The 100,459-nt window shown below is 65.2% G+C and carries 87 protein-coding genes, 1 tRNA gene and 2 pseudogenes (1 of these 90 running past the window's edge); 52 read left to right on the forward strand and 38 right to left on the reverse strand.

Going from position 1 to position 100,459, the window contains the following annotated elements; all coding sequences use genetic code 11:
• From petA to C7H84_RS12540, 7 genes are all read left to right on the forward strand, one after another.
• On the forward strand, nt 1-75 hold the final stretch of the coding sequence (gene petA, locus C7H84_RS12510) for a ubiquinol-cytochrome c reductase iron-sulfur subunit (RefSeq protein WP_121859092.1). 546 nt of this gene lie to the left of the window's left edge; only the last 75 of its 621 coding nucleotides appear in the window; its start codon lies off the left edge, out of view; the stop codon is at nt 73-75.
• Nucleotides 75-1,457 carry a cytochrome bc complex cytochrome b subunit gene (locus C7H84_RS12515; protein WP_121859093.1) on the forward strand — a complete coding sequence of 461 codons (1,383 nt, stop codon included), beginning with the start codon at nt 75-77 and terminating at the stop codon, nt 1,455-1,457. Before petA ends, C7H84_RS12515 begins: the two co-directional genes overlap by 1 nt.
• 21 nt (nt 1,458-1,478) lie before the next feature.
• Nucleotides 1,479-2,237, forward strand: a complete 759-nt coding sequence (locus C7H84_RS12520; protein WP_121859094.1) for a cytochrome c1 — start codon at nt 1,479-1,481, stop codon at nt 2,235-2,237.
• Between the two features lie 94 nt (nt 2,238-2,331).
• The gene (locus C7H84_RS12525; protein WP_006400565.1) at nt 2,332-2,943 is read left to right on the forward strand and encodes a glutathione S-transferase N-terminal domain-containing protein; all 612 of its coding nucleotides are present in this window, start codon (nt 2,332-2,334) and stop codon (nt 2,941-2,943) included.
• A gap of 71 nt (nt 2,944-3,014) precedes the next feature.
• Nucleotides 3,015-3,536 carry a ClpXP protease specificity-enhancing factor gene (locus C7H84_RS12530; protein WP_121859095.1) on the forward strand — a complete coding sequence of 174 codons (522 nt, stop codon included), beginning with the start codon at nt 3,015-3,017 and terminating at the stop codon, nt 3,534-3,536.
• Between the two features lie 19 nt (nt 3,537-3,555).
• Nucleotides 3,556-3,631, forward strand: a tRNA-Thr gene (locus C7H84_RS12535).
• A 324-nt stretch (nt 3,632-3,955) separates the two neighbouring features.
• Entirely contained in the window at nt 3,956-4,159 is a 204-nt protein-coding gene (locus tag C7H84_RS12540; protein WP_040143177.1) for a hypothetical protein, read from the forward strand.
• Between the two features lie 95 nt (nt 4,160-4,254).
• Here the strand turns inward: C7H84_RS12540 and C7H84_RS12545 are convergent, their stop codons facing one another.
• Nucleotides 4,255-5,055, reverse strand: a complete 801-nt coding sequence (locus C7H84_RS12545) for a transporter substrate-binding domain-containing protein (RefSeq protein WP_121859096.1) — start codon at nt 5,053-5,055, stop codon at nt 4,255-4,257.
• 116 nt (nt 5,056-5,171) lie between these two features.
• Here C7H84_RS12545 and C7H84_RS37565 point away from each other — a divergent pair, with 116 nt between their 5' ends.
• From C7H84_RS37565 to C7H84_RS12580, 8 genes and pseudogenes are all read left to right on the forward strand, one after another.
• Complete coding sequence (locus C7H84_RS37565) at nt 5,172-5,306, forward strand: hypothetical protein (protein ID WP_276208402.1); 135 nt, start codon at nt 5,172-5,174, stop codon at nt 5,304-5,306.
• Nucleotides 5,307-5,414: 108 nt separating this feature from the next.
• A complete protein-coding gene (locus C7H84_RS12550) occupies nt 5,415-8,606 on the forward strand; it encodes a type VI secretion system Vgr family protein (RefSeq protein ID WP_121859097.1) in 3,192 nt (1,063 codons plus the stop codon).
• Nucleotides 8,607-8,659: 53 nt separating this feature from the next.
• On the forward strand, nt 8,660-13,303 hold the full coding sequence (locus C7H84_RS12555; RefSeq protein WP_240462022.1) for an RHS repeat-associated core domain-containing protein: 4,644 nt from the start codon (nt 8,660-8,662) through the stop codon (nt 13,301-13,303).
• A 10-nt stretch (nt 13,304-13,313) separates the two neighbouring features.
• Nucleotides 13,314-13,754, forward strand: a complete 441-nt coding sequence (locus tag C7H84_RS12560) for a hypothetical protein (protein WP_121859098.1) — start codon at nt 13,314-13,316, stop codon at nt 13,752-13,754.
• 575 nt (nt 13,755-14,329) lie between these two features.
• Nucleotides 14,330-14,662 carry a hypothetical protein gene (locus tag C7H84_RS36340; protein ID WP_162999268.1) on the forward strand — a complete coding sequence of 111 codons (333 nt, stop codon included), beginning with the start codon at nt 14,330-14,332 and terminating at the stop codon, nt 14,660-14,662.
• A 324-nt stretch (nt 14,663-14,986) separates the two neighbouring features.
• Nucleotides 14,987-16,519, forward strand: a pseudogene (locus C7H84_RS12570) (RHS repeat-associated core domain-containing protein); the annotation flags it as partial.
• 356 nt (nt 16,520-16,875) lie between these two features.
• Nucleotides 16,876-17,250, forward strand: coding sequence for a hypothetical protein (locus tag C7H84_RS12575; RefSeq protein ID WP_162999269.1), 375 nt, complete (start codon nt 16,876-16,878; stop codon nt 17,248-17,250).
• Between the two features lie 274 nt (nt 17,251-17,524).
• Nucleotides 17,525-17,842, forward strand: coding sequence for a hypothetical protein (locus C7H84_RS12580; RefSeq protein WP_121859101.1), 318 nt, complete (start codon nt 17,525-17,527; stop codon nt 17,840-17,842).
• Nucleotides 17,843-17,936: 94 nt separating this feature from the next.
• Here C7H84_RS12580 and icmH read toward each other — a convergent pair whose 3' ends face one another.
• The 3 genes from icmH to tssJ form a co-directional block, all read right to left on the reverse strand.
• Nucleotides 17,937-18,719, reverse strand: a complete 783-nt coding sequence (gene icmH / locus C7H84_RS12585; protein ID WP_121859102.1) for a type IVB secretion system protein IcmH/DotU — start codon at nt 18,717-18,719, stop codon at nt 17,937-17,939.
• Entirely contained in the window at nt 18,716-20,062 is a 1,347-nt protein-coding gene (gene tssK, locus C7H84_RS12590) for a type VI secretion system baseplate subunit TssK (RefSeq protein WP_121859103.1), read from the reverse strand. The genes icmH and tssK overlap by 4 nt, the downstream gene beginning before the upstream one ends.
• A 102-nt stretch (nt 20,063-20,164) precedes the next feature.
• The gene (tssJ, locus tag C7H84_RS12595) at nt 20,165-20,776 is read right to left on the reverse strand and encodes a type VI secretion system lipoprotein TssJ (RefSeq protein ID WP_121859104.1); all 612 of its coding nucleotides are present in this window, start codon (nt 20,774-20,776) and stop codon (nt 20,165-20,167) included.
• Nucleotides 20,777-21,154: 378 nt separating this feature from the next.
• On the opposite strand from tssJ, the gene C7H84_RS12600 reads away from it, so the two are divergent.
• The 14 genes from C7H84_RS12600 (at nt 21,155) to C7H84_RS12665 (ending at nt 38,119) form a co-directional block, all read left to right on the forward strand.
• Nucleotides 21,155-21,805: a tetratricopeptide repeat protein gene (locus tag C7H84_RS12600; protein ID WP_121859105.1), complete on the forward strand. Its 651-nt coding sequence runs from the start codon at nt 21,155-21,157 to the stop codon at nt 21,803-21,805.
• 48 nt (nt 21,806-21,853) lie between these two features.
• Nucleotides 21,854-22,369 (forward strand): type VI secretion system contractile sheath small subunit, encoded by a 516-nt coding sequence (gene tssB, locus C7H84_RS12605; RefSeq protein WP_121859106.1) that lies wholly within the window; start codon nt 21,854-21,856, stop codon nt 22,367-22,369.
• A 15-nt stretch (nt 22,370-22,384) separates the two neighbouring features.
• On the forward strand, nt 22,385-23,875 hold the full coding sequence (gene tssC, locus C7H84_RS12610; RefSeq protein WP_121859107.1) for a type VI secretion system contractile sheath large subunit: 1,491 nt from the start codon (nt 22,385-22,387) through the stop codon (nt 23,873-23,875).
• 70 nt (nt 23,876-23,945) lie between these two features.
• Nucleotides 23,946-24,449 (forward strand): type VI secretion system tube protein Hcp, encoded by a 504-nt coding sequence (locus tag C7H84_RS12615; protein WP_006477093.1) that lies wholly within the window; start codon nt 23,946-23,948, stop codon nt 24,447-24,449.
• A 62-nt stretch (nt 24,450-24,511) separates the two neighbouring features.
• On the forward strand, nt 24,512-24,997 hold the full coding sequence (tssE, locus tag C7H84_RS12620; protein WP_121859108.1) for a type VI secretion system baseplate subunit TssE: 486 nt from the start codon (nt 24,512-24,514) through the stop codon (nt 24,995-24,997).
• 76 nt (nt 24,998-25,073) lie between these two features.
• Nucleotides 25,074-26,909, forward strand: a complete 1,836-nt coding sequence (gene tssF, locus C7H84_RS12625) for a type VI secretion system baseplate subunit TssF (RefSeq protein ID WP_121859109.1) — start codon at nt 25,074-25,076, stop codon at nt 26,907-26,909.
• Nucleotides 26,873-27,973: a type VI secretion system baseplate subunit TssG gene (tssG, locus tag C7H84_RS12630; protein ID WP_121859110.1), complete on the forward strand. Its 1,101-nt coding sequence runs from the start codon at nt 26,873-26,875 to the stop codon at nt 27,971-27,973. The genes tssF and tssG overlap by 37 nt, the downstream gene beginning before the upstream one ends.
• A gap of 43 nt (nt 27,974-28,016) precedes the next feature.
• Entirely contained in the window at nt 28,017-30,686 is a 2,670-nt protein-coding gene (tssH, locus tag C7H84_RS12635) for a type VI secretion system ATPase TssH (protein WP_121859111.1), read from the forward strand.
• Between the two features lie 44 nt (nt 30,687-30,730).
• Nucleotides 30,731-31,852, forward strand: coding sequence for a type VI secretion system protein TssA (gene tssA, locus C7H84_RS12640; protein ID WP_121859112.1), 1,122 nt, complete (start codon nt 30,731-30,733; stop codon nt 31,850-31,852).
• A 68-nt stretch (nt 31,853-31,920) separates the two neighbouring features.
• Entirely contained in the window at nt 31,921-34,602 is a 2,682-nt protein-coding gene (locus C7H84_RS12645) for a type VI secretion system Vgr family protein (protein ID WP_121859113.1), read from the forward strand.
• A gap of 2 nt (nt 34,603-34,604) precedes the next feature.
• Nucleotides 34,605-36,095, forward strand: coding sequence for a hypothetical protein (locus C7H84_RS12650; RefSeq protein WP_121859114.1), 1,491 nt, complete (start codon nt 34,605-34,607; stop codon nt 36,093-36,095).
• Entirely contained in the window at nt 36,062-36,886 is an 825-nt protein-coding gene (locus C7H84_RS12655; protein WP_240462023.1) for a hypothetical protein, read from the forward strand. The genes C7H84_RS12650 and C7H84_RS12655 overlap by 34 nt, the downstream gene beginning before the upstream one ends.
• The gene (locus C7H84_RS12660; protein WP_162999270.1) at nt 36,852-37,808 is read left to right on the forward strand and encodes a hypothetical protein; all 957 of its coding nucleotides are present in this window, start codon (nt 36,852-36,854) and stop codon (nt 37,806-37,808) included. Before C7H84_RS12655 ends, C7H84_RS12660 begins: the two co-directional genes overlap by 35 nt.
• Complete coding sequence (locus tag C7H84_RS12665; RefSeq protein ID WP_162999271.1) at nt 37,805-38,119, forward strand: hypothetical protein; 315 nt, start codon at nt 37,805-37,807, stop codon at nt 38,117-38,119. Before C7H84_RS12660 ends, C7H84_RS12665 begins: the two co-directional genes overlap by 4 nt.
• Nucleotides 38,120-38,202: 83 nt before the next feature.
• Here C7H84_RS12665 and C7H84_RS12670 read toward each other — a convergent pair whose 3' ends face one another.
• The 5 genes from C7H84_RS12670 to C7H84_RS12690 form a co-directional block, all read right to left on the reverse strand.
• Complete coding sequence (locus tag C7H84_RS12670; RefSeq protein ID WP_162999272.1) at nt 38,203-38,778, reverse strand: DUF3592 domain-containing protein; 576 nt, start codon at nt 38,776-38,778, stop codon at nt 38,203-38,205.
• Between the two features lie 37 nt (nt 38,779-38,815).
• Nucleotides 38,816-39,775, reverse strand: a complete 960-nt coding sequence (locus C7H84_RS12675) for an OmpA family protein (protein WP_121859118.1) — start codon at nt 39,773-39,775, stop codon at nt 38,816-38,818.
• A gap of 4 nt (nt 39,776-39,779) precedes the next feature.
• Nucleotides 39,780-40,769: a type VI secretion system-associated protein TagF gene (gene tagF / locus C7H84_RS12680; protein WP_121859119.1), complete on the reverse strand. Its 990-nt coding sequence runs from the start codon at nt 40,767-40,769 to the stop codon at nt 39,780-39,782.
• Nucleotides 40,766-44,713, reverse strand: a complete 3,948-nt coding sequence (gene tssM / locus C7H84_RS12685; RefSeq protein ID WP_121859120.1) for a type VI secretion system membrane subunit TssM — start codon at nt 44,711-44,713, stop codon at nt 40,766-40,768. Before tssM ends, tagF begins: the two co-directional genes overlap by 4 nt.
• A 301-nt stretch (nt 44,714-45,014) precedes the next feature.
• Nucleotides 45,015-45,860, reverse strand: coding sequence for a M15 family metallopeptidase (locus tag C7H84_RS12690; RefSeq protein ID WP_121859121.1), 846 nt, complete (start codon nt 45,858-45,860; stop codon nt 45,015-45,017).
• Nucleotides 45,861-45,981: 121 nt separating this feature from the next.
• Between C7H84_RS12690 and C7H84_RS12695 the strand changes: the two genes are divergently transcribed.
• Nucleotides 45,982-46,968 carry a phage tail protein gene (locus tag C7H84_RS12695; RefSeq protein ID WP_121859122.1) on the forward strand — a complete coding sequence of 329 codons (987 nt, stop codon included), beginning with the start codon at nt 45,982-45,984 and terminating at the stop codon, nt 46,966-46,968.
• Nucleotides 46,969-47,173: 205 nt separating this feature from the next.
• On the forward strand, nt 47,174-48,202 hold the full coding sequence (locus tag C7H84_RS12700) for a transporter (RefSeq protein ID WP_121859123.1): 1,029 nt from the start codon (nt 47,174-47,176) through the stop codon (nt 48,200-48,202).
• Between the two features lie 107 nt (nt 48,203-48,309).
• Here the strand turns inward: C7H84_RS12700 and C7H84_RS12705 are convergent, their stop codons facing one another.
• Nucleotides 48,310-50,478 carry a M1 family metallopeptidase gene (locus tag C7H84_RS12705; protein ID WP_121859124.1) on the reverse strand — a complete coding sequence of 723 codons (2,169 nt, stop codon included), beginning with the start codon at nt 50,476-50,478 and terminating at the stop codon, nt 48,310-48,312.
• A gap of 632 nt (nt 50,479-51,110) precedes the next feature.
• On the opposite strand from C7H84_RS12705, the gene C7H84_RS12715 reads away from it, so the two are divergent.
• The 3 genes from C7H84_RS12715 (at nt 51,111) to C7H84_RS12725 (ending at nt 53,858) form a co-directional block, all read left to right on the forward strand.
• On the forward strand, nt 51,111-51,602 hold the full coding sequence (locus C7H84_RS12715) for an LEA type 2 family protein (protein ID WP_121859125.1): 492 nt from the start codon (nt 51,111-51,113) through the stop codon (nt 51,600-51,602).
• 151 nt (nt 51,603-51,753) lie between these two features.
• Nucleotides 51,754-52,887 (forward strand): class I SAM-dependent methyltransferase, encoded by a 1,134-nt coding sequence (locus tag C7H84_RS12720; protein WP_121859126.1) that lies wholly within the window; start codon nt 51,754-51,756, stop codon nt 52,885-52,887.
• An 89-nt stretch (nt 52,888-52,976) separates the two neighbouring features.
• Nucleotides 52,977-53,858, forward strand: coding sequence for an SAM-dependent methyltransferase (locus C7H84_RS12725; RefSeq protein WP_121859167.1), 882 nt, complete (start codon nt 52,977-52,979; stop codon nt 53,856-53,858).
• Between the two features lie 108 nt (nt 53,859-53,966).
• Here C7H84_RS12725 and C7H84_RS12730 read toward each other — a convergent pair whose 3' ends face one another.
• A complete protein-coding gene (locus tag C7H84_RS12730; RefSeq protein ID WP_121859127.1) occupies nt 53,967-54,539 on the reverse strand; it encodes a DUF1415 domain-containing protein in 573 nt (190 codons plus the stop codon).
• A gap of 100 nt (nt 54,540-54,639) precedes the next feature.
• Nucleotides 54,640-55,263 carry a TetR/AcrR family transcriptional regulator gene (locus C7H84_RS12735; protein WP_121859128.1) on the reverse strand — a complete coding sequence of 208 codons (624 nt, stop codon included), beginning with the start codon at nt 55,261-55,263 and terminating at the stop codon, nt 54,640-54,642.
• 217 nt (nt 55,264-55,480) lie between these two features.
• Between C7H84_RS12735 and C7H84_RS12745 the strand changes: the two genes are divergently transcribed.
• The 3 genes from C7H84_RS12745 (at nt 55,481) to C7H84_RS12755 (ending at nt 58,978) form a co-directional block, all read left to right on the forward strand.
• Entirely contained in the window at nt 55,481-56,764 is a 1,284-nt protein-coding gene (locus tag C7H84_RS12745; RefSeq protein WP_121859168.1) for an MFS transporter, read from the forward strand.
• A gap of 160 nt (nt 56,765-56,924) precedes the next feature.
• A complete protein-coding gene (locus C7H84_RS12750; protein WP_121859129.1) occupies nt 56,925-57,530 on the forward strand; it encodes a nitroreductase family protein in 606 nt (201 codons plus the stop codon).
• A gap of 197 nt (nt 57,531-57,727) precedes the next feature.
• Nucleotides 57,728-58,978 carry an Hsp70 family protein gene (locus tag C7H84_RS12755; RefSeq protein ID WP_121859130.1) on the forward strand — a complete coding sequence of 417 codons (1,251 nt, stop codon included), beginning with the start codon at nt 57,728-57,730 and terminating at the stop codon, nt 58,976-58,978.
• A gap of 103 nt (nt 58,979-59,081) precedes the next feature.
• Here C7H84_RS12755 and C7H84_RS12760 read toward each other — a convergent pair whose 3' ends face one another.
• Entirely contained in the window at nt 59,082-59,285 is a 204-nt protein-coding gene (locus tag C7H84_RS12760) for a cold-shock protein (RefSeq protein ID WP_006477070.1), read from the reverse strand.
• 421 nt (nt 59,286-59,706) lie between these two features.
• Here C7H84_RS12760 and C7H84_RS12770 point away from each other — a divergent pair, with 421 nt between their 5' ends.
• Nucleotides 59,707-61,305, forward strand: a complete 1,599-nt coding sequence (locus tag C7H84_RS12770) for an APC family permease (protein WP_121859131.1) — start codon at nt 59,707-59,709, stop codon at nt 61,303-61,305.
• Between the two features lie 133 nt (nt 61,306-61,438).
• Here the strand turns inward: C7H84_RS12770 and C7H84_RS12775 are convergent, their stop codons facing one another.
• From C7H84_RS12775 to C7H84_RS12805, 7 genes are all read right to left on the reverse strand, one after another.
• Nucleotides 61,439-62,230: a class III extradiol ring-cleavage dioxygenase gene (locus C7H84_RS12775; protein WP_121859132.1), complete on the reverse strand. Its 792-nt coding sequence runs from the start codon at nt 62,228-62,230 to the stop codon at nt 61,439-61,441.
• A gap of 218 nt (nt 62,231-62,448) precedes the next feature.
• Nucleotides 62,449-63,045, reverse strand: coding sequence for a UbiX family flavin prenyltransferase (locus C7H84_RS12780; RefSeq protein WP_121859133.1), 597 nt, complete (start codon nt 63,043-63,045; stop codon nt 62,449-62,451).
• A gap of 10 nt (nt 63,046-63,055) precedes the next feature.
• Complete coding sequence (gene grxD / locus C7H84_RS12785; protein ID WP_121859134.1) at nt 63,056-63,367, reverse strand: Grx4 family monothiol glutaredoxin; 312 nt, start codon at nt 63,365-63,367, stop codon at nt 63,056-63,058.
• Between the two features lie 67 nt (nt 63,368-63,434).
• Entirely contained in the window at nt 63,435-64,277 is an 843-nt protein-coding gene (prmC, locus tag C7H84_RS12790; protein WP_121859135.1) for a peptide chain release factor N(5)-glutamine methyltransferase, read from the reverse strand.
• 7 nt (nt 64,278-64,284) lie between these two features.
• A complete protein-coding gene (gene prfA / locus C7H84_RS12795) occupies nt 64,285-65,367 on the reverse strand; it encodes a peptide chain release factor 1 (protein WP_121859136.1) in 1,083 nt (360 codons plus the stop codon).
• A 93-nt stretch (nt 65,368-65,460) separates the two neighbouring features.
• Entirely contained in the window at nt 65,461-66,759 is a 1,299-nt protein-coding gene (gene hemA / locus C7H84_RS12800; protein WP_121859137.1) for a glutamyl-tRNA reductase, read from the reverse strand.
• 26 nt (nt 66,760-66,785) lie between these two features.
• Complete coding sequence (locus C7H84_RS12805) at nt 66,786-67,547, reverse strand: response regulator transcription factor (protein ID WP_121859138.1); 762 nt, start codon at nt 67,545-67,547, stop codon at nt 66,786-66,788.
• A gap of 171 nt (nt 67,548-67,718) precedes the next feature.
• On the opposite strand from C7H84_RS12805, the gene C7H84_RS12810 reads away from it, so the two are divergent.
• The 4 genes from C7H84_RS12810 (at nt 67,719) to C7H84_RS12825 (ending at nt 71,074) form a co-directional block, all read left to right on the forward strand.
• A complete protein-coding gene (locus tag C7H84_RS12810) occupies nt 67,719-67,973 on the forward strand; it encodes a hypothetical protein (RefSeq protein WP_121859139.1) in 255 nt (84 codons plus the stop codon).
• Between the two features lie 18 nt (nt 67,974-67,991).
• A complete protein-coding gene (locus C7H84_RS12815) occupies nt 67,992-69,806 on the forward strand; it encodes an aminopeptidase P family protein (protein ID WP_121859140.1) in 1,815 nt (604 codons plus the stop codon).
• Nucleotides 69,807-69,902: 96 nt separating this feature from the next.
• On the forward strand, nt 69,903-70,454 hold the full coding sequence (locus C7H84_RS12820; RefSeq protein ID WP_121859141.1) for a cysteine hydrolase family protein: 552 nt from the start codon (nt 69,903-69,905) through the stop codon (nt 70,452-70,454).
• Nucleotides 70,451-71,074 carry an HAD-IA family hydrolase gene (locus tag C7H84_RS12825; RefSeq protein ID WP_121859142.1) on the forward strand — a complete coding sequence of 208 codons (624 nt, stop codon included), beginning with the start codon at nt 70,451-70,453 and terminating at the stop codon, nt 71,072-71,074. The genes C7H84_RS12820 and C7H84_RS12825 overlap by 4 nt, the downstream gene beginning before the upstream one ends.
• Nucleotides 71,075-71,208: 134 nt before the next feature.
• On the opposite strand, the gene ettA is transcribed toward C7H84_RS12825, so the two are convergent.
• The 3 genes from ettA to gcvA all read right to left on the reverse strand — a co-directional run bounded on the left by ettA (nt 71,209) and on the right by gcvA (nt 74,414).
• Nucleotides 71,209-72,876: an energy-dependent translational throttle protein EttA gene (gene ettA, locus C7H84_RS12830; RefSeq protein WP_046544841.1), complete on the reverse strand. Its 1,668-nt coding sequence runs from the start codon at nt 72,874-72,876 to the stop codon at nt 71,209-71,211.
• Between the two features lie 188 nt (nt 72,877-73,064).
• Nucleotides 73,065-73,379, reverse strand: coding sequence for a DUF3761 domain-containing protein (locus tag C7H84_RS12835; protein WP_121859143.1), 315 nt, complete (start codon nt 73,377-73,379; stop codon nt 73,065-73,067).
• Nucleotides 73,380-73,496: 117 nt separating this feature from the next.
• A complete protein-coding gene (gcvA, locus tag C7H84_RS12840; RefSeq protein ID WP_121859144.1) occupies nt 73,497-74,414 on the reverse strand; it encodes a transcriptional regulator GcvA in 918 nt (305 codons plus the stop codon).
• 206 nt (nt 74,415-74,620) lie between these two features.
• Here gcvA and C7H84_RS12845 point away from each other — a divergent pair, with 206 nt between their 5' ends.
• The 3 genes and pseudogenes from C7H84_RS12845 (at nt 74,621) to gabP (ending at nt 77,873) form a co-directional block, all read left to right on the forward strand.
• Nucleotides 74,621-75,883 carry an MFS transporter gene (locus C7H84_RS12845; RefSeq protein WP_121859145.1) on the forward strand — a complete coding sequence of 421 codons (1,263 nt, stop codon included), beginning with the start codon at nt 74,621-74,623 and terminating at the stop codon, nt 75,881-75,883.
• Nucleotides 75,884-75,910: 27 nt separating this feature from the next.
• A pseudogene (locus tag C7H84_RS37155) lies at nt 75,911-76,009 on the forward strand (MmcQ/YjbR family DNA-binding protein); the annotation flags it as partial.
• Nucleotides 76,010-76,481: 472 nt separating this feature from the next.
• Complete coding sequence (gabP, locus tag C7H84_RS12855; RefSeq protein WP_121859146.1) at nt 76,482-77,873, forward strand: GABA permease; 1,392 nt, start codon at nt 76,482-76,484, stop codon at nt 77,871-77,873.
• Nucleotides 77,874-78,209: 336 nt separating this feature from the next.
• On the opposite strand, the gene ychF is transcribed toward gabP, so the two are convergent.
• Nucleotides 78,210-79,304: a redox-regulated ATPase YchF gene (gene ychF / locus C7H84_RS12865; RefSeq protein ID WP_121859147.1), complete on the reverse strand. Its 1,095-nt coding sequence runs from the start codon at nt 79,302-79,304 to the stop codon at nt 78,210-78,212.
• A gap of 247 nt (nt 79,305-79,551) precedes the next feature.
• Between ychF and C7H84_RS12870 the strand changes: the two genes are divergently transcribed.
• The 4 genes from C7H84_RS12870 to C7H84_RS12885 all read left to right on the forward strand — a co-directional run bounded on the left by C7H84_RS12870 (nt 79,552) and on the right by C7H84_RS12885 (nt 84,228).
• Complete coding sequence (locus C7H84_RS12870) at nt 79,552-80,730, forward strand: UbiH/UbiF family hydroxylase (RefSeq protein WP_121859148.1); 1,179 nt, start codon at nt 79,552-79,554, stop codon at nt 80,728-80,730.
• A 90-nt stretch (nt 80,731-80,820) separates the two neighbouring features.
• Nucleotides 80,821-81,549, forward strand: coding sequence for a DsbC family protein (locus C7H84_RS12875; protein ID WP_121859149.1), 729 nt, complete (start codon nt 80,821-80,823; stop codon nt 81,547-81,549).
• Between the two features lie 126 nt (nt 81,550-81,675).
• Nucleotides 81,676-83,475 (forward strand): PDZ domain-containing protein, encoded by a 1,800-nt coding sequence (locus C7H84_RS12880; RefSeq protein ID WP_121859150.1) that lies wholly within the window; start codon nt 81,676-81,678, stop codon nt 83,473-83,475.
• Nucleotides 83,476-83,631: 156 nt separating this feature from the next.
• Complete coding sequence (locus C7H84_RS12885; protein ID WP_121859151.1) at nt 83,632-84,228, forward strand: NAD(P)H-dependent oxidoreductase; 597 nt, start codon at nt 83,632-83,634, stop codon at nt 84,226-84,228.
• A gap of 110 nt (nt 84,229-84,338) precedes the next feature.
• On the opposite strand, the gene C7H84_RS12890 is transcribed toward C7H84_RS12885, so the two are convergent.
• The 8 genes from C7H84_RS12890 to rpe all read right to left on the reverse strand — a co-directional run bounded on the left by C7H84_RS12890 (nt 84,339) and on the right by rpe (nt 91,690).
• A complete protein-coding gene (locus C7H84_RS12890) occupies nt 84,339-85,280 on the reverse strand; it encodes a uracil-DNA glycosylase (RefSeq protein WP_121859152.1) in 942 nt (313 codons plus the stop codon).
• 13 nt (nt 85,281-85,293) lie between these two features.
• On the reverse strand, nt 85,294-85,920 hold the full coding sequence (locus C7H84_RS12895) for a CYTH domain-containing protein (RefSeq protein WP_121859153.1): 627 nt from the start codon (nt 85,918-85,920) through the stop codon (nt 85,294-85,296).
• On the reverse strand, nt 85,920-86,705 hold the full coding sequence (gene trpC / locus C7H84_RS12900; RefSeq protein ID WP_121859154.1) for an indole-3-glycerol phosphate synthase TrpC: 786 nt from the start codon (nt 86,703-86,705) through the stop codon (nt 85,920-85,922). Before trpC ends, C7H84_RS12895 begins: the two co-directional genes overlap by 1 nt.
• A gap of 29 nt (nt 86,706-86,734) precedes the next feature.
• Complete coding sequence (gene trpD / locus C7H84_RS12905; protein ID WP_121859155.1) at nt 86,735-87,766, reverse strand: anthranilate phosphoribosyltransferase; 1,032 nt, start codon at nt 87,764-87,766, stop codon at nt 86,735-86,737.
• A gap of 13 nt (nt 87,767-87,779) precedes the next feature.
• Nucleotides 87,780-88,379: an aminodeoxychorismate/anthranilate synthase component II gene (locus tag C7H84_RS12910; RefSeq protein ID WP_121859156.1), complete on the reverse strand. Its 600-nt coding sequence runs from the start codon at nt 88,377-88,379 to the stop codon at nt 87,780-87,782.
• A 13-nt stretch (nt 88,380-88,392) separates the two neighbouring features.
• A complete protein-coding gene (trpE, locus tag C7H84_RS12915) occupies nt 88,393-89,886 on the reverse strand; it encodes an anthranilate synthase component I (RefSeq protein WP_121859157.1) in 1,494 nt (497 codons plus the stop codon).
• A gap of 357 nt (nt 89,887-90,243) precedes the next feature.
• A complete protein-coding gene (locus tag C7H84_RS12920) occupies nt 90,244-90,999 on the reverse strand; it encodes a phosphoglycolate phosphatase (protein ID WP_121859158.1) in 756 nt (251 codons plus the stop codon).
• Nucleotides 91,000-91,003: 4 nt separating this feature from the next.
• Nucleotides 91,004-91,690 carry a ribulose-phosphate 3-epimerase gene (rpe, locus tag C7H84_RS12925; RefSeq protein ID WP_011883156.1) on the reverse strand — a complete coding sequence of 229 codons (687 nt, stop codon included), beginning with the start codon at nt 91,688-91,690 and terminating at the stop codon, nt 91,004-91,006.
• Between the two features lie 176 nt (nt 91,691-91,866).
• Here rpe and apaG point away from each other — a divergent pair, with 176 nt between their 5' ends.
• Nucleotides 91,867-92,241, forward strand: a complete 375-nt coding sequence (gene apaG, locus C7H84_RS12935) for a Co2+/Mg2+ efflux protein ApaG (RefSeq protein ID WP_057924835.1) — start codon at nt 91,867-91,869, stop codon at nt 92,239-92,241.
• A gap of 14 nt (nt 92,242-92,255) precedes the next feature.
• On the opposite strand, the gene C7H84_RS37160 is transcribed toward apaG, so the two are convergent.
• Nucleotides 92,256-92,399, reverse strand: coding sequence for a hypothetical protein (locus tag C7H84_RS37160; RefSeq protein WP_240462024.1), 144 nt, complete (start codon nt 92,397-92,399; stop codon nt 92,256-92,258).
• A gap of 28 nt (nt 92,400-92,427) precedes the next feature.
• Between C7H84_RS37160 and C7H84_RS12940 the strand changes: the two genes are divergently transcribed.
• Nucleotides 92,428-93,552, forward strand: coding sequence for an MltA domain-containing protein (locus tag C7H84_RS12940; RefSeq protein WP_240462025.1), 1,125 nt, complete (start codon nt 92,428-92,430; stop codon nt 93,550-93,552).
• Between the two features lie 249 nt (nt 93,553-93,801).
• On the opposite strand, the gene paaK is transcribed toward C7H84_RS12940, so the two are convergent.
• The 5 genes from paaK to paaN form a co-directional block, all read right to left on the reverse strand.
• Complete coding sequence (paaK, locus tag C7H84_RS12945; protein ID WP_121859159.1) at nt 93,802-95,100, reverse strand: phenylacetate--CoA ligase PaaK; 1,299 nt, start codon at nt 95,098-95,100, stop codon at nt 93,802-93,804.
• Between the two features lie 38 nt (nt 95,101-95,138).
• Nucleotides 95,139-95,591 carry a hydroxyphenylacetyl-CoA thioesterase PaaI gene (gene paaI / locus C7H84_RS12950; protein WP_121859160.1) on the reverse strand — a complete coding sequence of 151 codons (453 nt, stop codon included), beginning with the start codon at nt 95,589-95,591 and terminating at the stop codon, nt 95,139-95,141.
• A 1-nt stretch (nt 95,592) separates the two neighbouring features.
• Nucleotides 95,593-96,384, reverse strand: coding sequence for a 2-(1,2-epoxy-1,2-dihydrophenyl)acetyl-CoA isomerase PaaG (gene paaG / locus C7H84_RS12955; protein WP_121859161.1), 792 nt, complete (start codon nt 96,382-96,384; stop codon nt 95,593-95,595).
• Between the two features lie 45 nt (nt 96,385-96,429).
• Nucleotides 96,430-97,632: a 3-oxoadipyl-CoA thiolase gene (gene pcaF, locus C7H84_RS12960; protein WP_121859171.1), complete on the reverse strand. Its 1,203-nt coding sequence runs from the start codon at nt 97,630-97,632 to the stop codon at nt 96,430-96,432.
• 90 nt (nt 97,633-97,722) lie between these two features.
• A complete protein-coding gene (paaN, locus tag C7H84_RS12965) occupies nt 97,723-99,429 on the reverse strand; it encodes a phenylacetic acid degradation protein PaaN (protein WP_121859162.1) in 1,707 nt (568 codons plus the stop codon).
• Between the two features lie 129 nt (nt 99,430-99,558).
• On the opposite strand from paaN, the gene C7H84_RS12970 reads away from it, so the two are divergent.
• The gene (locus tag C7H84_RS12970) at nt 99,559-100,335 is read left to right on the forward strand and encodes an enoyl-CoA hydratase (RefSeq protein WP_121859163.1); all 777 of its coding nucleotides are present in this window, start codon (nt 99,559-99,561) and stop codon (nt 100,333-100,335) included.
• Nucleotides 100,336-100,459: the final 124 nt, after the last annotated feature.

The following is a 100,459-nucleotide window of genomic DNA, read 5'->3' on the forward strand; positions in this document are numbered from 1 at the left end:
CTCGACATCCCGCCCTACATGTTCACGTCGGCAACGACCCTCGTGATCGGCAAGGACGAGAAAGGAGAAGCGTGATGGCAGTCGAGAACAAGGAAGTCTCCACGACAGGTGTCACCGGCTGGATCGATCAACGCTTCCCGCTCACGTCTACCTGGAAGAAGCACGTTTCCGAGTACTACGCGCCGAAGAACTTCAATTTCTGGTACTTCTTCGGCTCCCTCGCGCTGCTGGTGCTCGTCAACCAGATCGTCACGGGCATCTTCCTGACGATGAACTACAAGCCCGACTCGGTCCTCGCGTTCGCGTCGGTCGAGTACATCATGCGCGAGGTGCCGTGGGGCTGGCTGATCCGCTACATGCATTCGACCGGCGCATCGCTGTTCTTCGTCGTCGTATATCTGCACATGTTCCGCGGGCTGATGTACGGGTCGTACCGCAAGCCGCGCGAGCTCGTGTGGATCTTCGGTTGTGCGATCTTCCTGTGCCTGATGGCCGAGGCGTTCTTCGGCTACCTGCTGCCGTGGGGCCAGATGTCGTTCTGGGGCGCGCAGGTGATCGTGAACCTGTTCTCGGCGATCCCGTTCGTCGGTCCGGACCTGTCGTTGTGGATCCGCGGCGACTACGTCGTGTCCGACGTCACGCTGAACCGCTTCTTCGCGTTCCACGTGATCGCGATTCCGCTCGTGCTGGTGGGCCTCGTCGTCGCGCACCTCGTCGCGCTGCACGAAGTGGGGTCAAATAACCCCGACGGCATCGAGATCAAGGCGAAGAAAGACGCGAACGGCATTCCGCTCGACGGTATCCCGTTCCATCCGTACTACTCGGTGCACGACTTCTTCGGGGTGTGCGTGTTCCTGATGGTGTTCGCGGTGATCGTGTTCTTCGCGCCGGAAATGGGCGGCTACTTCCTCGAGTCGAACAACTTCGTGCCGGCGAACCCGCTGCAGACGCCGCCCGAGATTGCGCCGGTGTGGTACTTCACCGCGTTCTACGCGATGCTGCGTGCGACTACCGACCCGTTCAAGATCGTGCTGATGATCGTGATCGCGCTGCTCGGCGTGCTCGCGCTGGTCCGCGCGCGCGGCAAGTGGAAGATTGGCCTGCCGGTGCTGGCGGCGGCCATCGTCGTGTTCATGTTCGTGACGGAATCGAAGTTCTGGGGCGTGGTCGTGATGGGTTCGGCGGTGATCACGCTGTTCTTCCTGCCGTGGCTTGATCGCAGCCCGGTGAAGTCGATCCGCTACCGGCCGCTGTTCCACAAGGTGTTCCTCGGGATCTTCGTCGCGGCGTTCCTGATCCTCGCGTTCCTCGGCACACGGCCGCCTTCACCGGCCGCGACGCTGATCGCGCAGGGCTGCGCGCTGATTTACTTCGCGTTCTTCCTCGGCATGCCCGTCTGGACGCCGCTTGGCACGTTCAAGCAGCCGCCGGAGCGGGTGCGCTTCAAGCCCCATTAACGTGAGCGAGGAGAGAACGACATGAAGAAACTGCTTTCGACGCTCGCACTGATCGGGGCGACGGCCGTGGCGCTGCTGGCGGCGCCGGCCGTGCGCGCGGAAGGTAATTTTCCGCTCGACCGGGCGCCCGATAACACGGAAAATCTCGTTTCGCTTCAGCACGGCGCGCAATTGTTTGTAAACTATTGCCTGAACTGCCACAGCGCGAACCTGATGCGCTACAACCGTCTGACGGATCTGGGCATATCCCAGAAGGAGATCGAAACGAATCTCCTGTTCACGACCGACAAGGTCGGGAGCACGATGTCCGTCGCGATGCGGCCCGAAGACGCGAAGAACTGGCTCGGCACCTCGCCGCCCGACCTGTCGGTCGAGGAGCGGGCGCGTGGCCGCGACTGGCTGTACACGTATCTGCGGAGTTTCTACCGCGACGATACGCGGCCGACCGGCTGGAACAACGCGGTGTTCGAGAACGTCGGCATGCCTCATGTATTGTGGCAACTGCAGGGGCAGCGCACCGCCAAATTCGAAGACAAGACGGACGAGGAGACGGGCGAGAAGGCCCACGTGCTCGTCGGCTTCCAGCAGGTCACGCCGGGGACGTTGTCGTCGCCGGATTATGATGCTGCGGTAGCCGACCTGGTGGCCTATATGACATGGATGTCCGAGCCGGCCCAGCAGACCCGCAAACGCCTCGGCGTGTGGGTGCTGGTCTTTCTCGGTGTCCTGACTTTCCTGTCCTGGCGGCTCAATGCCGCGTACTGGAAAGATATCAAGTAAACACGCCTGATCGGCGTGGGGCCGGTGCAAGGCGGAACCCGTGAAAGGGGTTGCGCGGCGCGCCGGCCCTCGGCTTTTTTGAGGAAACGCAAATATGATGGTTCTGTATTCCGGCACAACTTGCCCGTTCTCCCAGCGTTGCCGGCTGGTGCTGTTCGAGAAGGGCATGGACTTCGAGATCCGTGACGTCGACCTGTTCAACAAGCCGGAAGACATCTCGGTGATGAACCCGTACGGTCAGGTGCCGATTCTGGTCGAGCGCGACCTGATCCTGTACGAATCGAACATCATCAACGAATACATCGACGAGCGCTTCCCGCACCCGCAACTGATGCCGGCCGATCCGGTGCAGCGCGCCCGTGCGCGCCTGTTCCTGCTCAACTTCGAGAAGGAGCTGTTCGTTCACGTCAGCACGCTCGAGAACGAGAAGGGCAAGGCAGCGGAGAAGAACCACGAGAAGGCACGCCTCGCGATTCGCGATCGCCTGACGCAGCTCGCGCCGATCTTCGTGAAGAACAAGTACATGCTCGGCGAAGAATTCTCGATGCTCGACGTCGCGATCGCGCCGCTGCTGTGGCGTCTGGATCACTACGGCATCGAGCTGTCGAAGAATGCCGCGCCGCTGATGAAGTATGCCGAGCGGATCTTCAGCCGTCCGGCGTATATCGAAGCACTGACGCCGTCCGAAAAGGTCATGCGTCGCTGATGGTGCAATGAGTGCATGACGGAGCGGGCGGCGCGGCGTGCCGCGTGCCCGCTCCGGGTTCGAGGATTGTGATGCAAGAGATTTCAACGAAGCCTTATCTGCTGCGCGCGCTGTACGAGTGGTGCACCGATAACGGTTACACGCCGCATATCGCGGTGAGGGTCGACAACTCGACGCGCGTGCCGCGTCAGTTCGTGCGTGACGGCGAGATCGTGCTCAACATCAGCTTCGAGGCGACGAGCCAGCTGCAGATGGGTAACGAGTGGATCGAGTTCACCGCCCGGTTCTCCGGGAAGGCGCACAAGATCGAGATTCCGGTGGCCAACGTGCTCGCGATTTATGCACGGGAGAACGGTCAGGGGATGGCGTTCCAGGTCGATGCGGTGGCGGGCGAGGGCGAGGATTCGGGCGCGTTCGAAGACGAGGCCGCGCAGGTTGAAGATGCGTCGCGTGACGAGTCGCCTGCGGTGTTGGCGCCTGTCGTCGATAGCGGTGCGAACGAGGAACCGTCCGAAGGGGCCGACGAACCGCCGAAAACCGACGGAGATGGCTCGAAAGGCGGCAGCAGACCTCGCCTCAAGATCGTGAAATGAGGTAGAATCTCGCGCTTACGCCGGCTTAGCTCATCTGGTAGAGCAGTTGATTTGTAATCATCAGGTGGCGGGTTCGAGTCCTGCAGCCGGCACCAAATCCGAAAAGGGGTTACGGAATTTTCCGTAACCCCTTTTTCGTTCATGGGGGCACACGCCGCGATGTCGCGTGCGCCATCGTTGTCCCCATCTCCCTGTCACGCCTGCGTCACGCGGCACCCCTAACGTTGCACATTCCCGTCGCGGTAGCATCGTCGCGATCGGGGCGTGCGTGACCGCATGCGACGCCGTGCCCGCGTCGCGCAGCGGTCACTCGGGATCTCGCTCCCGCGAACGCATCGGCTTATGCCTCGCACCATTCCATTCGAAAACACGATCGACGCCGAATGAGCTGGGTCGCGGACGATCAGGAGACAAGGACCATGTTGAGTCCGCATGAATTCTCTATGCTGCTGCGCATTGCGCGTGCGCCGGACAGTGTCGACCTCGCGAACCCGGCGTTCGCCGTGCTCGTCGAAAAGCGGCTGGTCGACGATACGCAGGTACGCGTGAACGCGGTGGCCGCGCGCCCGGCGCTGACGCCGATCGGCCAGATGCTGCTGGCGCGCTTCGACGAGGCGGCTTGAGAGAAGGGAGTAGAACCGCAGAGAAGCGTCACGCCTTCGCCGCAGCGAAAGACGTGACGTGATGAAAGCAGAAAGCGCGGCGAACCGCGAACCGCTTACTGCGCGACCGGCACGGTCACGTCGCTACCGAACCAGTGCATCGAGATCTTCTTCAGCGTGCCTTCCTTGCGCAGCGAATCCAGCGCATCGTTGATCGCCTTCTCGAACTTCGGGTTGCCCTTGCGGAACGGAATCGCCATCTCCTGCTTGCCGCCGTTCAGCACCGCCCCCGAGCGCAGCGGCAGGTTCGACGTCTTGATCATGTACGGCAGCATCAGGCGGTCGTCGAGCGTCGCCTCGATCCGGCCCGCGGCGAGGTCGCGCAGCTTTTCCGGTGCGCCCGGGTACGTCTGCACCTCGATGCCCGGCACGCTGCGCGCCATCTGGTCATAGTTGGTGCCGAGCGTCACGCCGAGCTTCTTGCCCTTGAAATCCTCGAGCGACTTGAAGTTGCGCGTGTCGTCCTTGCGCTGAATCAGCTGCGCGGCCGAATACGTGTACGGCTCGCTGAAGTCGAGCACTTCCTTGCGCTGCGGCGTGATCGTGACCTGGTTGACGATCACGTCGAACTTGCCGGCCTGCAGCCCCGCGATGATCCCGCTCCATTCGGTCGGGACGAACTGCGTCTTCACGCCGAGCTTGCCGGCAACCGCATTGGCGACGTCGACGTCGAAGCCTTCCAGTTGACCCGACGTGCCGCGCGAGTTGAACGGCGGATACGTGCCTTCCAGACCGACGCGCAGCACGCCGGCTTTTTTCACCGAGTCGAGCAAGTCTTCCGCATGCGCGGCGACGGCCGTGAAACCGAGGGCCGACGCGAGCAGCAGGCCCGACAGCAGGAACTTCGAACGTTTCATCTTGGATCTCCAATATTCAGTGTAGTAATCGAGCGCCAGGCATCGATCGTGTCCGGGCGAGGCCGGAATACGAGCACGTAGACACTACTCGCAACCGGGCGGCGCCGGAAGTCGAATTGGCCCTGATTGCAATCGATTTCGGCGGGCGGCGGGGGCCGCAATGCAACGCGCCGATGCGGCTCGTCGATGCCGAACAAGCGTTTGAGCCGTTCACCGGGCGGTTCGGAATGCGCTCGAAAATAGTCTTTTAAATCAAGTCATCTTTCAAATTTGCGCGGTAATTTGTCTGTAAAATCGCGCGAGCGAAATCCAATACCGTGCCATCCGAGGGCGCGTCAAAAGAAGAAAAGGCCGTTGCCATGAACATGCAGAACACTGTCGCCGCATTGCGCGGCGGGTTGCTTCAGCAGGACCGGTTGTTGAAGCTCGATACGCCGTTGGGCGCGAACGTGCTGACCGTGCAGCGGGCGGTCGGCCGCTCGCGCATCGGACGCGCGTACGAATTCACGCTCGACGTATTGTCCGTCGATAGCGATCTGGAACTCAAAAAGCTGATCGCGCAGCCGGTCACGTTGTGGGTTCAGCAAGGCGATCGCAGCTACCGGCCGATCAACGGATACGTCCATACCGCGCGCCGCCTCGGCGCTGATGGCGGGCTCACGACCTATCAGCTCACGTTCGCCGATTTCACCCATTTCCTGAAGTTTCGTCGCGATCAGCGGCTCTGGAACGACACGACCGTCGACCAGATCATCAGCGACGTGCTGAATCAGCATCCGCAGGCGCAGGGGCATTTCCGCTTCGCGCTGTCGCAGCCGCTGCCGAACCGCTCGTACACACGTCAGCACGATACCGACTGGCATTTCGTGCACCGGCTGATGGAGAGCGAAGGCCTCTACTGCACCTGGCAGCAGGCCGACGACGGCAAGTCGCATACGCTCGTGATCACCGACAACCTGCAGGCGTTCGCGCCGCTGTCGCCGGAAACCGTGCGCTTCTATCGCGGCGGCGCGGCGAGCGAACCCGACGGGTTCACGCAATGGTCGGGCACGCGCACGCTGCAGAGCGTGACACGAACCACGCGCACGTTCGACTACAAGAATCCATCTCAACCGTCGAACCCGAAGGGCACGACGCTGCCGACGATGGGCGGCCAGGGCGAATTGCCCGATCAGCTCGAAGTCTACGAGTACACCGGTGCGTACACGTATCTGGACCAGACGCGCGGCGACCATCTGACGAAGATCCGGATGGAGCAGTGGGAGTCGGAGGCGAAGCGCTTCCACGGCGCGGGCGGTGTGCGCGCGATCGATGCCGGCCGGCGCTTCACGCTGGCGGACCATCCCGAACACGATCGCGACCCGGCCGACCAGCGCGAATTTGCGGCGATCGGCGTCGAGTGGTGGATCGAGAACAACCTGCCGGTGGCGAGCAGCAGCGCGGACTTTCCGTACAGCCTGCGCGACGCGTTGACGCAAGCGCAGGAGGGCTACGGCGCCGATCCCGTGTTTCGCGTGCCGCATGACGACGGCTCGGTCGGCTTCTACCTCGTGGAAGTCGAGGCGCAGCGCGTAAACGTGCCGTATCGCAGCCCGTTCGAACACGAGAAGCCGAAGATGCACCTCGAGACGGCGCTCGTCGTTGGGCCGCAGGGCGAGGAAGTCTATACCGACGAGTTGAACCGGATTCGCGTGCAGTTCGTGTGGGATCGCCTGAACCCGGGCAACGAGAATGCGTCGTGCTGGGTGCGCGTCGTGCAGTCGGACACCGGTGGCGGCTATGGCGGCGTGCATGTGCCGCGTGTCGGCGAGGAAGTGCTGATCGATTACGTCGGCGGCGACTGCGACCGGCCGTTGGCGGTCGGACGCGTGTACAACGGCGCGAACCAGCCGCAGTGGCATAGCGACGGGATCCTCTCCGGCTATCGATCGAAAGAGTATTCCGGCAGCGGCTACAACCATCTCGTGATGGACGACGCGACCGGGCAGAACCGCGTGCAGCTGATGAGCAGCAGCGCGAACAGCCTGCTGCATCTCGGCTACATCATCGACCAGAACGGCAATTCGCGCGGGTCGTATCTCGGGAGCGGTTTCGACCTGCGGTCGGACGCGTACGGCGCGGTGCGGGCGAGCCAGGGCCTGTACGTCACCACGCATCCGAAGGCAGTGAACAGCCAGCCGCTCGACGTGAAGGAAGCGCAGCAGCAGCTCGTGACGGGCGAGAGCCTGGTCGAAGCGCTGTCGGGCGTGAGCGAGCAGCATCAGGCGGAAAGTCTCAAGGAAGCCCACGACACGATGCGCGCGTTCACCGACGCGACGCAGGAGAGTGCATCGGGCAACGCATCCGGCGGGCGTACGGCCGGCGGCGGCACGGGCAGCGCGAACGCGTTCAAGGAACCGGTGATGCTGTTCGGCAGCCCGTCGGGAATCGGGATGTCGACGCAGCAGTCGCTGCATATGGTCGCGAACGATCATGTGAACGTCGCGAGCGGACAGAGCGTGCATGTCGCGGCGGGCAAGTCGCTGATCGGCAGCATCGGGCAGAAGCTGAGCCTGTTCGTGCAGAACGCAGGGATGAAGCTGTTCGCGGGCAAGGGCAAGGTCGAGATCCAGGCGCAGTCGGACAACGTCGAGGTGACCGCGCAGAAGGCGGTAAAGGTTGTATCCGCAACCGACAGGATCGAGATCGCGGCCGATCAGGGAATCCTGCTGACGAGCGGCGGCGGATATATCCGCATCCAGGGCGGCAACATCGAGATTCACGCGCCGGGCGCCATCGACGTGAAGGGCGCGTCGCATACGTTCGCCGGGCCGGCGAGCATGGGCTATCCGCTGCCGAGCCCGCGGCCGGATCAGCCGGGGCAGCTGGAACTGTTTCACAAGTACGTGAACGGCGAGGCGGTGAAGGGCGGGTTGTTCACGGTGAAGGATGTGAACGGCGCCGTGCTGAAGAAAGGCGCGCTCGACAACAGCGGCTATACGGTCGTGAGCGGGTTGCCGCCGGGGGCGGTGCGTGTCGAATTCGGAAAGGATCCGCGCGAGTCCAATCAGCCGGCGAACTACTTCAAGCAGGCGAAGTGGCCGGCAGAGCCCGCTGAGCCGTCGCCGGACGCGGCGCAGGCAGCGGCGAGCGGGCAGCTCGCGAGCCAGTTGCAGGGCATGGCGCCTGCCGCGACGACGGCGGCGATGGGGCTCGTGAGCGGCGGCAGCGCGGGCGCCGCACTCGGTGGCCTCGCGAACTCCGCGATGCCGGCTGCCGCGAGTGCGTTGGGTGGTGCTGGCGTTGCGTCGGCGTTGCAGACGGCCTCGAGCCTGAGTGGTGCCGCGAAGCAGGTGGCCGGGATGGTGCAAGCGGCGCGGCAAGGTGGCCTCGCGGCGTTGGCTGCACCGGCTGCGAATGCGGCGTCCGGAGCCCTGCAGGGCGCATTGCCGGGTGCTTTGCCGGGCGTCGCCGGTATCGCGGGCGAGGGCGCCACGACGGTGGCGTCGGCAGCAGGCGCCACGGGCATGAAGCTGCCGACGAGCGGCTTCGGCGGACCGTTGAAATCCTGAGAGAGCGCGGCTTGTCAGCCGTCTTGAAAAAAACGAATTGAACGAAGAACGACATGGCACAACAACTTCCACCAGGTGCTGAGAAGGAACAGGCCGTTACCTGGCTCAGCGATGTTTCGGCCAAGGACGTCGCGGCAGTCGGCAACCGCTTCGACGCGTGGTTGCGCCGGATCAGCGGCAATCACATCACGTTCGAGGACGTGAAGACGTTTGCCGGTGCCGTGCCGATCGTCGGCAACATCATGGCGATGGTCGACGCGCTGGGCGATATTGCTGAAATCGTCGAGAAGCGTGGTGGTCAGGTGCTCGATTACATGAGCCTCGCGATCAACCTGCTCGGCATCATTCCGATTCCGCCGACACTCGCGCCGTTCCGGATGTCGGCGCGCCCGCTGCTCGCGCTTGTCCGTCATGAATTGCTGGCGACGCGCAACAATCTCGGCGCGGCGATCATCTCCGTGCTGGTCACGCATATCAACGCGACTTGCGCGACCGAGATCGAGGATTTTCTGAACAAGCTGAAGGCCGGCCTCGTCGAGCTGCTCGACGGATGCGCGTCGAAAGCCGAGGAGCTCATGATCGCGCTGGCGACCGGCATGGACAAGGCGCTGCACGGACAGCTCTTCGATGCCAACGCCAATCTGAAACGCCAGCAACAGCTTGCGCAGAAGATGGCGGACAACCGGCCGTGGTACAGCCCGAGTCGAGTCGGTGACGGCATCCAGTTCGCATACGAGGGCACCAAGGCGCTTGGCAAGAAGGCCGTGAACAAGACGGCGGGCACGATGGCGAAGCTCGCGCCCGACGCGTGGCTTGAGCCGTTTCGCGGCACGGTGACTTTCCTTCGAACCGAGGCGCCGAAGATCGCGAAGTCGATCCGCTCGCTTGCCGGCAGCGAAGAAGGCAAGATGATGTGGCTGGTGTTGCAGCTGATCGAGGCCGTCGGGCGCGTCAAGGCACGCGCAAAGCTTCATGAGCAGACTGCGGACGTCAAGGCAGCCGGCACGAGCCAGGCGAGGAAGACGCGCGGACAGGAGGGGCTCGAGAAAACCAACGGGCAAGCGCCGGCCGAAGGGCCCGGGAAGAGCACGTGCAAGGCATGCGGAATCGGGGCTTCACTCGCGTCGATTGATTTCGCATTCGGTGACGAAACCTTCTCGCACGTCGATTTCGATCTGCCGGGCGCGCTGCCGCTCGTTTGGGAGCGTACGTATCGCTCCCGGTTGTCCGCCTATGACAACGGTGAGCTGGGCGCGCGATGGATCACACCCTATACGACGCGAATCGACAGCAAGAACGGTCAGTGGGTCTATCGCGATGCGGAGGGGCGCAGCATCGACTATCCGGCGCTGGCAGCCGGCGCGGTGCACGACGATCTGTCGGAGAACCTGACGCTGTCGCGGCTCGACGATACGTGGGTGACGGTCGCATACGGCCATGACGCGCTGCATGTGTACGAGCGCCGCGGCGACGCGTTCCGGCTCGCGATGCAGAAGGATCGCGCCGGCAACACGATCACGCTCGACTACGATGCGCTCGATCGCCTTGCGCGCCTGATCGATGCGAGCGGCAATGTGCTCGCATTCGAGCACGACAAGCATGGCCGGATCGTACAGATCGAGCATGTGCTCAAGGACGGTGCGCGCCGCGCGCTGGCGACCTACGAATACGACGCGAGCGGCGATCTCGTGCGCGCGGTCGATCGCCATGGCAACGCGCGGGCGTATCAATATCACCGCCACCTGGTGACGCGCTACACCGATCGCACGGGCCGCGGGATGACGCTCGAATGGGATGGCGCGGATGCCGACGACAACGCCGACGCGAAATGCATCCGCGAATATGCGGAGGACGGGAGCCTCGATCTCCGGCTCGCGTGGAATCCGAATATCCGTCTGACCTACGTAACCGATGCGCTCGGTCAGATGACGCGGTACTACTTCAACATCCACGGTTACGTGTACCGGATCGTCTACCCGGACGGCAACCAGGAGTGGTTCCGGCGCGATGCGCATCACAATCTGGTGCTGCATATTCGCCAGGACGGCAGCATCGAACGGCGCGAATACGACGCGCGCGGCAACCTGGTTCAGCACGAGCGGGCGGACGGCAGCGTTGTCGAGATGGCATACGACGACAAGGATCAGATGATCCGCCTCGTCGATCCGAACGGGCACGTGTGGCAGCGCAAGTACGACGATGCCGGAAACGTCGTCGAGGAAATCGATCCGCTCGAGCACGCGACGAAGTACGAATACAACGACAAGGGTTTGCCGACGCAGATCACCGATGCGAAGGGCGGCACGAAGACGCTCGAGTACAACGATGCCGGGCAGGTTACGAGCTACACGGATTGCTCGGGAAAGAAGACCGAGTGGCGCTACGACGACATTGGTCGCGTGATCGAGACCAAGGATGCGTCGGGCGGCATGATCGCTTATGGCTATGGTCCGAATGGCCAATTGACGGAGATCCGTTCGCCGGACGGCGTCGAGCACGTGCAATACGACGCTGAAGGCCGCTTGTTGCGGCATACCGATCAGCTCAACCGATCGACGCGATACGGTTATGACGCGGCCGGCCGTATTGCGAGCCGTGCGGATGCGCTCGGGCAGACGCTTGCGTATCGCTATGACCGTCTCGGTCGCTTGAGCGCGCTGACCGACGCGAACTTTGCGACATACCAGTTCCGCTACGATCCGGCGGGGCGGCTGATCGAGGAGGTCGGCTTCGACGGCAAGTCGACGCGTTATCAGTACGACAAGGAAAGTGGCAGCCTCGTTTCGGTCGACGAAGCCGGCTGCGTGACGTCGATCGACGTCGATGCGAATGGTCGTCTGCTGAAGCGTGCCGCGGGGGAGAGCGAGGAACGGTTTGCCTACGACCCGAGCGGCAGATTGATCGATGCGGTGAACCGGTACAGCCGTGTGCAGTTCTTCTTCGATCCGGCTGGCAATCTCGTGCGCGAACATCACGCGTACGATCTGTTCGGCGAACGGAGCAGCTACGTGTGGCATCACGAGTATGACGAACTCGGCAATCGGCGACGGACAGTGCGGCCGGACGGCCATGCGGTCGACTGGTTGATGTACGGCTCCGGGCATGTGCACGGGATGCTGCTCGACGGCGAGGAGCGCGTGCAGTTCGAGCGCGATGACTTGCATCGCGAGACGGTGCGCGTGCTGTCGAGCAAGGTCGGGCAGCGCACGCACTACGATCCGGCAGGGCGCGTGTTGCAGCAGACGATCCAGCGGCCGACATCGCCTGCGCCGCTTGCCGAGCGGCGCTATCGCTATGACGCGGTGGGGCAGTTGTCGCGAATCGAGGACAGCCGCAAGGGCGGGACCGACTATCGATACGATCCGGTCGGGCGGCTGATCGAAGCAAACAGCCCGGTCGCGAAGGAGCGATTTGCGTTCGATCCGGCAAGCAACATCATCGATCCGGTGCGAACTGCGGACACGCCCGCGTCGCGTCCGAGCCCGGTGCGGCCGGAAAGCACGTTGCCGGTTGAGGTGCCGAAGGTGCTCGGGAACCTGCTGAAGGCGTATGCGGGGATGCACTTCGAGTACGACGCGCGTGGGAATCTGGTGCGCAAGCGTACGCCGGCGGGCGAGCAGGAATACGAGTGGGATGAATTCAATCGCATGCTGTCTGCGCGCGTTGCCGAGACGTCGCGGCAGAGTCAGGCGCGGTATTTTTATGACGCGTTTGGGCGGCGTATTGCGAAGGAAGTGAACGGGGCGCGGACGGTGTTCGGGTGGGATGGTGACACGCTGGCGTACGAGAGCGACGGCGAGCGCGGCACGCATTATCTCTACGAGCCGGGTACGTTCGTGCCGCTGGCGCAGTATGTGGCGGAGCCGGTCGAGGGGATCGCGACGCCGGAGTGGAAGAGCTCCGACCGCTATGTGCCGGAGGAGGATCCGCTGCAGAAGGTGCCGGAGCGGCGAGGTAATGCGGCGGTGTTCTATTACCACTGCGATCAGATTGGCACGCCGCAGTTGATGACCGACGACGACGGTGACGTCGTGTGGGAAGCGTTGTACAGGGCTTGGGGTGAGGCGCGGGAGGTGATTGCGCGGGCGTCGAAGGTCGCGGGGATCGAGGTGAGGAATTCACTGCGATTCCAGGGCCAGCGAGCTGATGAAGAAACCGGACTGCACTACAATCGGTATCGATATTACGATCCGAATAGCGGGCGGTTTGTATCAACGGATCCGATCGGACTCGCGGGTGGAACCAACGTCTTTCAATACGCGCCAAACCCGACGCTGTGGATCGATCCTCTGGGACTGGCTCGATGCCCCTGTGACTGCTTGAAGAAGGGGAATCCAGAGGGGACGGGTCCATACCGCGGTGGTTCCTATGGTGGCACTACGGCGGCTGGAATTGAATCGCACCACATGCCTGCAGACAGTGTGAGTCCGCTCGCTAGAAGCCAAGGCCCAGCGATACAGATGGACCCTGATGACCATGCGCTAACAATGAGCCACGGTTATCAGGGCAATGCCGGCAAGGAATATCGTGGGCAAGTTCAAAGCAAACTAGAGGCCGGAGATTGGCGCGGCGCGATGGCTATGGAAATACGCGACGTTCGGCGTGTTGCCGCACAAGTTGGAAATCCGAAGAAGTACAACGAGGCTATGACAGAAATGCTGGCATATGCCAAATGTCGTGAGTTCTTGAAAAAATAGGGAGCTTTGCATGAATGACACTGACTTTGAGCAATGGCGCAATTCACTACTGTCGCTCGATCGTTATGAGAATTCGACTGATGCGAGGGCATTTGTTAAGTTGGTGAAGGATGTGCAGGATCAGCTTGACGGCCGAGTGATCGACGCGTTGTTGGACACCTTTTGCGATGCGGATGATTACGGTATTCAAGAGTCCGTGCTAGTCGTTCTCGATAAAGCTGATGGGGGCTTATACGCAGAACGCCTCGCAGCGAAGTTTGGAGATTTGCAACGTAATGCAAGTGCTCAAGAATGGCCGCTGATTTTGATCGGACGGGTTGTGAACTCAAACGACGCTGCGAAGACGAAGGCCATAGTTGACGCGGCGAAAAGGATGCAAGGGGATCTCAATAGCTTCATACATAGCGATGCCTTCTTGGACGAGTATCCGGAGATAAGCTCGTACTTCTAAGCGAACGAGAGGTAGATGAGTTTCGCAGAGACAGGAGCATTCTGATAGTGGCTGCCCTACAACCGCCATCGGTAATATGATCGCGGCTCGGGGCGCTTCATATGGAAAGCCTCGATCCGATTGGCTGGTGGGGTCAACGTATTTCAATATACGCGCAATCCGGTTGCGTGGGTTGATCCGCTCGGGCTTGCGCCGTGCAACTTGATTCGCTACAAGATTAGAGACAGCGTTACACCAATGGCGGGCTCTCGTCAGACTGGCATCAATCCCGCGTGGAAAGCGGAGCAGGAACTGGTGAAAGCGACTGGTTCTGGAACGGTAGACTGGACGCCTGCGCAAATGGACGAATTGCTCAGTACGGGTAAAATTTCCGGATTCACGGGGGCACCATATAAATAATGTAGAAAGTAGTCCTGCATGGGCTGGGAATCCGCGCAATATCGTATTTCTGTCGAATGGGCCGAGTGGTGGTGATCATTTGAATAGTTTGCAGGGACGCCGTGAGAATTATCAAAATGCGACGTCGGGTCGATTAATTGACCGTTCGGCAATGATAAATCAACATCAGCGGGCGAGTGAAAATGCAAAATGCGGATAATGTTTTTCAAGAGGTGCGTGAGATTCTCGGTGTCGGTGCAAGCATGGCGCCTCAGGTGGCTGCATCAATAACATTGCAGTCATTTTTGGACAAGGGAGTTGAGACTTGGGTATCTGCTTTGCGAGGAACTGATCTTCAGATTCCTTGGTCTGCCGAAGAACTTCGCCTATACGGAAGTTATTCGACCTTAGAGGAAGGGCAAGTCGGGTACCGGGTTGACGCATCTGGAAGCCGCTTTCAAAAGTGGCAAGATGATTGGATCGTTCTCGGTGAAATTAGCGGAGATCCAATCATCGGAATTGCCGAGTAGAACGACTGCGCTATTTTTTTTGCGCGCCATGGATCTGGGTCATGGAAACCCAATCTCGTTTCAGATGACATAGTTACGTTTGCCATGGTACTGCGCGTTTGGTGTGATCTCTTTGTTGTGAAATACTCGAGAGATATTTATGACGATACGTTGGCGGTGCGATCGGATTTCTTGGAAGAATTACGGGACCGAGTGAGCAAGATTGTTTCGACCTCGCAGGTCGATATGTTCATGAGTATGGTGGACGGCTAGTTGCCACGTCCACGCTTACAACGCGAAGATCGGCAAAGAAGTCGTCCATGACCTGAGGGCGGGTACGGCCCGGACAGCGGCAGCCTCGTTTCGGTCGACGAAGCGGGTTACGTGACGTCGATCGACGCCGATGCGAATGGTCGTCTGCTGAAGCGTGCCGCGGGAGAGAGCGAGGAACGGTTTGCCTACGACCCGAGCGGCCGGTTGATCGATGCGGTGAACCGGTACAGCCGTGTGCAGTTCTTCTTCGATCCGGCTGGCAATCTCGTGCGCGAACATCACGCGTACGATCTGTTCGGCGAACGGCGCAGCTACGTGTGGCATCACGAGTATGACGAACTCGGCAACCGGCGGCGTACCGTGCGGCCGGACGGCCATGCGGTCGACTGGCTGATGTATGGCTCCGGGCATGTCCACGGAATGCTGCTCGACGGCGAGGAGCGCGTGCAGTTCGAGCGCGATGACTTGCATCGCGAGACGGTGCGCGTGCTGTCGAGCAAGGTCGGGCAGCGCACGCACTACGATCCGGCAGGGCGCGTGCTGCAGCAGACGATCCAGCGGTCGACCTCGCCTGCGCCGCTTGCCGAGCGGCGGTATCGCTATGACGCGGCGGGCCAGTTGTCGCGAATCGAGGACAGCCGCAAGGGCGGGACCGACTATCGATACGATCCGGTCGGGCGGCTGATCGAAGCAAACAGCCCGGTCGCGAAGGAGCGATTTGCGTTCGATCCGGCAAGCAACATCATCGATCCGGTGCGAACTGCGGACACGCCCGCGTCGCGTCCGAGCCCGGTGCGGCCGGAAAGCACGTTGCCGGTTGAGGTGCCGAAGGTGCTCGGCAACCTGCTGAAGGCGTATGCGGGGATGCATTTCGAGTACGACGCGCGCGGGAATCTGTTGCGCAAGCGTACGCCGGCGGGGGAACAGGAATACGAGTGGGACGAGTTCAATCGCATGCTGTCTGCGCGGGTTGCCGAGACGTCGCGGCAGAGTCAGGCACGATACTTCTATGACGCGTTCGGTCGGCGGATCGCTAAGGAGGTGAACGGCGAGCGGACGGTCTTCGGATGGGATGGTGACACGCTGGCGTACGAGAGCGACGGCGAGCGCGGCACGCACTATATCTACGAGCCGGGGACGTTCGTGCCGCTAGCGCAGTATGTGGCGGGACCGGTCGAGGGGATCGTGACGCCGGAGTGGAAGAGTACCGACCGCTATGTGCCGGAGGAGGATCCGCTGCAGAAGGTGCCGCAGCGGCGGGGTGATGCGGCGGTGTTCTATTACCACTGCGATCAGATTGGCACGCCGCAGTTGATGACCGACGACGACGGTGACGTCGTGTGGGAAGCGTTGTACAGGGCTTGGGGTGAGGCGCGGGAGGTGATTGCGCGGGCGTCGAAGGCGGCGGGGATCGTGTCTAGGAATCGGTTGCGGTTTCAGGGGCAGCAGTTCGATGATGAGACAGGGCTCGCGTACAGCCGGTATCGATACTACGATCCGAACGTAGGTCGATTTATTAGTAGAGATCCAATCGGGCTCAGTGGCGGGATCAATGTGTACCGGTACGCACCTAATCCTGTCGGATGGATTGATCCGCTGGGTCTGACTTGTTGCGACTGTTTGTATCGGGGGGTGAGCGCTAACCATCCAGCGATTAACGATGCTAAAAAAGGCGTCGTCCGGCCAGCAAACCCCACGGCCAATCTGACACCAGAACAGCATGCGGAAGGCGGATTAACCGGGGAGAGTCAATTTGTTTCGTGGACACCCAGCAAAGATCTGGCTTTGCAACATGCAAACAAGGACGGCCCTGGCGGGGTGTTGCTGAGTGTACCGCGGGGAGCACCCGGTCCCGGCGATTCTTGGGCATGGGGTTGGACGCATATCAACGATTGGGGCGAAGTAGAAATGTTGCAAACAGGCACTCGTACTGGTGTGCATGTTTCGCGGGAGAGATGTCGATGATGAGCGGAATCGAACGCGTCAAGAGGATGTTGGGAAACATGCCCGCCAACGAATGGAGCGGCGCACTGGAATCGGTTTTGACCTCGCCGGATGTGGTTGAAATTCCAGGCTATCCTCGCATTGATCCGGCGTCTTTTGTCCTTGCTCGGGCGAAGTCGCGTCAAGCAAATACCCAGAAGCTCAAGCTAAAAACGTTTGGGCTCGCTAGCCTGATAACGGAGCTCGAGGCGTTGCCGGCCGATACACCATTGCAGAATTATGGGATTAAAACCGGGGCATATACAGGTTCTTGTTTTGTATTGGATGAAAAGCTCTTGGGGTGCGAGTTTGTGGAGCGGGGCACCGCAAAGACCATCCCGTTTTCGGGATAGTGAGTACGTGCCGCCGGGTTGCGGTATGTCGGCCACCCGGGCCATCGGGTTAAGAACGGGGAGACATATTTTTAGGATCGAAAAATGAATGGAGGCCTTCCTGACTGTCCAGTCGTGAGAGACGAAGGAGTGCAAATGGGGCTATGCGCGCCGCATGCGGCTCAGTCGACAACGCGCGCGGGCAATATCACGATCCCGGATTCGGCATAATCACGGCTTGCCACCGTGACCTCGCGATTCCCGCAACGCATTCACCCGTTCAACCGCAACACCTATGTCGACCATCCCCGCGACCACCGCGTCGCTGCAACACATTCTCGAGCACCCCGGCGATTTCTCCGGATGGCTCTGCCTGCCACCGATTCCGTGGACCCTCGACACAGAGGGCGCATTCATCGAAGACGCCGCCCACGCCGAGGGCACGACGCCACCCGCCACCGCACCACAACCCGGCTGGTGCCTCACATTGAACAGCGCGACGATCGAAGATATCGTGATCAACGCGCACGACCAGGTCGACGAACCGAGCGTCGCGCAGCTGTTCGACGCGTTCGTCTTCTACGTCGACAACGAAGAATTCATCCTGCTCTGACGACGCACGACGCACCCCACACGCCACAGTAAAAAAGGACCGCCACGCGGTCCCTTTTTACATGCAGCGTCAACGTCCGAACGAAGCCCAGCCCTCAAGGCAACGAAATCGTCAAATTCGCCGACTCCGGCCCGACCTTGATGACCTGCGAATAAGGCGCCAACGCCTGCAGCGTCTTGTCCTTGAGATAAGTATTGAGCCCGAGATACCCAAGCAACGCCACAAGCGCAAACACCGCCCCGATCGCCCAAACCGGCACCTCCCGCTTCAACCGGTGCGCGATCTGATCCGGCAGCGGCCAATGCGGCGCAAACGCCGCCCGCTTGCCCTTCATATGCGCGATCTCATCCCCAAGCCGCGCAGTGAGGTAGGCAAGCTTCTCCGGCCCCTCGAGCAGATACTTGCCCTGGAACCCGAGCAGCAGGCACATATGGAACACCTCGAGCGACTGCAGCCGCGCCGCGCCTTGCGCGCGACAGTCCTCGAGATACTGAAAGAACTTCTCCCCCGCGAGCTGTTCGCCGAACAGCACGAGCTGCAGCGGCCGGCGCTCCCAGTCCGCGCGGATCTTGAACTGCGACGACAGCACCATCTCGTCGATGGCCGCGCAGTACGCGAACTTCGCGCCATACACGTCCTCGGCCGGGATGTTCAGCTTCTTCGCGCCCCGCTCGAAATCCGACAGAAACTCCTGGATCTTCGTGCTGAACTCGCTTGCGCTGTCCGGCTCGCGGCCGTTCTTGAGCAGGAACAGCATGAAGAACCCGTCGTACAGCAGGTCGAGCAGCGAGCGGGCCTGGAACGCGGCATCGGTCGACGCCGGGGTATGAACGGGGGCCGGCGCGTTGTCGCCGAACAGGGAAGGCGCGTAGCTCATGATGTGACCGCGATCAGTTCGAATTTCAGGTCATTGATGCCAGTCGGCGCGTAGATCATCGCGGACTGGGCCTGCAGCATGCGCTCGTACAGCGCGCCGCGCGAATCGAGCGAGAAATAGCACGCACCCGGCCGCACGGGAATCGCGGGCGGCACCTGCGGCGTGTACGACAGCCGCACGCCGGGCATCGCCGACAGCACGAGCTTGTCGACGTCGTCGGGCGCGCCGACCTTGAAGCGGGCCGGCACCGCGTCGATGAGCTCGACGTTCGGCATGTCCGCGGACACGGCCAGGTAGAACTCGGTCTTGTCGTCGATCTTGCCGGAATCGAGGCGGCCGAGATGGAACGACGGACGCACCTCGTCGAGCGTGATCGCGAAGTAGCGCGTCGAGATCACGGTGTCGAGCAACTCGCGCAGCATCAGATCGAGACGCGCGAAGCTCGGGCCCGGATCGTCGTGGCGATACACGGGCAGGTCGGCGAGCGTGTAGCCCTTCGAGAACGTCATTAATTGCCCGGCGAGGCGCAGCAGTTCCTGGAACAGCCGCTCCGGATGCAGCGCCGCATGCTGATGCAGATGCGCGAGCGTCGCGAACGCGGCGTTCGCGGTGTGCAGCAGCCAGAACGACGCGATGTCGCCCGAGCGGAATTCGATGATGTTCTTCGACGGCTCGCGGTGAAAACCATACAGCGCGTTGACCTTCGCCTGCAACGCGTCGACGAGCTGACGCAGCCGCTGGTGCAGGATCGGCGACGCCTCGATCGCGAGGCACGGCGGCACGAAGTTGTCGTCGATCTCGAAGCCGGACGTCGCGGTGCGGCGCACGCGCACGAGCGGCACCGACAGCAGCTGGTCGCGCGGCTCGCTGTGCGCGATCAGCTTGACCTGCGTCTTCAGGAACGTGATGTCGGCTTCGGCGGCGTCGGTGAAGTTGTCGGCGACGCTCGTCTGCTCGCTGACGAAACGCGTCATGAAGCCGGCGGCCGGATCGTCGCTGTAGTTGGTGCCGTTCTCGCGCAGCGGGTGCAGCGCGAGATAGAACACGAATTCGTTGATGCCGTCGGGCAGCGTGTCGAGCGCGATCGGCGGCGGCAGGTCGTCGGCCTGCGGCGCGGCATACAGCGCGCCGTCCGGGAACACGAGCGCGAGCTCGGCGACGCGCAGCACGTTGCTGCCGAGCGCGTCGCGGTCGATGCGCACCGAGCGCACGCCCCAGTTGTACGGCTGGATCGCCTGGATGGATTCGAACAGGCGCGCCTCGTGGTAGGCGTCCTGCCGCTGGAAGTGTTGAGGCCGGAGGAACAGCCCTTCCCCCCAAAGCACCTTGGCCGAATAACTCATGTCAAATCCGGTTAATGTCGCGTTGCGATGTAATCGATCTGGTCGTGCCCGAATTAATCGCCAATTTGTTAACTCTTGTTAATTGACATTCGTGCGTCATGTTTAACCGCAAGTCACCGACGACAGCATATTCAGCGGTTGCGAAGGCGCACCCTGTTGCGGTGCGATGACGCTGCCATCGGTGACGGTCATCGCGCAATTATGCAGGCCGATGATTATGCCGGATTTCTCCGACTTCGCCGGGTCGAACGTCAGTTTCCATCGCTGGAGTGCGGGATCGCGGAACAGCGCGACGATGCCGAATGCCTGCGCTTCGCGCGATACCTTTTCGGTCGCGATATAGCGCTGGCCGGGAATCAGCGTGATTTCGCGCACGTTCAGCAGATCGGCGCCCAGCGCGGCCTTTTCCTTGGTCGGATCGGTAAATGCGTCGAACGGCGCCTGCTGGAACGAAGTCGGATCCTTCAGCGCGTAGAGCCTCACCACTAATGCGAGCGGCTTGCGATCGTTCGCGGCGTTCAGGTTGGGCGCGGCGGCCAGCGTGAGCCCGATGTTGCGCGGCGGCTTCTGGGCATCCGGCAGGTCGGGCTTGCCGACGCCGGCGGCCTGCAACACGGCGCTCGCGGCGGAGCCGAGCAACGGGGCGGCCGCGCATCCGGCCAGGAGCGCGCAGGCAATCGGCGGCAGCGCAAAGCGAATCATGGACGATCTCATCGTGTTTCCGGCGTGCCGCCTTTAACTCCCCTGTCAAAACTGCCGGGTATTTGCGCGTATGCCGCGAATGCCCGTCTTATCGGATGTCCAACTATTAAGCGCACGTGCTGCGCAGCGCGCCTTCGGAAATTTTTTCCGCCACCTCGCGACACACGGCGGCACAAGTAAAATTTGCATGCCCCTATCGATCGAAAAGGCTGCCGCGAGGCGGCTGCCAGTGGCGTTTCGAAGGGGTAGCGCACGGATTTAAAAGGAATTACCTTGCACGCGACGATTGAATTATGAAAAATTGATCGGTACTATACCCGCGCGCTTCTTGCAAAGCAAAAGAACCAGATTCTCAACGATTTTAATACTCACGCGCCGGTGGATATAACGATGAAAGACCGTCTCTTCGCAAAACTGTCTGGGGTAGTGCTGGCTTGCGGCGTGATCGCCGGTTGTGCGAGCCAGCCGCCGGCGCCGCCGACTGCCGAGGTGTTCAACAAGTCGCTGGCCGACGCGGACGCCGTTGCGAAGTCGGGGGATCAGGACAAGGCGCTCGGCCTGTACCAGCAACTCGCGAAGTCGGATCCGACGCGCGAGGAACCGTGGTCGCGCATCGCGCAGATCCAGTTTGCCCAGAACCATTATGGCCAGGCCATCGTCGCCGCGCAGGAAGCCCTGCAGCGCGATGCAACCGATCGTCAGGCGAAGAGCGTGCTCGCCGTGGCGGGGCTGCGGATCGCGACGCAGTCGCTCGGCGAGCTGCGTCAGGATGCGTCGCTTGCGGGCGACGCCAAGTCGGATGCGCAGGCGCTCGCGAAGCAACTGCGCGACACGCTCGGCGAATCGGCGCTGTTCCCGCCGGAGCAGCGGGTCACGAAGCCGCGTACGACGCGCCGCGTGATTCATCGTCCGAAGGCCGGTGCGGCGCCGGCCACCGAAGCAGCAACGACCGCGCCGACGCCGGCACCGGCGCCGGCCGCCGCGCCGCAGGCCGCGGCACCGCAAAAGGGTGGCGCCGACCCATTCAGCGCGCTTCGCTGATCGATCGATTGACGCGACAAAATCACAACTAACCTGGGAGCCGTCGAGATGGCCAAGAAAGAAAGCATTCAGAAAAGCTTGCAGAAAATACGGCCGCCGCGCGTCCAGCTGACCTACGAGGTCGAGAAGGGCGACGCGATCGAGGTGAAGGAGCTGCCGTTCGTCGTCGGGGTCGTCGGCGATCTGGCGGGCCAGTCCGAAGTCGAGCAGCCGAAGCTGCGCGACCGCAAGTTCGTCAACATCGACCGCGACAACTTCGACGACGTGATGAAGGCGATCGAGCCGCGCGCCGCGTTCCAGGTGGAAAACCGCCTGAGCCCGGAAGGCGGCAAGTTCGCGGTCGACCTGAAGTTCCGTTCGCTGTCGGATTTCAGCCCGGACGAAGTCGTCGAACAGGTCGAGCCGCTGCGCCGCCTGCTCGAGGCGCGCTCGAAGCTCGCCGACCTGCGCAACAAGCTCGCCGGCAACGACAAGCTCGAGGACCTGCTGTCCGAGGTGCTGAAGAACACGCAGCAGCTGCAGGAGCTCGCGAAGGGCACGGGCAGCGACAAAGACGGCGAATGACGACGGAGTGTTGAGATGAACCAGCAAACGGCTGCGGCCCAAGCGAGCGGCGCGGAATACGCCGCCGGGACTTCGCTGCTCGACGATATCGTCGAGAAGAGCAAGGTCGCGAAATCCGATTCCGAGCACGCGCGCGCGAAGGACCTGATCGGCGAACTCGTGCACCAGGTGCTCGACGGCACGGTGATCGTGTCGGACAACCTGTCGGCGACGATCGACGCGCGCGTCGCGGAGCTCGACCGCCTGATCTCCACCCAGCTGTCCGCGGTGATGCACGCGCCGGAATTCCAGCGCCTGGAAAGCACGTGGCGCGGATTGGACTACCTGGTCAAGGAAAGCAATACGGGCCAGACGATCAAGATCAAGGCGCTGCACGCACCGAAGCGCGACCTCGTGCGCGACTTCAAGGGTGCGAGCGAGTTCGACCAGAGCGCGCTGTTCAAGAAGGTCTACGAAGAAGAGTTCGGCACGTTCGGCGGGTCGCCGTTCGGTGCGCTGATCGGCGATTACGAGATCTCGCGCCAGCCGGAAGACATGTACTTCATCGAGCAGATGTCGCACGTCGCGGCGGCCGCGCACGCGCCGTTCATCGCGTCGGCGTCGCCGGAGCTGCTCGGCCTCGAGTCGTTCTCCGACCTCGGCAAGCCGCGCGATCTCGGCAAGGTGTTCGACACGGTCGAATACGCGAAGTGGAAGTCGTTCCGCGATTCGGAAGACTCGCGCTACGTCGGCCTGACGCTGCCGCGCTTCCTCGGCCGCCTGCCGTTCAATCCGAAGGACGGCCAGACAGCGGAGAACTTCAACTTCGTCGAGGACGTCGACGGCACCGAACACGACAAGTACCTGTGGTGCAACGCGTCGTGGGCGTTCGCGGCACGCCTGACGGCCGCGTTCGACGACTTCGGCTGGTGCGCGGCGATCCGCGGCGTCGAAGGCGGCGGCCTCGTCGAGGACCTGCCGACCCACACGTTCAAGACCGACGACGGTGAAGTCGCGCTGAAGTGCCCGACCGAAATCGCGATCACCGATCGCCGCGAGAAGGAGCTGAGCGACCTCGGCTTCATCCCGCTCGTGCATTGCAAGAACTCGGATTACGCTGCGTTCTTCGCCGCGCAATCGGTGCAGAAACCGAAAAAATACAGCACCGACAGCGCGAATGCGAACGCCGTCCTGTCCGCCCAGCTTCAGTACATCTTCTCGGTATCGCGCGTCGCGCACTACCTGAAGGCGATGATGCGGGACAAGATCGGCAGCTTCGCATCGGCGCAGAACGTGGAGACTTTCCTCAACCGGTGGATTTCGCAATACGTCCTGCTCGACGACAACGCCTCGCAGGAACAGAAAGCGCAATTTCCGCTGCGCGAGGCATCCATACAAGTGTCGGAGATTCCGGGCAAGCCGGGCTCGTATCGTTCGGTCGCGTTCCTGCGTCCGCACTTTCAGCTCGACGAACTCTCGATTTCTCTGCGACTTGTCGCTGATCTGCCCAAACCGGCAAATTCATAAGCGAGTAAATCGCCCGGGCGGGCCGCCTGGGTAGGACGTTAAAACCACCTCTTTGGGGAGTCGAAGGGCCATGTTACATATGCACTTGCAGTTTGGTAGTCCGGCGGTGAAGGGCGAATCCGCGGACAAGGACCATCAAGGCTGGATCGAGCTGAAATCGTGGGATCACTCGATCGTTCAACCGCGTTCGGCAACGGCATCGACCGCTGGCGGTCACACGATGACGCGCTGCGAGCACGGCGACATGATTTTCACGAAGGAAATCGATTCGTCGAGCCCGCTGCTGTACCAGCACGCATCGGGCGGCACCACGTTCGACGAAGTGACGGTCCATTTCTCGCGCGCGGACGGTGAAGGCAAGCGCGTGCAGTATCTGGAAGTGAAGCTCAAGTACGTGATCATCTCGAGCATCGCACCGAGCGTTCGCGAAGAAGGTCTGCCGCTCGAGACGTTCTCGCTGAAGTACGCAGCCGTGCAGTGGAAGCAGACCCAGCAGAAGATCGGCGGCAACCAGGGCGGCAACACGCAAGGCGCCTGGAGCCTGACGAAGAACGACAAGACCTACGCGGTCTAAGGTCGGTTGCGGCAACGGGGCGCTCGGCGTCCCGTTGCCGTTTTCGCTGTGCAGGCCGTCCGATGAAACGATTCGAACCCAGTTTTCTCGACAAGCTGTTCGACGACGAACCGCACTTGCCGGCCTCGGCCGCGATGCGGCAATTGTCGCTGGAAGAGCTGAAGAACACGGTCGCCCGCGACGTCGAGGCGATCCTCAACACCCGTATCGCACACACCGAAATCGAGCTCGAGGCGCTGCCCGAATGCCAGAAGTCGGTGCTGACCTACGGGCTGAACGATTTCGCGGGGCTGAGCCTCGCGAGTCACTACGACCGCGCGTTCATCTGCAAGTCGATCCAGCAGGCCATCGCGCGCCACGAGCCGCGGCTGCAGCAGGTGCAGGTGACCTTCGAGCTGAACGAGCAGTCGACCAACGCGCTTTACTTCGCGATCCAGGCGCTGCTCGTCGTGCATCCGGCCGAGGAGCCGGTGAGTTTCGACGCGATGCTGCAGCCGTCGACGCTGCAGTATTCGGTCACGCGCACCCGCGCGGCCAGAATGCTGTAAATCAAGCCGCCGAGCGGGCCGGACCGCCCGGTGGTAGATCAGGTCCGGCAGGAAATATTGAGGTTCGGGGTCGTCGATGGAAGAATTGCTGCCGTATTACGAGCGCGAATTATCGTTTTTGCGGCGCTATTCGCGAGATTTCGCCGAACGCTATCCGAAGATCGCCGCGCGGCTCGCGCTGTCCGGCGAGCATTGCGAGGATCCGCACGTCGAGCGGATGATCGAGTCGTTCGCGCTGCTCGGCGCACGCATCAACAAGAAGCTCGACGACGACTACCCCGAATTCACCGAAGCGCTGCTGGAAGTGCTGTATCCGCACTACCTGCGGCCGTTCCCGTCGTGTTCGATCGCGCAGTTCACGCCGGCGTCGCCCGGCCAGCAGACCGAACCGGTCGTGATCGATCGCGGCACCGAGCTGAAGAGCCGGCCGATCCGCGGCGTGCAGTGCCGCTTCCGCACCGCATATGACGTGACGCTCGCGCCGATCCGCATCTCGGAGGCGCGCTACATGCCGGTCGCGCTCGCGCCGAGCGCGACGGTGCTGCCGTCCAACGCGACGGGCGTGATCTCGATCACGTTCGAATCGCTCGCCGCGCAGCTCGATCTCGGCGCGCTGAAGCTGTCGACGCTGCGCGCGCACCTGCATGGCGAGCAGTCGTTCGTCGCCGCGTTGACCGACTGCCTGTTCGTCAACGTGCTCGGCGCGTATGTCGAGCCCGAGCGCAACGGCCGCTGGACGCCGCTGCGCAAGCTGCCGATCGCGCACGCCGGCTTCGACGAGGACGACGCGCTGATCGACTACCCGGCGAAGTCGCATCCCGCGTATCGGCTGCTCACCGAATACTTCGCGTTCCCCGACAAGTTCGATTTCGTCGATTTCGACCTCGCGGCGATCGCGCGCGCGTCGGGCCGCTGCCAGCGCGCGACGCTGCATCTGGTGCTGCAGGACGTGCGCAGCGATTCGCACGTCGCGCGGCTGCTCGAGCTGCTGACCGCCAGCCATTTCCGGCTGTTCTGCACGCCGATCGTCAACCTGTTCCGCCAGCACGGCGAGCCGATCCGCATCACGCACCGCGCGGTGTCGTATCCGGTGATCGCCGAAGCGCGCCGCGCGTTCGCGTACGAGGTGTATTCGATCGATTCCGTGAAGCTCGTGCGGCAGCAGGCGCATGAGGAATCGGTGATCGAGTTCCGGCCGTTCTATTCGCTGCATCACGGAGAAGCGGCGCGGATCGGTCATTACTGGTTCGCGCGCCGCAACGACTGGGTCGCGCGGAAAAGCCCCGGCTACGAAACCGAGATCTCGATCGTCGACATCGACTTCGAGCCGACCTCGCCGCAGACCGACACGCTGAGCCTCGATCTCACCTGCACGAACCGCGACCTGCCGTCGATGCTCGCGTTCGGCCTCGAAGGCGGCGACCTGTTCCAGGAAGGCGGCGCGCAGACGAGCGGCATCTCGCTGCTGCGGCGCCCGACGCAGAGCGTGCGCTTCGAGCGCGGCCGCGCCGCGCACTGGCGGCTCGTATCGCACCTCGCGCTGAACCACGTGTCGCTGGTTGCGCACGGGCTCGCGCCGCTGAAGGAAATGCTGACGCTGTACGACCTGCGGCGCACCGCCGTATCGATGCGTCAGATCGACGGCCTCGCCGGCATCGAGCAGCGCGGTGCCGTGCAGTGGCTGCCCGGCAAGCCGTTCGCGACGTTCGTGCGCGGCATCGAGATCCGCCTGACGATCGACGAGGAGCACTTCGTCGGCGCGAGCCTCGCATCGTTCGTGCGCGTGCTCGACAGCTTCTTCGGGCTGTACGTCCACCTCAACAGTTTCGTTCAACTAGTCGTGGTGTCGAAGCGCACCGGCGAGGAGATCATCCGATGCAAGCCCCGAACCGGCGAATCGATCCTGGCGTAGTCGACGCGCTGCTCGACGAGCCGCACCGCTTCGAGTTCTTCCAGGCGGTGCGTGTGCTCGAAGGACTGTTCGCGCGGCAGGCGTCCGATGCACCCGGTGCTTGGCGGCAGGGCGACGTCGTCGCGCAGCGCATCGAATTCCGCAACACGCTGTCGCTCGGCTTCCCGCCGAGCGAGATCGAGGGCGCCCGCTCGTTCGACGACGGCGGCACGCCGCTCGATTCGGGCGAGCAGCGCGGTGCCGCGCTCGCGGCCGGCGAGCTTGGACACGTCGAACTGACGCCCGCGTTCTTCGGGCTGCTCGGCGGGCAGGGCGCGCTGCCGCTGCACTACACCGAACAGATCGTCGCGCGCGAGCACCTGAAGCGCGACCACGCGGCGCGCGCGTTCTTCGACGTGTTCTCGAACCGCGCGACCGCGCTGTTCTATGCGGCGTGGAAGAAGTATCGGCTGCCGTTCCATTACGAACTCGATCGCGACGAGCGCTACCTGCCGCTCCTGCTCGCCATTGCCGGCGTGCCGAGCGACGAGGTGCGCGACAGCCTCGCGGCCGGTGCGGGCGGTGTGCTCGACGAGGCCGTCGCCGGCTATGCGCTCGCCGCGCGGCACCGGCCGATGTCGGCCGCATACCTGCAGCGCACGCTGTCCGACTACTTCCGCGTGCCGGTGAAGATCGACCAGTTCGTCGGCAAGTGGTACGACGTGCCGCCCGACCAGCTGAGCGTGCTCGGCGAGGTCAACGCGGTGCTCGGCGCGACGGCGCTCGTCGGCGAACGCGTATGGCAGCGCGACATGCGCGCACGGATCGTCGTCGGCCCGCTGTCCAAGCGCGACTACGAGGCATTCCTGCCCGGCGGGCCGCAGGCCGTCGCGCTCGAACGGATGCTGACGCTGCTCGCGGGCGTCACGCTCGAATACGAGGTGAAGCTGGTGCTGAAGCGCACCGAAGTCGGCGCGAGCGTGCTCGGCGCGGGCTCGCGGCTCGGCTGGGACGCGTTCCTCTGCACGCGCGACGCGGTCGACGACCGGTCCGATGCCCGCTACGAACTGCACGTGATTCACTGATTCCGAACGACAACAACACGCAATCGAACCTGAGATCGACGCCATGAGCACGCCTCTGAAGACCCTGATCACGAAACTGAACCCGCTGTGCCGGCACGCGACCGAGCGTGCGGCGAGCGCGTGCCTGGCGCGCGGCCATTACGAGGTCGATCTGGAGCATCTGTTCCTCGCGCTGCTCGACGAAGCGACCGGCGACCTGCCGCTCGCGCTGCGCGCGAGCCGCGTCGATCCGCATGCGCTGCATGCCGATCTCGAGCGCGAACTCACGCGCCTGAAAACAGGCAACACACGTACGCCGGTGTTCTCCGTGCATTTGATCGCGCTGTTCGAACAGGCATGGCTGATCGCGTCGCTCGATTCGCAGCTCGGGCGCATCCGCTCGGGTCATCTGCTGCTCGCGCTGCTGACCGCGCCCGATCTCGCGCAATTCGCGCAGCGCATGTCGTCGCAGTTCGCGGAAATGAACGTGACGGACCTGAAGCACAAGTTCGACGAGATCATGATCGGTTCGAGCGAAGCCGAGCCGCGCCAGGCGGACGACGAAGGCAGCGACGTCGCGCCGGCCGCAGACGGCGCGGCGCCCGCGGCCGGCCCGTCGAAGACGCCCGCGCTCGACACGTACACGACCAACCTCACGCAGCGCGCGCGCGACGGCAAGATCGACCCGGTGATCGGCCGCGAAGCCGAGATCCGTCAGGCGATCGACATCCTGATGCGCCGCCGCCAGAACAACCCGATCATGACCGGCGAGGCCGGCGTCGGCAAAACGGCGGTCGTCGAGGGCCTCGCGCTGCGGATCGCGGCCGACGACGTGCCGCCGCCGTTGCGCGGTGTCGCGCTGCACGTGCTCGACATGGGGCTGCTGCAGGCCGGCGCGAGCGTGAAGGGCGAGTTCGAGAACCGCCTGAAGAGCGTGATTGACGAGGTGAAGAAGAGCGCGCACCCGATCATCCTGTTCATCGACGAGGCGCACACCATCATCGGCGCGGGCGGCCAGGCCGGCCAGAACGACGCGGCGAACCTGCTGAAGCCGGCGCTCGCGCGCGGCGAACTGCGCACGATCGCCGCGACGACGTGGAGCGAATACAAGAAGTACTTCGAGAAGGATGCGGCGCTCGCGCGGCGCTTCCAGGTCGTGAAGGTCGAGGAGCCGAGCGAGCCGCTCGCGGCCGCGATGCTGCGCGGGATGTCGGGCCTGATGGAGAAGCACTTCAACGTGCGGATCCTCGACGACGCGATCACTGAGGCCGTGCGCCTGTCGCATCGCTACATCAGCGGCCGCCAGCTGCCGGACAAGGCGATCAGCGTGCTCGACACCGCGTGCGCGAAGGTCGCGCTCGCGCACAGCGCGACACCGGCTGCAATCGACGACACGAAGAAGCGCATCGAGCGCATCGACGCGGAAATCGCGTCGCTGGAGCGCGAAGCGGCCGGCGGCGCAGCGCACGACGAGCGGCTCGGCGAGCTGCGCGGCGCGCGCGACACGGCGCTCGAACAACTGGCGAAGGATGAGGAGCGCTACGAAGCCGAGCGCGTGATCGTCGCCGAGATCACCGAACTGCGCGACGCGCTGGACAAGTCGCGCGGCCCGTCGGAAGACGGCGCGCCGGTCGACGTGCCGGCCACGCGCGAGAGACTCGCCGAACGCGTCGCGGCGCTGCACGCGCTGCAGGGCGGCGAGCCGATGGTGCCGCTGCAGGTCGACGGCCACGTCGTCGCCGAGATCGTCGCCGCGTGGACCGGCATTCCGCTTGGCCGGATGGTGAAGGACGAGATCGACACCGTGCTGAACCTGCAGCCGCTGCTCGCCGCACGCGTGATCGGCCAGGACCATGCGCTGGAAGCGATCGCGCAGCGCGTGCGCACGGCGACCGCGAGCCTCGAGGATCCGAACAAGCCGCGCGGCGTGTTCATGTTCGTCGGGCCCTCGGGCGTCGGCAAGACCGAGACGGCGCTCGCGCTGGCCGACATCCTGTACGGCGGCGAGCGCAAGATGGTCACGATCAACATGAGCGAGTACCAGGAAGCGCACAGCGTGTCGGGGCTGAAGGGTTCGCCGCCGGGCTACGTCGGCTACGGCGAAGGCGGCGTGCTGACCGAGGCCGTGCGCCGCAATCCGTATTCCGTCGTGCTGCTCGACGAGGTCGAGAAGGCGCACCCGGACGTGCTCGAGATGTTCTTCCAGGTGTTCGACAAGGGCACGATGGACGACGCCGAAGGGCGCGAGATCGACTTCCGCAATACGCTGATCATCCTGACGTCGAACGTCGGGTCGGCCGCCGTGATGCAGGCGTGCCTGAACAAGCCGGCCGAGGAGCTGCCCGATCCGGACGCGCTCGCCGACGCGTTGCGCCCGCAGCTGTACAAGACGTTCAAGCCGGCGTTCCTCGGCCGGATGAAGGTCGTGCCGTACTACCCGATTTCCGACGACGTGCTGGCCGAGATCATCGAGTTGAAGCTCGAACGGATCCGCCGCCGCATCGAAGCGAACCACAAGGCCGCGTTCGAGTGGGACGAATCGCTCGTCGAGGCGGTGCTCGCGCGCTGCACCGAGGTCGACTCGGGCGCCCGCAACGTCGACCATATTCTGAACGGCACGCTGCTGCCGGAGATTGCGGGCCACGTGCTCGGCCGGATCGCCGACGGCGCGGCCATCGCGCGCATCGCGGTGCGCGCGGACGAGGCCGGCGAATTCGCCTATACGGTCGAATGAGCCCCCGCACGCGACATCTCATGCATCAACGGATTCACTGAACCATGCCGATCAATCTCCCCGAGCTGCTGACGCCGATCAGCGACGCGTCGCCCAGCGGCGACGACCTGTTGTTCTCGAACGAATTCGACGCGATCCAGGACGCGCGGCGCTATGACGATCCGACGCTCGACCAGGGCGAGTGGGTGACCGAGATCAAGGAGGCCGACTGGGGCTTCGTCGTCGATCACGCGGGCGAACTGCTGCGCACGCGCACGAAGGACCTGCGGCTCGCCGTGTGGCTGACCGAGGCGCTCGCGCTCGAGGACGGCATCACCGGCCTCACCGAAGGCTACGCGCTGCTGGAAGGCCTGTGCCGCGATTACTGGGACACCGTGCATCCGCTGCCCGAAGGCGACGATGTCGAGTACCGGCTGGGCAACGTCGCGTGGCTGTCCGGCCGTACCGCCGAGCTGCTGCGCGGCATCCCGGTGACCGAAGGCGCGTCGAACGCGTTCACCACGCTCGACTGGGAAGTCGCGCAGCATGTGGCGCAGGCCGTGAAGCGCGACCCCGAACACGCCGACGACATCGCCCGCGGCAAGCCGTCCGTCGAGCAGGTCGATGCGTCGCGGCGCGTGACGCCGATCGCGTTCTACTCGACGCTGCTCGCGAACCTGAAGGCGTTCGAAATCTCGCTCGACGCGTTCGAGGAGCGGCTCGTCGAACGTGCGGGCGATTCGGCGCCGAGCTTCCGGCAGGCACGCGACGCGTTCGAGACCGTGTACCGGCTCGTCGAGCGCTTCGCGCGCGAACAGGGCTATACGGGCAGCGCGCCGCATGCGCCGTCGGCGCCGCAGGCGCAGCCCGAGCGCGTCGAGCCGAGCTTCGGCGACGCGTTTCACACCCAGGAGACCCATGTGCAGTCGCAGACCGCTCCGCGTCCGCCGGCCACGCAGATGATCGCCGGCATCCAGAACCGCGCGCAGGCCGTCGACCAGCTGCGGGCGGTCGCGCGTTACTTCCGCCAGACCGAGCCGCACAGCCCGGTCGCGTATCTCGCGGACAAGGCCGCCGAATGGGCCGACATGCCGCTGCACAAGTGGCTCGAGAGCGTCGTGAAGGACGACGGGTCGCTGTCGCATATCCGCGAGTTGCTCGGCGTGAGGCCCGACGAGCAGTCGTGAGCCACGGCTGGCAGACCTGAGAGCGCGGGCCCGGCGGGTTCGCGATGAACGAGAAGAAGGGGTGACGAATGAACGTGACCGAACTGGCGCAGGCGATTCGTGGCGGCCTGATTCAGCAGGACCGCCTGCTGAAGACGGACATCCCATCGCTGCCGAACAATGCGCTCGTGCCGCGCCGCGCCGTGATCCGTTCCGAGCTCGGCCGCGATTTCAGCGTGGCGCTCGATCTGGTTTCCACCGCGAGCGACGTCGAGCTCAAGACGCTGATCGCGCAGCCGATCACGCTGTGGATCCAGCAGGCGGACAAATCGTATCTGCCGATCAACGGTTATATCCATACAGCGCGTCGGCTCGGCGCCGACGGCAGCCTGTCGAGTTACCAACTGCGCTTCGCGTCGTGGATGCACTTCCTCAAGTTCCGCAGCGACATGCGGTACTGGCAGGACAAGCCGGTCGACGCGATTCTCTCCGATGTGTTCGACAGCCATCCGCAGGCCAAGGGCCGATACCAGTTCGCGCTGTCGAAGCCGCTGCCGTCCCGCTCGTACTGCCGCCAGAGCGAAACCGACTGGAACTTCGTGCATCGGCTGATGGAGGACGAAGGGCTGTTCGGCTTCTGGCGGCACAGCGAGGACGGGAACGCGCACACGTTCGTCGTCACCGACGACCTGCATGCGGTCGACGCACTGTCGCCGAATACCGTCAGGTTCGATCGCTCGGGCAGCGGCACCGAAACCGCCGGTTTCACGCAGTGGGCCGCGTCGCGAACGTTGCAGAGCACGCAGCACACCACGCGCACGTTCGACTACAAATCGCCGTCATCGGCGGGCAATCCGAACGGCACGTCGCTGCCCACGAAGGGCGGCCAGGGCGACCTGCCGGGCCAGACGGAAATCTACGAATACACCGGCGCGTACACGTATCCGGGGCAGGACCGCGGCGAACATCTGTCGAAGATTCGCCTCGAGGAGTGGGAGTCGCGCGCGAAGCGTTTCTTCGGCGTGGGCGGCGTGCGCGGGATCGATGCCGGCCGGCGCTTCACGTTGGCCGATCATCCCGAGCACGATCGCGATGCGGCGAGCGATCGCGAATTCGCGGCGATCGGCGTGACGCGCTACATCGAGAACAATCTGCCGGTCTCCGATCACGAAGCGAATTTCCCGCATAGCCTGCGGGACCAGCTCGCGCAGGCGAAGGCAGGTCACGGGAAGGCCGCGGGGTTCGAAGTCGGGCATGACGACGGCTCCGCCGGGTTCTATCTCGTCGAGGTCGAAGCGCAACGCGCGAGCGTGCCGTACCGCAGCCCGTTCGAGCATCGCAAGCCCGCGATGCAGCTCGAGACGGCCATCGTCGTCGGGCCGAAGGGCGAGGAGGTTTATACCGACGAGCTGAACCGGATCAAGGTCATGTTCGTCTGGGATCGGCAGAGCGAAGGCCGCGAGACCGCATCGTGCTGGATGCGCGTCGTGCAGTCGGATACCGGTGGCGGTTATGGCGGCGTGCACATTCCGCGCGTCGGCGAGGAAGTGCTGGTCGGATACATCGGCGGCGACTGCGACCGGCCGATCGTCATGCATCGCGTGTACAACGGCGCTGCCAAGCCGCAATGGCACAGCGACGGGATCCTGTCGGGCTTCCGGTCGAAGGAGTACGCGGGATCGGGGCACAACGAGATGGTGCTCGACGACGCGACCGGGCAGAACCGCGCGCGCCTGTTCAGCAGCAGCGCGAATTCTCTGCTTCATCTCGGTTATCTGATCGAGCAGAACGGCAACACGCGCGGCGCGTATCTCGGCTCCGGTTTCGATCTGCGCACGGATGCGTACGGGGCGATGCGTGCCGGGCAGGGGTTGTATGTGACGACGCATCCGAAGCAGGCGAACAGTCAGCCGCTGGACGTGAGCGAAGCGAAGCAGCAACTGGGCAACGCGGAAGGGCTGCTCGAGTCGCTGTCGCAGGTCAGCGAGATGCATCAGGCGGAGAGTCTTGGCACCGGTCACGACGCGTTGAAGCAGTTTGCGGATGCGACGCAGAACAGCGTGGCGGGCGCGACGGCGGGCGGCGGCAGGACTGGCGGTGGCGGGACGGGGAATGCGAATGCGTTCAAGGAACCGGTGATGCTGTTCGCGAGCCCGGCGGGGATCGGGGTGGCGTCGCAGCAAAGTGCGCACATCGCTGCGGATCGGCACGTCAATGTCGTGAGCGGTCAAAGCACGCATGTTGCCAGCGGCAAATCGCTGGTGGCGAGCGTCAAGGAGAAGCTCAGCCTGTTTGCGCAGAACGCGGGGATGAAGTTCTTTGCCGGGAAAGGCGCGGTCGAGATACAGGCGCAGAACGACAATGTCGAGATGGTCGCGCAGAAAGCAGTGAAGCTGCTGTCCGCGACCGCGACGATCGAAGGCGTCGCGAAGGAGGAGATTCTGCTGACGTCAGGCGGTGCGTATGTCCGAATCAAGGGCGGCAACATCGAGATTCATGCGCCGGGGAAGATCGACGTGAAAGGTGGTCAGCACGCGTTCAGCGGGCCGACGAGCATGCACAAGACGTTCAAGGCGGAAGGCAAGAAGGCGGATATGCGCATTCGCTATGTGGATGCCGATGGCAACGTGCCGCACGGCGAGCCGATCAAGTTCACGACCGAGGACGGGACCGAGCATAGCGTCGCGCTCGACGCGGAAGGCAAGGCGGAATTGAAGAACATCGATTTTGACGAGTTCGTGGCCAGTCAGGTCAAGCGGATGGGAGAGTGAACATGGGTGGCAAGGCGCTTGTTCAACATAACGTTTGTATTGATCTGCCAGGGGAGCCGGTCAAGTGCGCTGCCGAGACGGAGTTGACGGTGCTGTTGCGCAAGCATCGGGACGTGGTGTTCGACATCAAGCTTCAGCCGGGTGCGGCGTATACCGTCACCACGACACATCCTGATCGGCCCACTGGGCGCTTTTATGACACCAAGCAGAAAGCGAATGTCGGCAGGACGACGTTCAAGGATGGGGAACCATGCCACATCTGGCTCGGCCGTACTTTCGAAGGAAGTTTAATTCTTACACAGGGCGAGAAAGTACTCGGACGTTATCCGATTAGCAAGCTTGATTGCACGAAGGGTTGTACAGACGATCCGAAGGACAAGCCCGCCCCCATGCTGATCATTCTGCACAATAACCAGAGTCTCGCGAAAGAATTGAGCGCGGTCGGGAACGTGTTCCCCGAGGCTCAACATTCTGCGACATCGATACCGTCAAGTGGGAAAGGTTCCATAGGGTCCGGCAATGCCGGGGCGAGGTTACTCAATCCTTCGCAATATGCATCGGCGCCGGTACCATTTTCGGAAGCTAAAGCAACTCGGTCGAGAGACGTATTGCCGACGGTCCATGCGTTCAAAATCAAACAGACCAGCGGGTCGATGGTTCCTGCTGAACTCATCGCGTTCTTTGCGAGCGGGGCGGAGTCATTCAAATGGGATCCGCTCGACACGCTTTCCAGAAATTTCCTTACTGCCCAAATTGCAGGCGGACTAGCGTATGGATGGGATACGTTTGGGCCAAATGGTCCATTGAAGAGATTCTGGAATCGGGTGTTCATCATCGTACGGAACTCAAATGGGGAATTCACGATGTTCTTCCAGACTTCCAGGAAGGAAAGGGATCTGTTGGGCTTTCTTCTGACGACGTATCGGGCTAGATCGAATGACGTGCAGGTCATGACGCTATTGGGCGGGACGGGGTCTCTCTCATCGGGTACGCGTGCAACTTGGGAGGCAGCGAACGCCGCGATCAATCTTAAGACGATGACCGGAAGGGCGATGGGGTTTGCCATCGCCATGGATACAATGGCGTGGATGCAAGACTACGAAACGATAGGCAAGAATGGCAAGAGGAAGCAGGATTTTGCGAACCTACTTGCGACAATCGGGATCGATGTAGCACAGATGTGGCTCGCGACCGTTGCAGCAACCGCGACGATTTCGTTTGTCTTCGCTGGCGGGGCCATGGTTGCTGGTGCGGCTATTACAGCGCCGGTTTGGATGATCGCAGTGGGAGCCGTCCTGATCACATGGACTTTTAGTTACATCGTCGCTGCGCCGTTTAATCAAAAGGACGAGAACGAGCAAAAGATTGGTGATCATTTTGCCAACGTGATTCGCCGAGCCGGCGCTTTTCTGGAGCAACAGTTGGCGAAAGATTACCCCGCAACCTACTCTGAGTCGAAATGGGAAGTATTTCCAATGGGAGCAATACCTTGAGGCCGGCTGAGCGGGAATATTTATATGATGGTGGTCCCAAAGTGCAAGTCAGAACGAGAATCGATGACCATGCCAAGCTTGCAATGATCTGTGGGGTTCTTGGTCTTGTTCCATTGGCACTTTACTGGATTGCATTCAAAGCATTTCGTTCCTCGAACCTTCCGTGGAAAATTGCTTTGGCGGTCGAATTGATCTGTCCGATAGTCGTCTATACACACTATCTACTGAATCGTCGCACGAAGCGATTGTATTGGGAGGGCGCCGCGGCTCTCTTCGGAGCATTGCCAATCTGGATGGTCATGGGGTCCCATTGGCTATTCTATTTCGGCTTTGCTCCGATTCCGACTCGAATTCGTGCAGCCACGCTTTTGTTTTGTATTAGTGTCACCGTGATTTCGATGGTGGTGACTTGGAAAAATTATCGACGTGCGACAGAGCAATTAGGGTTGATTCGTCAGGTGATCGTTGTCGAGCCGGATACGATCGTATTTCCCGATGCGTTGGATCGTGGCGTCTCAATGTTTCGGCGCTCATGGCATTGGCTGCCGGCTCCGCCTATTTGGCTGATTTCGCTGATCGGCTCGGCCGGGACAGCATATGCCATGTTCGCGGGCCGTTTGTATGAAATATCGGGTGGCCCGCACATACTGTTTATTATGCTTTCCATCATCGGTTTTCCGTTTTCTTGTCTCATAATCGGGCATTTTTTTGTGCGGCTGGCATATTTCCACATTTATCTGCCACTCAAGCTGGAGCATGAAACTGGAAAAAGGGTCATTCTTGGCCCGTAACCGGGTGGTCATTTGTGGCAGGTGGTGCGGGGCATGTCTCTGCACCGCCGCCTCGAAGCAGGAAACATCAGGGATTGGGCCGGTGGCTATTTGTTGGGAGACAAGGTTTCGGCAAATACGTCCCCTTGGCGCCAGCGTGAGGACGACGGGGTTTAGACTAGTCAATATGAAATCGGACGTTGACGACGGCTCGCCGATAGATTTGCACAGAACTGTGGCGGTGATCGGATTGGCGATCGGGATGCTTGTGGCCGGTATCTATTACGTATTCTCGCAGCTAGGCGTGGTGACGCCCTGGATATGGAGGGTGATGGTGGTCGCACAGTGCTTCGTGTCGATTGCATTGTATGTCCACTATCTAATGAATCGGCAATCGCGAAGACTCTGGGTCGAAGGCATCGTCTCAATGATGGCGCTGGTTCCATGGTTGATGATTGCATTCATTTGGTTGTTCTATGTGTCGTATATTCCGATGCCTGCCTTCCTGAAGGTTTCGGTGGTGCTGGTGTGCTTCGCCATTATCGGGTGGCATGCAATCATGGTTCTTTCGGATTTTCGGCGCGCCGCGAAGAAAGATGCGGTGTTGAATACGATTTATCACGACGATGGCAATAATCTGATTCTGCGTCATTCGTGTGGTGGCTACATTGATCACTTGACGTCGAGGACTCCATTGAAAGGAGCGTTGATGTCGGTGGTCGCGTATTCGATTCCTTTTGCCGCGGCGATTGGATCGAACACGAACCATATCGCAGGCGAAATCGTTGGGCCGCACGTGTTGTGCATAATATTGTCGCTCCTCGGATTTCCGATGTCGGTCTCGATCATCGGGAATTTCTATGTGCGAAATTTATTTTTTCGAGTGTATTTGCCCCTGAAGCTTGAGCGTCAGACCGGCAAGAAGGTCATTCTCAGACAATGACCGGCGACTCGTCCTCATCGAGTTCTTTCAATTTGCGATTCGCTTGGCACGTGTTCTCGGACCCTCGCGGCCCGATCGTCCGGATCGGTCAGGGGCTCGTCGTGTTTGCCGTGCCCGCCGTATTCGTCGCGGCGCGGATATGGACGGCGCTGTCGACGTATTCGGATTTGCTGTTGTTCTCCACGGTGCTGCTGATACCGTGCGCGCAGCTTCTCGCCGGCCTTGCCGTCACGAGCAGCCTGTTGATGATCGGCATGCCGCTCCGGCTGGAACGCATACACGGGAAACCGGTCGTCCTGACCAATGATTGAAGTAGTGAGGCTGCCAGTCGGCGATGGCGCGACTGCAGTCGCGCGAGGGCGTAGCGGGGCGGCGTGGTGACACGCCGTCCGCATCACGAACCACTGACGCGGTTCCGTGCGCGCGGCGCCTTTCGCTTCACCGCGTGATTCGGGCGATCCTCGATCCACGGCAGCAGCGCAATGCCCACCGCACACAGCATGAACCCGGCGACCACGGCGAACAGACCGAATCCGACTTCACGCACCCATGCTCCGCCCTCGACCGCTTCGTTGCGCCGGGCAATGCCCGGAAACATCGGCGAAACGCGCAGGCCATCGTCCGCAGCCGCATTGCAATACGTCTTCGTGAACGCGGCGAACTGTTCGCGGCTGAGGTTCGATGCGGCCGAACGCGAATATACCGGCGACCCGGCAGGCTGCCACGTCGTGTCGTAGTGCCGCGTCGGTCCGGCGCCATAGCGAAAGACAGCGTGCGCCTCCCATATCGCGTCGGATTTGCCATATCGGAGAGACAACTCGCATCGCTCGACGGAGGCGGGGACATGAGGCCACGCGCGAGCGCGAACGAGGATGGCTGAATTGATGGTACCAGCGACACCCATCAGCACGGCGCTTGCACCGAAGAGCGGAAGAATCACCGATCGCAAACAGCGCAGCGCGAATTTCACTGGAATAACTGGATTAAATAGCCCGCCGAATCCCCGCCTACTGCCCCACCCGGAACTCAATCCGCCGATTCCTCGCCCGCCCCTCCGCCGTATCATTCGGCGCAATAGGCTGATCCGGCCCGACCCCCGTCGTCGTCATCTGCTGCGGCAGAATGCTCTTCGTAATCAGATACCCCTTCACAGCATCCGCGCGCGCCTGGCTCAGCGCGATGTTCGACGTCCGGTTCCCGGAATTGTCGGTATGCCCGATGATGTCGACCGTGCGGTTCTGCATCTTCGCGAGCGCGGCCGCCATCTGATCCAGAATCTGCTTGCCTTGCGGCGTCAGCGTCGCGCTGCCCGTCTCGAACTCGATGGTGCGATTCGCGAGCGTCTGGTCGAGCACGCCCTGTTCGGACGCCGACACGCGCAGCCCGTTCTTGATCGTATAGGTCGGGTTCAGCGTGTTCGCCATGTCGCTCGCGAGCTGCTGGCGTTGCGCTTCGTTGTGCACCTCGCCCTTCATCTCGATCTGCGTGCCGTTGATCTTCAGCTGCCCCTTGCTGATCTGCTTGAGCTGCGTGCCGAGCAGCTTCTGCACGTTCGCGCTCCAGTTCGGCGGCGTCGCGACGTCGCCGACCTCGATCTGGTCGACCACGCTCGCCGCGCCGTAGGTATCGCGCAGCTTCTGCAGCACGGCGGCCTTGGTTGCCTCGTCGGGTACCTTGCCGCCGACCACCACCTGGCCGGGCGCCGCGTTCGCGGGCGGCGGCGTGACGGTGCCGGCCGTGCCGTGCACCACCGTGCCGGACGCCGTGCCGGGGTTATTCACGGCAGAAGGCAGCGCAGCGGCCGCGACCGTCCCGTTGCCGACGGGCGTGACGGTCGCGCCGCCGGTGTTCTGCGCATAGGCCGCGCCGCTGCCGACGAGGCCGGCAGCGAGCACAGCGGCAACGAAGGGCGAGGAGGGGGAAAAGCGCGAGAAGCGCATGCGCCGGACCTGAATCGTGCGTGGCATCCCGTCAGCCTCCGATGAACGCTTCGCGGAATGCGTCAATGGCGACGCGCAGCGAGAGTTGCGGTTGGTCGAGGTAGCTGACGAGCTTGCTGATCTGCTGATCGTTTTGCGCATGGGCGTCGATCCATTCGGGATCGTCGATGTCGATGTTGTGGGCGGCGTAGGTTTGCGGATCGACGACGCTCAGCAGCGTCTTCGACGACGCGCCGTTGAAGCCGATGATCAGCCGTTCGCGCTCGGCGATCGTGCCGATGAAGATCGCGAGCTCGAAGTCGGCCTGCGCGACGAACGGCGCGATCAGTTCGAGCCAGAACGCGGCGACGAGGCTGCGATAGAACGGATCGACCGGCAGCGGCAGCGTGAGGCCGCGCTCGATGTGCGACGAGCCGCTCTGCATCACGGGGCGCAGCAGCGAGCCGAGCGCGAGCATCGCGCCGCGCAGCCGCACCGGATGGCCGCTTTCGAGCAGCATCTGCTGCAGGCCGTACAGCGACTGGTGTTCGACGAAGTCGTTGAAGGTGCCGTCATGCGACGTGCCGGGGCCGCCGACGTCGATCGGTACCTGCGTGTCGCCGAGCGCCTGCAGCGCGCCGGGCGGCTCTTCCTTCGCGAGCAGCGGCGGCATCTGCGCGGCGACGCGCGACCACAGCCGCGCGAACGCGAGCGGGCTGCGCGCAAGAAACGCGAGCGGGCGGTCGACCTCGAGCGCGGTCGCGCCGAGGAACGGGAAGCGGCGCATCGACACGTCGTGGCTCGCGACCATGTGTCCCGCGATCGCGAGCTTGCTGCGCGAGCCGAGGAACGCGAAGTGCATCGGCTTCGCATCCTCGTAGACGATCTTCCAGCGCGGATCCTCCGCGAGCAGTTCGAGCGCCTGCGCGATCCAGCGATCGAGCGTCTGCAGCAGCTGCGGATTGTGCGCGCTCTTCACGAAGTCGCCGCGCGACGGAATCTTGCCGAAGTAGGCGATCTGCGCCTGAACGGTTTGCGTCATTGCGCCCCCTGTGCGTTCGTTGCGGTGGCGGCCGCGACGGCCGGTGCCGGTGCCGCGGCCGGCGTACCCGTGCCGGCCTGCGTCGCGTTCAGCGCGGCGCCCGCGCTCGCGTCGGCGACCGACGACGGCAGCTGCAGGCCGCGCAGGCTCTGCTGCTGCGGTTGATCGCCGCCGCCGCCGGTCGGCTGCGACGTGCTGATGATGCGCATCGTCACCGACACGTTCACGCTGCCCTGGATCCACGTGAGGTCGAAGGTACCGTCCGGGCGGCGCTTGCGCTGCGCCGAGTTGATCAGCTTCTCGAGACCGTAGCGGCCCGGCTCGTTGACGAGCTGCACGGTACGGCCGTCGAAAGTCGTCGCGGACAGCGTCGCGCCCGGCGAACCCTGCGGGTTCGGCCACACGAAGTTGATCCACTGCGGCGGCGTGTTGCGGTAGCGCAGCTGCTGGCCGTCGATCGCGATCGTGTACTCGGTCGTGCCCGTGCTCGGCTGCGGCAGGATCTGGAACACGGTCTGCGGTTCGGCCGCCGCGGCGGCGCCGCCAGCGGCGCCGCCGGCGAGCGGGGCGACCCAGCGCGCGAAGCCGTTCGTGAAGTCAGGCGTGAGACCGATGCCCATGTCGCCCCACGTGCGGGCCGCGAGCGTGTCGCCGCGGCGCACCGCGAGCGGGCCGAGCGTGGTGCCGACGAACTTCGCGATCGCACCGTCCGGACCGAACACCTGCGCGATTTCGCCGGCGCCGGCCTCGACCTTCGCGTTCGCCGCGAACGGGTACTTGGCCGCGAGCGAGCTCTGGAACGGCTGGTAGACCTGCGCGTTCCACACCTTGTTCACCTCGGCGCTGGCCGGCTGGATCACCACCGAGAACGCCTGCATCAGCGGACGCACCAGCAGCGGACGCAGCGACTTGCGTTGCGAATCGGTGAGGCCGGTCAGCATCTGCTCGTCGACGTACTTCAGCGAATCGGCGAGTTCCGAGCCGTTGCCGTCGAGCGTCTGCTGCATCAGCTGGCGCGCGCCGGGGCCCGGGTCGCCCTGGTTCTTGATCACGTTGAAGCGCGTGCGGACCTTCGACAGCGAGTCCATGTAGCCCTTGAGCATCGACGTGCCGTCGTGCGTCGCCACGATCCGCGCGAGCCCGATGAACTCCTGGCCGACCGGACCCATCGGCACCTCGGCCGGATTGCCGTTGATGTCGATGTTCGCGGCCGCCATCTGGCCGGCCTGCGAGCGCGTGAACAGTTGCTTGACCCAGTTCACGACGCCCGTCTGCGCCTTCTTGATCGCGACGTTCGCGAGCGACGGGTTGTCCCACGAGGTCTGGTCGTACGCGGTCTCGAGGATCTTGCGGATCGGCGAATCCTGCGGGTCGCCGAGGCGGTTCATCCCGTCGACGGCCTGGCCGAAGCTGCTGAAGCCCTGCACCGCGATGCCCTGCATGAACTTCTGCCAGTGCTGCGCGTACTCGGTCTTGTACATCCCGACGAGCGTCTTCTGGATCTGCTCGGGGCTGCCTTCCAGCGTCAGGTCGTCCTGCGTCGACGTGTTCAGCACCCAGTCCTTCGCCTGCAGTTCCTTGGTCGCCGCATCGCGGATCGCCGGCTGCACGTAGTCGAACCACGCCTCACGCGTGAACGTGCCCGGAATCGCATAGCTGCCGGCGACCAGCCCCTGGTTGCCGTCGCCGACGATGCGCGCGATGGTCATCGGCGCGAAGCGGGTCGACGCGCGCGCCTTGATTTCCTCGTAGACGCGCTGGCGGGCCGGCATCCCGCGCACGACGCGGCGCAGGTTCTCGCGGGTCTGGTCGACGAGCGCGAGGTTCGCGTCGATCATCGGCCAGTCGTCGTCGGTCACGCGCGACAGGTAGAACGAGATCATGCGCTCGGCGCTCTTGATCATCTCGTCGCGCGGCATGTTGCCGCGATTGGTCTCGAGCCAGCCGCGCCAGAAGCGGGCAAGCTGGTCGGTCAGGTGCGCCTGTTCGACGTGACGCTTGTCGGACAGCATCAGGTAGGTCTTGAGCGCGTTGTACGCATCCTGCACATTGGTCGGCGACGCGTCGCTGTACAGGCCACCCTGCGGTGCGGCAGCCGGTTGCGGCGCGGCGGCCGTCGCGGCGGACGCGCCTTGCGCGGCGCCGGCGAGCGGCGTGGCGCCCGGCGGGTTCGTCGACACGGGAATCGCGCCGCCCTGCACGGCGCCCGATTCGGGCGGGCGCGTCATCGGCACGAGCTGTTCGGGGTGCGCGTTCACGTCCTTCATGAACGACGCGAGGTTCTGCGAGACGGGCACCAGCAGGATCTGGCGCACGCCGTTGTAGTACTCGGTCAGCAGATGCTGCTCGAGCCGGTCACCCTGGTACAGGCCGAGCGACACCGACATCGGCTTGTCGCGGCGGAACTGCTCGAGCTGCTCGATCCGGTCTTCGAGGATGTCCATCGCCTGCAGGCGCGACTGCAGGTCGTTGCGGCCCTGCTGCATGCGCGTGACGTTGTCGAGGTCGGCCTGCACGTTCGCGACGAGCTGCTGGTTGCCGATCGTCGACCAGGTCCAGCCGCCGAGCGCGAGCGCGAGCGCCGCGACGAAGCCGAAGAAGGTCGCGTAGCGCAGCCGCGTCTTGGTCGGGCTCGCGAACTGGCGCACGGTCTGGCGATCCGCGAAGATCACCTTCGAGAACAGGTCGCGCAGGAAGAAGCCGTTCTTCGAGAACGCGCTGTGCGGCTTCGGCAGCGCGCTCGCATCGAGGCCGAAGCGGCTCGCGATGCGCTGCGCGGCCGCGCTGTTGGTTTCGCCTTCCTGCAGCGCGCTGGTGAAGTAGAAGCCGCGGAAGATCGGCTTGTACTGGAACGGGTTATTCTCGAACAGCGTCGCGAGGAACGCGCGCAGCGACGGCTTGATCGTCGAGAATTCGAGCGGGAAGCTCAGCTGGCCCGGCGACAGCTGGTTGCCGCGCGACAACGACAGCTGCGCGACGCTGATTTCCTTCAGCCCTTCGTAGAGTTCCTCGAAGTGCGTGTCGAACTGCGCCACGACGTCACGCTTGTCGTCGGGCTCGTAGGGCAGGGTGGCGCCCCACACGCGGTCGTACTCGTGCTTGTCGCTGCTGCTGAAGAATTCGGTGAAGCCGGTGATCAGGTCGGCCTTCGTGAACATCACGTAGACCGGCGCGAACACCTCGAGCTTTTCCGTCAGCTCCTGAACGCGCTGGCGGAGGTTTTTCGCGAGGTTGATCGCAAATTCGGGGCGGTTGCCGGTGAGTTCGGCGATGCTCGCGGTGACGATGATGCCGTTGATCGGCGCCTTCGGGCGGTAGCGCTTCAGCAGGCCGAGAAAGCCGAGCCATTCGCTGCGGTCTTCCTCGTGCACCGAATAGCGGCCGGCCGTGTCGAGCAGGATCCCTTCGGTCGTGAAGAACCAGTCGCAGTTACGCGTGCCGCCGATGCCGTGGATCACCGCGTTGTTCTTGTCCGCGAACGGGAACTGCAGGCCGGAGTTCAGCACCGCGCTGCTCTTGCCCGCGGCGGGGTTGCCGATCACGATGTACCACGGCAGTTCGTACAGCGCGGAGCCGCCCGACACCTGGCCGATCTTCGACGTCTTGATCGTCTTCACCGCATCGGACAGCCGGGTGCGCAGCACGTCGAGGTCGGCGGTCTTCGCGTCGGGCGCGAGTGCGGCTGCGGCCGGCGCGGCGATCTTGCCGGTTTCCGCCTGCTCTTCCAGCACCTGGCCGAGCTGCCGGTTCGCGCGCTTCACGCGCCAGCGGCGCCACAACGCGACGCCGAGCCACAGCACGAGGATCGCCGCGAACGCGATCGCCGCCCACAGGAGCGGCAGCTGCAGCATGTCGGCGACGATGAAGAGAATCGCCGCTAGCGCGACGATCCCGACAATCGAGAGCGTACGCGGATGAGTCAGCACGTTGAGGATGCGTTGCATAGGACGTTCAGGTTCCGGTGCGAATCAGTGAGGCGACGCAGGCGCGCCGAGCCGCCAGCGTGGCGCCGCGATGTGTCGCCATGCTGTCAAACGGGATGAAGGGGGCTGGCATCAATGCGCCCGCGGCATCGGAGACGGCGCGCGCAATAATGAAAGGACGCTGTGAGAATTAAAACGGAAGCGGCGGCCTGAAAAAATCGCGCAACGGAATGCCCGATCGATTGCGCCGCCCAAATCGTTTCCTGCCGGGTGATTAAAAAGCCCCATGCCGCCCTCATTATTTCTTGTTCGGCAGCCCTGACTAGCTGCCGCGTCCCAGTTTAAAACCGGGTTTATGGTATTCCACGTGTCCGAGATCCATCATTTTCCATCGGCCTCCCCAGGTCAGGCCGACCTGCTCGGCAACCTGTCCGTACAACTGGTAGCCGCGCATCGCCCAGGGATCTTTCTCGGAAATGACCAGCTTGCCGTCGCGCAAAAACGCGTTGTCGGCCGCGAGCCCGAACTGGTGATAACTCTGGAAGGCCGCCGCATTGGTCACGTTGGTGCCCATCTGCGCGAGTCGGTTCTGCCGTTCCGGGCTCCGATAACCTTCCAGCAGCGCCATTTCATAACCATATTGTTCGTGCATGATCTTGTAGACCAGCAGCAAACGCGTACGGAAATCGGGATCCAGCAGGTTCCAGTCGCGGCTCGCATCTCTCAGCGCAGGCCGCACCTGTTCGACTTCCTTCGTGGCAAAGACTTCCGGCGGCAACGGCGGGGGCGGGACGAGCTGCTCGCCCTGCAGCAGCGCGGCGATCTTCTCGTCCGGCACGCGCGCCGTGTCGTCGTATTGAAACAATTGCCGACCGCGTAACGCAATGGCCACCAATGGCGGCGTCGCAAGAATACCTGCCGACACCATAATCATCAAGCGCCGCCGAACCAGTAAATTTTGCACGTCGCTTAATGCGCCGCGCGTCGCGGTTGCCGATTTAACAATTTGACTGCGCGTGCGGGCGGCGCGATCGTTCGCACGGCGCGTCAGGCGGCCGTGAAACTGGGCGACGGATTCGAAAACGGTCGCGCGGATACCCGGTAAAAGCAACAGTGCCGCAACCGCGACGGCGAGGGCGAAATAGGCGACGAGTGCGACGGCAATCAACGAAATCCCCGGAAATTGGAATTGATTGTGTTTTGCAATGCTTGCTCTTAGAATCAGGCTGCTTTGAGAGGCCGGGCTATATTATCGCGGTTAATTAAACCAGGATTCAATGAGACGCTGAATGAGTGCGCCGGAAAATTCAAATTCGAAAACCCCGCCCAGCCTGCTGTCCGATACCAAACCGGCAGGCGCGGGCGGATCGCAGCAGTCGCGCATTCTCGCGAATCTGGAAGGACGTGTCACGCCGCCCGCCGAACCGCCGCGCCGTTCGCTGAAGGCGCCGATCGCGGCCGTCGTCGCGCTCGTGGTCGCCGTCGGCGGCTGGGGCGCATGGCGCTGGCAGCAGCAATCGGGTGAGCAGGCCGTCGTGGCCGCCGCGTCCGCGCAGGCACCGGCGAAGGCCCAGAGCGACAGCGGCGCCGCCGGGCAGGTCGTGCAGAACGCCGCGTCGGCGGCGCCCGCCGTGCAGACGGCGACGATCGTCGACGACGATTCCCCCCCGCGGTCCGTTGCGTCCGCATCGGGTGCATCAGGTGTGTCGGGTGCGGACGACAGCCGCTTGTCGCGCGCGCTCGCGAAGGGCGCCGACGATGCATCGGGCACGGCCACGGCAGGCGCAGCCACGGCAGGCGCCGTCGCGGCGACGGCCGCAGCCGCGGCGGCGACGAAAACCGCGAAGGCCGATGTCGCGAAGAGCGACAAGGTCGCCGCACGCAGCAAGGCCGATGCAAAGGCCGAAGCGAAGGCGGAGGCGCGCAGGCATCGAAAGGAACAGCAGGCGGAACTCGCGCAGGCGAAGAAGCGTCGCGAAGCGACGACTCGTACCGCGAGCGCGAAGGCGTCCGGGAAGGACGATCCGGATGCGGATCTGCTGGCCGCGCTCGTCGCACGCACGAAGCCGGCCGACAAGAAGACCGCCGCCCAGCAGGGGCAGGTCGTACCGACCAAGACGGCCGCGACGACGGGCGGTTCGCTCGCATCGCGCGTGAAGGATTGCTCGGCACGCGGGTTCTTCGAGGATCAGCTGTGCCGCTGGCGCGTCTGCGACGGCCACTGGGGCAAGGATCCGGCCTGCCCGACCGCCGCGCAGCCGGAGAACCGGCAGTAACCGGCGTCACGCCAACCCGCTCGTCGCACCTGCGCCGCCCATTGGGCGGCGCATTGTTTTTGGGGCCGCCCGACGCGCGGGCGGCCGTCTGTGACCGTGTCACGAGAGCGTCACGAGCGTCGGGCATACGTTTCCTTTCATTTCCCGGCGCGGCGCCGCGACGCGCGATGCGCGACGCAGTGCGCGCCGCACGACCTTCGACACGATGGACCTGATCGTACAGACTTACGGTGCCGATACGTCCGGCATGGTGTGCGGATTTCGCTTCGTCCCGGGCGGATCGGGCGCGATGCTCGACGCGGAGGCGGCCGCCGCGTGGCTGCGCACGTGCCGCAAGCACGATTCGACCGGCTCGGACGATTTCGTCTGGCTGCACTTCAACCTCGCGCACGGCGCGAGCGAGCGCTGGATGCGCACGCACCTCGGATTGCCCGACAGCTTCTTCGAATTCCTGCACGAAGGGTCGCGCTCGACCCGCATCGAGCAGGAGGACGGCGCGCTGCGCGCGATCGTCAACGACGTGATGTTCAATCTCGAGCTGACGCCGTCGGAAATCGCGACGCTGTTCGTCCACGTCGAGCGGCGCATCATGGTCACCGCGCGGCTCAAGCCGCTGCGCTCGGTCGACACGCTGCGCGCGTGCGTGCGCGACGGCGAGCGGTTCCGCTCGCCGGCCGAGCTGCTCGTGCATCTGCTGCACGACCAGGCCGACCTGCTGATCCAGATCATGCGGCGCACCAGCATCGACGTCGACCGCATCGAGGATCGCTTCCTGTCGCAACGGCTCACCTCGAACCGCATCGAGCTCGGTGCGATGCGCCGCACGCTGACGCGGCTGCAGCGCATGCTTGCGCCCGAGCCCGGTTCGATCTTCCGGCTGCTCGCGAAGCCGCCCGCGTGGCTGCACGCCGAGGATGTGCAGGAACTGCGCGAGTCGACCGAAGAGTTCTCGCTGGTGCTCGCCGATCTGTCGGGCCTCAACGAGCGGATCAAGCTGTTGCAGGAAGAGATCGGCTCGCGCCTCGACGAACAGAACAACCGCACGCTCTTCACGCTCACGCTCGTGACCGTGATCGCGCTGCCGATCAACATCGTCGCGGGCTTCTTCGGGATGAACGTCGGCGGCGTGCCGTTCTCGGAGAACAAGCACGGCTTCTGGCTGATGGTGCTGCTGGTCGCGGGCTTCACGGCGCTCGCCGCGTGGTGGGCGTTTCGCCGGCGCGAGGATCGCTAGCGGCATGCGCAAAAAAACGGGCCCCGCATGCGAGGCCCGTCGAAGGACGTGATGATTCGAACACCGGCCGGCGCCGCGTACCGCGCGGGGCCGGCCGGGGCACAACGTTACTGAACCAGCGTCTTGCGCGGCTTGAACATGCCCTGGTAGCGCAGCGACGGACGCTCCTTCGCCGTCGGCGCGATGCCGCCGAAGCTCGGCGTCTGACGCAGCTTCATCGCGGCCGGCGAAGCGACCGAGCCGATCGACGTCGAGCGCGAAGCCGGCGCGAGGTTGTTCGCGACGAGCAGCGCGGCCTCGCTCTTCAGGTTCGCGAGCAGCACCGGATCGACCGAGCTGTTGACCTGCGTGAGCAGGCCGCTCCACGCGGCGTCGCTGTAGTTCACGACGTAGTAGTCGAGACCGCTCGGATCCGCGACCACGCCCGTGCAACCGTCGATCCGCGTTTGCGTCTGCGTATCCTTCAGCGCGAGCGTCGTGTGTTTCGCGAGACCCTGGCCGTACGCGAGCGTGATCGGCACCGTCCACTGCAGGCCCGGATACGCGTTCTTGTTCGGGAACGGCTGCTGTTTCAGCGTGACGATCGTCTGGTTCTTCGTCATGTCGCACTGCGTGTCGAGCGAGATCAGCGGCACGCCCGTCTGACGCACGTAGCTGTCGCCGATCGGGCCGACCGGCTCACCGCTCGCCTTCGACAGCGCATCCCACAGGCGCTTCGGCGTGCCGTTGCCGAACGAGTAGTCGACGAGGTACTGCTGCAGGCCCTTGCGTAGCGTCTGCTCGCCGAGATAGTTCTCGAGCGTCTTCAGCACGTGGCCGCCCTTGTCGTACGTGAATGCGCTCGCGCTCAGCACGAAGTCGTTCGACGCCCAGTCGTTGAAGTTCGGCGCGACCGGGAACGCGTTCGGGCCGATGTCGCGATTGATCACGCGATACTTGTTCTTCACCTGGTCGAGCCAGCTGAACTCGTCGGGGAAGAACTGGATCGTCGTCTTCGTCTCGAAGAACGTCGCGAACGATTCGTTGAGCCACACGTTGTCCCACCAGTCGGCCGTGACGAGGTCGCCGAACCACTGGTGCGCGACTTCGTGCGTCAGCACCTCGTTACCGTAGCGCGACATCGGCTGGCCCGGCTGCGGCAGGATGTCGTCGGCGAACTCGAGGATCGACCCCCAGTTCTCCATCCCGCCGAAGTTCAGGTCCTTCTGCTCCTTGAACGCGTCGTTCGCGGCGACCGTGTCGAACTTCGTCAGCGGCAGCGGGATGCCCGTGTAGCGGTAGTAGAAGTCGAGCGCCTGCTTGGTGCGGTCCATTGCCGGCTTCGCCCAGTCGCTCATGCCCGGCGGCGTGAACACGCGCAGATGCAGGCCGCCCTTGCCGCCCGGCAGCGGGCTCGTGAAATTGTCCTCGTAGGTATCGAACATGCCGCCGCCGAAGAACAGCAGGTACGACGGCATCGGCGGGGTCTTCTCGAACTGCACGAGCTTGTAGCCGCCGCCGACGTTGGTGGACGGTTTCTCGGCCGCGTTCGACACGACGCGCCAGTTCTGCGGCACTTCGGCCGTCACTTCATAGGTCGGGCGGAAGGCCGGCTCGTCCCAGCCCGGGAACCACTGGCGCGACAGGTTGGTTTCGCCCTGCGTGAGGATCGCGCCGCTCGTCGTGCCGTCGGTGCCCTTCAGGTCGACGCGGAACACGCCTTCCGCGGCCGAGCAGCCCGGATACGGATCGTCGCCGCAGCTGCCGCCCGTCTTCGTCGCCGGATCGTCGTACGATTTGAAGTTGATGATGCCCGACCACTCCATGTGCAGCGAATAGTTGCCCGGCGCAATCGTGCCGGCCACGGGGCGCAGCTGGTAGAAGTCACCCTTGTCCTGCGGCGTCGCGATCAGCTGGATGTTGCCCGGCTGCAGCGTGATGCGGCCGTTCGTGAACTTGATCCGGTGGCCGGCGATCACGATGTTGTTGACCGGCTTGAGCACCTTGATCTCGACGTCGGCGCGTCCGTCGAACGCGTTCAGCGCGTCGTTCGGGCGGAACCACAGCCGGTAGTTCACGGGTACCACGGTGTCCGGCAGCTCGACAGGCGACACGCTCTTGTCGACATTGGATGCGTTCGGCGGCGCGTTGACGGCGGGCGACGAACTCGAGTGCGGCGCGCCGGCGGAGCTGAGTGCGGACGCCGAGCCTACGCCGCCGTCGTCGCCGCCGCACCCGGCGAGTGCGAGCGCGGCGACCAGCGGCAGATAACGCATCTTGTGAATGTTGATCGACATGACTGAAACCTCGATTGTTGAAAGAATCGTTCAGTGCTGCGAAAACGCCGGCAAAAGCAATCCCTCGCCGTTAATCAACAGCGACGAGAAATGGCAATGACGGATTATTCGAAAAGACGGCGGCCGACTACGTGAAGGTAATCATGGTTTACTGCCCCCTCTGTGTTTCCGGATGTCGGTTGATGTGCCGGTTCAAAATGGCCGGGCGCGCGTTGTACTGAATGGATTTCGCGCGCACGACACGGGGCCGCCCGCCCGGCGCGGGCGTGCACTCCCTTTGAACCGACGACCCACGGGGCCGGCCGTACCAGGCCGCAGGACGGAAGGACGGCGTGTCGCCGTTCCGTAAAATCGCCGTCATGCGGCTTGAAGGTTTGTCGGCCTGCTCGAAGGATGCGTAAATATACTTGATGGTTTTGGGTAAAGGAAACGAAAAAATTAGAAAGTGCTTCAATTGATTTGTTAGTGGGTCATTGAATTCCGGGAGGCATTAATTCACTCTCCGGTTAGTCCGCAATTTCCGTAGTTTTAATCTATTAACGATCTCGGCGATGTGCGGGAACTACGAATCAGGGCGTCTCGGTACAATGCATCGACGATCTGTCGATTCATTGCCGCAAGGAGGCCAGCCCATGCCACGAGCCCTGTTCCGTTTCGCGCCGCTGCGCACGCTGCTGCTGTTCGCCGCCGTGCTCGTGCTTGGCGGTTGCGCGGGCCTGATGCGCGAGCCCGTGAGCGTGTCCGTCGCCGGGCTCGACCCGCTCGTCGGAGAGGGCCTCGAGATGCGCTTCAACCTGAAGCTGCGCGTGCAGAACCCGACCGACACGCCGATCGAATACGACGGCGTGTCGGTCGCGCTCGACCTGAACGGCACGCAGTTCGCCAGCGGCGTCAGCGACCGCACGGGCGTCGTGCCGCGCTTCGGCGAGGCCGTGATCGAGGTGCCCGTTTCGGTATCGGCTTTCGCCGCCGCGCGGCAGGCGTGGAACCTGCCCGGCGCGGCGGCGAATGGCGAGCTGCCGTACGCGTTGCGCGGCCGGCTCGCAGGCGGCGTGCTTGGCACCGTGCATTTCAGCGATGCCGGCATGTTGCGCATGCCCGCAGCGCCAGGGTGGGGCGGGTAGTGCGCGAAGTCGCCAACATCGCCCACCGCGGCGTACGGTTGTCGGCAGGCGGCGCGGCGCCCGTTTTGCCGGGGCGAGCAAAGCGCGGTATGGTGTCGTCCGCGCGGTGAGTTTCCACCGCCTGTCTGAAGCCAACCGTAGCCGAGCTCGCGTGACCGATTTCCCCGTTTTCCACTGGACCGACGCCGACGGCGCCGAACATGCCGTGCGCTGGCGCTCCGAAGCCGGCGCGCAGCCGCCCAGGCGCGCCGTGCCCGCCGACGACCGCCTCACCGCCGACGCCGCGTATCGCCTCGCGTGCGAGGGCACCGCACTCGTCTGGCAGGGCGACTTCCAGAATGCGCGCCAGCTCGTGCAGGCGATGGCGCGCCGCGTCGAACGCAAGCCGAAGAAGGCGAAGGCCGCGATGGGCGTCGACGCATTCAACCTGCATCGTCTCGCGCAATCGCAGCGCGCACGCACACTCGGGATGCTGTTGATCCCGCTCGACGCCGACTACACGATCCCGCTGCGCCGCGCGCCCGACGTGCGCGCCGCGTGCGAGGAAGCGTACGGGCCGGGCGGCGGGCCGTCGGTCGTGTCGCTGCGCGAGCTGCTCGGCCTCGTCGGCGCGCACGAATGGCGCAAGAAGGGCGTGCCGATTCCGGCGCTCGGCGGCGCGCCGATCCATCCGCATTACGGCGTGTTCTCGCCGGTGCGCGGCGAATACGTCGAACTCGTCGCGCGCGCGCCGCTGCCGGCGACGTCGCTCGCGTTCGACATCGGCACGGGCACCGGCGTGCTCGCGGCCGTGCTCGCGTCGCGCGGCGTCGAGCGCATCGTCGCGACGGACCAGGATGCACGCGCGCTCGCGTGCGCCCGCGAGAACATCGCGCGGCTCGGTCATGCCGATCGTGTCGAAGTCGTCGAAGCCGACCTGTTCCCGGCCGGCCGCGCGCCGCTCGTCGTCTGCAACCCGCCGTGGGTGCCGGCGCGTCCGAGCGCGCCGATCGAATACGCGATCTACGATCCCGACAGCCGGATGCTGCGCGGCTTCCTCGCGGGGCTCGCCGACCATCTCGAGCCGGGCGGCGAAGGCTGGCTGATCCTGTCCGATTTCGCCGAGCATCTCGGCCTGCGCCCGCGCGACACGCTGCTGCAATGGATCGACGAAGCCGGTCTCGTCGTGCTCGGCCGCGACGATATCCGCCCCGCGCACCCGAAGTCGGCCGACGCGGACGATCCGCTGCACGCGGCACGCCGTGCCGAGCTCACGTCGCTCTGGCGGCTCGGCGCGCGGGCCTGATCGCGCATTTTCGGTAAACTGTCGCCATTCCTCACGAATTCCCGCCGCCGGGCCGTGGTCGACCGACCGTGGCCCGGCCGCGCTTCACGATGTCCAACAAGACCTACGAAATCCGTCCGGAGCAGTCCGTCGAGCTGCTGAAGGAACTGCATATCCTGACCCGCGACGGCAAGCTGAACCAGGACAGCCGCCGCAAGCTGAAGCAGGTCTATCACCTGTTCCAGTTCATCGAGCCGCTGCTCGCGAGCGTGCAGGCCGACAAGGGCAGCGTCACGCTCGTCGATCACGGCGCGGGCAAGTCGTATCTCGGCTTCATCCTGTACGACCTGTTCTTCAAGCAGCAGCCGGGGCACGGCACGCCGGCGTTCGCGTCGCACGTGTACGGGATCGAGACGCGCGAGGAGCTCGTCACGCGTTCCACGGAGCTCGCCGCGCGGCTCGGGTTCGGCGGGATGTCGTTCCTGAACCTGTCGGTCGCCGATTCGATCACGTCGCCGAAGCTGCCCGAAACCGTCGATGTCGTGACCGCGCTGCATGCATGTGACACGGCGACCGACGACGCGATCCGTTTCGCGCTCGCCAAGCGCGCGCAGCACATCGTGCTGGTGCCGTGCTGCCAGGCGGAAGTCGCGGGCGTGCTGCGCAAGAACAAGGGCAAGTCGCTCGCGAACGCGCTGACCGAAGTGTGGCGGCACCCGCTGCATACGCGCGAATTCGGCAGCCAGATCACCAACGTGCTGCGCTGCCTGCAGCTCGAGGCGCACGGCTACCAGGTCAGCGTGACCGAGCTGGTCGGCTGGGAGCATTCGATGAAGAACGAGCTGATCATCGCGCAGTACAAGAACCTGCCGCGCCGCAAGCCCAGCGAGCGGCTGAACGAGATCCTCGGGATGTTCGGGCTTGCCGAACTGAACGAGCGATTCTTCGTACCTGAAGCGGCCGGCGCGGCAGCTGAATCGGGCGCGGACTGAACCGATCGAGCGGATCGAACGAACCGAACGAACCGGCCGCGGCAAGCGCATCCGGCGGCCGAGCGCGCCGCGCGTCTGCCGCGCATTACCAGCCCGTCGCGCGACGCGTCAGACGTCGTCGCCCGGCCGGCGCATCCACTCGCGCCAGCCCTCGTGCCCGAGGCGGCGCAGCGTTTCCTGGTTTTTCTCGTAGATCGCGGACGCGTCCGGAAACGCGTCGACCGCGCGCGCGATGCTGTCCTCGCGCAGCAGGTGCAGGATCGGATACGGCGCGCGGTTCGTGTAGTTCTCGATGTCGTCGGCTTCGCTGCCTTCGAACCGGTATTCGGGATGGAAGCTCGCGATCTGCAGCACGCCATCGAGCCGCAGCTGCTGCACGAGCCGGTCGGCGAAGAACAACGCATCGTTGTAGTCGACGAAATCCGCGAACACGTGGGGATAGATCACGAGTGTCGTGTCGACCTGCTGCGGATCCGCCGCTTCGAGCGCGCGCAGCTCGGTTTCGAGATCGGCGAGCGCATCTTCCAGCGTCGTCGCTGCGCTGATCGCGTAGCGCACCTGTTCCTTCACATAAACGCTCTTCGCGAACGGGCACAAATTGAGCCCGATCACCGCGCGCGCGAGCCAGTGCCGCGTGGCGGCGAGGATGTCGTCGTGCGAGTCGGGGCGGGTGTCGGTCATGGCGAAGGCAGTCGGGCGAAGCGGCAGCGAGGGCCGCATTGTAGCGGTAGCGGCGGCGGAAGCAGGCACAGGCACGCCTGAATCCGGCGTGCGACGCCCGTCATGCGCACGCGGCCTCGATCAGCTGCGTGACCAGCGCGGGCGCGGTGCCGATCGGCGTTTCGCCGTGCCGGTAGGTCTGGCTGGCCGCGTAGATGCCTTCGACGACGAGCGCGAGCGCGTCGGCGAGCGCTTTCGGCTGGCGTGCGCCGGCGCCTTCGCACAGCTCGGCGAGCCGCTTCATCAGCTGCTCCTTGTTCTGCGCGACGCGCTCGCGCGCCGGATGCGACGCGTCCGGGAATTCGGCCGCGACGTTGACGAACGGGCAGCCGCGATAGTCCTTCTGCGTCGCACGGTCGGCCAGATCGACGAAATACTGGATCAATTGCGCCTTCGGCTGGCCCGGATGCTTCGCGACGCTCGAATCGAGGCGCTCGAAGAAGCACGCGTCCATCCGTTCCAGATACGCGAGGATCAACTCGTCCTTCGACGAGAACTGGCGGTACAGGCTCATCTTGTTGACGCCCGCGCGTTCCACGACCGCCTCGACGCCCACCGCGCGCACGCCTTCCTTGTAAAACAGCTCCTCGGCGGCGCGCAGCAGATGCTCCTGCGCGGCGGCCGCGGCGATCGGCTGCCGCGTGCGGCGTGCCGGCGGCTTGTTGGCGGCCTCGATGCCCGACATGATGACCCTCGACTGCGTGATGGATTGCTTGACATGTTACCGACTGGTCACTACGATCGCAACACACTTGTGACCGAGCGGTAACAATGCTGATCGGATCGACAGACAAATGCCAGGTGTCGGCCCGGGTCAGCCGATGCAGCGTGCGGCGGAGGTGGCCTGGTGGTGAGGCGGTTCAGGCGCGCGGGCGTCGGGCCGCCAACTGGAGAGCAACGACATGAACTGGGCAGTGACACGAATCAGCGGGCGGTTCCATTACGGATGGCTCGCGGCGGCGGTGGTTTTCCTGATCCTGCTGGCGGCAGCCGGCACGCGCGCGACGCCGAGCGTGCTGATGGTGCCGCTCGAGCGCGAGCTCGGGTGGAACCGCGCGGCGATTTCGCTGGCGATTTCGGTGAACATCGCGCTGTACGGGCTGACCGGCCCGTTCGCGGCGGCAGCGATGCAGCGCTTCGGGCTGCGGCCGACGATCCTGACCGCGCTGGTGACGATGAGCGCGGGCGTCGCACTGTCGTCGATGATGACGCAGAGCTGGCAGATGGTCGTGATCTGGGGCCTGATGGTCGGCTGCTCGACCGGCGTCGTGGCGTTGACGTTGTCGGCGACCTTCGTCACGCGCTGGTTTCATGCGCGACGCGGCCTGGTGATGGGCATCCTGACCGCGAGCACGGCTACCGGCCAGCTCGTATTCCTGCCGATGCTCGCGGCGATCGCGCAGCGCCATGGCTGGCGGCCGGTCGTGCTGGTCGTCGCGGTGGCGGCCGCGATCGTGATTCCGCTGGTCGCGTTCCTGCTGCCGGAGCGGCCGGCCGACGTGAAGCTGCGCCCGTACGGCGAGCCGGCCGATGCGCCGGCCGCGCCCGACGCGACGAAGGAGAACCCGCTCGCGGTCGCGTTCCGCACGCTGCTGATGGCGAGCCGCTCGCGCGATTTCTGGCTGCTGTTCTTCAGCTTCTTCATCTGCGGCGCGAGCACCAACGGCTATGTCGGCACGCACCTGATCGCGATGTGCAGCGACTACGGGATGACGGAAGTGCAGGGCGCGTCGCTGCTCGCCGCGATGGGCGTGTTCGACCTGTTCGGCACGACGCTGTCGGGCTGGCTGTCCGACCGCTACGATAACCGCGTGCTGCTGTTCTGGTACTACGGGCTGCGCGGACTGTCGCTGATCTACCTGCCGCATGCGTTCGGCATCGATTTCTTCGGGCTGCCGTTGTTCGCGATGTTCTACGGGCTCGACTGGATCGCGACCGTGCCGCCGACCGTGCGGCTCGCCACCGATGTGTTCGGCAAGGCCGCGGCGCCGGTGGTATTCGGCTGGATCGTCGCCGGCCACCAGCTCGGCGCGGCATTCGCGGCGCTCGGCGCCGGGCTGCTGCGCGCGAGCCTCGGCACCTACACGATCGCGTCGATGATCTCGGGCGGGCTCTGCATCGTCGGCGCGCTGATCGTGCTGCGGATCAACCGCGGCCCGTCGCGCGCGGCCGCGCAGGCCGCCTGAGCGCAACGGCGCCGGCCGACCCGTGCGCGGGTGCGGCCGGTCAATGCAGAATCGATGAATTGCATTGCGCGGGATGATCGGGCGCGTGACGGCGCAAGCGGTTATGCTTGCGGTTCGCCGGGGCGTTCGCACCCCTTCATCGATGTCAGCGAGGAACCGCATGTCTGTCAAACCTGCTCCCACCACTGTTTCGATTCACGACCTGATCGCGGGCCGCTGGAGCCCGCGCGCGTATTCGGACGAGCCGATCGGCGCCGCCGATCTGCACGCGGTGCTCGAAGCCGCGCGCTGGGCGCCGTCCGCGTACAACGCGCAACCGTGGCGCTTCATCGTGTTCGACCGCACGCAGGACGAAGCCGCATTCAAGCGCGCGTTCGCGACGCTGGTGCCGTTCAACCAGGGCTGGAACGCGCCCGCGCCGGTGCTGATCGCCGTGACCGCGCACACGCTCACGCCGAAGGGCGAGCCCGCGCCGACCGCGCTGTACGACGCCGGCGCGGCCGCGATGTCGCTGGTGCTGCAGGCGCACGCGCTGGGCCTCGCCGCGCACCAGATGAGCGGCTTCGACGCCAAGGCGTTCCGCGACGCGTTCGAGATCCCGGCCGACGTCGCCATTCCGGCCATCATCTCGCTCGGCCACTACGGCAACGTCGACAAGCTCGATCCGGTGCTGCGCGAACGCGAAAAGGCGCCGCGCACGCGTCACGCGCTCGGCGAAGTCGTCTATGCGGGTGCGTGGAAGAAGGGTTTCGACGCCGCTGCCTGATGGCCGCGAGTAGGCGGCGGCCGGCGTGCCTCGTGCACCCGTCCGCGCCTGTCGCCGGCGCACCGCCGGCGTGCCGGATCGCCGTCCCGGGCCGGTTGCGCGGCACTGGTGGCCGGCCCCGGTTGTGATCCGGCGGGCTTCATGTTAAAAAGCCCGTCCTTTCCGTTTTCGCGCCGGCCATGCTGCGGCAACTTCCCATGACTTACTGCGCGATCGATTTCGGCACGTCCAATTCCGCCGTGGCGCTGCCCGGCGGCGATGGCATGCGCCTCGCGCCCGTCGAGGGCGACCACCTGACGCTGCCCACCGCGATTTTCTTCAACAACGACGAGCAGACGGTCGAATTCGGCCGCGCGGCGCTCGCGTCCTATATCGACGGTTTCGACGGCCGCCTGATGCGCTCGATGAAGAGCATCCTCGGCTCGCCGCTCGCGGAAACCACGACCGATCTCGGCGACGGCAGCGCGATGGCGTACACGGAGATCATCGCGCGCTTCCTGACGCACCTGAAGCGCAAGGCGGAGGCCTACGCCGGCGCGCCGCTCGGCCGCGCGGTGCTTGGCCGGCCGGTGTTCTTCGTCGACGACGATCCGCGCGCCGACCGCCTCGCGCAGGACCAGCTCGAAGCCGCCGCGCGTTCGGTCGGCTTCACGGACGTCCATTTCCAGTACGAACCCATCGCCGCTGCATTCGACTACGAGTCGCGCCAAGCGGCCGAACGGCTCGTGCTGGTGGCCGACATCGGTGGCGGTACGTCGGACTTCTCGCTGGTGCGCGTCGGGCCGGAACGGATGGCGCGCCTCGAGCGCAAGGACGACGTGCTCGCGCACCACGGCGTGCACGTCGCGGGCACCGATTACGACCGGCGGGTGGAGCTGGCGGCGATCCTGCCCGCGTTCGGCTACCGTTCGCTCGATCCTGAAGGGCGTGAGCTGCCGAACCGAATCTATTTCGACCTGGCGACCTGGCATCTGATCAACACGGTCTACACGCCGAAGCGGCTGGGCGAGCTGAAGCTGATGAAGCACCTGTACCAGGACGTGCGGCAGCACGACCGGCTCACGCGGGTAGTCGAGCAGCGACTCGGGCACGCGCTGATGGCGCGCGCGGAAGAAGCGAAGATCGGCGTCGCGGCGGGCGGGGAGACGATGATCGACCTGAACGACGTGGAAGAGGATCTGCAGATCGCGTTCGACGCGGCACGCCTCGTCGAGGCGAGCGTCGACGACACCAAGCGCATCGTCGATGCCGCGCGCGAAACGGTGCGGCTTGCGGGCGTCGCGCCGCGCGACGTCGGCGCGCTGTATTTCACCGGCGGCTCGACCGGGCTCGCGTTCCTGTCGGGTGCGCTCGCCGGCGCGTTTCCGGATGCGCAGCCGGTGTTCGGCGACCGCCTCGCGAGTGTGGCGACGGGCCTCGGCATTCACGCGCAGCGGATGTTCGGCTGATCGAAGCCGGCCGTTCGGTCGGCGCCGGCCGAATGGCTGCCGCGCCGGAAAACAAAAAGCCCCGCCGAAGCGGGGCTTTTTTACACGAATGATCGCGCCAAGCTTAGACCGGACGGATGTTCGCAGCTTGCAGACCCTTCGGGCCCGTCTTCACTTCGAATTCAACCTTCTGGTTTTCTTGCAGCGTCTTGAAGCCTTCGACGCGGATTTCCGAGAAGTGCGCGAACAGATCGTCGCCGCCGCCTTCCGGGGTGATGAAGCCGAAGCCCTTTGCGTCATTGAACCACTTGACGGTACCGGTTGCCATGTTACTTGTTCCTAAAAAGATAAAACGGGGCCGAGGCCCATGGTGTGCGGATAATCAAGGAAGGGGGTAATAGGACCAACCGGAGTACCGTTGATGGGCGAACTACGAAAGAACCAATTCACTCGCCGCTTGAAATCCTGCAACGTTGTTTATACGGCTTATCGGTCCGGCGGTCAACCGGATTTCAATTGTCTCAGGGTTATTGCGGAGATCAGGTTTACAAAGCTTGCAAGCGGTGCGAATTTTTTGTAGGGGCCGAACGATTTTGGCGCCAACTTGGAGGTGCAACCGTTAAACTACGCGCCCCGTGGACGGGTTGCCCCGATCGGGTGACACGTCCCCCCAAAATTGCGTGCGCGCTGCTGTCCGAGCCGATCCCGGACCGCAAGCCGACCATGCTTTTTGAGACACAGGAGAGGATGTGAAGAGTTCTATTCAACGGAACATCGGCCCGTTTGCATTGATGCTGACGGGGCTGGGTTCGATTATCGGCTCGGGCTGGCTGTTCGGTGCCTGGAAGGCCGCGAAGATCGCCGGTCCGGCGGCGATTTGCGCATGGATCATCGGCGCCGTCGTGATTCTCGCGATTGCGCTGACGTACGCTGAACTGGGCGCGATGTTCCCGGAGTCCGGCGGCATGGTGCGCTACGCGCGCTACTCGCACGGTTCGCTGGTGGGCTTCATCAGCGCGTGGGCGAACTGGATCGCGATTGTGTCGGTGATTCCGATCGAAGCGGAAGCGTCGATCCAGTACATGAGCACGTGGCCCTATCCGTGGGCGAATGCGTTGTTCGTGAACGGCGAATTACAGACGCTCGGCCTGCTGCTGTCGGCCGTGCTGGTCGTCATCTACTTCATGCTGAACTACTGGGGCGTCAAGGCCTTCGCGCGTGCGAACACCGCGATCACGATCTTCAAGTTCCTGATCCCCGGCCTCACGATCCTCGGCCTGATGCTGACGAGCTTCCACTCGGAGAACCTCGGCGTCGCATCGAATGCGAGCTTCGCGCCGTACGGCTGGTCGGCCGTGCTGACCGCGGTCGCGACGAGCGGCATCGTGTTCGCGTTCAACGGCTTCCAGAGCCCGGTGAACCTCGCCGGCGAAGCGCGCAATCCGTCGCGCAGCGTGCCGTTCGCGGTGATCACGTCGATCCTGCTCGCGCTTGTGATCTACGTACTGCTGCAGATGGCGTACATCGGTTCGGTGAATCCGGCCGACGTCGCGAAGGGCTGGGCGCACTTCAACTTCTCGTCGCCGTTCGCGGAACTCGCGATCGCGCTGAACCTGAACTGGCTGGCGATCCTGCTGTACGTCGACGCGTTCATCAGCCCGAGCGGCACCGGTACGACCTACATGGCGACCACCACCCGCATGATCTACGCGATGGAGCGCAACAACACGATGCCGAAGATGTTCGGCAACGTGCATCCGATCTACGGCGTGCCGCGTCAGGCAATGTGGTTCAACCTGCTCGTGTCGTTCATCTTCCTGTTCTTCTTCCGCGGCTGGAGCTCGCTCGCGGCGGTGATCTCGGTCGCGACGGTGATCTCGTACCTGACCGGCCCGATCAGCCTGATGGCACTGCGCCGCTCGGCGACCGACATCGAGCGTCCGCTGTCGATTCCGCTGATGAAGCTGATCGCGCCGTTCGCGTTCGTCTGCGCATCGCTGATCCTGTACTGGGCGAAGTGGCCGCTGACGGGCGAAATCATCCTGCTGATGATCGTCGCGCTGCCGGTGTATTTCTACTTCCAGGCGAAGTCTGGCTGGACCGGCTGGGGCGCCGACCTGAAGGCCGCATGGTGGCTGGTCGCGTACCTGCCGACGATGGCCGTGCTGTCGCTGATCGGCAGCAAGGAATTCGGCGGTCACGGGCTGATGCCGTACGGCTGGGACATGCTGATCGTCGCGGCAATCTCGCTGGTGTTCTACTTCTGGGGTGTGAATACCGGCTACCGGACCCAGTATCTCGACGAGCGCGAGGCGCACGAAGAGATCCTCGAAGGAGTCGGTGTGTAACGACGCCTGACCTGCGGCCGGAATCGGCGGCGGCAGGAAGCGCAAAAAAGCCCGTCCGAGCGATTGCTCGGGCGGGCTTTTTGTTTGTGCGCGGCGTTTTGTGCTCGGCGCTTGGCTTGCCGAGCCGCGCGACTCAGGCGGCCGCGCTCGCGAACACGTAGTTCGTCATCGCGAGCACGCGCTGATACGTGCCGAGCGACTGGATGCCGAGCTGGTAGTCGTCGTCGGCCGCGCCCAGCGCGGTGAACACCGGCAGCAGGTGTTCGTCGGTCGGATGCATCAGCGCCGCGTGCGGCGCCTGGCGGCGATAGTCGAGCAGCGCGTCGACGTCGCGCGCGGCAAGCTTCGCCTCGAACCAGTCGGTGAATTCCGCGACGCGCGGGTCCGCATCCTCGGGCGCCGCGCCGAAGTCGGCCGCGCGCAGGTTGTGCGTGATCTGGCCCGAGCCGATCACCATCACGCCTTCGTCGCGCAGCGGCCGCAGCGCGCGACCGAGCGCGAAGTGATGGGCGGCGTCCGCGCGCGGCTGGATCGACAGCTGCGCGACCGGCACGTCGGCTTCCGGGAACATCAGCAGCATCGGCACCCACGCACCGTGGTCGAGGCCATGCTCGGTCGTCGCGGTGGCGATGCCGGCCGCGTCCAGCAGCGCGGCCGCCCGCTCGGCGACATCGGGCGCGCCCGGCGCCGGGTAGCGAATGTCGTACAGCGCCTGCGGGAAGCCGTAGAAGTCGTGGATCGTTTCCGGATGGGCGGCGATGCTGGCGACGGGCTGCTGCGTGCCCCAGTGCGCGGACAGCATCAGCACCGCGCGCGGGCGCGGCAGCTGGGCGCCGAGGTGCGTGAATGCGCCGGACGGCAGCGTCGGGTCGATCGGCAGCGTCGGGGCGCCGTGGGACAAATACAGCGAGGGCAAGCGGTTCATGGTCGGTAACCTGCAAGAGGGTTTGGATGTGACTATAGGCGCGTACCGAACATTGATAAACCGGTCTCTTGGAATTTGATTGAATCGTGCTTGTTGATAATTGGACCGATTCCGGGTGCGGAAGAAGAGCCGGGCGTGAGCCGGCCGGATCGAGCAGGCAGGCGGCAGAATCGCCGAAGATGCGTGAAGAATGGCGCGCAAGCGCCGGTTCGAGCGAGTTACTGTGCCGGCCGGATGCCGGCCCACGGCGTCGTCATCGGCGCACTGAGCGCGAAGAGGTCGAGCACGCGCGTGACCGTGTGGTCGACCAATTCCTCGATCGTCTGCGGCATCGCGTAGAACGCGGGCAGCGGCGGAAACACGATCCCGCCCATTTCGGTCACGGCGGTCATGTTGCGTAGATGCGCGAGGTTGAACGGCGTTTCGCGCACCATCAGTACCAGACGGCGACGTTCCTTCAGCGTGACGTCGGCCGCGCGCGTGATCAGGTTGTCCGATAGCCCATGCGCGACGCTCGCGAGCGTCTTCATCGAGCACGGCGCGATCACCATTCCGTCGGTCGCGAACGACCCGGACGCGATCGTCGCGCCGACATCGCGCACCGAATGTACGACATCCGCGCGACTTTCGACGTCGGCTTTCGACAGCTTCAGTTCATGCTGGATATTGAGCCAGCCGGCGTTCGAAACCAGCAGATGCGTTTCGACGCCGCCGGCGGCGCGCAGCAATTCCAGCAGCCGCACGCCGTAGACCGCGCCGGTGGCGCCGGTGATCGCGACGATCAGCCGGCGTGGCGGCGCGCTGGGAAATGCCATCGGGGAGGGGTTACGCGGCGGCGAACAGTTGCTGCAGTTCGCCCGACTGGTACATCTCCATCATGATGTCCGAGCCGCCGATGAATTCGCCCTTCACATACAGCTGCGGGATGGTCGGCCAGTTCGAGAACGACTTGATGCCCTGGCGGATTTCGTCGTCTTCCAGCACGTTGACCGTCTTGAACTGGTCGACGCCACAGGCTTTCAGCACCTGCACGGCGCGGCCCGAGAAGCCGCACATCGGGAATTGCGCGTTGCCCTTCATGAAGAGCACGACCTGGTTTTCGTCGACGATTTGCTTGATACGTTGTTGGGTGTCCATGACTGACCTTGCGTTTGCGGGGCGTTAGAACGAAATGATAGCGGATTTCAACCGGGCGGGCCGGCCATCAGCCGGGCCGGCGGCCGCCCGTCGTGCGTTCGATCGCGGCGAGATCGGCGAGCGATTCGACCGCGACGAAGCCGCGTGCCACGAGCAGGGCCCGCACGGCGTCGGCCTGATCGTAGCCGTGCTCGATCCATAGCGTGCCGCCCGGTTTCAGATAGGCGCCGGCGCCCGCGACGATCGTGCGGATCGCGCTCAGGCCGTCGGCGTCGTCGGTGAGCGCGCCGCGCGGCTCGAAACGCAGGTCGCCCTGCGCGAGGTGCGGATCGTGCTGCGCGATGTACGGCGGGTTGCTGACGATCGTGTCGAACGCGAGCGCCGGATCGAGCGCGGCGTACCAGTCGCTCTGCAGCCAGTGGAGCGAGCCACCGGGGCGGCGCGCGTCGAGCAGCTTCTCGGCGTTGCGCTGCGCGACTTCGAGCGCGGCCGGCGATCGGTCGACCGCCCACACGCGTGCGTCCGGCCGTTCCGCGGCGATCGACACGGCAATCGCGCCGCTGCCGGTGCCGAGATCGAGCACGGCCGGATGCGGGCGTCCGTCGATCGCATCGAGCGCGGCTTCGACGAGCAGTTCGGTTTCGGGGCGCGGGATCAGCACGTCGGGCGTCACGTCGAACGGCCGGCCGAAGAATTCGCGCATCCCGACGAGCTGCGCGACCGGCTCGCCGGCCACGCGGCGCGCCTCGAGCGCGCGATAGCGCTCGATCGCGGCCGGCTCGAGCGGAGCGTCGCCACGCGTGATCAGCTGCGTGCGGGTCCAGCCGAGCGCGTAGGCGAGCAGCACGCGTGCATCGACCGCGTCGAGCGGCGACGCGCGCAGCAGATCGTCGGCAGTGGTGTCGGGCATCGCGGCCTCAGTCGGTGTCGCCGAGCGACGCGAGCAACTCGGCCTGGTGCTCGGTGACGAGCGCGGCGATCAGTTCGTCGAGATCGCCGTCCATCAGCGCCTCGAGCCGGTACAGCGTGAGGTTGATGCGGTGGTCGGTCATCCGGCCTTGCGGGAAGTTGTACGTGCGGATCCGTTCCGAGCGGTCGCCCGAGCCGATCAGGCTCTTGCGCGTCGCGGCTTCCTTCGCGTGCTGCTCGTGATACTGCTTGTCCTTGATGCGCGCGGCGAGCACCTTCAGCGCGCGATCCTTGTTCTTGTGCTGCGAACGGTCGTCCTGGCACTCGACGACGATCCCGGTCGGAATGTGCGTGACGCGCACCGCCGAATCGGTCTTGTTGATGTGCTGGCCGCCGGCGCCCGACGCGCGGAACGTGTCGATCCGCAAGTCGGCCGGATTGATCTCGACCTCGCCGATCTCGTCGGCTTCCGGCATCACAGCGACCGTGCAGGCGGACGTATGGATGCGCCCCTGCGTTTCCGTTGCCGGCACGCGCTGTACGCGATGGCCGCCCGATTCGAACTTCAGGCGCGAGTACGCGCCCTGGCCCGCGATCCGTACGATCACTTCCTTGTAGCCGCCGAGATCCGACGCGCTTTCCGACATCATCTCGACCTGCCAGCGCTGCCGCTCCGCGAAGCGCAGGTACATGCGCAGCAGGTCGCCCGCGAACAGCGCCGATTCGTCGCCGCCGGTGCCCGCGCGGATTTCGAGGAAGATGTTGCGGTCGTCGTTCGGATCCTTCGGCAGCAGCATCTTCTGCAACTCGCCTTCGAGACGCGCCATGCGTTCGCGTGCGCTGCGAATCTCGTCTTCGGCGAAATCGCGCATCGATGCATCGGCGAGCAACTCCTGCGCGGCCGTCTCGTCGTTGCGCGACTGGCGCCACAGCGCATACTGCTCGACGACCGGGCCGAGCTCCGCGTGTTCGCGCGTCAGCTTGCGGTACTGGTCGAGGTCGGCCGTGACGTTTTCGCGGCTCAGCAGGTCGTTCAGTTCGGCCAGCCGGGTAGACAGCTGGTCGAGCTTGCGTTGCATGCTCGTCTTCATGGTGTGGAGCGGCGCTCCCGGGCAAAAGGGGTATTCGGAAAGGATAGGCCGGCGGCGGGACAAACCGGCCGACGGCAGGGCAACCGGCCGGCGCTAGTGGCCGGACGGGTCGTTCGAGCGTGGTGCGTGCTGGTAGAAGCCGCGCATCAGGTCGATCAGCGAATCGCGGTCGGCGCCGTTCACGCGGTTGAGCGCGCTCGTCGGGCCGTGGATCAGCTTGTTGGTGAGCGCCTGCGACAGCGCTTCGAGGACGGCAGCCGGATCGTCGCCGCGCGCGAGCAGCTTCTGCGCTTTCTCGACTTCCGCGCGGCGCAGCGCGTCGGCCTGCGTATGCATGTGACGGATCACCGGCACGACGCTGCGCGTGTCCAGCCATTGCATGAAATTCTGAACGCGCGTCTCGATGATCGTCTCGGCCTGCGCGACCGCGGCCTGGCGCGACGCGTTACCTTCGCGCACGATCGCGCCGAGATCGTCGACGGTGTAGAGGAACACGTCCTTCAGCTTGCCGACTTCCGGCTCGATGTCGCGCGGCACCGCGAGGTCGACCATGAAGATCGGCCGGTGGCGGCGGGCCTTCACCGCGCGCTCGACCGCGCCGAGGCCGATGATCGGCAGTGTCGACGCGGTGCACGACACGATGATGTCGAATTCGTGCATGCGGGACGGCAGGTCCGACAGCGGCATCGCGCGGCCGTTGAAGCGTTCGGCGACGCGCTGCCCGCGTTCGGCCGTGCGGTTCGCGACGACGAGCTCGCGCGGGCTCTGCGCGGCGAAGTGCGTTGCACACAGCTCGATCATTTCGCCGGCACCGATGAACAGCACGCGCTGATCGGACACCTTTTCGAAGATGCGCTGCGCGAGGCGAACCGCGGCGGCGGCCATCGATACCGACTGCGCGCCGATCTCGGTGGTGCCGCGCACTTCCTTCGCGACCGCGAACGTACGCTGGAACAGCTGGTTCAGATAGGTGCCGAGCGCGCCGGCTTCCGTCGCGGTGCGCACGGCGTCCTTCATCTGGCCGAGGATCTGTGTTTCGCCGAGCACCATCGAATCGAGGCCCGACGCGACGCGGAACGCATGCCGGACCGCTTCCGACTGCGGCAGCGCATAGACATGCGGCGCGAGCTCGCTGACGGGAATCTGGTGGTACTCCGACAACCAGCGGATCGCACCCTCGCGGGCGGCCCGATCGTCGGTCGCGCAGTAGAGTTCGGTGCGGTTGCAGGTCGAGAGGATCGCCGCTTCGGGCGCATTGGGCGCCTGAGGGCCGAGGAACACGTTCTTGAACGTGACGAGAGCAGGCTTGATTTGCTCGAGCGGAAACGCCACGCGTTCGCGCAGGGCGACAGGCGCAGTGTGGTGGTTGATTCCGATCGTGAGGAGTTGCATATCGAGGGCTATCGTTTAGCCCCATATTATAGCGTTTCAGCGACTTCCTCACTCGGGGCATACCGGGCATCAGCGTGGCGCGGCCTGGAATTTGGGGGCTCGATCGGCACGCGGTCGAGCTGATAGCCGTAGCCATAAAGCGGCAGGAGCCGGTAGCCGCGCTCCGGAAGCAGTTGCAGCTTGCTGCGCAGGCGTGACGCATGGGTGTCGAGCGTGCGCGACTTCATGTCGCGGTGACGGGCCCACACCGTTTCGAGGATATGGGCGCGCGACACGGGCCGGGAAAGGTTCGCGAACAGCAGCTGCGCAAAGCGGAATTCCTTCGGCGTGAGCGCGACGACCGCGTCGCCGAAGCGCACGAGGCTGTGCGTCGCGTCGAATGCGTATTCTCCATACATTTCGCGTGAGCGATTCGGCGGCCGCCGGACGCCGGCGCGCCGGCTCAGCGCATTGACGCGGGCGAGCAGCTCGGGCCCGCTCACCGGGCGCACGAGGCAGTCGTCGGCGCCCGCGTGCAGGCACGACACGACTTCGCTTTCGCGCGGCAGTTGCATCACGGCGATGGCCGGCAGCCCGGGCAGGATCGCCTGCGCGCGCGGAATGACTTCTTCGGCCGGCTGATCGCCGGCCCAGTGGCCGGTGATCAACATGTCGCAGGTATCGGTGGCGAGCCACTCGAAGAATGCCGCGCTGGACGCAAACGCGTGGCACACATGACCGCCGGCGAAGAGCAGGCGGTTCAGGAGCGCAGCATGACGTGCCTCCGGATCGATCAGAGCGATTCGCATGAGGATTTCTTCAATACGGCTGCCGGTGCGCGCTTGCCATAACGTCGGGTCGGCCCCTACACTCGAATGTTCGCGGCGCCCGGCTGGTCTCGGGTTCGATGGATGAATCGATGCTAGCCGCTGGCAACGTTCACGCCTATGGGACGAATCTGAATTTATAGAAGGCGTCGAATGAACTGGTTTGGAATCCTTGTCCTGGGAGGGGCCGTCGGGCTGTTCGGCCGGTGGCTGCATCCGATGCGGCGCACGGGCCGGCCGGCATGGTGGATCGCGGTGCTGGTCGGTATCGCAGGCGCCGCCGCCGCGCGCATGGCCGGCAATCTCTCCGGACTGTTTTACGATGGCGAAACGCTCGAATGGCCGGTCTGCACCGGCGTCGCGTTCCTCGCCGTAGCCGTGACGGTCGCCGTGTCGGCCCGTCGCTGAAAGCTCTCAGGTGAAATCATGAATGCCCGTCTCCCCGAAGTCTCGTCGGTGCCGGCCCGCCTCGCGCTGCTGCGCGGCGCGATGGTCCGCGAGGATCTGGCCGCCTATCTGGTGCCGTCCGCCGATCCTCACCTGTCCGAGTACCTGCCCGAACGCTGGCAGGCGCGTCGCTGGCTGTCCGGTTTCACGGGTTCGGTCGGCACGCTGGTCGTGACCGCGGAGTTCGCGGGCTTGTGGGTCGACAGCCGCTACTGGGTGCAGGCCGAGGCCGAACTCGCCGGCTCGGGCGTCCAGCTGATGAAGATGACGGGCGGGCAGCAGAGCGCGCCGCACGTCGACTGGCTCGCGCAGAACGTGGCGGCCGGCGCGACGGTCGGTGTCGACGGCGCCGTGCTCGGCGTTGCCGCGGCGCGCGCGCTGACGGCCGCGCTGAGCGCGCGCGGCATCGCGCTGCGCACCGATCTCGACCTGCTCGACGCGATCTGGCCGGAGCGGCCGGGGCTGCCGGGCGACGCCGTGTTCGAGCACGTCGCGCCGCAGGCCGACGCGACGCGCGCGAGCAAGCTCGCCGACGTACGCCGCGCAATGCACGCGCAGGGCGCGCAGTGGCATTTCGTGTCGACGCTCGACGATCTCGCGTGGCTGTTCAACCTGCGCGGCGCCGACGTCAACTTCAACCCGGTGTTCGTCGCGCACGCGCTGATCGGCGCCGAGCGCGCGACGCTGTTCGTCGCCGACGGCAAGGTGTCGCCGGCGCTGGCCGCGTCGCTCGCGCGGGACGGCGTCGAGGTCCGCGCGTACGACGCCGCGCGCGCGTCGCTCGCGGCGCTGCCCGACGGCGCGACGCTGCTGATCGATCCGCGCCGCGTGACGTTCGGCACGCTCGAGGCCGTGCCGGCCGGCGTGAAGCTGATCGAGGCGGTGAACCCGTCGACGTTCGCGAAGTCGCGCAAGACGTCCGCCGAGATCGAGCACGTGCGCGTGACGATGGAGCACGACGGCGCCGCGCTTGCCGAATTCTTCGCGTGGTTCGAACAGGCGCTGAACCGCGAGACGATCACCGAGCTGACGATCGACGAGAAACTCACGGCCGCGCGCGCCCGGCGCCCCGGCTACGTGTCGCCGAGCTTCGCGACGATCGCCGGCTTCAACGCGAACGGCGCGATGCCGCACTATCGCGCGACGCCCGAGTCGCATGCGACGATCGCCGGCGACGGCCTGCTGCTCGTCGATTCGGGCGGCCAGTACACCACCGGCACGACCGATATCACGCGCGTCGTGCCGGTCGGCACGGTCAGCGACCTGCAGCGCCGCGACTTCACGATCGTGCTGAAGTCGATGATGGCGCTGTCGCGCGCACGCTTTCCGCGCGGCATCCGCTCGCCGATGCTCGACGCGATCGCGCGCGCGCCGATGTGGGCAGCCGGCCTCGACTACGGTCACGGCACCGGCCACGGCGTCGGCTACTTCCTGAACGTGCACGAGGGCCCGCAGGTCATCTCGCACTACGCGCCGGCCGAATCGTACACGGCGATGGAAGAGGGGATGATCACGTCGATCGAGCCGGGCGTGTACCGGCCCGGCAAATGGGGTATCCGGATCGAGAACCTGGTCGTGAATCGCGCGAGCGGGCAGACCGAGTTCGGCGACTTCCTCGCGTTCGAGACGCTGACGCTGTGCCCGATCGACACGCGCTGCGTGCTCATCGAGATGCTGCATGAAGAAGAGCGGGCGTGGCTGAACGCGTATCACGCGAGCGTGCGCGAGCGCGTCGGCCGGCACGTGAGCGGCGATGCGAAGGCGTGGCTCCACGCGCGCACGCAGCCGATCTGACGCAACGGCAACGCGCAACACGCAACACGCAACACGCAACACGCCACGTACGCTACCGGCCGCACGATGGCCGCACCACGACCGAGAGGGCAACTGATGGCAGACACCGCAGTGATCGTGATCGACATGCAGCGCGGGCTGGTGCAGCGGGCGCGGCCCGCGTACCGGCTCGACGACGTCGTGGCGGGCATCAACCGGCTGACCGCCGCGGCGCGCGCGGCACGCGCGCCCGTGTGCTTCGTGCAGCACGACGGCGACGCGGACGACGACATCGTGCCCGGCACGCCCGGGTGGGAACTGCATGAGGCATTGATCGTCGGTCGCTCCGACTGGCGCATCCGCAAGCAGATGAGCGATGCGTTCCACGACACGCCGCTCGCCGCGCAGCTCGACAGCCACGGCATCCGCTCGGTGCTGATCTGCGGCTATGCGACCGAGTTCTGCGTCGATTCGGCCGCACGTCGCGCGGCACTGCTCGGCTACCGCGCGACCGTGGTCTCCGATCTGCACACGACGAACGAGCGCACGCACCTGTCGGCGGCGCAGATCGTCGCGCATCATCACTTCATCTGGGAAAACAATACGCTGTCGGGCAATGCGGTGACGCCGCGTCCGCTCGCCGACGTGCTCGCGGCGGAGTTCGCATGACGATCAAGGCGGTGGTGTTCGATTTCGGCGGCGTGCTGATCGACTGGAGCCCCGAGTACCTGTACCGGCAACTGATTCCCGATGAAGCCGAGCGGCGCTGGTTCCTCACGCACGTATGCGCGATGGACTGGGTAGTCCGCCAGGACGGCGGACAGACGATCGACGAAGGCACGAGCGAACTCGTCGCGAAGTTTCCGGAGCACGAGGCGCTGATCCGCGCGTTCTACGCGCGCTGGCACGAGATGATCGGCGGCGTGCTCGACGAAGGCGCCGCGCTCGTCGACCGGCTCGACGCGCAGGGGATGCCGCTCTTCGGATTGACCAACTGGTCGGCGCAGACCTTTCCGTATGCGTGGGACAACTTCCCGGTGCTGCGGCGTTTCAGGGACATCGTCGTGTCGGGCCGCGTGAAGCTCGTGAAGCCCGATCCGGCGATCTATCACGCCATGCACGCGCGGATCGAACCGCATCTACCGGGCATCGCGCCGCACGAGCTCGTGTTCATCGACGACAACGCGAAGAACGCGGCGGCCGCGACGGCGCTCGGCTGGCACGGCATTCATCACACCAGCGCGGCGACAACCGAGACGCGCTTGCGCGAGCTGGGCGCGCTCGCATAGGAATCCGCGCCAAGCGCAGCGAGATGAAAAAAAGCGGGCGATGAGCCCGCTTTCTCGTTCTGCCGGTCCGGAAACGGCCGCTTTCGGCATCCGGCTCGGCATTGCCGCGGCGCCGGATGCGCGGGCCGGGCCGCTCAGCGGCTGATCGGCTTGTAGCGCAGACGCTTCGGCTTCGCGGCTTCCTCGCCGAGGCGCGCACGCTTGTCGGCTTCGTATTCCTGGTAGTTGCCGTCGAAGAACGTGACCTGCGAATCGCCTTCGAACGCGAGGATGTGCGTCGCGATCCGGTCGAGGAACCAGCGATCGTGCGAGATCACCATCACCGAGCCCGCGAATTCGAGCAGCGCGTCTTCCAGCGCGCGCAGCGTTTCGACGTCGAGGTCGTTCGACGGTTCGTCGAGCAGCAGCACGTTGCCGCCGGAGATCAGCGTCTTCGCGAGGTGCAGGCGGCCGCGTTCGCCGCCGGACAGGTTGCCGACGATCTTCTGCTGGTCGCCGCCCTTGAAGTTGAAGCGGCCGATGTATGCGCGCGACGGCGTTTCGTACTTGCCGACCGTCAGCACGTCCGCGCCGCCCGAGATTTCCTCGAACACCGTCTTCGAGCCGTCGAGCGCGTCGCGGCTCTGGTCGACGTACGCGAGCTTCACCGTCGGGCCCATCACGACTTCGCCCGAATCCGGCTGTTCCTTGCCGGTCAGCATCTTGAACAGCGTCGACTTGCCGGCACCGTTCGGGCCGATGATGCCGACGATTGCGCCGGCCGGGATCTTGAAGCTCAGGTTGTCGATCAGCAGGCGGTCGCCGAACGACTTGCTGACGTTCTTGAACTCGATCACTTCATTGCCGAGGCGTTCGCCGGCCGGAATGAAGATTTCCTGCGTTTCGTTGCGCTTCTGGTATTCCTGGCTGCTCAGCTCCTCGAAGCGCGCGATACGCGCCTTCGACTTCGCCTGACGGCCCTTCGGGTTCTGGCGCACCCACTCCAGTTCCTTCTTGATCGCCTTCTGGCGTGCCGATTCCGACGCCTCTTCCTGCTTCAGGCGCTCTTCCTTCTGGTCGAGCCAGCTGCTGTAGTTGCCCTTCCACGGAATGCCGTGGCCGCGGTCGAGTTCGAGAATCCACTCGGCTGCGTTGTCGAGGAAGTAGCGATCGTGCGTGACGGCGACGACGGTGCCCGGGAAGCGCACCAGGAACTGTTCGAGCCAGTCGACCGATTCGGCGTCGAGGTGGTTGGTCGGTTCGTCGAGCAGCAGCATGTCGGGTTTCTCGAGCAGCAGCTTGCACAGCGCGACGCGGCGCTTTTCGCCGCCCGACAGGTGCTCGATCTTCGCGTCCCACGCCGGCAGGCGCAGCGCGTCGGCGGCCACTTCGAGCTGCTGCTCGGGGCTGCCGCCGTCGCTCGACGCGAGGATCGCTTCGTATTTCGCCTGCTCGGCCGCGAGCGCGTCGAAGTCGGCGTCCGGCTCCGCGTAGGCCGCGTAGATTTCGTCGAGCTTCTTGTTCGCCTGGAACAGGTCGCCGAGGCCTTCCTCGACGGCTTCGCGCACCGTCTTCGTCGGATCGAGCTGCGGTTCCTGCGGCAGGTAGCCGATGTTCAGGTTCGGCATCGGCGTCGCTTCGCCTTCGATGTCCTTGTCGACGCCCGCCATGATGCGGATCAGCGTCGACTTGCCCGAGCCGTTCAGGCCGAGCACGCCGATCTTCGCGCCGGGAAAGAACGACAGCGAGATGTCCTTCAGGATCTGGCGCTTGGGCGGCACGATCTTGCCGACCCGGTTCATCGTGAAAACGTATTGGGCCATTTGGTGTGAAAGTCAGAAGTGGTTGAGACTGCCGCGCAGCGCGGCGGCGTGCGTGGCGTCGAAGGATTCGGTACGGAGCGTGCCGCGCGCGGCGCGGCGGTGTCGCCGCGGGTTGGCGGCGCGAGCGCGTATTGTACTTCGCCGCCGGCTGCCGCTGGCACCACGCCGGCCATTCGGCCGACCCGTGCTCACAGCCACGCGGCGACGCCGCCGTGCCCCGAGCAGGTGCCGCGCCGGTGGCGGCTGAAGCTGTACGTGCCGTCGCGGCAGCGCGCGCTCGCGCCGTCGGGCACGCGGCCCGATTTCGAATGGGCCGGCGCGTGGACGGTGTTGCCGTCGCGATTGCGGTACGTGTCGTGCCGGTCGAGGTCGGCTTCGTTGGCGGTGCCGTAGCCGGGCGTTGCGCGATATGCGTGCGCGGCGGGCGGCAGGGTGGCGCACGCGAAGAACAGCGCGGCCGACAGGGTCGCGATGCGCGTCGCGCGGCGGAGCAGGGCGGGCATGGTCTCTCTCTCTTTCTCTTCGGATGTTGTTATCTGCGCTCGATGGCGGGTGGACCGCTCGCCGCATGTTAGCCGAACGGCTGCGTCGCGATGCCGCCTTCGGGCGGTGCCGCGCCGCTACGCCGCGCCGCTCATCGATGCCGCGCCGTCTGCTTGCGCGGCTTCGAGGATCCACCGGCGGAAGGCGGCGACTTTCGCCCGTTCCGCATGATGCGGCGGATAGACGAGGTAGTACGCGAAGTCGTCGAGCCATGCGACGTCGGCAAGCTGCACGAGTCGCCCGCTCGCGAGCTCGCTGCGCACCATCGCCGCCGGCAGCAGGCCCGCGCCCTGGCCGGCGAGGATCGCCTGCAGCAACAGGCCGGAATCGTCGAACGCGGGGCCGCGCGGCGGCCCGAAATCGTCGATTCGCTGCGCGTCGAACCAGATATGCCAACCCTTGCGCTCGGCATCGTGCAGGTGCGGCCATCCGGCCAGGTCGGCGGGCGTCGCCGGCATGCCGAGCCGCGCGACGAGCGACGGCGCCGCCAGCGCGACGATCTCCACCGTCAGCAGCCGTTCGCTGCACAGGCCGACGTAACGGCCGAGACCGTGGCGGATCGCGACGTCGACGCCATCGCGCGAGAAGTCCGCCAGTGCGTGGCTCGCGACGATCTGCAGGTCGACGTCCGGGCATGCGTCGCGGAACTGCGCGAGGCGCGGCACGAGCCATGCAGAGGCGAAAAACGGCGTGACGCTTACCGTCAGCACGCCGCTGTCCGCAGTGCCCGATACGCGCTGCGACGCGTCGGCGATCTGCCGGAACGCATTGCGCACGGGTGGCAGGTAGTCGCGGCCAGCGGCGGTCAGCAGGATGCCGCGGTTCACGCGCTCGAACAATTGCACGCCGAGATGCGTCTCGAGCGTGCGGATCATCTGGCTCACCGCGCCGGGCGTGACCGACAGTTCCTCGGCCGCGGATTTCACCGACAGGTGGCGGGCGGCCGCCTCGAACGCACGCAACGCGTTGAGCGGTGGTAGGCGCGAACGGATCATTGAGTTTTTCTAAATCGAAAGGCTGACGAAATATCGTTTGAGGCAATGCGGGCGCGCGAGTACCGTTTTCACCTTGAACCTGTCGGATCGGAGCACGTTCAGCGGGGCAGCGTCGCGGCGGCCGATGCGATCAACATAGTTCAACTATATCCATGAGGCAATCGGGCGCCGTGCGGCGTCCCGCGAAACCGGAGAGGAGCATCGTCATGAACCGCCTGCGCACATCGCGCGTCTTCTACGGCTGGTATGTGGTGGCGGCAGCGTTCGCCGTCACGTTCGTCGGTTTCGGCAGCGCGTACACGTTCAGCGCGTTCGTCGAATCGCTGCAGCGGGATTTTGCCGCGTCGCGCGGGCAAATCTCGCTCGTGTTCTCGCTGGCCGGCTTCCTGTATTTCGGCTTCGGCATCGTCAGCGGCCCGCTTGCCGATCGGTTCGGCTCGCGACGGCTCGCGGTCGCCGGCATGTTGCTGACGGCCGCCGGGCTCGCGGCGGCCGGCGCCGCGCATACGCTGTTGCAGGTCTACGTCGCTTACGGGCTCGGGGTCGGCCTCGGCGTCGGCTGCGCATACGTGCCGGCCGTCGGCGCCGTGCAGCGCTGGTTCGTGCGGCGGCGCGGCTTCGCGTCCGGGCTCGCGGTCGCGGGGATCGGCGTCGGCACGCTCGTCATGCCGCCGCTCGCGTCCGCGTTGATTGCGCACGTCGGCTGGCGCGGCGCGTACGTCACGCTCGCGGCGATCGCGGTGGTGGTGGGCGCCGGTATGTCGCTGCTGATCGAGAACGATCCGCGCGGCCGCGGCGTGCTGCCCGACGGCGATGCGGCGCACGCGGGATCCGGCAATGCGCTGCCGGGCGGCGCTTCATCGGTGCCGGCCGGCGCGACCGTGCGCGAGGCCGTCACGTCGCGGCCGTTCGCGAGTCTCTACGCGGCCTGCCTCGTGTGTTCATTCGGTGTCTTCGTGCCGTTCGTGCATCTCGTGCCGTACGCGCTCGATCATGGCGTGGCGCCGTCGACGGCCGTGTTGCTGCTCGGCGCGATCGGCGTCGGCAGCACGGCGGGTCGCTTCTTCCTCGGTGGCCTCGCCGACCGCTTCGGCCGCCGCGCGTCGCTGCTCGCGATGTTCGCCGGCATGGCCGTCGCGCTCGTCGCGTGGGCCGGCGCGGGGACGGTGGCGACGCTGGCCGCGTTCGCACTCGTGTTCGGCGTGTTCTACGGCGGTTGGGTCGCCGTGCTGCCCGCCGTCGTGATGGACTATTTCGGCGGCCGCAACGTGAGCGCGATCATCGGCGTGCTGTACACGAGCGTAGCGTTCGGCACGCTGATCGGGCCGGCCGCGGCCGGCTTCATCTACGACGCGGGCGGCGGCTATCTCGTGCCGATCCTCGCCAGCGCGGCGGCCAATGCGATCGCGTTCGCGATTGTCGCCACCACCGGACGCGCGCCGGTAGCGGCGCGTGCGGCCGGCCGATAGACGCGAGTCGCGAATGGGCGGCCAGACGCGACGCATCCCGACGCCGTGAAAAAGCTGCTTCTCCGAGAATGGCACGCGATCGTCCCGGCCGGATGGCGGGACGAAGTGTCGGTCGACGCGCATTGAGCGCCGGGTGCGGCGCTTGCGCGGCACGCGAAGCGCCGCGACCGGATGACGTCTCTGCCCGGCGGCCGAGCGGGCTTGCATTCGCTCGGTTGCCCGATCCGACGGTTCGCAAGGGGACGCCGGACCGGACCAAGCGTTGCATCGGTTCGAATCGATGCAACAAGTGGATCCATCGAAATTCTTCAATTGGTTCTTAGTGAAGAACCGTTTGATGCTTACACTCCTTCGCTTCGAAGGCGGCTGACCGACAGCCGACGGAAAGGGCGCACGCGATGCGCCGGCGCCCCGAGCGCCGCATCGCACCCGCAGCTTCGCAGACTGCGTTGCGCACTGACCGGCACAGGCTCGATCCGGCTTTCCGCCCACATGCCGCGCATGCGCGGCGGGCGCCGGATCCAACAACGACAATTCCCCCGCGCCGCCTTCATGCGACACCCGGTCGTACCGGGAACCGTTTTTTGGAGAGAGACAGATGAGTGGAAACAACACAGGCCTCGGCACGGGTCTGAAGCAGCGGCACGTGACGATGATGTCGATTGCCGGCGTCATCGGCGCGGGCTTGTTCGTCGGCTCCGGCCACGCGATCGCGGAAGCCGGCCCGGCGTCGATCCTCGCGTATGCGATCGCCGGCGTGCTGGTCGTGCTGGTGATGCGCATGCTCGGCGAGATGGCCGTCGCGCATCCGGACAGCGGTTCGTTCTCGACCTATGCCGATCGCGCGATCGGCCATTGGGCGGGCTTCTCGATCGGCTGGCTGTACTGGTGGTTCTGGGTGCTTGTGATCCCGATCGAGGCGACGGCCGCCGCGACCATTCTCAATGCGTGGTTCCCCGGTATCGCGACCTGGATCTTCGCGCTCGGCATCACGTTGCTGCTGACGATCACCAATCTCTTCTCGGTCAAGAACTACGGCGAATTCGAATTCTGGTTCGCGCTGATCAAGGTGGTGGCGATCGTCGTGTTCCTGTGCATCGGCGGTGCGGCGATCGTCGGCATCGTGCCGGCGCCGGCCGTATCGGGCGTGTCGAACCTGTTCGCGCATCAGGGCTTCATGCCGAACGGCGCCGGCGCGGTGCTCGCGGCGATGCTGACGACGATGTTCTCGTTCCTCGGCACTGAGATCGTGACGATCGCGGCCGCCGAATCCGACAACCCGCAACGCCAGATCGTACGTGCGACGAATTCCGTCATCTGGCGTATCACGCTGTTCTATCTCGGCTCGATCCTCGTCGTTGCGGCGATCGTGCCGTGGAACGATCCGTTGCTGCCGAAGCACGGCTCGTATCAGCGCGCGATGGAGCTGATCGGCGTTCCGAACGCGAAGGCGATCATCGACGTGATCGTGCTCGTGTCGGTCGCCAGCTGCCTGAATTCCGCGCTGTACACCGCGTCGCGGATGCTGTTCTCGCTGTCCAGGCGCAAGGACGCGCCCGCGTTCCTGCACCGCACCGATTCGACCGGCACGCCGCGTGCAGCCGTGCTCGCATCGACCGCGTTCGGGTTCGTGACCGTGATCGCGAACTACCTGATGCCGGAGCAGGTGTTCGGCTTCCTGCTCGCGACCTCGGGTGCGATCGCGCTGCTCGTCTATCTGGTGATCGCGATCTCGCAGCTGCGCATGCGCAAGACGCTCGGATCGAGCGGCGCCGACCTGCCGCTGCGGATGTGGCTGTTCCCGTGGCTCACGTGGGCGGTGATTCTGTTCATCTGCGGGACGCTGACCGTGATGTTCGTCAGCGAGGAACACCGGATGGAAGTGGGCGCGACGGCCGTGCTTGCGTTGATCGTGCTGTTTGCTTCGTGGCTGAACAAGCGCGGTCGCGATGCGCGTGCGGGAGCCGGGCGACGCGTGTCGGCGACGTGATGAATTGAAGTGACGGCGGGGCGCGAAGCCCCGGTCGTGAAAATGGCCTGATCGGCGTTTGCCGGTCGGGCCATTTTGCTTTTTGCGATGGGCAGATGTCGCTGCGGGAGTCGACGAGATCGTGCCGAAATTTAAGGGAGAAGAATCCGATGGACTCAGGACGTGGACCGAAGTGGCGGAGAGCTGTTTCAGCCAGTTCGTCTGGTCAAGTTACCATCCACGCAACCGGGCAAGGCACACGCGGGATTGCACGGTGCAGTGACGCGATCCGGTAGCCGAAATAAGAAAGCCCGCATTCAGCGGGCTTTCTTGCTTGGAACAGCGCGGCAACAACACTTAGACGTTGAACAGGAAGTTCATCACATCCCCGTCGTGCACGACGTATTCCTTCCCTTCCGCGCGCATCTTGCCGGCTTCCTTCGCACCCTGTTCGCCCTTGTAGGTGATGAAGTCGTCGAACGCGATCGTCTGCGCGCGAATGAAGCCGCGCTCGAAGTCGGTGTGGATCACGCCGGCTGCCTGCGGCGCGGTGTCGCCGATGTGGATCGTCCACGCGCGCACTTCCTTCACGCCCGCGGTGAAGTACGTCTGCAGGCCGAGCAGCTTGAAGCCCGCGCGGATCACGCGGTCGAGGCCCGGCTCCTGCATGCCCATGTCGGCGAGGAACGCTTCCTTGTCCGCATCGTCGAGATCGGCGATTTCCGCTTCGATCGCCGCGCACACCGCGACCACCGGCGAGTTCTCGCTTTCCGCGTACTTGCGCACCGCTTCGAGGTGCGGGTTGTTCTCGAAGCCGTCGTCCTTCACGTTCGCGACGTACATCGCCGGCTTCGCGGTGATCAGGCAGAACGGCTTGAGCAGCGCCTGGTCGTCGTCCGACAGATCGAGGCCGCGCACGGCCTTGCCCTGGTCGAGGTGCGCGCGCACCTTCTCGAGCACCGCGGCGAGCTTCACGGCTTCCTTGTCGTTGCCCGACTTCGCAGCCTTCGAGTAGCGCGTGAGCGCCTTCTCGACGGTGGCGAGGTCGGCGAGCGCGAGTTCGGTGTTGATCACTTCGATGTCGTCGATCGGGCTGACCTTGCCGGCGACGTGGATGACGTTGTCGTCTTCGAAGCAGCGCACGACGTGCGTGATCGCGTCCGTTTCGCGGATGTTCGCGAGGAACTGGTTGCCGAGGCCTTCACCCTTGCTCGCGCCCGCGACGAGGCCGGCGATGTCGACGAATTCGACGACGGCCGGCACGACGCGCTCGGGCTTCACGATTTCGGACAGCGCCTTCAGGCGCGTGTCGGGCACTTCGACGATGCCGACGTTCGGCTCGATCGTGCAGAACGGGTAGTTCTCGGCGGCGATGCCGGCCTTGGTCAGCGCATTGAACAGGGTGGACTTGCCGACGTTGGGCAAGCCGACGATGCCGCATTTGAGACTCATGGAATCCTTCGAACGGGTGAGGCGGCGCGGCCGGACGAAGCGCGGCGGCGCGGGAAAATGGGGACGGCCGGCGCTCGGAGCGCGGCGGGCCGACGTTCAAAGGCGCTATTGTACCGTGCCGGCGCCACGCTTTCCGGCCTTCCCCCGAACGGCCGATGCGACGGGCCGCCGCGCTGCCGGGCCCGTCCGCGATTCTGCTGATTTCCCGCAAAGTCCGGCCGCGTAAGGGATTGGCCCCGCGGCTATAATGCCCGCCATGACTGCCCACCACACCTTCGACGTCGCCGTGGTCGGCGGCGGGCTCGTCGGCAAGACGGCCGCGCTCGCGTTGACCCAGTCCGGCTACAAGACCGCCTTGCTCGCCCAGCCGGCTACGCCGCGCCCCGCCGATCTCGCGTTCGACACGCGCATCTACGCGCTGTCGTCCAGCTCGCAGGCGTTGCTCGAGCGGCTGCGGGTCTGGCAGGCGCTCGATCACGGCCGGCTCGCGCCCGTCTACGACATGCGGGTGTACGGCGATGCGCACGCGGAACTGCATTTCTCCGCGTACCAGGCATCGGTGCCGCAGCTCGCGTGGATCGCCGAATCGTCGCTGATCGAGACATCGCTCGATGCCGCACTGCGGTTCCAACCGAACCTCACGTGGTTTGATGCGCGGGCGCAGGGCTTCGACGTGCGCGACGACGCAGCCGTGCTCACGCTGTCGTCGGGGCAAGTGCTCGAAGCGGATCTCGTCGTCGGCGCCGACGGTGCGCATTCGTGGGTGCGTTCCCAAATGGGGGCCAAGGTCGAGCGGCGCGATTACCGGCAGACGGGTGTCGTCGCGAACTTCAAGGCATCGCTGCCGCACCGCGAGACGGCCTGCCAGTGGTTTCACGACGGCGAGATCGTCGCGCTGCTGCCGCTGCCGGACGGTCACGTGTCGCTCGTGTGGTCCGCGCACACCGCGCATGCGGACGAACTGCTCGCACTCGATCCCGCGCAGCTCGCGGCCGAAGTCGAGCGCGTGTCGCACGGCCAGCTCGGCACGCTCGAATGCGTGACGCCCGCGGCCGGCTTCCCGCTCGCGCTGCAGACCGTCGACAAGCTGATCGCGCCGCGCGTCGCGCTGGTCGGCGATGCCGCGCACCTGATCCACCCGCTCGCAGGGCAGGGGATGAACCTCGGGCTGCGCGACGTCGCCGCGCTCGCCGATGCGATCGCGAACAAGGAAAGCTTCCGCAACCTCGGCGATACGGTGCTGCTGCGCCGCTACGAGCGCTCGCGCCGCGAGGACATCCGCGCGCTGATGGTGGCGACCGACGGGCTGCAACGGCTGTTCGCGGTTCCCGGCTCGTTCGCGAAGGCGGTGCGCAATGCGGGCATGGCGTTCGTCGGCGCGCAACCGCTCGTGAAGCGCTGGCTCGTGTCGGCCGCGCTGGGCTGATCGAACCTTCGCGTCCCCGGCCTGTCGGACAGGGTCCCGTTACGGCGTACACTGTGACGTGCACTCCGATTGAGCTGAAGGAACAACAGGATGAAAAAAACGATCCGCATCGCCTCGCTGGCGCTGGCCGTCACGATGGCGACGCTCGGCTGCACCGCGCAGGCCGACCAAACCACCGACAAGCTGAAAGCGACGCTGCAGGCACGTCTCGGCAGCGACGCGCCGATCAAGAGCGTGTCGAAATCGCCGGTCGCGGGCCTGTACGAAGTGAATCTCGGCACGCAGATCATCTATAGCGATGCCGCGGGCGACTACGTGCTGCTCGGCGATCTCGTCGACACCAAGACGCACAAGAACCTGACCGACGCGCGCCTGTCCGACCTCAACAAGATCGATTTCGCGAGCCTGCCGCTCGACAACGCGATCAAGGTCGTCAAGGGCAACGGCGCACGCAAGATCGCGGTGTTCTCCGATCCGAACTGCCCGTACTGCAAGCGCCTCGAGACGACCCTGCAGTCGGTCGACAACGTGACCGTCTACACGTTCCTGTACCCGGTGCTGTCGCCCGATTCGACCGCGAAGTCGAAGGCGATCTGGTGCGCGACCGACCGCGCGAAATCCTGGCAGGGCTGGATGCTCGACCATCGCGTACCGACCGGCGCCGGCACCTGCGATACGACCGCACTCGACAAGAACCTCGCGCTCGGCCGCGGGATGAACGTCACCGGCACGCCGACGATCTTCTTCCCCGACGGCCGTCGCCTGCCGGGCGCGGTGTCGGCCGACCAGCTGAACCAGGCGCTCGCGTCGAGCAAGTAACCGACCGGCCAGCCGGGCCGCGTGGCCTGGCCAGCGAGGGGCGCCCGCGATATCCGCCGGCGCCTCTCTTCGTTTCCGCCGCCATGTTCCGTCCGATTTTCGACTGATTTTCGACCGACTCCCACGATGACCCAGCCGATCCGTTACTCGATTGCCCCGAAAGATCTTGCCGCGCACCTGTTCGAAGTGTCGGTGACGGTCACCGATCCCGATCCCGAAGGCCAGCGCTTCTCGTTGCCCGTGTGGATTCCGGGCAGCTACCTCGTGCGCGAGTTCGCGCGCAACATCGTGACGCTTGCCGCGTTCAACGACGCGGGCCGCAAGGTGCGGGTCGCGAAGATCGACAAGAACACGTGGCAGGCCGCGCCGGTGAACGGCGCGATCACGCTGCGCTACGACGTGTACGCGTGGGACCTGTCGGTCCGTTCCGCATATCTCGACGAATCGGGCGGCTTCTTCAACGCCACGGCCGTGTTCCTGAGCGTGGCCGGCCGCGAGGACGCGCCCTGCGAAGTCGACATCGCCAAACCGGCGGGCCCGGCCTTCCGCACGTGGCGCGTCGGTACGTCGCTGCCCGAGGCACGCGGCACCAAACGCTACGGATTCGGCGCGTATCGTGCATCGAACTATGACGAACTCACCGATCATCCGGTGACGATCGGCGAGTTCGCGCTGGCGACGTTCGACGCGCACGGCGTGCCGCACGACATCGTGATCGCCGGGCGCGTGACGCAGCTCGACATGGAGCGGCTGCGCACCGACCTGAAGCGCGTGTGCGAAGCGCAGATCGCGCTGTTCGAGCCGAAATCGAAGAAGGCGCCGATGGATCGCTACGTGTTCATGACGCTCGCGGTCAGCGACGGCTATGGCGGCCTCGAGCACCGTGCGTCGACCGCGCTGATCTGCAACCGCACCGACCTGCCGGTGAAAGGCCGGCCGGAAACGACGGAAGGCTATCGCACGTATCTCGGCCTGTGCAGCCACGAGTATTTCCACACGTGGAACGTGAAGCGCATCAAGCCGGCCGCGTTCGTGCCGTACGACCTCGCGCGCGAAAACTACACGTCGCTGCTGTGGCTGTTCGAGGGCTTCACGTCGTATTACGACGACCTGATGCTCGTGCGCAGCGGGCTGATGTCGCAGGACGAATATTTCGCGGCGCTCGGCCGCACCATCGGCGGCGTGCTGCGCGGCACGGGGCGCTTGAAGCAGAGCGTCGCCGAAAGCTCGTTCGACGCATGGATCAAGTACTACCGTCAGGACGAGAACGCGACCAACGCGATCGTCAGCTACTACACGAAGGGCTCGCTCGTCGCGCTTGCATTCGATCTCGCGATCCGCGCGCAGTCGCGCAACCGCAAGTCGCTCGACGACGTGATGCGCGTGCTGTGGGAGCGCTACGGTCGTGAGTTCTATCGCGGCAAGCAGGCGGGCGTCGAGGAAAACGAGGTCGAGGCGCTGATCGAGGAAGCGACGGGCGTCGCGCTCGGCCGGCTGTTCGCCGATGCCGTGCACGGCACGCGCGACCTGCCGCTCGCCGACCTGTTCGCACCCTTCGGCGTGACGCTCACGCCCGAGATCGCGGCGGGCGCACTCGCCAAGCCGACGATCGGCGCGCGCCTGCGCGGCGGTGCGGACTGCACGCTGGCGGCGGTCTACGAAGGCGGCGGCGCGCATCGCGCGGGGCTGTCGGCCGGCGACACGCTGATCGCGCTCGACGGGCTGCGCATCACTGGTACGAACCTCGATACGCTGCTCGCGCGCTACCGGCCGGGCGACAAGATCGAGGTGCACGCGTTCCGCCGCGACGAGCTGCGAACCGTGAAACTGAAGCTGGACGGGCCGGAAGTCACGCGCTACCGGCTCACGGCGGCCGCGAAGCCGGCCGCCATGAACAAGGCCCGGGAAGCCTGGCTGAAGGGCTGAAAGGGCTGAACGTGCGAAAGCGGGTTTCGGGGCGCGACCATGGATTGTTCTGCTGGTGCAACAATCCGTCGCCCTGAACCCGCTTTTTCGCGATCATGCGGCCACGCACAATGGCGTCACTCGCGCTACCGAAGCGCAACCTAACTGGAGCCTGACATGACGACCATTCTGCAAATCAATTCCGCGGCCCGCTCGCAAGGTGCGCAGTCCACGCTGCTGTCCAACGAACTGACGGCAAAGCTGCAACAATCGAACCCCGGCTCGAAGGTCGTGGTTCGCGATCTGCTGGCCGATGCGCTGCCGCACCTGGACGAGTCGGTGCTCGGCGCGTTCTTCACGCCGGCCGACCAGCGTAGCGCGGAACAGAATGCGATCGTCGCGAAGAGCGATGCGCTGATCGCCGAACTGCAAGCCGCCGACATCATCGTGATCGGCGCACCGATGTACAACTTCGGCGTCTCGTCGCAACTGAAGACGTATTTCGACTGGATCGCCCGCGCAGGCGTCACGTTCCGCTATACCGAGAACGGTCCGGAAGGCCTGATCAAGGGCAAGAAGGTTCACGTGGTGACGGCCCGCGGCGGCAAGTACCTCGGTACGCCGAACGACAGCCAGACGCCGTACCTGCGCTCGTTCCTCGGCTTCATCGGCCTGACCGACGTGAGCTTCATCCACGCCGAAGGCCTGAACCTCGGCCCGGATGCACAGAGCGCCGCGCTCGCCAGCGCACGCGAAGCGATCGCTGCGTTGTAAGATCGACGTGGGTGCATCGCACCTGCCGCGTGGTCAGAAGAAAAAACGCCGCGTCCCGACAGGGGCGCGGCGTTTTTGCATGTCAGCCGGCGAAGGACCCGCCAAGGCCGTTACGCGAGCGTCTCGGCGGTTTCCGGCAGGCGCCAGTCGATCGGTTCGCGGCCGGCTTCGACCAGATAGTCGTTCGCGAGCGCGAAGTGGCGGCAACCGAGGAAGCCGCGGTGCGCGGATAGCGGAGACGGATGCGGCGCCTCGAGCACGCAGTGCGCGTTCGCATCGAACAGCGCGCGCTTCGCCTGCGCATGCGCGCCCCACAGCATGAACACGAGCCCGCGATGGCGGTTGGCGAGTTCGCGAATCAGCGTGTCCGTGCATTGCTCCCAGCCGCGCTTCGCATGGCTCGCGGCCGCGCCGCGCTCGACCGTCAGCACGGTGTTGAGCAGCAGCACGCCCTGGCGCGCCCAGGTATCGAGACAGCCGTGACGCGGGGTGTCATGGCCGAAATTCGCGGCGATTTCCTTGAAGATGTTGCGCAGCGACGGCGGCGTGCGCACGGCCGGCGGCACCGAGAACGCGAGGCCATGCGCCTGCGGCGTGCCGCGATCGTCGCCGTGGTACGGGTCCTGGCCGAGGATCACGATCTTCACGTCGTCCGGGCTCGTCAGGCGCAGCGCACGGAACACGTCGGTCGGGTAGACCGCCTTGCCGGCCGCACGCTCGTCGTCGACGAAGCGGCACAGCGGCGCATACGCGTCGCTGTCGGTGAAGGGTTTCAGCACGTCGCGCCACACAGCCGGCAGCGCATCGAATTGCGCGGCGAGGTGCGGGACGTCCGCAGCCACGGGCGCAACGGGCTGCGGCGCGGCGGAAAACGCGGCTTCAGCCGCCGGGGCTTCGGCCACCGGAGCGGCCGCGGCCTGCTTTGCGCGCTTGCGCCCGGCTGCGGCCGGCGCGGGCGCCGGGGCGGAAACATCGTCCTGCGCCGTTGCCGGCACGGGATCGTCGAACAGCGACGCCTGCTGCGGCGTGCGGAGAGTCTTGCGGGTTGCCATGCGTGATGCGTGTTTATTGCGCGCGCAGCCGGTAGCCGCGTTGCGCCTTGCTGATGTTTTCGGGGGCGAGGCCCGGCAGCGCTTGCTGCAGTTCGGCGGCGAGTGTCGCGAGTGCCGCTTCCGGGCCGTCGATCAGTTCGAGTTCGATTTCGCTGATCGGTTCGCGGCGCGTATCGTGTTCCGCGTGGACGACGATCTCGCCGACGTCCACCGCGGCCTCGACGGTTGCGCCGCCGATTGCGATGCGCCACAGCGTACGCGAAAAATCAGTCCGGAACAGCGCGTGCAGCGCGGGCGCCGCATCGCGCAGCGCGCCGGCGGCCTCCGGCACGTCGCACGCGGCGACGAGCGCGTCGATTTCGAGCGCATCGCCGGCAACGGGCAGCTCCCATTCGTGGCGGCGATGCAGGCCGGCTTCCGCGCTGCCGACCGTCTTGAAGGTCTGCAGCCAGCCGTGCGGCGTGCGGCGCACGCGCACCGCGCTCTTCGAGCGGGCCAGCGCGAGCTCGGGCGTGTCGTAATAGACGTTCGCGAGCGTGATGACCTCGCCGGCTTCGCCGGTCAGCGTCTCGAAAAAGCGTCGCGCCGCATCGACCTGGCCGGCCGGCAGCGCGAGCTTGATTTCCTGTTCGATCGCCATCAGAAGAACATCCGCGCGAGTTCCTCGCCCGGCTGGTCGGCGCGCATGAACGCCTCGCCGACGAGGAACGCGTTCACGTTCGCCGCGCGCATCGTGTCGACGTCGGTGCGCGACAGGATGCCCGACTCGGTCACGACCATGCGGTCCGCCGGAACCATGTCGAGCATGTCCAGCGTGGTCTGGATCGTCGTCTCGAACGTGCGCAGGTTGCGGTTGTTGATGCCGACGAGCGGCGTCTTCAGCGTCAGCGCCTGTTCCATCTCGTTGCGGTCGTGAACCTCGACCAGCACCGCGAGGCCGAGCGAGTGCGCGTATGCCTCCAAGTCCTGCATCAGCGGCGTGGCGAGCGCGGCGGCGATCAGCAGGATCGCGTCGGCGCCCATCGCGCGCGCTTCGAGGATCTGGTACGCATCGACGATGAAGTCCTTGCGCAGCACCGGCAGCGTGCAGGCCGCGCGTGCTTCCTGCAGATAGCGCACGCTGCCCTGGAAGAACTGCTCGTCGGTCAGCACCGACAGGCAGGCTGCGCCATGAGCCGCATACGAACGTGCGATGTCGGCCGGCACGAAATGCTCGCGCAGCACACCTTTCGACGGGCTCGCCTTCTTCACTTCGGCGATCACCGCCGCGGTGCCGGCTGCCTGCTTCGCGCGCAGCGCGCCGACGAAGTCGCGCAGGTCGCGCGTCGATGCTTCCAGTTTCAGTGCCTCGAGCGGCGTGCTGCGCAAGGCCGCCGCGACTTCGTCGCGCTTGACGGCGATGATTCGGTCGAGAATGTCGCTCATGTGGATTCCTGCTTGATTCGTAAGGGGAGTCAGCGCTTGAACTGCTGCGTGAAGCGCACGAGTTCGTCGACCTTCGCGCGCGCCTTGCCGCTCGCGATCGCTTCGCGGGCGAGCTGGATGCCGTCCGCGATCGATTCGGCGATATTGGCCGCATAGAGCGCGGTGCCCGCGTTCAGCGTGACGATCTCGCGTGCGACGCCCGGCTGGTTGTCCAGCGCGCCGAGCAGCATCGTGCGCGATTCCTCGGCATTTTCCACCTTCAGCGTGCGGTTCGACACCATCTGCAGGCCGAAGTCCTCCGGATGGATCTCGTATTCGTGCACCTTGCCGTCACGCAATTCACCGACTAGCGTCGCGGCGCCGAGCGACACCTCATCCATCCCGTCCTTGCCGTACACCACCAGCACGTGCTGCGCGCCGAGGCGCTGCATCACGCGCACCTGGATGCCGACCAGGTCGGGGTGGAACACGCCCATCAGCTGGTTCGGCGCGCCGGCCGGATTGGTCAGCGGGCCGAGAATGTTGAAGATCGTCCGCACGCCGAGCTCGCGGCGCACGGCCGCGATGTTCTTCATCGCCGGATGGTGGTTCGGCGCGAACATGAAGCCCATGCCGGTTTCGGCGATCGACGCGGCAACCTGGTCGGGCTGCAGGTCGATGTTCACGCCGAGCGCCTCGAGCACGTCGGCGCTGCCGGACTTGCTCGATACGCCACGGTTGCCGTGCTTCGCGACCTTCGCGCCGGCCGCCGCCGTGATGAACATCGACGCGGTCGAGATGTTGAACGTGTGCGCGCCGTCGCCGCCCGTGCCGACGATGTCGACGAAGTTCGAGTTGTCCGGCACTTCGACGTGGTTCGCGAATTCGCGCATCACGGTCGCGGCGGCGGCGATCTCGCCGATCGTCTCCTTCTTCACGCGCAGGCCGGTGATGATCGCGGCCGCCATCACGGGCGACAGGTCGCCGCGCATGATGAGCCGCATCAGGTGCAGCATCTCGTCGTGGAAGATTTCGCGGTGTTCGATCGTGCGCTGCAGCGCTTCCTGCGGGGTAATCGTCATCGTGCGTCTCCCGTCAGGCGGCCGGCGCGGCCGCACGGGCCGCTGCACGATGCTGTTTCAGGAAATTCTCGAGCAGCGCGTGGCCGTGCTCGGAGAGGATCGATTCCGGGTGGAACTGCACGCCTTCGATCGGCAGCGTCTTGTGACGCACGCCCATGATCTCGCCGTCGTCGGTCCACGCGGACACTTCGAGGCAGTCGGGCAGCGATTCGCGTTCGATCGCGAGCGAGTGGTAGCGCGTGACGTCGAAATGCTTCGGCAGGTCGGCGAACACGCCGCGGCAGTCGGTTTCGATCCGGCTCACCTTGCCGTGCATGATGGTCTTCGCGCGCACCACGCGGCCGCCGAACGCTTCGCCGATCGCCTGGTGGCCGAGGCACACGCCGAGGATCGGCTTCCTGCCCGCGAATTCGCGCAACACGTCGAGCGTGATGCCCGCGTGCTGCGGGTTGCTCGGGCCCGGCGACAGGCAGATGGTGTCGGGGTTCAGGCGCGCGATGTCGTCGAGCGTGATTTCGTCGTTGCGGTACGTATGCACATCCTCGCCCAGTTCGCCGAAGTACTGGACCAGGTTGTAGGTGAACGAGTCGTAGTTGTCGATCATGAGCAGCATGGTCAGTCTCCGGTCAGAAGTCGCTATCGAGGCCGTCCTGGACCTGTTCGGCCGCACGCAGCACCGCGCGCGCCTTGTTCTCGGTCTCTTGCCATTCGGATTCGGGCACCGAGTCGGCGACGACGCCGGCCGCCGCCTGCACGTACAGGTTGCCGTTGTGGATCAGGCCCGTGCGGATCGCGATCGCGAGGTCCATCTCGCCCGAGAACGACAGGTAGCCGACGGCGCCGCCGTACAGCCCGCGCTTGATCGGTTCGAGCTCGTCGATCAGTTCCATCGCGCGCACCTTCGGCGCGCCGGACAGCGTGCCGGCCGGGAACGTCGCGCGCAGCACGTCGTAGTTCGTCATGCCGGGCTTCAGCTTGCCTTCGACCGAGCTGACGATGTGCTGCACGTGCGAGTACTTCTCGATCACCATCTTGTCGGTGACCTGCACCGAACCGATCTCCGCGATGCGGCCGACGTCGTTGCGCGCGAGGTCGATCAGCATCACGTGTTCGGCGATTTCCTTCGGATCGTTCAGCAGTTCGGTCGCGAGTTCGGCGTCGCGCTCCGGCGTGTTGCCGCGCGGACGCGTGCCGGCCAGCGGACGAATCGTGACGATCTGGTCGTCGCCGCGCTTTTCCTGGCGCACCAGGATTTCGGGCGACGCGCCGACCACGTGGAAATCGCCAAAATTGTAGTAATACATGTACGGCGACGGATTCAGCGAACGCAGCGCGCGATACAGCGACAGCGGATTGTCGCGGTACGGCTTCGTCAGCCGCTGGCCGACCTGGATCTGCATCAGTTCGCCGGCCGCGATGTATTCCTTCGCCTGACGCACGGCGGCCAGATAGTCGTCCTTCTTGAACTCGCGGAAGGTTTCGGTGCGCACGCTCGCCGACGTGACGGGCGGCTGCACGGTCGTGCGCAGGCGCTGCTTCAGCTCGCGCAGGCGCTGCTTCGCCTTCGTGTAGGCCTCGGGCTGGGCCGGATCCGCGTAGATGATCAGATAGAGCTTGCCGGCGAGATTGTCGATCACCGCGACTTCCTCGGTGAGCAGCAGCTGGATGTCGGGCAGGCCGAGATCGTCGCGCGGCGCGGTGTTCGCGAGCTTCTTCTCGATGTAGCGCACCGCGTCGTAGCCGAAATAACCGGCGAGGCCACCGCAGAAGCGCGGCAGGCCCGGGCGCTGCGCGACCCTGAAGCGCGCCTGGAACGACTCGATGAACTCGAACGGATCGCCGTCGTGCGTCTCGACGACCTGGCCGTCGCGCACCACTTCGGACACGCCGTTGCGGGTGCGCACCAGCGTGCGGGCCGGCAGGCCGATGAACGAATAACGGCCGAAGCGTTCGCCGCCGACCACTGACTCGAGCAGGAACGAGTTGGCGCCCGCGCGTTCAGGCTGGGCCAGCTTCAGGTAGAGGGACAGCGGCGTTTCGAGGTCGGCGAGCGCTTCCGCGATCAGCGGGATGCGGTTGTAGCCTTCGTTCGCGAGCGATTGGAATTCGAGTTCGGTCATGTTCCGGTCCTGTTCGGGACGAGCGGCGCGTGCGCCAGGGATCACTTGACGCTGCGCGCGTTGCCGTCGGCGAAAGGGCGGTCCATCGAGAAGTGCCTGTTGCCGATCGGCATTCCGGGCGTGAGCATCGCGAGCCTGCGGCCGCTCCTGAACGCAAGCGTTCGGACGCGGTAGAACCCGAGGTGGTGCGACGATCGGCGCGCGGATGCGCAGCGAGATAAAAAACGGCGCTGAAGACTTGCTTCAGCGTACCCCATCGAAGAGGTTAGCGCGACCAGCGACGCCAGGGCCAGGCTCCCCGGTCGATGCTGCTCAGACTCCGTTTTTTATTCAGAAACATGCGGATGGAAGAAATAATCAGATGGTTGGCCGGCCGGCGTTGTGCGCGGTGATCGCGCGTGCTGCGACCAGCAACGAATCGACTATACCATCCGAATTTATCGTTTGTATAGCTTTGCCATGGTTGTAGCCGTACGGCACCGTCAGCGTTGCCATTCCGGCCGCGCGGCCCGCCAATGCGTCGTTTTCCGAGTCGCCGATTGCGACCGCCGCGTCCGGCGCGACCCCGAGCGCGTCACATGCGGTGAGCATCGGCAGCGGATCGGGCTTCTTGCGCGCGACGCTGTCGCCGCCCAGCACGATGCCGAAGCGATCGATCAGCCCGTATTGCTCGAGCAGCTCGATCGCGAAGCGGTGCGGTTTGTTCGTCACGCACCCGAGCCGGATGCCGGCCGCGCGCAACGCATCGAGACCGGCCGTGACGTCGGGATAGAGGCGCGTGTGACGACCGTTGATCTTCGCGTACTCGGTCTGGTAGATCGCGAGCGCGTCGTCGAAGCGTGCATGCGCTTCGTCGGGCGCGAAGCGCGGCTTCAGCACGCTCTGGATCAGATGTTCGGAGCCCTTGCCGACGTAGCCGATCACCTCGTCGCGCGACGTGGCCGGCGCGCCGAGCTGCGCGAGCATCCCGTTCAGCCCGGCTGTGAAATCGTCGGCCGTGTCGACCATCGTACCGTCGAGGTCGATCAGCGCCGCGTCGATGCGCGGCGCCGCGAAACGGATCGGGTCGTCGGCTTCGGCCGGTGCATGACCGGCCAGCGAGGAATCGGCCACGGCATCAGCTCCGCTCGACGGTCGCGAGCGCGGCGCGCATCTCGTCGATCACCTTGCGGTAGTCGGGCTTGCCGAAGATCGCCGAACCCGCGACGAAGGTATCCGCGCCGGCTGCCGCGATTTCCGCGATGTTGTCGGTCTTCACGCCGCCGTCCACCTCGAGCAGGATCTCGCGGCCGGTGCGCTCGGTGTACGCGTCGATGCGGGCGCGCGCTTCGCGCAGCTTGTTCAGCGTTTCCGGGATGAACGACTGGCCGCCGAAGCCGGGGTTCACCGACATCAGCAGCACGAAGTCGAGACGGTCCATCACGTGGTCGAGATAATTCAGCGGCGTGGCCGGGTTGAACACGAGGCCGGCCTTGCAGCCGTGGTCGCGGATCAGCGACAGCGTGCGGTCGATGTGGTCAGAGCCTTCCGGGTGGAAGCTGATCAGGTTCGCGCCGGCTTTCGCGAAATCGGGCACGATCCGGTCGACCGGACGCACCATCAGGTGCACGTCGATCGGCACCTGCACGTGCGGGCGGATCGCCTCGCACACGAGCGGGCCGATCGTCAGGTTCGGCACATAATGGTTGTCCATCACGTCGAAGTGAATCCAGTCGGCGCCGGCGGCGACCACGTTGCGGACTTCTTCGCCGAGCCGTGCAAAGTCGGCCGACAGGATGCTGGGAGCGATGCGGAATTGAGTCATGACAGGGGAGCGGGGACGCTGCGGCGCAAAACCGCCATTCTACCGTCCGGCGACCCGGTGCGCGGCGCGGGCCGTGCGGTTGCGGCCCGATTCCGCATAGAATGCCGAACCAATGCGGCGCGCCCGCGGCCTCGCCGGTCGACTCGGCGCGGGCGGTTACCTACAGCGGAAACACCATGAGTCAGTATCAGTTCACCGTTTCGGTGAAAACCAGCTACTTGCCGGAACAATCCGACCCCGATCGACGTCAATACGCATTCGCGTACACGCTGACCATCCGCAATACCGGGCAGGTCGCGGCGCAGCTGATCGCGCGTCACTGGATCATCACGGACAGCGAAAACCACGTGCAGGAAGTGAAAGGGCTCGGCGTCGTCGGGCACCAGCCGCTGCTGCAGCCGGGCGAACAGTTCGAATATACGAGCTGGGCCGTGATCGCGACGCCGGTCGGCACGATGCGTGGAGCGTACTTCTGCGTGGCCGAGGACGGCGAGCGGTTCGACGCGCCGGTCGACGAGTTCGCGCTGCACATGCCGCGCACGCTGCATTGAGCGTGCGGGGCCGGTCAGCGTGGCTGGCGGTCGTTGCTGCGGGCGTGCTTCTTCCTGCCCGACGACGTCCACACGACGATGAAGATCAGCAGGGCAAGCGCTACGAAAGCTTCGAGCGCGAAGATGAGCATCGGATATTGGTCGAGAAAATCTGACATGGCGGTTTCCATCAAGAACGGACATTGTATGTGGTTTGGGCCCCGGCTGGCCGGCTGGGTTGCAGCGGCTGCGACGGCCGCGCTGCTGGCCGCGTGCGGCAGCGCGCCGACGCGAACGTCGACGCTCAAGCCGCCGACCGGCACGGCGATCGTGCCGGGGCAGGTCGCCGCGAAGCGGCTGACGCCGGTCGCGTGGCAGCAGGTGCCGGGCTGGCAGGACGATTCGCTGCTCGGCGCGACAGCCGCGCTGCGGCAGAACTGCGTGCGGCTCTCACGCCAGCCGGCATGGCAGCGCGCGTGCGCGGCGGCCGAACGCCTCGACGAACTCGACGTCAGCAGCGCGCGTGCATTCTTCGAAACGTATTTCACGCCGTTTCAGTTCGCGAACACCGACGGCACGCTCGACGGGCTCGTGACCGGCTATTACGAGCCGCTGCTGCACGGCTCACGCGTGCGTCGCGGTCCTTACCAGTACGCGCTGTACCGCTGGCCGGCCGGCTATCGCGCCGGCGCCGCGCTGCCCGCTCGCGCGCAGCTCGAGCGCGCCGGCATCCTGAACGGCAACGAACTCGTGTGGGTCGATGACCCGATCGAGGCGTTCTTCCTGCAGGTGCAGGGTTCGGGGCGTGTGCTGCTCGACGACGGGTCGGTGATGCGCGTCGGCTTCGGCGGCACCAACAACCAGCCGTACCGCTCGATCGGCAAGTGGCTGCTCGATCGCGGCGAGCTGACGCCCGCGCAGGCGACGATGCAGGGCATCAAGGCATGGGCAAAGGCGAACCCGACGCGCGTCGATGCGTTGCTCGACACGAATCCGCGCTTCGTGTTCTTCCGCGACATGCCGACGAAGGAAGACGCGCCGCACGGCGGCGCGGACGGCCCGATCGGCTCGCTTGGCGTGCCGCTCACGCCGGAGCGTTCGATCGCGGTCGATCCGTCGTCGATCCCGCTCGGCACGCCGGTGTTCCTGCAGACCACGCGTCCGCTCACGAACACGCCGATGAACCGGCTCGTGTTCGCGCAAGATACGGGTTCCGCGATCAAGGGCGGTGTGCGCGCCGACTATTTCTGGGGGCTGGGCGACGACGCCGGCGACCAGGCCGGACGGATGAAGCAGGTCGGCCGGATGTGGCTGCTGTTCCCGAATTCGTGATGCACGGCGGCGCGGGCTGCCCGGATGGTGGCTCGTGAACGAGACGCGGCATGGATGGCACGCCTCCTGCGCGTGGGGCGTGCCGGTCTGATCGCCGGTGTGCCGATGTGATTTCAGTTCGCGTGATGCTGTGCGTGTCACGTCGAACGACGCTTTCGAGTAAAGCAGCCCGATCGGCGTTGGCCGACCGGGCTGTTTCATTTGGCGGCACGGATGCGCCGCCGCGCGACGTACGCGCGGCGAACGACCTCAGCCCTTGCGTTTGTCGATCACGCGGCGTGCCTTGCCGACCGAGCGTTCGATCCCGTTCACGGGCAGCACGTCGATCACGGCGGTCACGCCGATCAGCGACTTGATGTCGTGTGCGAGCGCCTGTTTGGCCGCGTGGATCGCCGCCGTATCGGGCGCCGTGTCGGGGCATGGCTCGACGTTGAGCGTCAGCACGTCGAGCGGCCCTTCCTTGGTCAGCACGATCTGATAGTGCGGCGCGAGCGCGCGCTGCTTGAGCAACTGCTCCTCGATCTGCGTCGGGAAGACGTTGACGCCGCGCACGATCATCATGTCGTCCGACCGCCCGGTGATCTTTTCCATCCGGCGCATCGTGCGCGCGGTACCCGGCAGCAGGCGCGTGAGGTCGCGCGTCCGGTAGCGGATGATCGGCAGCGCTTCCTTCGTCAGCGACGTGAACACCAGCTCGCCGAGTTCGCCGTCCGGCAGCACTTCGCCGGTTTCGGGGTCGATGATTTCCGGATAGAAGTAGTCTTCCCAGATGGTCGGGCCGTCCTTGGTCTCGACGCATTCCGATGCGACGCCCGGGCCCATCACTTCCGACAGCCCGTAGATGTCGACCGCGTCGATGCCCATCCGCTGCTCGATGGCCACCCGCATGTCGTTGGTCCACGGTTCCGCGCCGAAGATGCCGATGCGCAGCGAACTTTGTGCGGGATCGAGGCCCTGGCGCTCGATCTCGTCGGCGATCGACAGCATGTAGCTCGGCGTCACCATGATGATGTCGGGCCGGAAATCCTGGATCAGCTGCACCTGCTTCTCGGTCTGGCCGCCGCCGAACGGGATCACCGTCAGCCCCGCGCGTTCGGCGCCGTAGTGGGCGCCGAGCCCGCCGGTGAAGAGCCCGTAGCCGTAGCTGACGTGAACCTTGTCGCCGCGCCGCGCGCCGGCCGCGCGGATCGAGCGCGCGACGAGATTCGCCCACGTGTCGATGTCGCGCGCCGTATAGCCGACGACCGTCGGTTTGCCGGTCGTACCCGACGATGCATGGATGCGCGAGATCTGGTCCTGCGGCACCGCGAACATCCCGAACGGGTAGCTGTCGCGCAGGTCGCTCTTGGTCGTGAACGGGAAGCGCGACAGATCGGATAGCGTCTTCAGGTCGTCGGGATGCACGCACGCTTCGTCGAACTTGCGGCGATAGACGGGAGAGTGCTCATACGCATGCCGGAGCGACCATTTCAGGCGCTCGAGCTGCAGCGCGGTCAACTCGTCGCGTGACGCGGTCTCGATCGGCTCGAGCGGTAGCGGGGTAGTCATGCCTGTCTCCAGTGATTGTTATGAGCGCGCCGCGTACGTCAGCGATCTTCGGGAAGGACCGCGCCCTTGATCTGGGCCGATTTGCCGCGAAACATCGCGACCGTTTCGCCTGCCTGGTTCGTGACGCGGATGTCGTAGATGCCGTGCCGGCCGCTGCGCGTCTGCTCGATTGCCTCGGCCGTCAGCAGGTCGTTGCCGAATACGGGACGCAGGTATTCGATCGAGCAGCCTGCCGCAACGGTGTTCAGGTTGTACGAGTTGCACGCGAACGCAAACGTCGAATCGGCGAGCGTGAAGATGATGCCGCCGTGGCAGGTCTGGTGCCCGTTCAGGAATTCCGGCCGGACTCGCATCTGCAGGCGTGCGTAGCCCGCGCGCACTTCGGCGATTTCCATGCCGAACGCGCGGCTGCAGGCGTCCGCGTCGTACATGGCTCGCGCGGTCGCACGAGCGAGCGCGTCGGGGTCGCGCGTGTCGGTGGAGGCCGTCATGTCAACGCCCCTCGAAGCGCGGCGCACGCTTCTCGATGAACGCCTTCACACCTTCCGCGTAGTCGTACGACTGGCCGAGCTTGCGCTGCAGGTCGCGCTCGAGGTCGAGTTGCTGGTCGAGCGTGTTCGTGACGCTGTCGCGCATCGCCTGCTTGATCGATGCGATCGCGAGCGTCGGTTGCTGCGCGAGCTGGTTGGCGACCTGGCGCGCCGATGCGGCGAGCGCATCGTCGTCGACCGCGCGCCAGATCAAGCCCCATTGCTCGGCCTGTTCGGCGCCGAGCTTGTCACCGGTCAGTGCGAGCCCCAGCGCGCGTGCCATGCCGATGCGTTGCGGCAAGAACCATGTGCCGCCCGAATCGGGCACGAGCCCGATCTTGACGAACGCCTGGATGAAGCTGCTCGAGCGCGCCGCGAAGACGATGTCGCAGGCGAGCGCCAGATTCGCGCCGGCGCCGGCCGCCGTGCCGTTGACGGCGGCGATCACCGGAATCGGCATGCGTTGCAGGCGGCGGATCAGCGGATTGAAATGCTCGTCGATCAGCGTGCCGAGGTCGGTGGATGCGCCCGGCGTGAAGTCGAGATCGGCCAGATCCTGGCCCGCGCAGAAGCCGCGCCCCGCACCCGTCAGGATCAGCGCACGCGCGCCGGTTGCTTCGACTTCATCGAGTGCCGACTGCAGTTCGCGGTGCATCGCCCGCGTGAAGCTGTTCAGCTTGTCCGGACGGTTGAGGGTGATCGTGGCCACGCGGGCAGCCTGATCGATATCCAGCTGGATCGCCTGATATGACATGCGGTGTCTCCTTCATGACTTCGTTATAGGCGCGCGTCGCGTCGGTTACACGCGTTCGATCGCGATCGCGATGCCCTGGCCGACGCCGATGCACATCGTACAGAGCGCAAAGCGGCCGCCCGTACGCTCGAGCTGATGAAGCGCGGTGGTCACGAGCCGGGCGCCCGACGCGCCGAGCGGGTGGCCCAGCGCAATCGCACCGCCGTTCGGGTTCACGCGCGGATCGTCGTCGGCGACGCCGAGCATGCGCAGCACCGCGAGACCTTGCGACGCGAACGCTTCATTCAGTTCGATCACGTCGAACTGTTCGATCGACATGCCGAGCTGGCGCAACAGTTTCTGCGTGGCCGGCGCCGGACCGATGCCCATCACGCGCGGCTCGACGCCGGCGGTTGCCATGCCGACGACGCGTGCGCGGCGGCGCAGCCCGTATTGATCGGCTGCCTGCGCGTTCGCGAGCAGCAGCGCGCATGCGCCGTCGTTGACGCCCGATGCGTTGCCGGCGGTCACCGAGCCGTCCGGGCGCACGACGCCCTTCAGCTTCGCGAGCGCGTCGAGCGACGTTTCGCGCGGATGCTCGTCGACCGAGACGACGAGCGCGTCGCCCTTCTTCTGCGCAATCGTGACCGGGACGATTTCCGCGGCGAGCGTGCCGTCCTGCTGCGCACGCGCGGCCTTCTGCTGGCTGCGCAGCGCGAACAGATCCTGGTCGGCGCGGCTGATGCCGTAGTCGACCGCGACGTTTTCGGCCGTCTCGGGCATCGAATCGACACCGTATTGCTGTTTCATCAGCGGATTGACGAAACGCCAGCCGATCGTCGTGTCGAACATCGCGGCCTGACGCGCGAACGCGCTGGCGGCCTTGCCCATCACGAACGGCGCGCGCGTCATGCTTTCGACGCCGCCCGCGATCATCAAGCGTGCCTCGCCGGCCTTGATCGCGCGCGCGGCGGTGCCGACGGCGTCCATGCCCGAGCCGCACAGCCGGTTCAGCGTCGTGCCCGGCACGGCGGTCGGCAGGCCCGCGAGCAGTGCGGACATGCGCGCGATGTTGCGGTTGTCCTCGCCGGCCTGGTTCGCGCAGCCGTAGATCACGTCATCGACCGCGGACCAGTCGACGTTGCGGTTGCGCTCGATCAGTGCCTTGAGCGGCACTGCGCCGAGATCGTCGGCGCGCACGTCTTTCAGGGCGCCGCCGTAGCGGCCGATGGGGGTGCGAATCGCGTCGCAGATGTAGGCGTCGGTCATGGGCGTGTCGATGTGGAGCAACGAACCCGCCGGCTGGCGGATTCGTTCATGGTAGAGAAGGTGGCCGCGTTTGCACGTCGGCCATTCGGGTTATGCCGTCTGGCCGGCTTCCGCGGGGACTGCCTTCGGCGCAACATGGACGCGGCTTTGTACCACGCGGAACCGGTTGGCGACGAACGCCGGGTCGGCCAGCGCTGCGTTCGCGGCCGGGTTCGCGCCCGTGCCGTGGAAGTCGGAGAACGCGGCCGACTGGTTGACGAACACGCCGCCCGTCAGGTTGATCGACAGCGCGACGCCGCCGCGCACCGCTGCATCGTGTGCCGCGTCGAGCACCTCGTCGTCGGTGCTGTACACGGAGAGCGTGAGCGCGCCGTGCTCGGCGGCGATGTCGCCGGCGAGTTCGAGCGACTGCGCGGTCGAGTCGGTCGCGATCACGAACGAGATCGGGCCGAACCACTCCTGCGTGAATTTCGCGCGGTCGGCCACGTCGAGCTGCAGCACGAGCGGGGTGCGCACGCGCGCGTCGGCGAACATCGGGTGCTGAAGCGTCTGGCTGTCGGCGAGCACGCGGCCGAGCTGGCGGGCATCGTCGATGCGTGCGGTCACGCCGTCGTTCTGGATCGCGCCGATCAGCTCGACCGAGCGCGCCGGGTCGCCGGTCAGCTTTTGTACCGAGACGGCGATCGCCTGGGCGACCTCGTCGAAGCTCGCGTGACCGTCTGCGGTCCGGATGCCGTCGCGCGGCACGTAGATGTTCTGCGGTGCCGTGCACATCTGGCCGGAGTAGAGTGCCAGCGAGAACGCGATGTTCTTGGTCGCGGCCTTCAGGTCGTCGGTCGAGTCGATCACGATCTGGTTGACGCCGGCCTTCTCCGTATACACCTGTGCCTGATGGGCATGGCGTTCGAGCCACGTGCCGTTTTGCGTACTGCCGGTGAAGTCGATCAGCTTGATTTCGGGGCGCAGCGCGAGATCCTGCACGAGGGCGCCGTCGTTCGGTTCGGTCGCGAGGAGCGTGACGACGTTCGGGTCGAAGCCGGCTTCGCGCAGCACGTCGCGCGCGATGCGGACCGTGATCGCGAGCGGCAGGATTGCACCCGGGTGGGGTTTGACGATCACCGTGTTGCCGGTCGCCAGGTCGGCGAACAGGCCGGGGTAGCCGTTCCAGGTCGGGAACGTGCAGCAGCCGAGCACGAGGCCGGTGCCGCGCGGGACGATCGTATAGCGCTTGTGCATCGCGAGCGGCGGGTTCTTGCCTTGCGGCTTTTCCCAGTGCGCGTCGGCCGGGATGCGGCGCAGTTCGTCCCACGCATAGGCGACCGCTTCGAGCGCACGGTCCTGCGCGTGCGGGCCGCCGGCCTGGAACGCCATCATGAACGCCTGGCCGGTGGTGTGCATCACGCTGTAGGCGATCTCGAAGCTTGCGCGGTTCAGCCACGCGAGGATTTCGAGGCTGACGCCGATCCACGCGCTCGGGCCGGCTTCACGCCATGCACGCTGGGCAGCGGCCGCCGCGGCAATCAGTTCGTCGGGCGTCGATTTCGGATAGCGGATGCCGAGCGCGATCCCATAAGGCGACTGTTCCGCGCCGACGGTTCCGCCGGATGCCGGCTGGTCGAGCTCGAACGTGTTGCCGAGGTGCGCGTTGAACGCTGCCTCGCCATCGGCGTTGGCGCTTTCCCCGTACACTTTGGGACTCGGCATTTCCGCGAACGGGCTCCAGTACCCGCGGCTCTCGATGGCGGCGAGGGCGTGTTTCAGCGTGGCTTCGTGCTTCGTGAACAGTGCATGGGTCATGGCGGCAGCCTGATGAACGTTGAGAGGGATTGGATCGATTAATTAACCGACCGGTTGGTCGGAGAATGGTAGCATCAAACTATTCGCATGTGCGAGGCGTTTCTCATTTCATTGATCGAGGAGAAATAGATGTCTTACGAGAACATCCTGGTGGAGACCCGGGGGCGAGTCGGGCTGGTCACGCTCAATCGCCCGAAGGCGCTGAATGCGCTGAACGATGCACTGATGGATGAATTGGGCGCGGCGCTGAAAGCATTCGACGCGGACGATGAAATCGGCGCGATCGTCGTGACCGGCAGCGAGAAGGCGTTCGCCGCCGGCGCCGACATCGGCATGATGGCGACCTATTCCTATATGGATGTTTACCGCGGCGACTACATCACGCGTAACTGGGAGACCGTCCGCGAGATCCGCAAGCCGATCATTGCTGCCGTGGCGGGCTTCGCGCTCGGCGGCGGCTGCGAACTCGCGATGATGTGCGACATCATCTTCGCGGCCGACACGGCCAAGTTCGGCCAGCCCGAGATCAAGCTGGGCGTGATGCCGGGCGCGGGCGGCACGCAGCGCCTGCCGCGTGCGGTGTCGAAGGCAAAGGCGATGGACATGTGCCTGACCGCGCGCTTCATGGATGCGGCCGAGGCGGAACGAGCAGGGCTGGTGTCGCGTGTGCTGCCGGCAGACAAGCTGCTGGACGAAGCGATTGCGGCTGCGACGACGATCGCCGAGTTCTCGTTGCCGGCGGTCATGATGGTCAAGGAGTCGGTGAACCGCGCGTACGAGACGACGCTGGCCGAAGGCGTTCATTTCGAGCGTCGCCTGTTCCACTCGCTGTTCGCGACCGAAGATCAGAAGGAAGGGATGGCGGCCTTCGTCGAGAAGCGCAAGCCGGTATTCAAGCACCGCTGATTCGGCGACGTCGGGGCGGTGTCTGGCGAAACCGTTGCTGGTCGCTGGCGTGAGCGCCCGATGCAATGACCCCGAAGTCCCCGTGCGCGGCAGCGCACGGGGGTTTTTCAAAATATTTTCACAA

Origin of the sequence: Burkholderia sp. Nafp2/4-1b (assembly GCF_003635165.1) — a bacterium.
In the GTDB taxonomy this organism is placed as follows: domain Bacteria; phylum Pseudomonadota; class Gammaproteobacteria; order Burkholderiales; family Burkholderiaceae; genus Burkholderia.

Excerpts from the sequence above, each read along its gene's own strand:
- C7H84_RS12515 (WP_121859093.1), top strand. The coding sequence starts at position 75 with ATGGCAGTCGAGAACAAGGAAGTCTCCACGACAGGTGTCACCGGCTGG.
- C7H84_RS12520 (WP_121859094.1), top strand. The coding sequence starts at position 1,479 with ATGAAGAAACTGCTTTCGACGCTCGCACTGATCGGGGCGACGGCCGTG.
- C7H84_RS12525 (WP_006400565.1), top strand. The coding sequence starts at position 2,332 with ATGATGGTTCTGTATTCCGGCACAACTTGCCCGTTCTCCCAGCGTTGC.
- C7H84_RS12530 (WP_121859095.1), top strand. The coding sequence starts at position 3,015 with ATGCAAGAGATTTCAACGAAGCCTTATCTGCTGCGCGCGCTGTACGAG.
- C7H84_RS12540 (WP_040143177.1), top strand. The coding sequence starts at position 3,956 with ATGTTGAGTCCGCATGAATTCTCTATGCTGCTGCGCATTGCGCGTGCG.
- C7H84_RS12545 (WP_121859096.1), bottom strand. The coding sequence starts at position 5,055 with ATGAAACGTTCGAAGTTCCTGCTGTCGGGCCTGCTGCTCGCGTCGGCC.
- C7H84_RS12550 (WP_121859097.1), top strand. The coding sequence starts at position 5,415 with ATGAACATGCAGAACACTGTCGCCGCATTGCGCGGCGGGTTGCTTCAG.
- C7H84_RS12555 (WP_240462022.1), top strand. The coding sequence starts at position 8,660 with ATGGCACAACAACTTCCACCAGGTGCTGAGAAGGAACAGGCCGTTACC.
- C7H84_RS12560 (WP_121859098.1), top strand. The coding sequence starts at position 13,314 with ATGAATGACACTGACTTTGAGCAATGGCGCAATTCACTACTGTCGCTC.
- C7H84_RS12575 (WP_162999269.1), top strand. The coding sequence starts at position 16,876 with ATGATGAGCGGAATCGAACGCGTCAAGAGGATGTTGGGAAACATGCCC.
- C7H84_RS12580 (WP_121859101.1), top strand. The coding sequence starts at position 17,525 with ATGTCGACCATCCCCGCGACCACCGCGTCGCTGCAACACATTCTCGAG.
- icmH (WP_121859102.1), bottom strand. The coding sequence starts at position 18,719 with ATGAGCTACGCGCCTTCCCTGTTCGGCGACAACGCGCCGGCCCCCGTT.
- tssK (WP_121859103.1), bottom strand. The coding sequence starts at position 20,062 with ATGAGTTATTCGGCCAAGGTGCTTTGGGGGGAAGGGCTGTTCCTCCGG.
- tssJ (WP_121859104.1), bottom strand. The coding sequence starts at position 20,776 with ATGAGATCGTCCATGATTCGCTTTGCGCTGCCGCCGATTGCCTGCGCG.
- C7H84_RS12600 (WP_121859105.1), top strand. The coding sequence starts at position 21,155 with ATGAAAGACCGTCTCTTCGCAAAACTGTCTGGGGTAGTGCTGGCTTGC.
- tssB (WP_121859106.1), top strand. The coding sequence starts at position 21,854 with ATGGCCAAGAAAGAAAGCATTCAGAAAAGCTTGCAGAAAATACGGCCG.
- tssC (WP_121859107.1), top strand. The coding sequence starts at position 22,385 with ATGAACCAGCAAACGGCTGCGGCCCAAGCGAGCGGCGCGGAATACGCC.
- C7H84_RS12615 (WP_006477093.1), top strand. The coding sequence starts at position 23,946 with ATGTTACATATGCACTTGCAGTTTGGTAGTCCGGCGGTGAAGGGCGAA.
- tssE (WP_121859108.1), top strand. The coding sequence starts at position 24,512 with ATGAAACGATTCGAACCCAGTTTTCTCGACAAGCTGTTCGACGACGAA.
- tssF (WP_121859109.1), top strand. The coding sequence starts at position 25,074 with ATGGAAGAATTGCTGCCGTATTACGAGCGCGAATTATCGTTTTTGCGG.
- tssG (WP_121859110.1), top strand. The coding sequence starts at position 26,873 with ATGCAAGCCCCGAACCGGCGAATCGATCCTGGCGTAGTCGACGCGCTG.
- tssH (WP_121859111.1), top strand. The coding sequence starts at position 28,017 with ATGAGCACGCCTCTGAAGACCCTGATCACGAAACTGAACCCGCTGTGC.
- tssA (WP_121859112.1), top strand. The coding sequence starts at position 30,731 with ATGCCGATCAATCTCCCCGAGCTGCTGACGCCGATCAGCGACGCGTCG.
- C7H84_RS12645 (WP_121859113.1), top strand. The coding sequence starts at position 31,921 with ATGAACGTGACCGAACTGGCGCAGGCGATTCGTGGCGGCCTGATTCAG.
- C7H84_RS12650 (WP_121859114.1), top strand. The coding sequence starts at position 34,605 with ATGGGTGGCAAGGCGCTTGTTCAACATAACGTTTGTATTGATCTGCCA.
- C7H84_RS12655 (WP_240462023.1), top strand. The coding sequence starts at position 36,062 with ATGGGAAGTATTTCCAATGGGAGCAATACCTTGAGGCCGGCTGAGCGG.
- C7H84_RS12660 (WP_162999270.1), top strand. The coding sequence starts at position 36,852 with ATGAAACTGGAAAAAGGGTCATTCTTGGCCCGTAACCGGGTGGTCATT.
- C7H84_RS12665 (WP_162999271.1), top strand. The coding sequence starts at position 37,805 with ATGACCGGCGACTCGTCCTCATCGAGTTCTTTCAATTTGCGATTCGCT.
- C7H84_RS12675 (WP_121859118.1), bottom strand. The coding sequence starts at position 39,775 with ATGCCACGCACGATTCAGGTCCGGCGCATGCGCTTCTCGCGCTTTTCC.
- tagF (WP_121859119.1), bottom strand. The coding sequence starts at position 40,769 with ATGACGCAAACCGTTCAGGCGCAGATCGCCTACTTCGGCAAGATTCCG.
- tssM (WP_121859120.1), bottom strand. The coding sequence starts at position 44,713 with ATGCAACGCATCCTCAACGTGCTGACTCATCCGCGTACGCTCTCGATT.
- C7H84_RS12695 (WP_121859122.1), top strand. The coding sequence starts at position 45,982 with ATGAGTGCGCCGGAAAATTCAAATTCGAAAACCCCGCCCAGCCTGCTG.
- C7H84_RS12700 (WP_121859123.1), top strand. The coding sequence starts at position 47,174 with ATGGACCTGATCGTACAGACTTACGGTGCCGATACGTCCGGCATGGTG.
- C7H84_RS12705 (WP_121859124.1), bottom strand. The coding sequence starts at position 50,478 with ATGTCGATCAACATTCACAAGATGCGTTATCTGCCGCTGGTCGCCGCG.
- C7H84_RS12715 (WP_121859125.1), top strand. The coding sequence starts at position 51,111 with ATGCCACGAGCCCTGTTCCGTTTCGCGCCGCTGCGCACGCTGCTGCTG.
- C7H84_RS12725 (WP_121859167.1), top strand. The coding sequence starts at position 52,977 with ATGTCCAACAAGACCTACGAAATCCGTCCGGAGCAGTCCGTCGAGCTG.
- C7H84_RS12730 (WP_121859127.1), bottom strand. The coding sequence starts at position 54,539 with ATGACCGACACCCGCCCCGACTCGCACGACGACATCCTCGCCGCCACG.
- C7H84_RS12735 (WP_121859128.1), bottom strand. The coding sequence starts at position 55,263 with ATGTCGGGCATCGAGGCCGCCAACAAGCCGCCGGCACGCCGCACGCGG.
- C7H84_RS12745 (WP_121859168.1), top strand. The coding sequence starts at position 55,481 with ATGAACTGGGCAGTGACACGAATCAGCGGGCGGTTCCATTACGGATGG.
- C7H84_RS12750 (WP_121859129.1), top strand. The coding sequence starts at position 56,925 with ATGTCTGTCAAACCTGCTCCCACCACTGTTTCGATTCACGACCTGATC.
- C7H84_RS12755 (WP_121859130.1), top strand. The coding sequence starts at position 57,728 with ATGACTTACTGCGCGATCGATTTCGGCACGTCCAATTCCGCCGTGGCG.
- C7H84_RS12760 (WP_006477070.1), bottom strand. The coding sequence starts at position 59,285 with ATGGCAACCGGTACCGTCAAGTGGTTCAATGACGCAAAGGGCTTCGGC.
- C7H84_RS12775 (WP_121859132.1), bottom strand. The coding sequence starts at position 62,230 with ATGAACCGCTTGCCCTCGCTGTATTTGTCCCACGGCGCCCCGACGCTG.
- C7H84_RS12780 (WP_121859133.1), bottom strand. The coding sequence starts at position 63,045 with ATGGCATTTCCCAGCGCGCCGCCACGCCGGCTGATCGTCGCGATCACC.
- grxD (WP_121859134.1), bottom strand. The coding sequence starts at position 63,367 with ATGGACACCCAACAACGTATCAAGCAAATCGTCGACGAAAACCAGGTC.
- prmC (WP_121859135.1), bottom strand. The coding sequence starts at position 64,277 with ATGCCCGACACCACTGCCGACGATCTGCTGCGCGCGTCGCCGCTCGAC.
- prfA (WP_121859136.1), bottom strand. The coding sequence starts at position 65,367 with ATGAAGACGAGCATGCAACGCAAGCTCGACCAGCTGTCTACCCGGCTG.
- hemA (WP_121859137.1), bottom strand. The coding sequence starts at position 66,759 with ATGCAACTCCTCACGATCGGAATCAACCACCACACTGCGCCTGTCGCC.
- C7H84_RS12805 (WP_121859138.1), bottom strand. The coding sequence starts at position 67,547 with ATGCGAATCGCTCTGATCGATCCGGAGGCACGTCATGCTGCGCTCCTG.
- C7H84_RS12810 (WP_121859139.1), top strand. The coding sequence starts at position 67,719 with ATGAACTGGTTTGGAATCCTTGTCCTGGGAGGGGCCGTCGGGCTGTTC.
- C7H84_RS12815 (WP_121859140.1), top strand. The coding sequence starts at position 67,992 with ATGAATGCCCGTCTCCCCGAAGTCTCGTCGGTGCCGGCCCGCCTCGCG.
- C7H84_RS12820 (WP_121859141.1), top strand. The coding sequence starts at position 69,903 with ATGGCAGACACCGCAGTGATCGTGATCGACATGCAGCGCGGGCTGGTG.
- C7H84_RS12825 (WP_121859142.1), top strand. The coding sequence starts at position 70,451 with ATGACGATCAAGGCGGTGGTGTTCGATTTCGGCGGCGTGCTGATCGAC.
- ettA (WP_046544841.1), bottom strand. The coding sequence starts at position 72,876 with ATGGCCCAATACGTTTTCACGATGAACCGGGTCGGCAAGATCGTGCCG.
- C7H84_RS12835 (WP_121859143.1), bottom strand. The coding sequence starts at position 73,379 with ATGCCCGCCCTGCTCCGCCGCGCGACGCGCATCGCGACCCTGTCGGCC.
- gcvA (WP_121859144.1), bottom strand. The coding sequence starts at position 74,414 with ATGATCCGTTCGCGCCTACCACCGCTCAACGCGTTGCGTGCGTTCGAG.
- C7H84_RS12845 (WP_121859145.1), top strand. The coding sequence starts at position 74,621 with ATGAACCGCCTGCGCACATCGCGCGTCTTCTACGGCTGGTATGTGGTG.
- gabP (WP_121859146.1), top strand. The coding sequence starts at position 76,482 with ATGAGTGGAAACAACACAGGCCTCGGCACGGGTCTGAAGCAGCGGCAC.
- ychF (WP_121859147.1), bottom strand. The coding sequence starts at position 79,304 with ATGAGTCTCAAATGCGGCATCGTCGGCTTGCCCAACGTCGGCAAGTCC.
- C7H84_RS12870 (WP_121859148.1), top strand. The coding sequence starts at position 79,552 with ATGCCCGCCATGACTGCCCACCACACCTTCGACGTCGCCGTGGTCGGC.
- C7H84_RS12875 (WP_121859149.1), top strand. The coding sequence starts at position 80,821 with ATGAAAAAAACGATCCGCATCGCCTCGCTGGCGCTGGCCGTCACGATG.
- C7H84_RS12880 (WP_121859150.1), top strand. The coding sequence starts at position 81,676 with ATGACCCAGCCGATCCGTTACTCGATTGCCCCGAAAGATCTTGCCGCG.
- C7H84_RS12885 (WP_121859151.1), top strand. The coding sequence starts at position 83,632 with ATGACGACCATTCTGCAAATCAATTCCGCGGCCCGCTCGCAAGGTGCG.
- C7H84_RS12890 (WP_121859152.1), bottom strand. The coding sequence starts at position 85,280 with ATGGCAACCCGCAAGACTCTCCGCACGCCGCAGCAGGCGTCGCTGTTC.
- C7H84_RS12895 (WP_121859153.1), bottom strand. The coding sequence starts at position 85,920 with ATGGCGATCGAACAGGAAATCAAGCTCGCGCTGCCGGCCGGCCAGGTC.
- trpC (WP_121859154.1), bottom strand. The coding sequence starts at position 86,705 with ATGAGCGACATTCTCGACCGAATCATCGCCGTCAAGCGCGACGAAGTC.
- trpD (WP_121859155.1), bottom strand. The coding sequence starts at position 87,766 with ATGACGATTACCCCGCAGGAAGCGCTGCAGCGCACGATCGAACACCGC.
- C7H84_RS12910 (WP_121859156.1), bottom strand. The coding sequence starts at position 88,379 with ATGCTGCTCATGATCGACAACTACGACTCGTTCACCTACAACCTGGTC.
- trpE (WP_121859157.1), bottom strand. The coding sequence starts at position 89,886 with ATGACCGAACTCGAATTCCAATCGCTCGCGAACGAAGGCTACAACCGC.
- rpe (WP_011883156.1), bottom strand. The coding sequence starts at position 91,690 with ATGACTCAATTCCGCATCGCTCCCAGCATCCTGTCGGCCGACTTTGCA.
- apaG (WP_057924835.1), top strand. The coding sequence starts at position 91,867 with ATGAGTCAGTATCAGTTCACCGTTTCGGTGAAAACCAGCTACTTGCCG.
- C7H84_RS37160 (WP_240462024.1), bottom strand. The coding sequence starts at position 92,399 with ATGTCAGATTTTCTCGACCAATATCCGATGCTCATCTTCGCGCTCGAA.
- C7H84_RS12940 (WP_240462025.1), top strand. The coding sequence starts at position 92,428 with ATGTGGTTTGGGCCCCGGCTGGCCGGCTGGGTTGCAGCGGCTGCGACG.
- paaK (WP_121859159.1), bottom strand. The coding sequence starts at position 95,100 with ATGACTACCCCGCTACCGCTCGAGCCGATCGAGACCGCGTCACGCGAC.
- paaI (WP_121859160.1), bottom strand. The coding sequence starts at position 95,591 with ATGACGGCCTCCACCGACACGCGCGACCCCGACGCGCTCGCTCGTGCG.
- paaG (WP_121859161.1), bottom strand. The coding sequence starts at position 96,384 with ATGTCATATCAGGCGATCCAGCTGGATATCGATCAGGCTGCCCGCGTG.
- pcaF (WP_121859171.1), bottom strand. The coding sequence starts at position 97,632 with ATGACCGACGCCTACATCTGCGACGCGATTCGCACCCCCATCGGCCGC.
- paaN (WP_121859162.1), bottom strand. The coding sequence starts at position 99,429 with ATGACCCATGCACTGTTCACGAAGCACGAAGCCACGCTGAAACACGCC.
- C7H84_RS12970 (WP_121859163.1), top strand. The coding sequence starts at position 99,559 with ATGTCTTACGAGAACATCCTGGTGGAGACCCGGGGGCGAGTCGGGCTG.